The organism is Variovorax sp. Root434 (assembly GCF_001426595.1).
Taxonomy (GTDB): Bacteria; Pseudomonadota; Gammaproteobacteria; order Burkholderiales; family Burkholderiaceae_C; genus Variovorax.
In genome coordinates, this window is sequence record NZ_LMEK01000006.1 from 115,344 (window position 1) to 230,686 (window position 115,343).

Sequence of the window (115,343 nt, forward strand, 5' to 3'; positions counted from 1 at the left end):
GCACGAGGCCGCGTTGTTCCATGTCGCGCATGGTCTTGTTGACCACTTCGCGCGACAGACCGGAGTAGGAGGCGATCACCGATTGGGATATGCGCTTGTCGAACGCCCCCATGCTCGAGGGAGCCAGCACGGTCAGCTGGTGCAGCACGCGGCCGACGACGTCTTCGGTGGACAGCGCCGACATGCGCCGCAGCTGGTTGCGCATGACGGCCATGCGTTCGATCGCGAGTTCCAGCAACCTGATGGCCACCTCCGGGTACGAACTGCAGATCTTGCGCAACGCCACGACGGGGATGAGGTGCACTGCCGCGGGCAACGCGGCGACCAGCGTGTGCTTGGCCTGGTAGGTGTCCTCGGAAAGAGACGGACCGATGAAGAACTCGTTCTGGCGGATGAAGTCGGTCGTGACATTGGTGGCATGGGCGCGGCCCTTGCCATGCTCCACCACGCGCAGCAGTCCGCTGGCCACGCAATAGACGCAATCGCTCGAGCTGCCGGCCGCGAGCACCACTTCATTGCGCCGGTAGGAGCGCAGCTGGCTGCTCTGGACCAGCGCAACGCGTTCGGCCTGCGACACGTTGGCGAAGAGAGGATTCAGGTACATGGTTGAAGAACGCTCGGTGCCGTGGTTCGAGTTACCCGAAGGGATGCCCGGGAGCGACAGCAGCAGGCCTGGCGGCCGGCTCGGTGCCACGTACGCCGTAGCCCTGCAGCCACCGCGCGCCCACGCGCGAAGCGATGTGCATGTCGTCTTCGCGCTCGATGCCGTCGACCACGACCTGGGCCGCGAAGTGCGTACAAAGGGAAATCATGCCCTGCAGGCACTCGATGCCGAAGGTGTCGTCGCGCGCGCGGCGCAGCAGCGACGCGTCGAGCTTCACGATGTCAGGCCCGCAGGACTGCAGCGCGGCGAGGTTGTCGTTGCCGCCGCCGATGTCCCGCACGGCGATGCGGCAACCGCGCAATTGCATCTGCACGCAGAAGTCGTGGGCGGCCTCGAGATCGGCTAGCGTGGCGCTGCCCACGATCTCGATCACGAGGCGAGAGGCCAGCGCGGGCTCTTCGTCGAGTGCCGAGCACAGCGAGGCCCACCAGTGGTCGAGCTTGGTGCTCTGCGCGCAGATGCCCACGCCGATGTGCGCGGAGGTTTGCGACCGCAGTTCCGCCAAGGCCTGGCGCACCGCGATGCGATCGAACGCGCGAGCCAGCCCCAGCCGCTGCAGGCACGGCAAGAACACCTCCTGTGCAAGAAGCGCCGGTTCGCTGCGGCTCGGCGGCAGACGCACGCGCCCTGCGAGGTAGAAGGTGCTGGCATTGCCGCCAGCGTGCACCACAGGCTGCCATTCGAAGGAGAGCGCCTCGGTGCGCAGCGCTTCGCTGACGCGCACGGCGACTTCCATGTCGGAGCGGTAGCGCTGGCACCATTCGTCGGCCCTGTTCTCGCGCAAATCCGGAAACGGTTGCGCAGTCCACAGGGCGAACTCGATCTCCGACGTGCCGAGCTGCTCGGGCGGACGCACCTCGATCCAGTCGGCATGCAACTGCACCATCGCGGCGATGCCCTTCGCACGCACCGGTTCGGCGCCAAGCACGGCAAGCAGCGTCTCGATGGGGCGGCTCCGGTGGCGTACGTCGTGCGGCAGCTCACGGATGTTGCGCGCGCCGCAGACGAACGCGTCGTTGGCCCACAGCAGGAAGCAGTCGTCGCGCAGCCGGGCCATGTCGCTGGCGGCCGAGGTGAGGAAGTGGGCGCACAGGCGGCGCTGTATTTCCAGGCTGGCGGCGGCTCCGAAATCCTGCCCATAGGCTTCAACGAGGTGCGGCAGGTTCGCGATGAACACATAGGCGCAGGCCCTGCGCGGCGCAGTTTGCAGGGCGGGTGCGGCGTCGGTTGCAACAGATGGCGCGGCCCGCGCGCTTCGCTCGGCATGCTCCCCGTGCACGCGGCCTTCCGCCGCTGTGCGTGGAGCCCATGCGACGGACCACGGAGTCTGTGGTGAGAGGGCGACCATCTGATCCTCCTTCGAACATTTCGTTTTATGAACCTTCCGGATGCTACGGATTGCAACGGTAGTTGACAGCGCTTTCGCTTCCCAACTGTGTTTCCCGTCACATCTGCCCCGGGGCTCGCACTGCGCCAGCGAAAATTTCATTCCCTTTTGGCGTGCATGGAGTAGCGCACTCCGCACAGGTTTTTTCAAGATAGCCAAAAGGCTGCGCGCCGACAGCGAAAGATCGTGTGCACAAAGGATGCGGTCGATAAGCTGAAGCGGAAAGTACGCGGTACGGCAAATCTCCGTTGTCGATGGACGGCCATGGAAAGCCGTCGTGAGAGAACGCCGGTGGTGGCACCATCGGGATCAGTGAAGCACTCGTCGAAACTTCTGGTGATGCGCATCATCCTTTGGAGCGCTGCAATCGTCGCCCTGGCCGTTCTCATGGGCGTCGTGTACGAGCAGGCCGGCCGCTACCGCGCGGCGCGCGACTTCCCCGCGCCCGGGAAGATGGTCGACATCGGCGGGCGAAGAATCCAGCTGGATTGCCGAGGCTCCGGCTCGCCGACCGTCGTGTTCGAAGCAGGCCTGAGCGCCGACGGTTCGTTGAGCTGGTCGGCCGTCCAGCCGAAGATCGCAGCGCACACACGCGCCTGCTCATACAGCCGCGCGGGGCTGATGTGGAGCGATCCTTCGGAGGCGCCTCACAGCGCAAGGCAGGTGGCGCACGATCTTCACGCGGCACTCGCCCGTGCGGGCGAGCAAGGCCCCTACGTGCTGGTCGGCCAGTCGCTGGGCGGCCTCTTCGCCACGAGCTTCACGAGGCACTTCGGCGCCGAGGTGGCGGGGCTGGTTCTCGTCGACCCTTCGCATCCGGACCAGGTCGCGCGCGTCGCGGACTTCATGACGGAGACGCGGTCGTTGCGTTCGCGCATCGCCGTGTCGCTCGCGTGGTCCGGCCTGCTGCGCGCGGCGGCTCCCTCGCTGCTGCCGCAGGCGCGGAACCAGACGGCGCGCGATGCGCAGGCGATCCGCGCCTTCGCGCCGAAGTCGTTGAGCACGCAGTTGGCGGAGAGCGATGCGACCGACGCCACGCTCGCCGAGGCCGGCACCTTCCGCGACCTGGGCAACCGCCCGCTGGTGGTGCTCACCGCAATGGCACCGTACACCGAGACGGAACTCCGGGGGATGAAGATCACGCCCGCGCAGGGCACGCAGGTGCAGGCCATCTGGAAGCAGCTGCACGAGGACGAGGCGACATGGTCCTCGCGAGGCAGGCAGGTGCTGTTGCAGAACGCCGGTCACGACATCCAGTTCGACGACCCGGATGCGGTAATCGACGCGGTGCTGTCCGTCGTCGCGGCGGTTCGCGCGGATCTCGGCGCCGCGCCGCACTGACGCAGCGGCGGCAACAGCAGCGGCGCCTTACCAGCGGACCTTCACGCCCACGCTGGCGTCGATGCTGCTCTTCGTGCGCGTGGCGCCACCCGATGCCCACAGCTTGCCAAGCTCCGCGTACAGGCTCATGTTCGGCGTCAGCTGCAGCGTGGCGCCTGCCGCCAGTTCGGTGCTGGTGCCACCGGTGCGCGTGGCGATGTCGGTGTACGCCGCGGGGCCGATGAAGCGGGTGACGTCGGTGCCGCCGCTGCTGCGGTAGACGTTGGCCCGCACGTAGGGCTGCAGCAGGCCGGCGGAGGTGGCGATCTCGCCCTTGACCCGCACGCCCGCGCGCGCCAGCCATCCGCTGTGGCTGTCCTGCTGCACCAGGGCGCCCGGGATGCCCGTGTCGTGCAGGCTCACGCGCTGGTGCACCAGCTGCAGCTGGGGCTCGAGGGTCCAGTTCGGCGCGATGGAGAAGGCCTGGCCCACCTCGATGGAGGCCAGCAGGCTGTTGCCGCTGCCGGAGCTGCCGAAGCCCAGCGTGGGTGCCGCCGTGTAGCGGTGGCGGCCGGCCTGCAGCACGCCGTCCACGTACAGGCCGCTGCCATTCTTCCAGGTGGCATAGGCGCCCAGGTACTGGTTCTGCAGGTCGTTGGAACCGGCCGCGTAGTTCGCAAGGCCGCGGGCGAAGCCGGTCACGCGCATGTCGCCGTCGAGTTCGCCGATATAGACGCCGGCGCGCCAGTTGGCGTCGGCCCACAGATCGGTGCCGGCCTGGAAGCCCGTGAGGCGCCCGTTGCTCGCGGGGCTGACGGTGCCGCTCTGGCCGATGGTGCGGTTCGTGCTGATGAGGCGCGCCCAGGTCTGGCGGTAGCCCTGGTCCGGCGTGGCCGTGTTGGCACCGGCCGGGCCCTCGTCGCCCACGCGCTGGTGCATGTTGCCCAGCATCGCCAGATTGGATTGGCGCAGCTGCTCGGGCAGCGCCGCGTACAGCGGCACTTCGGCGCGGTATGTTGGCACGATGACGCCGCCGCCACTGCCGCCACCGGCACTGCCGCCAGTACCACCGCCAGTACCGCCACCGTTCCCGCCACCGGCCGGCGGGACGACGACGGCGCTGGAGCGCAGGTACCAGTTCTCGCCCGCGCCGGTCGCGTCGGCGGCGTACAGCCGGTACTCGAAGGCGCCGGCATCGACGTGGCCGCCCGCCAGGGCGAAGGCGCTCTTCGTGGTCTGCGCGGTGGTCGTGGCGCCGTTCAGCGCGCTCACGACTTCGATGCCGTTGCCGGCGGTCAGCGCACCCAGGCCTCCCAGGTTGGTGATCTGCACGTTGGTCGTGCCGCTGGCAATGGCGGTGCTGCCGCTGAGGACCAGCCGGTCGCTCGCGCTGGTGCTGTCGCCCAGCGCCGTGCCCAGGCGCAGCGTGCCGCCGTTGCCCACCCACGGCCCTGTGACCGTGAGGATGGTGCCGGGCGCGGCGCCCAGCAGCGAGACGGTGCCGCCATTGGCCATGGATGCGATGGTCTGACTCTGGCCGGCCAGGTCCAGCGTCGCGCCCGAGGCGACCGTGAAGGCGCTGGTGCTGCTGAAGGTGTTGGCCGCGCCGGCGCGCAAGGTGCCGGCGGCGACGTTGGTGGCGCCGGTGTAGATGTTGGCGCCGCCCAGGGTGAGGGTGCCCGCGCCGTCCTTCACGAGGCCGCCGGCGCCCGAGATCGGGCCCGTCCAGCCCATGTCGTGACCGTTGGTGTTGAAGGTGCCCGTGCCGCCCAGCAGCAGGGCATTGCCCAGGCTCAGGCCACCCGCGCCGGCGATGATGCTGGCCGTGGCGCCGCTGTCGATGGCAACGGCGCCCGACAGCGCCGCGCCGGTGTTCAAGGTGAGGCTGTTGCTGCCGCCCGTGAACTGCACGGCCGACGCGCGGGTGATGCCATCGCCGCCCAGTCCGCCCGAGATGGTGCCGCTGCTGCTGATGGCGAGGTTGGCGCCCATCACGCCCACGCCGCCTGCACCGTTCGCGCCGCTCGCGCCCCCGTTGCTGTTGGCGCCGCCGACGCCCCCGGCGCCGCCGGTGATGGAGCCGCTGTTGGTGATCGTTGCCCCGGCGCCCGTGGCCCCCAGGCCGATGCCGCCGTCGCCGCCAGCGCCCGGCGCGCCGGTGCCTCCCGCGCCGCCGCCGCCGGCTCCGCCAGCGCCCCCCGCGCCTGCCGTGACTGCGCCGGTGTTGACCACGGTCACGGCGCTGCCGGTCAGCGTGATGCCGTTGCCGCCGGCGCCGCCGCCGCCGCCCGAGGCGTTGCTGCGCGCCGGCAGCAATTCGGACCCGCCTGCGCCGCCGGCCCCGCCCGCGATGGTGCCGCTGTTGGTGAACGTGAGGCCCGGCGTCGTGGCGTTCAGGAAGAACCCGCCGCCGCCGCTGCCGCCGCCACCGCTTTGCGAGAAGGCGCCGCCGCCCTGGCCGCCCGCGCCGCCCGTCGAACTGCCGGAGGCCGTGTAGTTGCCGAGCGGGCCGATGAGGATGGAGCCGTAGCCCCCGGCGCCGCCGCCACCGGCCGCCCAATAGCCATCGCCGCCCGCGCCCCCGGTGCCGCCGGTGTAGCTGTCCGAGGAGGAAGAGACGCCGCTGCCGATCGACGCGCCCTGGAAGCCACCCCCGCCGCCGCCGCCGTATCCGTTGCCGTTGCTGAAGTCGCCGGTCTGGGACTGGCCCGCGCCGCCGTTGTCGCCCTGCATCACGCCTGGGCTGACGACGTTGCTGGTGGTGCCCGCGGCGCCGCCTGTGCCTGCGGTGGCGCCGCCGAAGGAGCCGATGTTCGCGTTGGAGCCCGCCGTGACGCCGGCATCGGTCGACGACCCACCGGCTCCTCCGCTGGCGCCCAGCGTGGTGTCGTTGAGTCCGCCGCTGCCACCGCTGCCGTTGCTGCCGCCGCTGCCGGCATGCAGCGTCGAATCGCCGACGGGCTGGCCGCCGGCGCCGCCAGCCGCCAACGCCGGCCCGGCGCCCAGAAGCAGCACCGCCACGGCCACGGCCCCCAGTTCGCCCAGCCGCTCCGACCGCGCGTGGCCGCGCGAGGTTTCGGGGGCGGCGACCCATGTGCCGAGCGTTGGATTCCACAGGGTTCGAAAAATCTTGTTCATGGCATCAATCGTCCGTTCGTTACCTGGCGGGCAGGCTCCCGTGCGCTGGAGCACTCTCCTTTGCGCGTGCAGATGTCTTGTTTTTCTGTTTGCAAGACAAAATGTAAGTACGCGTATGGGGCGGCGATATGCCCGGAACCGGGTACCCCTGAGGAGGGTCGATGGGGAGTGCGTGGGAGCGTGCAGCCTGTGCCGTGACCGCTCGGCATGGCTCGCGGCGCGGCGGCGCGGGCCTCTTGGGGCCGATCTCGAGGGCCGCAGACATCAGGGGCGGAGCGCCGCCTGCCGCGGAACTCGTCTGAACTGTGTCTTAAAGTAACCGATGTTTCGTGCCGGATACAGCACTGTTTGGCCGTTGCGGCCGATCCGGTCCTCAATCGCCAGTGCTTGTCGGAACTTCCGGCGCCGGCAGGGTGGGCTCGAATTGCGCGGCGCCGCTCGCCGCGTCGCAGCTTGCCTTTACTCGGCCGCGACCTGCTCCGGCTCCTGGCGCAATTCCGCAAGATCGCGCTCCCCGACGCAGTGGCCTTCGAGCCGCACATAGATGCGTTCGAAATCGCCACCGAGTGCACGGGCCACGTCGCACAGGCACTCGGCGAGCGTGGCGAAGTCGCCGTCACGGTACGAACTGGGCGGTATCACGCCTTTCGAACGCGGCGCACGAACGGTGTAGGCGTAAGACGCAGCTTCTTGCCTAAGCTCCACCACAGGCTGCAGGCAGAGCTGAACTTCCCTGACTCTTTTTTTCATGGCCGCAGTGTAGGTGCGGCCCCGCTGGTGCTGCCCCTGGGGCAGGGGGCGTCATTGCGTGCGCTGCTTCGCGACGAACTCCGGCGTTACCGTGCCCTGCTTGTTGCCGAATTGCGCGATCACGTAGTTGGCGAGCGCCGCGACTTCGGTGTCCGTGTAGGCCTTGCCGAAGGCCGGCATGTAGACCTCCTTGTCGTGCACGCGCATCCTCACGCCCTGCAGAATCATCTGCGTGACGTTGGAGCCGTCGGGGTCGTTCACGCCGCGCGTTCCCAGCAGCGATGCGTTGGCCGTCTGCTGGCCTTGCCCGTTCCACTGGTGGCAGCTCGCGCATGCCGCAGCAAAGAGCCTGAGCCCTTGCTCGTGGCCCTCGGCCGTGTTGGCGGCCGGTGCCGCCGCACTCGCCGCAACGGCCCACGGTGCCTTCGCATCGACCTCGATCGGCGCCTTGCCCGACTTCGCTGGCACCGTGCGCAGGTAGCTCACGAGCGCCGAGGCGTCCTCCGGCTTCAGGTATTGCAGGCTGTGTTCCACCGCCTCGCCCATGGGCCCCGAAGCCGAGCCTCGGCCCTCGGCATACCCGGTCGTGAGGTACGAGGCAAGCTGGGCATCGCTCCATGCGCCGATGCCGTTCTTCGCATCTGACGTGATGTTGTAGGCGCGCCAGCCCTGGACCGACTCTCCCGCGAGGTCGTTGCCCCTTTCCATCGCGAAGGCGAAGTTGCGCGGCGTATGGCATTCCGCGCAGTGGCCGAGCGCCGTCGCGAGGTACTTGCCCTGGTTCCATGCCGGCGGCTTGGACGCATCGGCCTCGAAACGGGTGCTCTTGAAGAAGGCCGCATTCCAGAAACCCATGGCCCAGCGCTGGTTGAACGGAAATCCCAGGTCGGCCTCCCTGTTCGGCTGGTTCACCTTGGGCAGGCTGAAGATGTACGCCTTGATCGCGAGGATGTCCTTGCGGCTCAGCGCGGTGTACGAGGTGTACGGGAACGCCGGGTACAGGCGCTTGCCGTCCGCGCGCACGCCGTCGTGCAGCGCGCGCACGAACTGGTCGTCGCTCCAGTTGCCGATGCCCGTGGCCGGGTCCGCGGTGATGTTCGACGAGTAGATCGTGCCGAAGGGCAGCACGAAGGGCAGGCCGCCCGCAAAGGGCTGCCCCTTGCCGGGCACCGTGTGGCAGGCGACGCAGTCGGCGGCCTTGGTGAGGTATTCGCCGCGCACCAGCAGCGCCGCATCGGCCGGCGCACCGGCCAGCACCGGCGCCTCGCCCTCGGAACCGTCGGTGCGGTTCAGGAAGAAATACAGCGCCGCGCCAACGACGAACAGCACCACCAGCACCTTGAGGAACCGCTTCATGCCGCGCTCCTTGCGCCGTGTCCGGCATCGGCGATCTTTTTCTTCAGCGCCTCCTTGTCCTGCGCCAGCAGCGCACGGTTCACCGGCAGCGCGCGCAACCGCACGCCCGTGGCCGCGAAGATCGCGTTGGCGAGTGCGGGCGCCGCAATGGCGGTGCCGACCTCGCCGAGCCCGCCGGGCGCCTCGCCGCTCTTGACGGTATGGACCTCGATCGGCGGCGCCTCGTTGATGCGCAGCATCCGGTAGTCGTGGAAGTTGCTCTGCTCGATGGCGCCTTCGCGCAGCGTGATCTCGCTGAAGAGTGCGGCGCTCAGGCCGAACAGCAGGCCGCCCTGGATCTGCGCCTCGATGGAGCTCGCGTTCACGGCAATGCCGCAGTCGAGCCCGACCACCGCGCGCCGCATGCGCACCTCGCCCTGCGGCGTGACCTCGACCTCGACGATCGCGCACACGCGGCTGCCGAAGGCATCGCCCACGGCCACGCCGCGGCCGACGCGGGCCGGCAGCGTGCCCTTGCCCCAGCCGATCTTGTCGGCGGCCAGGTCGAGCACCGCGAGCGTGCGCGGGTTCTTCTTCAGCATCGCGCGCCGGTAGGCCACCGGGTCTTTCTTCGCGCGCTGCGCCAGTTCGTCGATGAAGCTCTCCATCACGAAGAGGTTGTGCGTCGGCCCCACGCCGCGCCACCAGCCGACGTTCAAACCGGGCGGCATGTCGTGCCGCACCCACTCGACCTTGAGGTTCGGCAGGTCGTAGCAGGGCTCGGCCACGCATTCGATCAGATCGCTGTCCATGCCGTCCTTGCCCATGAAGGCCGGAGCCCATCGGCCCAGCACCGTGCCGCCCGCAATGCGGTCGCCGAACCAGAGGATCTGGCCGTCGCCGTCGACCACAGCCGAGATGTCGTCGTGGTACATAGGCCGCACGATGTCGTGGCGAATGTCTTCCTCGCGCGTCCACACCACCTTGAGCGGGTAGGGCACCTGCTTGGCGAAGGCCACGGCCTGCTCGACCGAATCGGTCTCGAGCCGGCGGCCGAAGCCGCCGCCCAGGTACTGGTTGTGCAGCACGACCTTGTCTTCCGCAAGGCCGGTGACCTTGGCCGCGGCGCTCACGCAGCGCGTTGGCACCTGCGTGCCGACCCAGATCTCGCACTCGCCGGGCCGCACGTGCACCGTGGTGTTGAGCGGCTCCATCGTCGCGTGGGCCAGCATCGGCAGGTCGTAGGTCGCCTGCACCAGCGTGCCCTCGGGCCGCTTGCCGGATTCCTTGCCGACGATCGCCTTGTCCTTCGCCAGCGCACCGGCCAGCGCCGCGCGCAGCTGCTGCGTGGTGAGCGCGGCGTTCTGCCCCGGCGTCCACTGCACGTTCAATGCATCGAGACCCCGCTTCGCAGCCCAGAAATGCTCGCCCACCACCGCAACCGCGTCCTTGATGCGGAGCACGTCGATCACGCCCGGAATCGCACGCGCGGCCTTGTCGTCCACCGAGGCCAGCACGCCGCCGAGCGTGGGGCAGGCCTTGACCGTCGCCACCTTCATGCCCGGCAGGCGCACGTCGATGCCAAACTGCGTGCTGCCGTCGACCTTGCCGGCCGAATCGACGCGCCGCAGCGGCTGGCCGATGAGCTTGAAATCCTTCGGTTCCTTCAGCGCCACCTTGGCGGGCATCGGCAGCTTGGCGGCCGCACCGGCAAGCGCGCCGAAGCCGAGTTGCCGGTTCGACGGCGCGTGGCTCACCACGCCGCGCGCGACCGTGCAGCTCGCAGCATCGACCTTCCACTGCGCGGCGGCAGCGCTCACCAGCAGCGTGCGCGCCACCGCGCCGGCCTCGCGCAGCACGCCGTAGGTGCCGCGCGTGCTGGTCGAGCCGCCGGTGATCTGGCCGCCGAGCAGCGGCATGCCGTACAGCGCCTCGTTCGGCGGCGAGTGCTCCACGCGCACCTGGTCGAGCTCGACGCCGAGCTCCTCGGCCAGCAGCATCGCCGAGCCGGTGTAGATGGCCTGGCCCATCTCGGCCATCGGCATCACGAGGCGCACGCCGCCATCGGCGTCGATGCGAATGAACGCGTTCGGCGCGAAGGCGGGGTTGCCATCCGCCAGCGCAGCGGCCGCGTCGGCGGGCTGCTGCCGCGGGCTGATGGCGGCAAACGCCTTGCTCCCGCCGACCCAGGTGAAGGCCAGCGCAAGGCCACCGGCCTGCAGTGCGCCGCGCCGGCTGATACCCACGGCACCCACGGCGGCCGGCTTCACGATGCGCTCCTGACAGGCATCGCGACGACTGACTGCAGCACCTCGGCCTTGCCGGTGGCGGCCTGCTTGATGGCCGCGCGAATGCGCGAGTAGGTGCAGCATCGGCAGATGTTGCCCGACATGGCCATGTCGATGTCGGCGTCGCTCGGGTTGGGCGTGCGCTTTAGCAGCGCGGTCGCGGACATGATCTGGCCGGACTGACAGTAGCCGCACTGCACCACGTCGACGTCGAGCCACGCCTTCTGGATGCTCTTGCCGGCCGGTGTCTGCGAAACGGCTTCGATGGTGGTGACGGCCTTCTTGCCGATGGTGCCGATCGGCAGCACGCATGAACGCACGGGCTGGCCGTCGAGGTGCACGGTGCAGGCGCCGCACTGCGCGATGCCGCAACCGAACTTGGTGCCGGTGAGGCCGACGACGTCGCGCAGTGCCCAGAGCAGCGGCATGTCGTCGGGAGCGTTGAGGGCAACGGACTGGCCGTTGATGTTGAGATCGATCATGGACCCGCCTTCTTGTCTGGTTCGCCGTGGTGGCAGCGAACCATAGCGCGACTTCGGAAAGCGCGCTCGGCGGGCAAGGCAGCACTCAAGCGGGCTGCTCGGATTTCATCGGCGGGTGCTCATTGCAAGCACCCGAAGGTATTCATCGCCGTGCGAAACGGCGCTCGGGTCCGCGCAGGATCGTCTCAGGCGGGAGCCTTCTGTGCGGGCGCTTGCACCGGCGGCGTGCCGGTCTTGAACATGCTCGCCAGTTGCTTGCGCAATTCGGGCGTGTCGGTGTGGCCGTGGACGGCCACGGCGTGCTGGACGGCGGCATCGAGCAGTTCGCTCTCGCTGTCTGCGGACAGCGCGACACTGCAGTTCATCGTGCTCGGATACTCGCGGCAGTCGATGTATTGGCGTGACATGGCAGCTCCTGGAATGTCCTCACGGACGTGCTTCGAAAATCAGGTTGAATGGCGTCTCGCTGGCGCGGCGGAAATGCGTGAATCCGCCTTGCGTGACGACGTCGCGCAGGCGCGCCTCGCCCGCCTGCGCACCGAGGCAAAGACCCACCTCCTGCGAGCGCGAGGCCGGCGTGCAGATGAAGTTCGACGCTGAATAGAACACGCGCCCCACGGGGTTGATGTTGTCCTCCAGCCGGTCGTTGGCGAACGGCTCCACGAGCATCCACGTGCCCTGCGGCTTGAGGCTTCGCCGCACGTGCGCCGCTGCGCCGACGGGGTCGCCCATGTCGTGCAGGCAGTCGAAGAACGCAACCAGGTCGTAGTCTTCGCCGGGAAAGTCCTTCGCGCTCGCGACCTCGAAGCGCAGGCGCTTCGCATCGTCGATGCCGGCCTTGCGCGCCGTTTCGCGCGCGCGTTCGATCGAAGGTGCGTGGTAGTCGAAGCCGACGAAGCTGGACTCGGGATAAGCCTGCGCCATCAGCAGCGTCGATGCCCCGTGCCCGCAGCCAACGTCGGCCACGCGCGCGCCGCGCTCCAGCAGCGGGCCGACACCTTCGAGCGCCGGAATCCACTGGCTCACCAGGTTGGCCGCATAGCCGGGCCGGAAGAAACGCTCGGTGCCGTTGAAGAGGGCGGGGTCGTGTTCGTGCCAGCCGATGCCCAGGCCCGTGCGCATGGCCTGGACCATCTTGGGAATAGCCTTGAACTGCGCCACGGCGATCTGGAAGGCGCCGGGTACGAAGGCCGGGCTGCCTTCCTCCGCGAGCGCGAAGGCCTGCTCCTCGGACAGCGAGAACAACTCGCCCTTCGGTTCGTACTGCACATAGCCGCTGGCGGCCTGTGCCGAGAGCCATTCGCGCAGGTAGCGCGGGTCGGTCTGGGTGCGGCGGGCCAGCGCCTCGGCGGTGGCGGGGCCTTCGGCCAGCGCCTTGTACAGGCCCAACTGGTCGCCTGCGACGATGGTGGCTGCGTGCATCACGGCACCGATGTCATGGACGAAGTTACCCATGAACGCGTTAAGCCGTGTTTCGTCGATAGCCATGTGTATCCCCTTCGCCGGCCAGCGGCATACGCGGCGCTTGCCTGCCTATACTGGATCGGCGGCAAAGGGCCTGCGAGCATCCTGCGTCTCGATGCATGCAGGCGCCATACGCAGCAATGCGTATGTGCCGTGAAAGGGGCCTGCCATGACGCACCTGACGCGCAATGACTGCGCAAGCGCACTTCGCCTGCTGGAGCAGTTGGAGTCCGGGCATTCGCCCGTGCGGCATCGCGAGGCCGGCAGCAATGGCTTGCGCACGACCCTGCACGTCGCCAAGGCACCGGGCCGGCGCGAATTTCGCCGAGCCGAACTGCAGGCCGACTACTGCCGGCGCGTGGGGCTGGAGCATGCGGTGGCGGTGGCCTTGCTTTACCGGCTGGCCCGCCGCACCAAGGCGCCGTTGCCCGCTGCGCGGGCCATGAACGCACCGCCCCCCGGCCTCACGCCCCGCGAGGGCGAGGTCATGCAGTGGCTCTCGCGCGGCAAGACCGACGCCGAGATCGCCGCCCTGCTGGCGATCAGCCCGCGCACCGTGCACAAGCACCTGGAGCATGTCTACGTGAAGCTGGGCGTCGAGACGCGCACGGCGGCCGTGCTGCGCTCGCTCGGCATGGGCAGGCCCGACATGCCCTGAAAAAAGCGCGCCCGGCAGGCAAAGCCGGGTATCGGCACGCGTTGGCCGAGAATCTGCCGCTCATTCAAGCGGGAAACGAACAACGCCATGCTGAACGTCGCCAAGACCATCCGCAAATTCAACGCCGGGCGCGATCTCGAGCGCCTGGTGATGAAGTACGCCAACCTGCGCGCCAATCCCTTCGTCTTCCTGCGCGGCACCTGCCACTTGTTCTACGACCGCCTGCCGGCCGATGCGCTGTTCACCAAGGCGCCGGCGGCCTGGCTGTGCGGCGATGCCCATCTGGAGAACTTCGGCAGCTACAAGGGCGACAACCGGCTCGCCTATTTCGATCTCAACGACTTCGACGAATCGTCACTGGCGCCAGTGACGTGGGAACTGGTGCGCTTCCTGTCGAGCATCCTGGTGGCCGGCGGCAGCCTGCGCGCCACCCCCGACGATTCGAACGCGCTGTGCAAGGTGTTTCTCCAAGGCTATGCCGGTGCATTGGCGCTCGGCAAAGCCCGCTGGGTGGAGCGCGACACCGCCAGCGGCCTCGTTCATGAACTGCTCGCGACGCTCAAGGCCCGCACGCGCGCCGCCTTTCTCGACAAGCGCACCGAACGGAAGAACGGCGGCCGGCGCATTCGCCGCGACGGCGAGCACGCGCTGCGAGCCGACAGGGCCGGGCGCGAGAGGGCGGCCAGGCTGGTCGACGCATTCGCGGCATCGCAGGACAACCCGGGCTTCTTCAGGGTGCTCGACGTGGCGCGGCGCATCGCCGGCACCGGCAGCCTGGGAATGGAGCGCTACGTCGTCCTGGTCGAAGGCAAGGGCTCGCCCGACGGCAACTACCTGCTCGACCTGAAGCAGGCGTCGTCGTCGTCGCTCGTGCCGCACCTGAAGATCAGGCAGCCCGCGTGGCCATCGCAGGCGCATCGCGTGGTGGCAGTCCAGCGCCGCATGCAGGCTGTGTCGATGGCTTTCCTGCACCCGATCGTCGATGGCAACTCTTCTTATGTACTGCGCGACTTGCAGCCCAGCGAGGACCGGGTGAGCCTCGACGTGCGCCGTACCGGACTGGGCCAGGTCAGCGGCGTGATCGAAGAGATGGGGCAACTCATGGCCTGGGCGCACCTGCGCAGTTCGGGGCGCCAGGGCTCGGCCATCGCAGACGAGTTGATCGACTTCGGCACCTCGGCCAAGTCGTGGCGTCGCGACCTGCTGGACGCTGCGCACCAGTGCGCAACGCAAGTCGAGAACGACTGGAAGGCCTACTGTCAGGCTCATGACGCGGGGAAGATGGCCTAGCCTTCCCCGCCGGGCTGCGTCATGCCGTTCGTGCAGCCCTAGCTTCGCCGCGGCCCAGCGGCGCGTGCCTTGCCAGGCAGCAGGTGGTCGAGCGGCAGCGCCGTTTCCGACTTGATCTCGCGCAGCACGATGCTCGAGCGCACGTGCGTCACGCCGGGCAGGCTGAACAGCACCTCGTGCAGGAAGCGCTCGTAGTGCTTCATGTCCGGCACGGTCACGTTGAGGATGTAGTCCGCCGGTCCGGTGGCCGACACGCAGCGGATGATCTGCGGGCTCGCGGCCACCGCCTCCTCGAAGCGCTGCACCATCGCCTCGCTGTGGCGGTCGAGGTTCACCTCGGCCACGGCCGACACGTGCAGGCCCACCAGTTCAGGATCGACCAGCGCCGTGTAGCCGCGGATGACGCCGGCCGCCTCCATGTCCTTGATGCGCTTCCAGCAGGGCGTGGGCGACAGGCCCACGGTCTCGGAAATCTGCTGCACCGTCTGGCGGCCGTCATGCTGCAGTGCAGAAAGAATCTTGAGGCAATGCTCGTCAAGAGAAAGAGAATCGACGTTCATGGCGAACTCCGAGAAGATTATTCTTCAAACAAGGGTTGGCGCCAGTGTATTGAAGAAGCACTTCCGCGGGGCATCGCAGAACAATTCCGGGCATGAACGCCCCACACAACGCGACCGCACTCAGGCGGCCCGGCTACCAGCTTTCCGACAACCTCTGGGCCCCGTCGGGCTCGGTCTTCCTCACCGGCACGCAGGCACTGATCCGCGTGCTGGTGATGCAGGGCCGGCGCGATGCGCAGCGCGGCCTGCACACGCAGGGCTTCGTCAGCGGCTACCGCGGCTCGCCGCTGGGCATGGTCGACCTGGCGATCTGGAAGGCCGGCGAACGGTTCAAGGAAACGGGCATCCGCTTCGTGCCGGCCGTCAATGAAGAGCTGGCGGCCACGCAGGTGCTGGGCACGCAGCGCGTCGAGTCCGACCCCGAGCGCACGGTCGAAGGGGTGTTCGCCATGTGGTACGGCAAGGGGCCGGGCGTGGACCGCGCGGGCGACGCGCTCAAGCACGGCAACGCGTACGGCTCGTCGCCGCATGGCGGCGTGCTGGTGGTGGCGGGCGACGACCACGGCTGCGTGTCGTCGTCGATGCCGCACCAGAGCGACCACGCCTTCATGGCCTGGCGCATGCCGGTGATGCAGCCCTCGTGCATCGCCGAGTACCTGGAGTTCGGCCTGTACGGCTACGAGCTGTCTCGCTACTCGGGCGCCTGGGTCGGCATGGCGGCGCTGTCGGAGGTGGTGGAGAGCGCGGGCACCGTGGACCTGGACGTGGTCAACGCGCGCGTCGAGGCCTGGGAAGACGCCGACACCGTGCGCGCCGCCACAGGCCATCGCGCGCCGGCGGATGGCCTGCACTACCGCTGGCCCGACCTGCCTTCGCTGCGCATCGAGTCGCGGCTCGAAGACAAACTCGCGGCCGTGGCCGCATTCACCAAGCGCAACAGCATCGACCGCCACGTCATCGTGAGCGAGCACGCGAAGGTGGGCATCGTCACCTGCGGCAAGGCGCACCACGACCTGATGGAGGTGCTGCGCCGGCTCGAACTGTCGCCGGAGCAACTGGCCCGCGCCGGTGTGCGGCTCTACAAGATCGGCCTGAGCTTTCCGGTGGAGCAGACGCGCATCAAGGCCTTTGCGCAGGGGCTCGAAGAAATCCTCATCGTCGAGGAGAAGGGCGCGGTCGTCGAGACGCAGCTGCGCGACATCTTCTACAACGCACCGGCCAATGCGCGGCCCCTGCTCGTGGGCAAGCACGACCGCGAAGGCCAGCCGCTGGTGTCGGCGCTCGGCGAACTGCGCCCGTCGCGGCTCATCGAGCTGGTCGCGCACTGGCTGGCCGTGCACTTCCCCGACAACCACGACCTGGGCGACCACCTGCAGCACGTGCGCGACTTCACGCCGCCCGAGCTGCTCGGCAACGCGAGCGACGCTGTCAAACGTGTGCCGTACTTCTGCGCCGGCTGCCCGCACAACACCAGCACCAAGGTGCCCGAGGGCTCGACCGCACGTGCGGGTATCGGCTGCCACTTCATGGCCAACTGGATGGACCGCAGCACGGCGGGGCTGATCCAGATGGGCGGGGAGGGCGTCGACTGGATCTCGCACGCGATGTTCACGAAGACGCCGCACGTGTTCCAGAACCTGGGCGACGGCACCTACTACCACTCGGGCTATCTCGCGATCCGGCAGGCCGTGGCGGCCAAGGCGACGCTCACCTACAAGATCCTGTTCAACGACGCGGTGGCGATGACCGGTGGCCAGCCTGTCGACGGCGCGATCAGCGTGGACGCCATTGCGCGCCAAGTCGAGTCCGAAGGCGTGAGCAAGGTCGTCGTCGTCAGCGATGCCATCGGCAAGTACGACGACATCAAGGACCGCTTTCCGAAAGGCACCGAGTTCCACGACCGCGCCGCGCTCGACGACGTTCAGCGCCGCCTGCGCGAAATGGCCGGCGTGACCGTGCTCATCTACGAACAGACCTGCGCGGCCGAGAAGCGCCGCCGCCGCAAGAAGGGAGAGCTGGCCGATCCGCCCAAGCGCCTGTTCATCAACGAAGCCGTGTGCGAAGGCTGCGGCGACTGCGCCGTGCAGAGCAACTGCGTGGCCGTGCTGCCGCACGAAACGCCGATGGGCCGCAAGCGCAAGATCGACCAGACCAGCTGCAACAAGGACTATTCCTGCGCCAAGGGCTTCTGCCCCAGCTTCGTGGGCGTGACAGGCGGCAAGCTGCGCCGCAAGAGCGGCGCGCTGGCCGCTGGGCGCGACGCCTTCCTGCATCGCGTGGCCGCACTGCCGCACCCCGCAGAGCATGTGTGGGCCGCGCCGTACGACCTGCTCGTGACCGGCGTGGGCGGCACCGGCGTGGTGACCGTCGGCTCGGTGATCGCGATGGCCGCGCACCTCGAAGCCAAGGCCGCGAGCGTGCTCGACTTCATGGGCTTCGCGCAGAAGGGCGGCTCGGTGCTGAGCTTCGTGCGCCTGGCCGATTCGCGTGAGCGGCTGCACCAGGTGCGTATCGACACGCAGCAGGCCGACGCGATCCTCGCCTGCGACGTGGTGGTGGGCGCGTCGGCCGATGCGCTGCAGACCGTGCGGCACGGACGCACGCGCGTGCTTGCGAACATCCACGAGATTCCGGTGGCCGAGTCGCTGCGCAACCCCGATGCGGATCTGCATGTGGACCTGCTGCTGGAGAAGATGCGCTTCGTCGCCGGCGAGGAGCAGGTCGAGACCTTCGACGCGCAAAGCCTCGCGGAAGAATTCCTCGGCGACACGCTGGCGGCGAACATCGTGGCGGCGGGCTATGCATGGCAGCGCGGCTTGGTGCCGCTGAGCCTTGAGGCGCTGATGCATGCGATCGAGCTGAACGGCGTGGCCGTGGCGTCCAATCAATCGGCGTTCTCGCTGGGGCGGCTCGCGGCGGGCGACCCTGCGGCGCTCGACCAGTTGCGCGCAGCGCCCACGGACGCACACGCTTCGCAGGCCGACGAGCGCCCGCTCGACGTGCTGATCGCCGATGCACGCCGCCACCTGACGGGCTACCAGAACGCCGCGTGGGCAGACCGTTTCGAGGCGCGCATCCGCAGCCTGCGTGCGCGCGAGGCTGCACTGGCGGGCGGCGATGCGAGCCTGCCTTTCACGCGCAACGCGGCGCGCAGCCTGCTCAAGCTCATGAGCTACAAGGACGAGTACGAGGTGGCGCGGCTCTACACCGACGGCGAGTTCGTGAAGAAGCTGTCGGAGCAGTTCGAAGGCGACCTGAAGCTCGAATTCCACATGGCGCCCCCGCTGGTCTCGCGCGCCGCGAACGGGCATGCGCCCGCCAAGATCCGCATCGGCGGCTGGATGCTGCCCGCCATGCGCTGGCTGGCGCAGGGCAAGCGGTTGCGCGGCACGGCGTTCGATCCGTTCGGCCGCACCGGCGAGCGGCGTACGGAGCGCGAGCTGATCGCGCATTTCGACGGGCTGTTCGATGCGATGGCCGGCGAACTCTCGGCCGGCAACCAGGCAACGGCCGCGCGCATCGCGGCACTGCCGCTGTCGATTCGCGGCTTCGGCCACGTCAAGCTCGCGAACCTCGAAGCCGCGAAGGTGCAGGAGGCGGAGCTGCTGCACCGGTTTGCACCGGCGCACTATGCGAAGCCGGAGCGTGCGCCGGGGGCAGGGCAGATTCGGGGGATTGCGATCGTGGCTGGTGCGCGATAGCGGCTGCCTTGATGAGCTTGTCGCGTGGGCTGTGTGGCCACCACGGGACTTCAAAAAAAGTCGATCAAAGTTGTTGACGATTGTGTAAAGACTATTTACAGTCCAATCCACTCAACGCCAACAGGACATATCGTGAAAGCCGCACAGATCCGCATCTACAGCACCTGCCCCGCATCGGGCAATGTGTTCGTGCGTGTCGCGTCGCGTGACGGCCTTGGCTTTGGTCTGCTGCCGTCGTTGCAGCAACTCGATCAATACCCGTACCCCATGCAAGAGCCGCAGGCCAATCTGTGGCCGAGCGATTGCAAGGATCAGGTGCAACCGGGTGGAGGATGCGTGTAGACGCAGACCTCCCAAGCTCTCTCAAGCAGAGGCCCGGACACCGCAAGGTTCCGGGTCTCTTTGTTTTTGCCTCACTCAATCTTTTCAGGCAGCGATCGTGCTGCATGACATCGGGCTCCAGCCCCGTGAACGCTCTTTAAAAATTCGCAAGCAACGAGGCGAGACCGGCCACTGGAACGGATCGTCGCCTCACATCACCTATTCAGCCCTGGTGACGAAACCGGCAAACGTGTCCGCCTTAGAAGCGGAATTCTGGGAGTTCGAGTCTCCCCCGGGGCACCAATTTTCTCGAACAGATTTCTCTGGGTGTAGTGTCAATCTGGTAGACGGCCTGCCTTGGAAGCAGGAGGCTGCAGGTTCAAATCCTGCCACTCAGACCATCTATTTTTTCTCTTCGCGTGTGTAGCTCAATTGGCAGAGCACTGGACTCCAAACCCAACGGTTGAAGGTTCGACTCCTTCCGCGCGCGCCAGTCACTCTTTTTCTTCCTCGTTCCGCTAACTCAGTGGCCAGAGTGCCTCCCTGTCCAGGAGGAAGCCAGGGGTTCGACTCCCCTGCGGAACGCCATTCATCAACTCGTCTCTTCGCGGATCGTGAGCAGCACTGGCGACTGCAGCGGGCTGTAACCCCGCCTCCTTTGGAATACTTCGTTCGACTCGAAGACGATCCACCATCTTCTTCCCTCCACAAATCAGCAGCAGTTTTCGGCGCGGTAGCAAAGCGGCTGTGCAGCGGATTGCAAATCCGTCCAGACCGGTTCGACTCCGGTCCGCGCCTCCATTCACATCACATTCTTCAATCCATTTTTCCCCGATAGCTCAGCTGGTAGATGCGGCGCACTGTTAATGCGCAGGTCACACGTTCGATCCGTGTTCGGGGAGCCAATAATTCAACAGCAAAGCCAAAGGAGTGCCGAAGCATGAAATCCCGGGTCCAGCCGAACAAGATCGTCGTGCTCTCGGGCTCCGGCGTGAGCGCCGAGAGCGGCCTGCCCACGTTCCGCGATGCCAAGGGCTTGTGGAACAGCTACTCGTGGCAGGAGCTCGCAAGCCCGGACGGCTGGCAGCGGCACCCGGAGGCGGTGCTTGCCTTCTACAACGAGCGGCGTGAGAAGGCATGGCAGGCACAGCCGAATGCCGCGCACATCGCGATCGCCTCACTCGAGCCAGCGTATGAGGTGGTGATCGTCACGCAGAACGTCGACGCCTTGCACGAGCGCGCGGGCTCGCGCAACGTGCTGCATCTGCACGGGCAACTCGCGTATGCGCGCGGAACGCCCGAGTCCGACCCGAAGCGCTATCGCATCGACAGCGATCCCATCGCAATGGGTCAGCTGTGCGAAGACGGCACGCAACTGCGGCCCGACATCGTCTGGTTTGGCGAAGCCGTGCAGCACTTCGAGGAAGCCGAAGAGCACGTGGCCACCGCAGCGCGCGTGCTGGTGGTGGGCACGTCGCTCACGGTCCATCCGGCTGCATCTCTTGTTCGATACGCGGACCGCACCGCGCAGAAGGTGCTGGTTGCGCTCGACATGGAAGAGGTGCCGCATGGCTTCACTTTCCTGCAGGGCAGGGCGACGGAGGTCGTGCCTGCGCTGGCCCTGAAATGGTTGAGCGAGGTGTCGGCGGCTTCGTAGCTGAACTCGACGCGGCAAACCAAAAGGCCCGCCATCGTTCGATGGCGGGCCAAATTCCGCATAACGAAAAAGCCCGCTACCTTTTGGATAGCGGGCTTTTAGTTTTGGTGCCGGAGAGATGAATCGAACACCCGACCTTCTCATTACGAATGAGCTGCTCTACCGACTGAGCTACACCGGCGAAGCCTCAGATTATAGCCAAGAAATCAAGGCTTCTCGGCGTGGTACTGCGTCAACCGCTCAACTTCGTTACGCGAACCCAACATCACGCTCACCCGCTCGTGCAGTTTGGTGGGCTGCAGGTCCAGGATGCGCTGCTTGCCGTTGGTCGCGGCGCCGCCGGCCTGCTCGACCAGCCAGCTCATGGGGTTGGCCTCGTACATCAGGCGCAGCTTGCCGGCCTTTTCGGGCTCGCGCTTGTCCCACGGGTACATGAAGACGCCGCCGCGCATCAGGATGCGGTGCACGTCGGCCACCATGCTGGCGATCCAGCGCATGTTGAAGTCCTTGCCGCGCGGGCCTTCCTTGCCGGCCAGGCATTCGTCGATGTAGCGCTTCATGGGCTCGTCCCAGTGGCGCATGTTGCTCATGTTGATCGCGAATTCCTTGGTGTCGGCCGGAATCTGGATGTCTTCCTGCGTCAGCACGAAGCTGCCTTGCTCGCGGTCGAGGGTGAACATGGCCACGCCGTTGCCCACGGTCAGCACCAGCGTCGTCTGGGGGCCATAGATGCAGTAGCCGGCGGCCACCTGCTGGGTGCCCGGCTGCAGAAAGTCGCTTTCCTGCACGCCGGGGTGGTCGTCGGGCTTCTTCAGCACACTGAAGATGGTGCCGATGCTGACGTTCACGTCGATGTTGCTGCTGCCGTCGAGCGGGTCGAACATGAGCAGGTATTCGCCCTGCGGGTAGCGGTTGGGCACCACGTAGATGCTGTCCATTTCCTCGCTGGCCATGGCCGCGAGGTGGCCGCCCCATTCGTTGGCCTCGATGAGCACTTCATTGGCGATGATGTCCAGCTTCTTCTGGATCTCGCCCTGCACGTTCTCGCTCTCGGCGGTGCCGAGCACGCCGCCCAGCGCGCCCTTGTTGACGGCCTGGCTGATGCTCTTGCAGGCGCGCGCGACCACTTCGAGCAGCAGGCGCAGCTGGCCGGGAATGAGGCCGTCGGCGCGTTGTTGTTCGACGAGGTAGCGGGTGAGGGAAATCTTTTGAGCCATGTGTTTTCCGGGTTCGGGGTTCTTCTTCAGTTGCCTGCGAGAGCGCGGGTCACCACTTCGTGGGTGTCCTTGCTCAGGTCCGGCTTGGCCGCCACGCGGGCGATCGCTTCGCGCGCGGCGCTGCGGTAGGGCTCGGCCAGCTTGCTCCAACGATCGAGCGCACGCGCGAGGCGGGCTGCGACCTGGGGGTTGATGGCGTCGAGCTCGATCACGCGCTCGCTCCAGAACACATAGCCGGCCGCGTCGGGGCGGTGGAAGGCGCCGGGGTTGGCGCTGCAGTAGCTGAAGATCACGCTGCGCGCGCGGTTCGGGTTCTTCAGCGAGAAGTCGGGGTGCTTCATCAGCTGCTTCACCAGCGGCAGGATGTCGCCGCCGCGGTCGCTGGCGCCGGCCTGCAGCGAGAACCACTTGTCGATGACCAGCGCCTCGTCCTTGAAGATGGCGTGGAAGCGCGCGAGCGCCTGCGCCGCCAGGGTGTGGCCCGACGACACCAGCGCGTTGAGCGCGTTGAAGCGGTCGGTCATGTTGCCCGCGTCCTTGAAGCGCTGCAGCGTCTTGCCCGGCCACACGACGTCGCCCGAGGAGCGCGCCGCCAGGCACAGGAAGTTGAGCGCCATGCCGGCCAGCGCGCGGCGGCCCGACGAGGTCGGGTCGGGGCTGTAGGCGCCGGTGTCGTGGTGCTCTTCATACGCCCACTGCCAGTCGGCGAAGAGGGCGGTGGCCAGCTGGGCGCGCATGGCTTCGCGTACGAGGTGCACACGCTGCGGGTCGACCACGTCGAGCTGCTCGGCGATGTAGGTTTCCGACGGCAGCGTGAGCACCAGTTCCTTGAAGGCGGCGTCGAGCTGCGGGTTGCGCAGCACGCTGCGCATGGCGTCGATGTACGCGTCGTTCAGTACCGGCGTGGTGTCGGTGGCCAGCGCGGCAATGCCCTGCAGCGCGGCGCGCAGGCCCAGGCGCTGGCCGGCTTCCCAGCGATTGAACGGGTCGGGGTCGTTGGCCAGCAGGGTGAGCAGTTGGGCGTCGGTGTACTCGAAGTCGAGGATCACCGGCGCGCTGAAGCCGCGCAGGATGGAAGGCACGGGCTCGGCGTCGAGGCCGGTGAAGGTGATCTGCTCGCCGGCGCGCGACAGCACCACGGTGCGCGTGCCCTGCGTCGCTTCGCTCTCGCCTTCGAGCTGCAGCGGCAGTTCGCGGCCGCTGCTCGCGTCGAGCAGGCCCACGTTCAGCGGAATGACGAAGGGCTCCTTGGTCGGCTGGCCCGGCGTGGGTGGGCAGCTCTGCACCACGCTCAGGGTGTAGCTGCGGTTCTGCGCGTCGTACACGCCGTGGGCCGCGAGGCGCGGCGTGCCGGCCTGGCTGTACCAGCGCTTGAACTGGGGCAGCAGGCGGGCCAGTTCCGATTCGGGGTTGGCGCCGGCAATGGCCTGCGCGAAGTCGTCGCAGGTCACGGCCTGGCCGTCATGGCGCTCGAAGTAGAGCGTGATGCCGCGCTCGAAGCCCTTGCGGCCGACCAGCGTCTGCATCATGCGCACCACCTCGGCACCCTTTTCGTAGATGGTGACGGTGTAGAAGTTGCTGATCTCGATGTAGCTGTCGGGCCGCACCGGGTGGGCCATGGGGCCGGCGTCCTCGGGGAACTGGGCAGTGCGCAGCACGCGCACGTCTTCGATGCGCTTGACGGCGCGGGCCGAGGCGTCGGCGCACAGGTCCTGGCTGAATTCCTGGTCGCGGAAGACGGTGAGGCCTTCTTTCAGCGAGAGCTGGAACCAGTCTCGGCAGGTGACGCGGTCGCCGGTCCAGTTGTGGAAGTACTCGTGGCCGACCACGCTCTCGATGTTGCTGTAGTCGGCGTCGGTGGCGGTGGCCTGGTTGGCCAGAACGTACTTCGTGTTGAAGATGTTCAGGCCCTTGTTCTCCATGGCGCCCATGTTGAAGTCGCTGGTGGCGACGATCATGAAGCGGTCGAGGTCCAGCGGCAGGCCGAAGCGGGCTTCGTCCCACAGCACCGAGTTGATGAGCGAGTTCATCGCGTGCTCGGTCTTGTCGAGGTCGCCGGCGCGCACGTACACCTGCAGCAGGTGTTCCTTGCCGCTGCGCGCCTTGATGCGCTGCTCGCGCGCCACCAGCTTGCCGGCCACCAGGGCGAACAGGTAGCTGGGCTTCTTGAACGGGTCGACCCACTTCGCGAAGTGGCGGCCTTCGGGCAGTTCGCCCTGCTCGACGAGGTTGCCGTTCGACAGCAGCACCGGGTAGGCGGCCTTGGCGGCGCGCAGCGTTACGGTGTACATCGCCATCACGTCCGGACGGTCGAGGAAGTAGGTGATGCGGCGGAAGCCCTCGGCCTCGCACTGCGTGAAGAAGGTGTCTTCGCTCACGAACAGGCCCATCAGCTTGGTGTTCTTGATGGGGCAGCAGGTGGTGAAGATTTCGAGCTCGAACGCGTCGGGCAGGCCGTCGATGACGAGCTGGTCGCCTTCCATGCGGAACGACGCACCCTGGCCGTTGACGAGCACGCGCGCCAGGTTCAGTTCGTCGCCGTGCAGGCGCAGCGGTTCCAGCGGCACCTCGGGGTTGCGGCGCATCTGCATGCGGTTGAGCACGCGGGTCTTGGCGGGGTCGAGGTCGAAGGTGAGGTCGACGGTGTCGATCCAGTAGGCCGGAGCGGCATAGTCTTCGCGGCGAATGGCAATCGGTTGCCCTTGAGCGTCACGCAACATCATCGAGTGTCTCCAGAAAATTCGAATGAGCGAGTTCGTCGTAGTCGCGAACCGCGGCAATCACATGGGGGCCGGCAAGCTCGGCGGCGGTATGGGTGCTGCACACGGCCACGGCACGCATGCCGCCGCGGCGGGCGGCTTCGATGCCGAAGGGCGCGTCTTCAAAAACGATGCAGCGTTCGGGCGCAACGCCGATGCGGCGTGCAGCTTCGAGAAAAATGGCGGGCGTGGGCTTGCCGCTGAAGCCTTCGTCGCCGCCCACTATGGCCAGCGGCAACGGGTCCATCTTCAGGCGCGACATGGCGAACTCGATGTTGTGCCTGTCGCCGGCCGTGCCGACCGCCACCTTCAGCCCGCGCGCGACGGCCGCCTTGGCGAAGGCGGAGAAGCCCGCCACTTCGGCGAAGTTGTCGCTGAACATGGCGCGGTAGATTTCTTCCTTCTCGTGCACCAGCACCTGGCACTCGGCGTCGGAGAGGTCGCGCTCGAACAGCTCGCGCATGCACTCGGTGCCGGTGCGGCCCGTGGTGCGCGCAAGGATGTCGCTCACGTCGAGCTTCAGCCCGTGGCGCGCCACGAACTCCACCCACGAGCGCGCATGCCAGGGCATGGAGTCGATCATGGTGCCGTCCATGTCGAAGATCAGCGCTTCGACCTTCATCAGACGCCTTGCTTCAGAGAGGCTTCGATGAACACGTCGAGATCGCCGTCCAGCACCTTCTGCGTGGCCGAGACTTCGACGTTGGTGCGCAGGTCCTTGATGCGGCTGTTGTCCAGCACGTAGCTGCGGATCTGGTGGCCCCAGCCCACGTCGGTCTTGCTGTCTTCCAGCTTCTGCTGCTCTTCCTGGCGCTTGCGCATTTCGTGGTCGTACAGGCGCGAGCGCAGGCGCTTCCACGCCACGTCGCGGTTGCTGTGCTGGCTGCGGCCGTCCTGGCACTGCACCACGATGCCGGTCGGGATGTGCGTCAGGCGCACGGCCGAGTCGGTCTTGTTGATGTGCTGGCCGCCGGCGCCGCTGGCGCGGAAGGTGTCGGTGCGCACGTCGGACGGGTTGATCTCGATCTCGATGGAGTCGTCGATTTCCGGGTACACGAAGATGCTGGCGAAGCTGGTGTGGCGCCCGCCCGACGAGTCGAAGGGCGACTTGCGCACCAGGCGGTGCACGCCGGTCTCGGTGCGCAGCAGGCCGAAGGCGTAGTCGCCCTCGACCTTGATGGTCGCGCCCTTGATGCCGGCGGTGTCGCCGGGTGTTTCGTCTTCGATCTGCGTCTTGAAGCCCTTGCGCTCGGCGTACTTCAGGTACTGGCGCAGCAGCATGCTGGCCCAGTCGCAGGCCTCGGTGCCGCCGGCGCCGGCCTGGATGTCGACGAAGGCATTGAGCGGATCGGCCGGGTTGTTGAACATCCGGCGGAATTCGAGCTGCTTGATGTCGGCTTCGAGCGTGGCGGCGTCATCGGCAATGGCCTGCAGGCCGTCCATGTCGCCGTCTTCCTTCGACATCTCGTAGAGCTCGGTGTTGTCCGAGAGCCCGTTGGTGAGCCGGTCGAGCGTGACGACCACGTCGTCGAGCGACTTCTTTTCCTTGCCCAGTTCCTGGGCCTTCTTCGGGTCGTTCCAGACGTTCGGGTCTTCGAGCGATGCGTTGACTGTCCTCAGTCGTTCAGCTTTGGCATCGTAGTCAAAGATACCTCCGTAAATCGACCGTACGGACGCTCAGGTCCGCGAGCATTGCGCCGATTTGGTTGATCTGTTCTGCGTCCATGGGGTGTCCTGACTGTGAGGGTTGGTGTTCGGGGGAACCCGACATTTTCTCACGCTCCGAAAACCCGCCCTGCCGAGGCCCTGTATTGCTCCTTCCCCCTCTGGGGGAAGGCTGGGATGGGGGCGGGCAGGGCGCTCCATGGATGCGCCGCCGTGCCCCCACCCCAACCCTCCCCCAGCGGGGGAGGGGGAAATACCCCGAAATCAGAACGCGGGGATCAGCGAACCCTTGAACTGCGTCTCGATGAAGCTCTTCACCTCCGGCGACTGATAAGCCGCCACGAGGCGCTTGGCCCAGGGCTTGTCCTTGTCGGCGCGGCGCACGGCGATCAGGTTGGCATACGGGCTCTTGGCGGCTTCCTTGATGACGGCGTCCTTGTTCAGCGACAGGCCCGCCTTCTCGGCGTAGTCGTTGTTGATGGCGGCGATGGTCAGGTCGTCGAGCGAGCGCGGCAGCTGGGCCGCGTCGAGCGCCACCAGTTTCAGCTTTTTCGGGTTGGTCACCACGTCGAGCGGCGTGGCGGTGTTGTTCTTTACCGCCTCGGGCTTTAGCGTGATGAGGCCGGCGGTCTGCAGCAGCAACAGCGCGCGGTTGCCGTTCGACGGGTCGTTCTGGATGCCGACCGCCGCGCCATCGGGCAGCTGGTCGATCGATTTGATCTTGCGCGAATAGAAGCCCAGAGGCGCGGTGATGGTCAGGCCCACCGGCACGATGTCGAAGCCGCGCGCCTTGTTCTGGTTGTCGAGGAAGGGTTGGTGCTGGAAGGCATTGGCGTCGAGGTCGCCCGAGGCCAGCGCCGCATTGGGCAGCTGGTAGTCGTTGAACACCACGACCTGGATGTTCAGGCCGTCCTTGGCGGCGACCTTCTTGACCACCTCGAAGATCTGCTCGCCGTTGCCGACTGAGACACCGACCTTGAGCGTGTTCTTGTCCTGCGCGAAGGCGGTGTTGCCGGCAAGGAGGGTGGCGGCGAGCGCGGCCAGGGCGAGGGCGCGGCGGCGGAAAGTGCTGTGCATGTCGTTGTGCGAAATCAAAAAATGAAGGCGCGAATGTGGCATTGCGGACGCCGTTTGGAAACGAACCAATGCGCATATCTATATGGCGCATTGGTTTACACGTTCGTGCCCTTATGTGTTCTGAGGCATAAGCAAGCGCCGATTTGTTCGTTCCCTTTCGTTGCCTTTCTTTTCATACTCGACCCCTTTTTCGCGAACCTCCGCGACCTGCGCGCCGCGCGGGCCGCGCTTTTCTCCATGACCCAACCCACGCCTGACTCGGGCCGCGACATACACGCGGCGCCAGTCATCCGTCTTCAATCGGTGCAGAAGTCCTTCGCCTTGCCCAACGGCGAGGTGTTCGACGCCGTGCAATCGCTGTCGTTCGACATTCAGCAGGGCGACGTGTTCGGCCTGATCGGCAAGAGCGGCGCCGGCAAGTCCACGCTGCTGCGCCTCATCAACCTGCTGGAGCGGCCCGATGCGGGCAAGGTGCTCGTCGGCGGGCGCGACCTCACCACGCTCTCGCGCCGCGAGCTGCGCGACACGCGCCAGAACATCGGCATGATCTTCCAGCAGTTCAACCTGCTGCAGAACGCCACGGTGTTCGACAACGTGGCCTTCCCGCTGAAGATCCACGGCCGCCACTCGAAGGCCGAGATCGATGCCCGTGTGCGCGAGTGCCTGGCGCTCGTGGGCCTGGCCGAGAAGATCGACACCTACCCGGCCCAGCTCTCGGGCGGGCAGAAGCAGCGCGTGGCCATTGCCCGTGCGCTGGCGCCGCGCCCGCAGGTGCTGCTGTGCGACGAGCCCACCTCGGCGCTCGACTCCGAAACCACGCGCTCGCTGCTGGAGACGCTGCGCGAGATCAACCAGAAGATCGGCGTGACCATCGTGATCGTCACGCACGAGCTGTCGGTGGTCGAGGTGCTGTGCCGCAACGTGGCCATCCTCGAGAAGGGCCGGCTCGTGGAGCAGTTCGCGGTCGATGCACCGAGCGAAGAGCGCAAGACCGCACTGGGTCGCGAGATCGACGAGCTGGTGCGTCGCCGCGAACGCGAGGCGCGCCTGCCGGTCGAGCCGCGTCCGGCTTCGGTACAGCGCAACGTGCTGGAGGCGGCCTATGTTTGAGAACATCGCCCCCATCCTCCCCGAGCTGTGGGTCGCCACCGGCCAGACCTTCATGATGCTGGCCATCGGCCTCTCGGCCGCGGTGCTCATCGGCGGGCCGCTCGGCATCCTGCTGTTCCTGCTGGGCCCCGGCCAGTCGCTGGAGAACAAGCCCGCGTTCCTGGTGCTCAACTGGCTCGTGAACACGGTGCGTTCGTTCCCATTCATCATCCTGCTGGTGGCCTTGGTGCCGTTCACGCGGGTGATTGCGGGCACGTCGATCGGGCCGCTGGCAGCAGCGGTGCCGCTGTCGTTTGCGGCCATTCCCTACCTGGCGCGGCTGGTCGACCAGTGCCTGCGCGAAGTGCCGCGCGGCGTGATCGAGGCGGCGCATGCCATGGGCGCGACCGAGCTGCAGATCGTCTGGCGCGTGCTGCTGGTCGAGGCCCGCTCGGGCCTGGTGCTGGCGCTGACCGTGCTGGCCGTGAGCTTTCTCTCGTACTCGGCCGTGGCCGGCGTGGTGGGCGGCGGCGGCATCGGCGACCTGGCCATCCGCTACGGCTACTACCGTTTCCAGACCGACGTGATGGTGCTCACCGTGGCGCTGCTCGTGGTGCTGGTACAGATCCTGCAATTCGTGGGCAACACCACGGCAAGCAGGCTCGACAAGCGTTGATTCCTTCTTTTTCCCCCTAGCTCTCCCTTTCCCATGAAGACCGTATTCCTGCGTCGTTCCGTTCTCGCCCTGTCCCTGGCTGCCGTCTCGCTCGGCGGCCTCTCGCTGCAGGCCCACGCGCAAGACCCCGCCAAGAAGAACCTCGTGATCGGCGGCACCGCCGGCTCCAACGCCGACCAGCTCAAGGCCGGCATCGTGCCCATCCTCGAGAAGAAGGGCTACAAGGTGAAGCTGGTCGAGTTCAACGACTACGTGCAGCCCAACCTCGCGCTGGCCCAGGGTTCGCTCGACGCCAATTTCTTCCAGCATCAGGTCTACCTGAAGAAGTTCGCGGCCGACCAGAAGCTCGACCTGGCCGAACTGGTGCAGGGCCCGATCGCGCCGATGGGCGTGTATTCGACCAAGCGCAAGACGCTGGCCGACGTGAAGGAAGGCGACCGCGTGACGCTGCCGAACGACCCGAGCAACCTGGCCCGAGCGCTCGTGCTGCTGGAGCAGAACAAGCTGATCACGCTCAAGCCCGGCATCGACGCGTTGCGCTCGACGGAAAAGGACGTGGCCGAGAACCCGAAGAAGCTGAAGTTCATTCCGCTCGAAGCCGCGCAACTGCCGCGTTCGCTGGGCGACACCGAGTACGCCATCGTCAACGGCAATTTCGCGATCTCGTCGGGCCTGAAGCTCACCGAGGCCGTGGTGCTGGAAAAAACGCCGGACTACTACCTGAATGTGGTGGCCGTGAAGACCGCCGACAAGAACACCCAGTGGGCCAAGGACATCGCCGAGGCCTACCGCTCGAAGGAGTTCAAGGCGGTGGTCGACAGCAAGTTCCAGGGCTATGCCAAGCCCAGCTTCCTGCAGTAACTTCGCAGACAACAAAGGACGCCCCATGCCCGTGCTCGCCGTATTCGATGCCCAAGGAAGCTGGCGCGACACGCATGTGTGCGACGGCTGGATCACCGAGCACCTGGCCGGGCAGGGCGTGAGTTGGGGGCGTGGCAAGAAGAAGGGACAGCGCGTGCTGGAGAGCGCCGGGCTGTTCTATGTGCCGACCGCCGACGGCTACCTGGGGCTGCTTGTCGAGGCCGGCGAATGGGTGTCGGTGCCGGACGGCAAGCCGCATTTCTTCGATGCGGGCGAGGTTGAGTCGTTCGACGCCTTGCCTGCTTCGTTGCCGCTCTTCGAGGCTTTCGTCGAAGAAGTTCTCTCGCTGACGGGCAACGACGCAGACGAAGAGTAAAGAGTGGGTGGTCTTGTTCCCGGCGCGTGCACAGGCCGCCGGGTACTCCCCTCCGCGAATGTCCCCCGGCCTGCGGCCTCCTCCTTTATTTCGCTGCGGGGAGCACCCGACGCCCTGTGAACGATCACGACGGCGGGGTGCCTTGCGCAGCGAAATAAAGGAGGAGGCCGCAGGCCGGGGGACATTCGCGGAGCAAGGTACCCCGTCGGCGTGAGCGCGCCCTGAACAGCGCCCCCCGTCCCCTCAGGATGCCAGGAACGCTTCGATCATCCGCGCCACGCGCTGCGGCTGGTCGTGGTGCAGCATGTGGCCCGCGTCTTCGAGGCGCTCGATGCGGCTGTTGCCGACCGACTTCAGCCGCTCGTGGAATTCTTCTAGCGTGTAGCGGTTCTTCCACCAGCCTTGCAGGCTGTCGTCCGCGGCCTCGACCATCAGCAGCGGCGCGGTGATGCGCGCATACAGCGCCAGCGTTTCGTCGACCCGGAAGATGTGGGCGTTGACGATCTTGTGGGCCGCCTCGCCGAGGATCTGCCAGCGTTCGCTGCCATCGGGCTGCGCCTGGTTGGCCGACCAGTGGCTGGCGAGCCACTGGGCCTTGTCGGGCGTGAGGCGCGGGTTGGTCTTCATGAGGCGGCGCGCCACGCCGTCCACGGCCGAGTAGCCGGCCAGCGCCATTTCGCCGCGGTGCAGGCGCTTGAGCTCGTCGATCCACTGGCCGTAGCGCGCGGGGGCTTCCTCGGGCTTGCGCGCGGGCATGCCGAAGCCTTCAAGGTTGACGAGGCGGCGGATGCGCTGGGGCCGCACACCGGCATAGTGCATGACGACGTTGCCGCCCATGCTGTGGCCGACGAGGTCGACCTGCCGTGCGTTGTCGCCCTCGCCAGCGTAGTGGTCGAGCAGCCATTCGAGGTCGGCCAGGTAGTCGGCGAGCCAGTAGTTGTCGACGCCGCCGCCGTCGGTCAGGCCGAAGCCGCGCCAGTCGGGAGCGATGATGAAGCGGTCCTGCTCCATTGCATCGACCACGAACTGCCACGACGCCGCCACGTCCATCCAGCCATGCACCAGCACCAGCGGCGGTCGGGCATCGGAGGGCTGGCCCCAGAGGCGCACGTGGTAGCTGAGGTTGCGCACGGGCACGAATTCGCTGCGGGAGGGGCGGAGGACTTGGTACATGGGCGCCGATGATAAGGAGGCCTTTGTGATGACGCAGTCCGGCGCACGACAGCCGGCCGTCACGGATTGCTCGGGTTTTGGCGCAGCGGCCAGCGGGTTGCGGGTCGGGGCGGTAGCATCCCGCGCATGAAAAAGATCCAACTCGGTCAAAGCGACCTGCACGTCACCCCGATCTGCCTCGGCACGATGACCTTCGGCGAACAGGTCGACGAGCCCACCTCCCACGCCATCCTGAGTCGCTCGCTCGAGCGCGGCGTCGACTTCATCGACACCGCCGAGATGTATTCGGTGCCCGCGCGCAAGGAAACCTACAGCGTCACCGAAACCATCATCGGCAACTGGTTCGCCGCCAACCCCGGTGCGCGCCAGAAGCTGGTGGTTGCGACCAAGGTGGCCGGCCCGTCGCGCGGCATGCCCTGGGTGCGCGAGGGCAGCGGCATGACGGCGGCCGACATCGAGGCCTCGTGCAACGCCAGCCTGAAGCGGCTGCAGACGGACGTCATCGACCTCTACCAGATCCACTGGCCGGAACGCCACGTGCCGATGTTCGGCAACGTCTACTACGACCCGGCGAAGGAAACATCGCAGACCCCGATCCAGGAGCAGCTCGAAGCGCTGGGCAGGCTGGTGAAGGCGGGCAAGGTGCGCGCCATCGGCCTGTCGAACGAAACGCCCTACGGCGTGCACGAGTTCGTGCGGCTGGCCGAGCAGCACGGGCTGCCGCGCGTGGCGACGGTGCAGAACGTGTACAGCCTCATCAGCCGGGGCCACGAGAACGCGCTGGACGAGACGATGCACCGGCTGGGCGTGTCGCTGCTGGCGTATTCGCCGCTGGCCTTCGGCCTGTTGACGGGCAAGTACGACCAGAGCGGCATCGAGGGGCCCGATGCGCCCAAGGGCGCGCGGATTTCGAGTTATGAATCGGTGCGCAAGCAGCGTTGGGGCCGTCCCGATTCGCTGCGCGCGGCCAGGCGCTACAACCAGCTGGCGCGCGACAACGGCCTGACGCCGACCCGACTGGCGCTGGCCTTCTGCTACACGAAGTGGCAGGTGGCGAGCACGATCATCGGCGTGACCTCGCTGGCGCAGCTGGAAGAAGACCTGGACGCGTACGGCACCACGCTGTCGCCCGAGATCCTGGCGGAGATCGACAAGATCCGCTGGGAAATCCGCGATCCGGCGGCGTGAGCAAGAAGACCCACGTGTCCGAAACGCCCGCAACGCAGCTGTTGCGGACGCACAAGGTCGCGTTCACGGAGCATCCCTACGAGTACGTCGAGCACGGCGGTGCGCAGCGGGGCGCCGAGATGCTCGGGCTCGACCCGTTCACCGTCATCAAGACGCTGGTGATGCAGGACCAGGACGCCAGGCCGCTGATCGTGCTGATGCACGGCAACCGCACGGTGTCTACCAAGAACCTCGCGCGGCAGATCGGCGCCAAGTCGGTCGAGCCCTGCAAGCCCGAGGTGGCCCAGCGGCACAGCGGCTACATGGTGGGTGGCACGTCGCCGTTCGGCACGCGGCGCGAGATGCCGGTGTACGTGGAGGCCACCGTTCTCGAGCTGCCGAAGATCGTGCTCAACGGTGGGCGCCGGGGCTACCTGATCGGCATCGATCCGCAGGTGTGCGTGGCGCTGCTGGGCGCGAAGCCCGTGCAGTGTGCGCTGGCAGAATAGCCGGCGGCGGTCGTCGCCGGATAGAACAACAACCATCCCCGCGGAGCGCCGCCTTGAGTTTCAACTTGCCTTCCCTCATCGCCATCGTGGCGTCGTACCTGATCGGCTCGCTGTCCTTCGCGGTCATCGTGAGCAAGGCGCTCGGCATGGCCGATCCGCGCAGCTATGGCAGCAAGAACCCCGGCGCCACCAACGTGCTGCGCTCGGGCAACAAAGGCGCGGCGTTGGCCACTCTGCTGCTCGATGCGCTCAAGGGCTGGGTGCCGGTGTTCGTCATCCGGCATTTCGGCGCGCAGTGGGGGCTGGGGGAGGGCGTCGCTGCCCTGGCCGGCCTGGCTGCGTTCCTCGGCCACCTTTACCCGGTGTTCTTCGGCTTCCAGGGCGGCAAGGGCGTGGCCACCGCGGCGGGCGTGCTGGTGGGCATCGCGCCCTGGCTGGGGCTGGCGACCGGCGCCACGTGGCTGATCGTCGCGGTCTTCTTTCGTTACTCGTCGCTGTCGTCGCTGGCGGCCGCCTTCTTTGCGCCGGCCTACTATCTGATTGGCGGCGGCATTGCGTGGCCACTCGACCGCACGGTGCTGATTGCGATCATCGTCATGAGTCTGCTGCTGATCTGGCGGCACCGCGAAAACATCCGCCGGCTCGCGGCCGGCACGGAGTCGAAACTCGGCTCGAAGAAAAAGGCTTGAAAACACCATGGCTTCCCTCACCCGCTTCCACGTCGGCCCCCGCCTCTCGGAGACGGCTGTGCACAACGGTACCGTCTACCTCGCGGGCCAGGTGCCCGACGACACCGCGCAGGACATCCGCGGCCAGACCGCGCAGGTGCTGGGCATGGTCGACCGCCTGCTGGCCGAGGCCGGCAGCGACAAGTCGCGCATCCTCATGACGCAGATATTCCTGGCGGACATCACCGACATCACCGCCATGAACGAGGTGTGGGACGCGTGGATTCCGGCCGGCAATACGCCGCCGCGCGCGACCGTGCAGGCCAAGATGGCCAATGCGGCCTACAAGATCGAGATCGTGGTGACGGCCGCGCAGGCCTGACACCGGGGCTTCAATAGCGTTTTTCGAGGACCATCTGGTCCGCGTCGCGCCGCATCGAGAAGCGATTGATGAAGCTGTTGCCCAGCAGCACGAAGGGCATGGCCTGCGGCGAGACGATGGCGTCGATGTCGTAGACCTCGACGTCGCCCACGCGCACCGATTGCAAGCGCAGCCGGTAGCCTTGTGCCTGCCCGTTGGCGGTGTTCATCACGACGCGCTGGCCCTTGCTGTAGTCGAGCCCGATGCGCAGGGCATCGTCGGCCGACAGTGCGATCGACGTGGCGCCTGTGTCGAGCATGAAAGTGACGGGCCGGCCGTTGATGGCGCCCTGTGTCATGAAATGCCCGCGGCTATCTGCCGACAGCACGACGCGGCTGCCCCCACCGCCTGTTCCGCCCCCGCCACCGATGCTGACCGGCGTGTCCATGCGCAGATTGATGCGCTTGCCATCGAGTTCGACCACGGCCTGCTCGGCCTGCAGCGACACCAGTTTCACGCCCTGGTAGCTCTCGCCAACCGCGACGGTCTTGGGCGGGTTGCCGTTCACGATCAGGATGGCGCGGCTGCCGATGCTGCCGGTCAGGGTGACCGAGCCGGCGGCATGCGCCACGGCAGCGGCAGCCAGCAGCTGCGCTGCGACGACGAGCGCTTTCATGCGGGCGGGCTCAGTCGCGGAAATTGTTGAACGTGAGCGGCATGTCCGGCACGTCCTTCTTGATGAGGGCCATGGCGGCCTGGAGATCGTCGCGCTTGGCGCCGGTAATGCGCACCGCATCGCCCTGGATCGCGGCCTGCACCTTCAGCTTGCTGTCCTTGACGATGCGGGTGATCTTCTTGGCCTGCTCGCTCTCGATGCCGCTCTTGATCTTGATGACCTGCTTGACCTTGTCGCCGCCCATCTTCTGGACGTCGCCCTTGTCGAGGAAGCGCACGTCGACGCTGCGCTTGGTGAGCTTGCTGCGCAGGATGTCTTCGACCTGCACGAGCTGGAACTCGGCGTCGCCGATCATGGTGATCTCCTTGTCCTTGAGCTCGACGGCGGCGGCCGTGCCCTTGAAATCGAAGCGCGTGCCGATTTCCTTGGCGGTGTTCTCGACCGCGTTTTTCACCTCGGGCAGGTTGGGCTCGCAGACGGTATCGAAGGACGGCATGGACTCTCTCCTGAATTCACTTGTGCTGGATGCGACAATTCTCCCATGATCGTGGAGTCCAACGTCCCGCTGCAGCCCTACAACAGCTTCGGCATCGTCGCGCGTGCGCAGCATCTGGTGCGCATCGCCAGCGAGGCCGACCTGGTCGCGCTGCATGCCGACGAGGCATGGCGCGATGCGCCCCGTTTCGTGCTGGGCGGCGGCAGCAACATCGTGCTCACGGGCGACGTCAAGCCGCTGGTGCTGAAGATAGAGATCAAGGGCCTGCGGCTGGTGGAAGAAACTCCGCGCGCCTGGATCGTCGAGGCCGGTGCCGGCGAGAACTGGCACGACGCCGTCGAATGGATGGTGCGCAGCGGCTACCCGGGGCTCGAAAACCTGGCGCTGATTCCGGGCACGGTGGGCGGCTCGCCGGTGCAGAACATCGGCGCCTACGGGGTCGAACTGCAGGACCGCTTCGAATCGCTCGACGCCTACGACCTGGAAACGGGCCGCAGCTTCATGCTCGACGCCGCGCAGTGCGCCTTCGGCTATCGCGATTCGGTGTTCAAGCACGTGCGCAGCGGCCCGAACGACTTCGGCTTGGCCGGACGCGCGGTGATCACCCGGGTGCGATTCCGTTTGCCCAAGCCGTGGAAGGCCGTGGTCGGCTACCTCGACCTGGAGCGCAAGATGGAAGAAACCGGCAACTTCACGCCGGACGCCCAGGACATCTTCGACTGGATCTGCGCCATCCGCCGCGCCAAGCTGCCCGACTGGCGCGTGCTGGGCAACGCCGGCAGCTTCTTCAAGAACCCGACGGTCACACCCGAGCAGTGCGCCGACATCATTGCGCGTGATCCGAAGATCGTGCACTACCCGATGGCCGACGGCAGCATCAAGCTTGCGGCCGGCTGGCTCATCGACGCCTGCGGCTGGAAGGGCAAGTCGGTGGGCAATGCCGGCGTGTACGAGCGGCAGGCGCTGGTGCTGGTCAACCGCGGCGGCCACGAGAACCCGGTGACGGGCGGCGAGGTGATGACCCTGGCCAAGGCCATCCAGACCAGCGTGTACGAGCGCTTCGGCATCCGGCTGGAGCCGGAACCGGTGGTGGTCTGACGGCATGGATCTCGACTTCCTGCACCTGAATTTCCGCCGCCGCATCGGCGCCCTCGTGTGGGCCCGGCGCGCGGTGCCGCTCGTCGCGCTGGCCGCCGTGTTCCTGGGTTCGCGCCGCTGGGGCTCTGTGGTGGCCGTGATCGTGGTGGCGCTGCTGTTCTCGGCGGTGCTCAAGTTCCTCGAAACCAGCCTGCGCCGCCAGTTCATCCGCGAGGCCCGGCTGCCGCCGTTCCTCATCGGCAAGCTGCGCGAGGCGCATCCGCAACTGAGCCGGCGCGACGCCGAGCTGGTGCTGCGCGGCCTGCGCCAGTTCTTCATGTCGCACCTGCGCAGCGACCGCAAGTTCGTCGCCATGCCATCGAAGGTGGTCGACACGGCGTGGCACGAGTTCATCCTGCACACGCAGGGCTACCAGAACTGGTGCAAGGCGGCCTTCGGCGCCATGCTGCACCACAGTCCGGCCGAGGTGCTGGGCAAGGATGCCCGGCGCAACGACGGCCTGCGCCGCACCTGGTACTGGGCCTGCAAGGAGGAGAGCATCGACCCGCGCAAGCCGGCGCGGCTGCCACTGCTGTTTGCGCTGGACATCAAGTTCGCCATTGCGGGCGGCTTCCACTATGTGCCTGACTGCCGGGCGGTCGAGCGGCACATCGGCTCCGACGCCCAGTGCGGCACCAGCTTCGGGGAATCGTCATCGTCGGATGGCGGCAGTGCGGGCGATGCCGGTGGGTTCGGCGGCAGCGAATCGAGCAGCAGTGGCGGCGATGGCGGCTCCAGCGATGGCGGCGGCTCGTCCGACTGCGGAGGCGGTTGCGGCGGCGGCTGCGGTGGAGGCGGCGGCGACTGATACCCTGTCGGCGCGCCAAAGAAAAACGGGCCCGAAAGGGCCCGTTGGCGTTTCTGCCTCCGGGAGGCAGGGCGCGGCGATCAGTTCGCGTCGCCGTCGTTGGCCAGCTTCGGCAGCGAAGCGCCTTCGCTCGACGACAGCAGGCCGACCTGCGTGTAGATCGCGAGCTTCTCGCGCGTGTCGACGATGTCGAGGTTGCGCATCGTGAGCTGGCCGATGCGGTCCAGCGGCGTGAACGCGCCTTCGACCTTTTCCATGCTCAGGCGCTCGGGCTTGTACGTGAGGTTGGCCGACTCGGTGTTCATGATCGAGTAGTCGTTGCCGCGGCGCAGCTCGACCGTCACTTCGCCGGTGATGGCGCGCGCCACCCAGCGTTGCGCCGTCTCGCGCAGCATGATGGCCTGCGGGTCGAACCAGCGGCCCTGGTACAGCAGGCGGCCGAGCTTGCGGCCGTTGTCGCGGTACTGCTCGATGGTGTCTTCGTTGTGGATGCCGGTGACGAGGCGCTCGTAGGCGATGAACAGCAGCGCGAGGCCGGGCGCCTCGTAGATGCCGCGGCTCTTGGCCTCGATGATGCGGTTCTCGATCTGGTCGCTCATGCCCAGGCCGTGGCGACCGCCGATGCGGTTGGCTTCGAGGATCAGGTCGACCAGGTTCGAGTAGCGCACGCCGTTCAGCGCAACGGGTACGCCTTCTTCGAAGCGCACCGAGACGGTCTCGCGCTTCACTTCGACTTCGTCCTTCCAGAAGGCCACGCCCATGATGGGCTGCACGATCTGGATGCCGCTGTTCAGGTGCTCGAGGTCTTTGGCCTCGTGCGTGGCGCCGAGCATGTTCGAGTCGGTCGAGTAGGCCTTCTCGGCCGACATCTTGTAGGCGAAGCCGGCCTTCTGCATGAACGCCGACATCTCGGCGCGGCCGCCCAGCTCGTCGATGAAGACCTGGTCGAGCCAGGGCTTGTAGATCTTCAGGTTGGGGTTGGTGAGCAGGCCGTAGCGGTAGAAGCGCTCGATGTCGTTGCCCTTGTAAGTGCTGCCGTCGCCCCAGATGTGGACGTCGTCTTCCTTCATGGCCGACACCAGCATCGTGCCCGTCACCGCGCGGCCCAGCGGCGTGGTGTTGAAGTAGGTGACGCCGGCGGTGGTCACGTGGAAGGCGCCGGCCTGCAGCGCGGCGATGCCTTCGTTGGCGAGCTGCACGCGGCAGTCGATCAGGCGGGCGTTCTCGGCGCCGTAGAGCATCGCCTTGCGCGGAATCTCGTCGTAGTCGGGCTCGTCGGGCTGGCCGAGGTTGGCGGTGTAGGCGTAGGGGACGGCGCCCTTCAGCTTCATCCAGTGCAGCGCTGCGCTGGTGTCCAGGCCGCCCGAGAAGGCGATGCCGACCTTCTGGCCGGCGGGTACGTTTTGGAGGATGGTCGACATGTCAGGAGGTCCGGTTTCAGCCGAAGTGGCAGATGTAGCTGTAGGGCTCGCCGGCCACGCGGATCTGGAAGCTCGAGTTGCCCGGCACGTTGAATTTCTGGCCCGGACCCGAGGCGATCCATTCGGTGCTGCCCGCGAGCTGGTATTCGCAGCTGCCGCCGGTGCCTTCCATGATTTCAGGCGCGCTGGTGTTGAAGGTGAGGGTGGACGGCAGGATCACGCCGACCGATTTCTTCGTGCCGTCCGCCAGCGTGAGGCTGTGGCTCACGCATTTGCCATCGAAGTACACATTGGCCTTGGTGGCCACTGCGGCGCTGTTGAGAGTGTCGGTAGTCGTCGTCATTGGATGGCGCCGGCGCGGGAGCGGTCGGCAAATCGAGGACGCACCGCACCAGCGGCGCATCCGTCAAGGGTTGGAAAAGTCCTCGATTTTAGGGGCTCGGGCGGCCTGGGCCGCCGGCCTAGCGGCTCAGCGGTGCCAGCCGCGGTATCCGCCACCCCAGCCGCGGTAATAGCCACCGCCCCAGCCGCGCGAATAGCCGAGGTTCAGCGAGAAGCCGACCGGCGGATAGACGTATGGATAGGCATAGGGGTACGGGTAGGCCGGCTGGACGTAGACGGGGGCGGCATACACCGGTGCCGGCTGGTAGACCGGCGCGGGGGCGTTGGAGACGACCACGCCCGGCTCGGGCACCACGTTGTCCCATGGCGAGCCGCTGTACTGCGGATAGCCATTGCCGCTATCGGCCTCGACCGGATAGGGCTGCAACTGCGGCTGCGGCGCCACCGGCGAGGTCGTCACGCCGTAGGCGCTGGCCTGAATCGAAATGGTTGCACCGGGCCGGCTGTTCATGCGGGTGGTGTACTGGCGGCCGTTGTATTCATACGTGACGTTGTAGTTGACGTCGCTGCCGGTCGTTTCGCGGATCGGCGTGGCGGAGATCACGCGGGCCTGGACCACCTGGTTCTGCTGGGCGTGCACGAGCCCGGTGCCGGCGGCCAAGGCTGCGGCCGCGGAAATCCCGGCGAGGGTGCGAAAAACATGCGTATTCATGGTGTGTTTCTCCTGCAGATCGGGGTTGGAGGCCGGGCAGGCAGGCCGGGTTCCGGCGTTTACACGGCGTTGACAGCCCAGGCGTCGGCGTCGAACCCTGTCGTAACGGGTTTTTTCGCCCCCCAGTTGACCACCGGCCGCTTGATCAGGCTGGGGTTGGCCAGCAGCACGGCGCGGGCCGAGCCGGCATCGACCACGCCCTCGCGGGTGGCGTCGTCCAGCTTGCGCCAGGTAGTGCCCTTGCGGTTGACCAGGGCCTCCCATCCGGGCTTTTTCAGCCACTGGTCGAGCTCGGCCTCGGGCACGCCCTGTTTCTTGAAATCGTGGAAGGTGTAGGCCACGCCATGTTCATCGAGCCAGGCGCGGGCGCGCTTGACGGTGTCGCAGTTCGGAATGCCGTATAGGGTTGTCATGCCCGCGATGATGCCCTGGGCGGCCAGTCGGCGACAATGCCGGCCTCCATGGAAACCCTTAACGACTGGCTCGCGCGCGCCGAGCACCTCCATCCCAAGAACATTGAACTCGGGCTCGAGCGCGCCAAGGAAATGGCGCAGCGCCTCGGCCTGCGCTTCGGCTGCCCCGTGATCACGGTGGCGGGCACGAACGGCAAGGGCTCGACCTGCGCCATGCTCGAATCGATCTTGACGCACGCGGGCTATCGCACGGCGGTGTTCACCTCGCCGCACCTCGTGCGCTTCGAAGAGCGCCTGCGGCTCAAGGGCGAAGCCGTCGATGCTTCCAAACTGATAGCAAGTTTCGAAGTGGTGGAAAAGGCGCGCGGCGACATGAGCCTGACCTACTTCGAGTTCACGACGCTCGGCATCCTGCATTGCATGACCGAGGAAAAGCCCGACGTGGCGATTCTCGAGGTCGGCCTGGGAGGGCGGCTCGACGCGGTCAACATCATCGACACCGACTGCGCGGTCATCACCAGCATCGACCTCGACCACATGGAATACCTCGGGCCCGACCGCGAAAGCATCGGCTTCGAGAAGGCCGGCATCATGCGGCCGGGCAAGCCCGCCATCGTGAGCGACCCGATGCCGCCGCAGAGCGTGATCGACCATGCGAACGCGATCGGCGCCGACCTCTGGCGCTTCGGGACCGACTTCAACGTGTCGGGCGACAAGCAGCAGTGGGGCTGGTCGGGTCGTGGCCGGCGCTACAGCGGGCTGGCCTACCCGGCGCTGCGCGGGGCCAACCAGCTCATCAATGCGGCCGGCGTGCTCGCGGCGCTCGAAGCCCTGCGGCCGCAGTTGCCGATCACCGCGCAGGCCGTGCGCAACGGGCTCGCGATGGTCGAGTTGCCGGGCCGCTTCCAGATCGTGCCGGGCGAGCCCGCGCTGGTGCTCGACGTGGCGCACAACGCCCATGCCGTGGCCGCGCTGGCCGAGAACCTCGACGCGATGGGCTTCTATCCCACCACGCACGGCGTATTCGGCGTGATGGCCGACAAGGACCTCGCACCGATCCTCGCGCGCATCGGGCCGCTGATCGACCGCTGGTACTTCACCGACCTGCCCACGCCGCGCGCCGCCAAGGCCGCCGACCTGCTGGCCAGCTGGCAGGCGCAGAACACGCGCACCGACGCCTCGGGCAGCGTGCACGCGGGCCCGATGGAAGCGTTGCGCGCAGCCATCGAGCAGGCGGGGCCCGCTGATAGAATCGTGCTCTTCGGATCGTTCTTCACCGTGGGTGGCGTGCTCGAAAACGGCACCCCCCGGCTGCAAGCCAAACACCTGCTGCCAGGCGGCTGATCGTCGGGCTGTCCACACCATCTGGCACCACCTCGCTGCACTCCTTCAGGGATCGAACTTCATGGCGTTTTTCAAGTTCCGCACGCGCGGCCCGCAAGGCAACGAAGGACGCAGCGCCCCAGCCGCCGTCCCCGCGGAAAGTGTCGAAACCATGCGTCGGCGTGCACGCCACCGGTTGCTCGGCGCAGCGGTGCTGGTGCTGCTCGGCGTGATCGGTTTTCCGCTGCTGTTCGATACGCAGCCGCGCCCCGTGTCGGTCGACATTCCCATCGAGATTCCCGACCGCAACAAGGTCAAGCCACTGCCCGTGCCCGCTGCACCGGCGCCCACCACGAGCAGCGCGCCGGCAGCGCCCGACAGCGGCAGCAGTTCGCGCGTGGCTTCGGCGTCGTCCGGCGGCATGATCACCGAGACCGCCGACGGCACGGTGATCGAATCCGGCAGGCCCGTGCCCAGCACGCCGCCCGTCGCGGCCGCCGAGCCCAAGCCGGAGCCGAAGCCCAAGCCGGAGCCCAAGCCCGAGGCCAAACCTGAACACAAGCCGGAGGCCAAGCCCGAACACAAGCCGGAACCCAAACCCGAGCCCAAGCCGAAGCCCGAACCCAAGCCCGAAGCGAAGCCCAAGCCGGCCGACTCGGGCGATGCTGCCCGTGCCCGCGCGCTGCTCGAAGGCAAGCCCGTCGCGACGGCTGCCGCGCCGAAGCCCGCCGCCGATGAAAGCGGCCGCTTCGTGGTGCAGGTCGGCGCTTTCGCCGATGCCGACAAGGCGCGCGAAGTGCGCCAGAAGCTCGAGAAGGCCGGCCTCAAGACCTACGTGCACGTGGCCAAGACGGCCGACGGCGAGCAGCGCACGCGTGTGCGTGTGGGCCCCTTCGGTTCGCGTGCCGAGGCCGACCGCGCGGCGGAAAAGGTCAAGGGCTTGTCTTTGGCGGCTGCGATCCTCACGTTGTAAGAGCTGTCGCCTGCTGTTGCCGTGGCCTTGCTCGACTGGATCGCCGTCGCGCTCATCGGGGTGTCGATGCTGTTCGGCCTGATGCGCGGGCTGGTGTTCGAAGTGATTTCGCTGATCGGCTGGGTGGCGGCTTTCATCGCCGCCCAGTGGCTGGCTTCCGGCGTGGCGGCATGGCTGCCGTTCGGCGATCCGCAGGGGGCGTGGCGTTATCCGCTGGCCTTCGTGCTGGTCTTCGTGGCGGTGGTGTTCGGCGTGGGCCTGGTGGCAGCGCTCACGCGCAAGTTGATCACGGTCGTGGGTCTGCGGCCGGTGGACCGGATTCTGGGAGCGGCGTTCGGTGCGGCGCGGGGTGCGGTGGCCCTGCTCGTGCTGGCCGTCGTTGTTCATTTGCTGGTGTTGAGCGACAGTGCCTGGTGGCACGAATCGCGCAGCGCCATTGTTCTCGATGCGGCATTGCAGGGCCTGAAACCCGCGCTGCCTGAAAAGTTGGCAAGCTACCTGCCCTGAGAGGAATCGTTCATGTGTGGAATCGTCGGCGTTGTCAGCAACGCACCCGTCAATCAGCTGCTCTATGACGCGATGCTGCTGTTGCAGCACCGCGGCCAGGATGCGGCCGGCATCGTGACCTTGCTGGAACGCAAGTTCTTCATGCACAAGGCCAAGGGCATGGTCCGCGACGTGTTCCGCACGCGCAACATGCGCGCGCTGCCGGGCAGCGTGGGCCTGGGCCAGGTGCGCTACCCGACCGCCGGCAATGCCTACAGCGAGGAAGAGGCGCAGCCCTTCTACGTGAACGCGCCGTTCGGCATCGTGCTCGTGCACAACGGCAACCTGACCAACGCGCATGCGCTGCGCGCGGAGCTGTTTTCCACCGACCACCGCCACACCAACACCGAGAGCGATTCCGAAGTGCTGCTCAACGTGCTGGCACACGAACTCGAACGCTCGTCGCGCGGGGTGCCGCTGCACCCGGCCGAAGTGTTCGCCGCGGTCAAGAACATGCACAAGCGCCTGCGCGGCTCGTACGCCGTGGTGTCGCTCATTGCCGGCCACGGTCTGCTCGCCTTCCGTGACCCCTACGGCATCCGCCCGCTGTGCATGGGCCGCAGCGCCGATGGCGCCGTGATGGTGGCCAGCGAATCGGTCGCGCTCGAAGGCTCGGGCCATGTGTTCGAGCGTGACATCGCCCCGGGCGAAGCCGTGTTCATCGACCTCGAAGGCAAGGTGCACTCGATGCAGTGCGCCGAGTCGCCCACGCTGAACCCCTGCATCTTCGAATTCGTGTACCTCGCGCGTCCGGACTCCGTGCTCGACGGGATCTCGGTCTACCAGGCGCGCCTGAACCTCGGCGAAACGCTGGCCAAGCGCGTGGTCTCGACCGTGCCGCCGAACCAGATCGATGTGATCATCCCGATCCCCGAGTCGAGCCGCCCGAGCGCCACGCAGCTCGCGCACCTGCTGGGCGTGCCGTACCGCGAAGGCTTCGTGAAGAACCGCTACGTGGGCCGCACCTTCATCATGCCGGGGCAGGGCGTGCGCAAGAAGTCGGTGCGCCAGAAGCTCAACGTGATCGCCAGCGAATTCAAGGGCCGCAACGTGCTGCTGGTCGACGACTCGATCGTGCGCGGCACCACCAGCCAGGAAATCGTGCAGATGGCGCGTGACGCCGGCGCGCGCAAGGTCTACCTGGCCAGCGCCGCGCCGCCGGTGCGCTACCCCAACGTCTACGGCATCGATATGCCGACCAAGGGCGAACTGGTGGCGCACGACCGCACGGTCGAGCAGATCCGCGAACTTATCGGCTGCGACGCGCTGATCTACCAGGACGTCGATGCCATGAAGCGCGCGATCGGCTCGCTCAACCCCAAGCTCGACGGCTTCGACGCATCGTGCTTCGACGGCGTGTACGTGACCGGCGACATCGACACCGAGGCCATCTCGCGCATGAACGGCAACCGTCCCCGCATCGAAGAGACCGAAGAGGATTCTTCGCGCCTCGCGCTTCCCAACCTCAGCGAGTGAGAGCAGACGAAGTGACCGACGAAGAACGAACATTGCCGCCCGGGCTGCATCCGGAGACGCTCGCGCTGCGTACCGGGCTCGCGCCGAGCCAGTACGGCGAGCATTCCGACGCGCTCTTCCTGACCAGCGGCTTCGTGCAGCCCGACGCCGAAACCTCGATGCGCCGTTTCGCGGGCACCGAGCCGGGCTTCACCTACTCGCGCACCTCGAATCCGACCGTGACCAGTTTCGAGCAGCGTATCGCAGCGCTCGAAGGTACGGAAGCTGCGATCGGCGCTTCGACCGGCATGGGCGCGATCCTCATGATGTGCATGGGCCTGCTGAAGGCCGGCGACCATGTGGTCTGCTCGCGCTCGGTGTTCGGCTCCACGCTGAACCTGTTCGGCAAGGAGTTCGCCAAGTTCGGCGTCGAGACCACCTTCGTGTCGCAGACCGACGTGGCCGAATGGCGCGCAGCCGTGAAGCCCAATACCAAGCTGCTGTTTGCCGAGACGCCGACCAACCCGCTGACCGAGGTCTGCGACATCCGCGCGCTGGCCGATGTGGCGCATGCGGCGGGCGCGCTGCTGGCGGTCGACAACTGCTTCTGCACGCCGATCCTGCAGCGTCCGGCGGCGCTGGGCGCCGACCTCGTCATCCACTCGGGCACCAAGCACCTCGACGGCCAGGGCCGCGTGATGGCGGGCGCGATCTGCGGTCCCTCGAAGCTCATCGTCGACGTGTTCGGGCCCATCGTGCGCACCGCCGGCATGGCGCTGGCGCCGTTCAATGCGTGGGTCGTGCTCAAGGGTATCGAGACGCTCGGCATCCGCATGAAGGCGCATTGCGCGAACGCGATGGACATCGCTCAATGGCTCGAGAAGCAGCCGGGCGTTGCACGCGTCTACTATCCCGGGCTCGCCTCGCATTCGCAGCACGAGCTGGCGATGCAGCAGCAGTCGGGGCAGGGCGGCGCGGTGGTGTCGTTCGACGTGGTCGGCGACTCGCCCGAGACGGCGCGCGCCAATGCCTTCCATGTCATGAACAGCACGCGCGTGGTGAGCCTTGCCACCAACCTCGGTGACGTGAAGACCATCATCACGCACCCCGGCACCACCTCGCATGGCCGCCTCACCGAAGCGCAGCGCCAGGCGGCCGGCATCGGCCAGGGGCTGATCCGCCTCGCGGTCGGCCTCGAGCACGCCGACGACATCAAGGCCGACATTGCGCGCGGCCTGAGCACCCTGAATCCACGATAACGAAATGACCGGCAAAGTACGCACCCGCATCGCACCATCCCCCACGGGTTTCCTTCATCTGGGCACGGCACGCACGGCCCTCTACTCATGGGCCTATGCGCGCCACCATGGCGGCGAGTTCGTGCTGCGCATCGAGGACACCGACGTGGCCCGCTCCACGCAGGACTCCACTGACCAGATCCTCGCTTCCATGCACTGGCTTGGCCTCGACTACGACGAAGGCCCCATCTACCAGATGCAGCGCCTCGAGCGCTACCGCGAAGTCATCGCGCAGATGCTCGCGGCCGGCACCGCCTACCACTGCTACTGCACGCCGGCCGAGCTCGACGAGATGCGCGAGGCGCAGCGTGCACGCGGCGAGAAGACGCTGTACGACCGCCGTTGGCGCCCCGAGCCGGGCAAGGTGCTGCCGCCCGTGCCCGAAGGCGTGCCGCCGGTGGTGCGCTTCTGCAATCCGCCCGAAGGCGACGTGACGTGGAACGACCTCGTCAAGGGCGAGATCACCATCAACAACCGCGAGATCGACGACCTCATCATCCTGCGGCCCGACGGTGTGCCCACCTACAACTTCGCGGTCGTGGTCGACGACTGGGACATGAGCATCACGCACGTGTTCCGCGGCGACGAGCACATCAACAACACGCCGTGGCAGATCAACATCTTCCGCGCACTCGGTGCACCGCTGCCCCAGTTCGGCCATGTGCCCGTGATCCTGGGCGACGATGGACAGAAGCTCTCGAAGCGCCGCGGCGCGGTGAGTGTCACGGCCTACGAAGAGAACGGCTACCTGCCCGAGGCCATGCTCAACTACCTCGCGCGCCTCGGCTGGAGCCACGGCGACGACGAGCTCTTCACGCGCGAACAGATGGTGAGCTGGTTCGACGGCTCGCACTTGTCGAAGAGCCCCGCGCAGTGGGACGCGGCAAAGCTTGCTTGGGTGAATGCGCAGTACATCAAGGCGAAGAGCGGCGACGAGCTCGCCCCGCTTGTTGCAGCACAGTTGCAAAAGCGCGGCATCGTCGCCGATGAACGTTTGTCTGCGATCTGCGCGCTGTTCAAGGACCGTTGCGACACCACGGTGGCGCTGGCAGGGTGGGCCGCCGCGTTCTATGCGGACATCGACGTGACCGAAGCCGATCGCGCGCAGCACATCACCGATGCAGTGAAGCCCGCGATTGCAACACTCGTTGAAAAATTGATGGGCGTGACCTGGGATAAGGCCTCAATCGCAGTTACCATCAAGGAAGTTCTCGCCGCACATGCATTGAAAATGCCGGTGTTGGCGATGCCAGTACGAGTGCTTGTGATGGGAACATCGCAGACACCGTCCCTCGATTCAGTGCTCGAAATTTTTTCCCGCGAAAAAGTTATCGAGCGATTGAAAAAGGCCTGAAAAATCGGGCTATAATTCGAGGCTCGACACCCACACGGGGGTATAGCTCAGCTGGGAGAGCGCTTGCATGGCATGCAAGAGGTCATCGGTTCGATCCCGTTTACCTCCACCATCAAAGTGTCGAGAAGGTTAGAGATGCTGATCGCAGCACGTCCAAGGTTTTGACCCTATCGTCTAGAGGCCTAGGACACCACCCTTTCACGGTGGCTACCGGGGTTCGAATCCCCGTAGGGTCGCCAGTTTCACGCAAGTGAATCAGGCACAAGTCGTCAGCACTTGGCTCCGCAAGGAGTGAACGTTGTCTACCAGGAGTGGTAGTTCAGTTGGTTAGAATACCGGCCTGTCACGCCGGGGGTCGCGGGTTCGAGTCCCGTCCACTCCGCCAAGCTTAGAAGCCCTTGCGAGTCAATGACTTGCAAGGGCTTTTTCTTTGGTGGCGCTAGCAGTTTTGGTGGCAGCCCAATGCTCTGCCTGCGTACCTGGGTGGGCGCTCGTGCTCCTCTCATGCCACGCCTTCGTGGGCCCCGGTTCGGTGCAGTGGCGCGCCTTCCTCGGCCAACCCCATGTCCAAGCGGTCCAGGGCAACAACGAGCGCGGTCTGCCGTTAGTTCAAGAAGCGCTCGGTCAGCAGCACCCAGTAAGCCGCACCGACCGCGACGTTGCCGTCGTTGAAGTCATAGCCAGGGTTGTGCACCATGCATGCACCATGGCTGTCGCCTTCGCCGTTGCCGATCAGCAGGTAGCTGCCAGGCACGCGCTCCAGCATGAAAGCGAAATCCTCGCTGCCGGGCACCGCCAGGGCCTGCAGCGTGACGTGCTCCGGGCCCAGCAGTTCCAGCGCGACCTCGCGCGCGAAGGCGGTTTCCTCGGGCGTGTTGACCAGCACCGCGTAGCCCGCGCGCCAGTCGATCTGCGCCTTCACGCCAAAGCTTTCGGCCTGCGCCGCGATCAGGGCCTTGATGCGCTCTTCCAGGTGCTGGCGGACGCCGCGATCGAGTGCGCGCACGCTGAGTTCCAGCGTGGCGCTTTGCGGGATCACGTTGTTGGCCTTGCCGGCGTGCACGGCACCCACCGTCACCACCGCCATCTGCAGCGGATCGATGTTGCGCGACACGACGGTCTGCAGCGCCATCACGATGCTGGCCGCGGCCACGATCGGATCGGCCGCCCGATGCGGCATGGCGCCGTGGCCGCCGATGCCGGTGAGCGTGACCGTCGCGTAGTCGGACGAAGCCATCGCCGCGCCCTCGCGCAACGCCAGACGGCCCTGCGGCAGGCCCGGCATGTTGTGCATCGCGAAGATGGCGTCGCAGGGGTACTTGTCGAACAGGCCCTGTTCGATCATGCGCAACGCGCCGCCGCCGCCTTCTTCGGCCGGCTGGAAGATCAGGTTCAGCGTCCCGTTGAAGCGGCCGCGCTCGGCCAGGTGATGCGCAGCGGCGAGCAGCATGGCAGTGTGGCCGTCGTGGCCGCAGGCATGCATCACGCCGCCGTGCTCGCTCGCGTAGTCGAGCCCGGTGGCTTCGTCGATGGGCAGTGCATCCATGTCGGCACGCAGCCCCAGGCGGCGCTCGCCGCTGCCGCGCACCAGCCGGCCGACCACGCCGGTGCCGCCGAGGCCGCGCTCCACCGCATAGCCCCAGGCCTCCAGCCGCTCGGCGACCAGGGCCGAGGTGCGGTGTTCGTCGAAGCCGAGTTCGGGATGGCGATGGATGTCGCGCCGGATGTCGATGAACGCATCGGCCTGCGCGTGCAGATCGTCGAGGAGGGTGGTGTTCATGGGTGTCGCTTCACTGGGGTTGCAGGTGGATGGACTTGGCGATCTCGCGGTAGCGCGCGGTTTCCGCCTCGAAGAACCTCGCCGACTCGGCCAGCGTCATCGGCGCCGCGACGACCTGGGTCTGGGCCGCGAGCTGCGTGCGCACGCCCGGGTCCTTCAATGTCGCGCCGATGGCTTTGTGCAGTTTCTGCACCACCTCTTCAGGCGTGTTCTTCGGCACCATGAAGCCGCTCCAGATCTTGTATGCGAAGTTCTTGAGTTCCTTGCCTTCGCTCGCGGTCGGCACGTTCTTCAGCAGCTCCGAGCGCTGCGCACCGAGCTGGCCGATGACCTTGAGCCGGCCCTGCTCGGCCAGCGCGCCCATGGCGGCGCTGTAGACCAGCACCGCGAAGTCGACCTGGCCCCCACCAATGTCCTGCAGCAGCGGCGCGTTGCCCTTGTAGGGCGCGTGCACCAGCTTGATGCCGGCGTCCTGCTGCACCTTTTCAAGGATCAGGTGGTAGAGCGAGCCGATGCCCACGCTGCCATACGAGAGCGGCTTGTCGGCCGACTTGCGGGCCAGCGCGATCAGTTCGTCCACGCTGTCGGCCGGCAGATCCTTGCGGGCGACGAAGACCATCACCGCGTCGGACACCGGATGCACCAGGCGGAAGTCCTCGGTCCTGAGCTTGACCGCCGCGTTGGCCAGCGGCGCGAGGATCACCTCGTTGGGCGAGCCCTGGAAGATGTAGTAGCCGTCGGCCGGCGCCGCCAGCACCTTCTGCGCCCCCATGGCGCCGCTCACGCCGCCCAGGTTTTCCACGATCACCTGCTGGCCCAGTTCCTTGCCCAGTGGCGCGGTGAAGATGCGCGCCGCAGCGTCCGACGGGCCGCCGGCCGGATAGGGAACCATCAGGTTGACGGGTTTGGTCGGATAGCCCTGGGCGCTTGCAAGGCCGGCGGCCATCAGCAAGGCGCAACAGAGAAGAAGCGGACGTCGGTACAACGAGGCCATCGGAACTCCTGAAGGGATGCCGGCTCGGTAGGCCGGATGCGGACGAATCCTAGGAGCCGGCAAATCGAACGTCCAATGCATTGTTGGATGCATTAGCATGAATGCAATGTATCCATCCCGAGGGCGTGCGCCGTGAAACTGGTCCAGCTCCGACACCTGATCTCCCTGGCCCAGACCGGTTCCTTCAGCAAGTCCGCGCTGGACCTGCACCTGACGCAGCCGGCGCTCAGCCGCAGCGTGCGTGCGCTCGAGGACGAACTGGGCATGCCGCTGGTCGACCGCATCGGCCGGCGCAACGAGCTCACGGCCTTCGGGCGCGAGGTGCTGGAGCGCGCGCGCGAGCTGGTGTTCGAGGCCGACGAACTGCGCGACAGCGGCCGCAGGCTGCGCGAGGGGGAGAGCGGCGTGTTCCGTATCGGACTGGGCTCGGGGCCGGGGGCCATGCTGATGACGCCGTTCCTCCTGCATATGGCGACGCGGCATCCGAAGATGCGCGTGGCGGTGGCGCGCGGCGGCACCGATCTGCTGGCCCAGGCGTTGCGCGAGCGCACACTTGATGCGCTGGTGGTGGATGCGCGCTCGCTCAAGCCCGCGCCCGACCTGAATGTGAGCCTGGTGAGCGAGATGCGCGGAACCTTCATGTGCCGCCGCGGCCATCCGCTCACGCGGCTGCGCAAGGGCGTGAGCTTCGAGGCCGTGCAGCGCTATCCGATCGCCTCCATCCCCTTGAGCGACGAGGTGGCCCGCATGCTGGTCGAGGCCTATGGGCCGCAGGCGCATCCCGCGCATTGCGTCAACGTTCAGTGCGAGGAGATTCCGAGCCTGGTCGAAGTGGCTCGTCGCAGCGATGCGGTGCTGCTGTCCATCCGCGCCGCGGCGCCCGACCTCGTCGAGCTGAAGATGGAGCCATCGCTCCTGGGCGTGGCCCGCTTCGGCATCGTGACGCTGCGCCGGCGCACCGAGGCGCCGGCGATAGGGATCCTGCGTGCCCTGGTGCAGGAACTGATGCACGACTGAGGCTCAGGCGAAGTCGATCCCGCACCTATGCCAGGAACGGCCTCCCCGCGAGGTTCGGAACGCACCTTGTCGGCGACCTCGGCACGCAGCGCCCGAACGCGCCTCAGCGCCGACGCGCGAGGTATCCCTCCAGGAGCGCCACGATCTCCTGCACAAAGTCCGCCCGCGCCAGAACTTCGGGCCGGTGCGAGGCGTTCTCGTGGATCACAGCGTGCGCCGCCACGAGCCCGATCTGAAGTGCGAATTCGGGGTCCGGAACGTTCTTCATGTAGGGGCGCAGCGCTTGCAGCAGCCGCTGGTCGACGGGGCTGCCATCGCGCCGCACGCACCTGACCGATCGCGGCAGTTCCTCGGCGATCGCCCGGTGGACGGCTGGAGCGATCTTGTGCTCGTCCACCATCGACTGCACGAGGACGCCGAGCGCATCGCGCAGCGAGCGCTGGGCGGGTAGCTGCGAGAGCGCGTTCGCCAGCGTTTGCCGTGCCTGGGCCACGTGGCGGCGCTCCAGCTCGGCGACGATCGCCTCCTTGTTCGGGAAATACTGGTAGAGCGAGCTGATGTTGACGCCGGCGCGCTCCGCGATCGCATTGGTGCTCAGCTTGTCCCATCCGCGCTTCACCAGAATGTAAGTAGCAGCTTGCGTTATGGCATCCACCGTGGCGCGCGAACGCTCCTGGCGCGGTGTTTTCCGGGGAGTCACCGATGGCTTCTTCGTTTTCAAGCGCGGCTCCGAATGCGAGTATCGAATAACAAAGCAAAAGCTTAGTATTTCTCCATGCAGAAGCAAGACATTTCTTTATCGTGGGCCGCGTTTCAGGACCTGAACCGCCGTCGCCGAGCCATCAGGGACTTCGATGGCAACCCGATCCCCGAGGAACAGGTCAGGGCCCTGCTGTCCGAGGCCACCCAGGCGCCCTCCAGCGGCAACCTGCAGCCCTACAGGCTGCACTGGGTCCGGGACCCGGGCGTGAAGGCAAGGATCGCTGCCGCTTGCAACGGCCAACGCGCGGCCAGCTCGGCGCCGACGCTGGTGGTCATCGAGGCGGGTCGCGAGATCGCGCTCGGCACCGTGGCCCTGCAACGGACTCACATCGAGGGATCGAGCGACTTCACCGAGCACGGCAAGAACTATCACCGCGGCCAGATGCGGATGTTCGATCGCGTCCTCGGGCTGGGCTCCTGGCCGATCTGGACGCCGCTCGTGTCGATCGCCGCGCTCCTCAGGCCCAGCCTCTCGCTCCTGCCCATCGGACACCTGGGCAGCCGCGCCTGGGCTGCCCGCAATGCCGCCTTTGCAGCCCAGACGCTCATGCTGGCTGCATCGGCCAGCGGGATCGACTCCTGTCCGATGGAAGGCTTCTCGGCCCCGAAGGTCGCCGGAATCCTCGGGCTGCCTCGCGCGACGGTCATCCCGGTGGTCATCGCACTGGGCTACCGGGCCGCGGAGGCAAGGATCGATGCCAAGTGGCGCAGGCCCATGGCAGACGTGGTCGTGGAGCACTGAAGCCATTCGTTCCGCCGGGGCGGACGGCTCGACCGTCAAGCGGCGTCCACGTGCGTCAAGAAGTGCAAAGCCTCAGGTCCGCGCGCACCATCGGCCGGCCCATCGGGCAGGCCAGCGGGATCGAGGAGCCTGTTCCGCGCTCATCCAGTGCCCGAATGCCTGCCTGCCGCTGCCGGACCAGTGCAGGTGGACGCCTCGCATGTCCGCGGTGGAGCGCATGGCGTTGCGGCCCATGCTGCACGGATGGAAGACCCTGAAGCCGCGTGCAAAGACGATCTCCAGTATCCAGTGGGACCGGCTGTCCGGCCGGCCGTGCAGTACGAAGCGGCCGTCGGCGGCGAGAACTTTCGCGCCATGTACCTGATGGATGCCGGGTTCGATGTCGTTCCATCGCCTGACGTAGCGCCCGTACATGCGGAACAGCGCCAGCCTCGTCTCGGCATCGTCCAGCACCGCGCCGAAGTCGGCGCAGGACCAACGGTCTCCATCCGGAGGTTGCCCGCCTGTCCAGTACGCATCCGTTTCGTTCATGTTCGCCTCTTCCGAGCTGCCCGTATCCTCGTGCGTGAGGACGGACGGGTATGGCTCGAATGTCGCGGACCGCGCCGTAAAGGGACCTCCGGATACGTCAAGAACTGCAAAGGCCGGCGCAGCCTTGCAGCCGCGTCTTCAGTTGCGCACCGGCAGCGCCAGCGTGACGACGAGCCCGCCCCCTTCGCGCAGGGTGGCCTCCACGGTGCCGCCATGCAGCAGCATCGCGCGCCGCGCGATCGCGAGGCCGAGGCCCGTGCCGCTCACCGATTCGCTGCCCTCGACTCGCGTGAACGGCTCGAAGATGGCCTGCAGCATTCCCGCAGGCACGCCGGGGCCGCGGTCCTGCACGGTGGTGACGAGCATCCTGCCGCCTTCGGCGATGCGCGCGTCCACCTCGATCCGGCTGCCGGGCGGGCTGAACTTCAGGGCGTTGCGGATGACGTTCTCGAAAGCCCGGTAGACGAGCTCGCCGTGCGCCACGATGACGAAGCTGCCCGACGCGTCCAGGCACAGCGTGCGCTGCGATGCGCGGGCCTCGAAGTCCGCGTCGTCGGCAATGGCCTGCAGCAGCTCGATGACGTCGATGCGCTGCTGCGGCACGCCATTTGGCCCGGCATCCAGGCGGTGCAGGGTCAGCAGCTCCTCGATCAGCATGTCCAGCCGCTCGCTCTCGAGCATGATGCGCTCGATCATCGCGACCGCCTGCGCCGGGTCCTGTTGCAGCAAGCCGATCGCCGCCTGGAGCCGGGTCAGCGGCGAGCGCAACTCGTGGGAGATGTCGTGCATCAGCGCGCGGTTGGCCTGCGCCAGCTGCTCGATCCGCGCGGCCATGCGGTCGAAGTCGTGCGCGAGGTCGGCGATCTCGTCGCGCCGGCCGCTCATCAGCGGCCCGACCCGGGTATCGAGGCGGCCCTCCGCGAAGCGGTCCATCGCCCAGCTCAGGTGACGCAGCGGGCGCGACAGATACCACGCGAACAGCAGGCTGATCAACAGCACGGCACCGGTGACCGCCAGGAACGGCACCACCGGCACCGGGCCCCACATCGGCATGCCTTCGGGCGGCGGCGGTGCCTCGTGGCCGGTGAGATACAGGTAGCCCGTCATGGCGCTGATCGCCAGCACCATGCTCATGACGATGGCGAACAGCAACTTCCAGAAGAGGCGGCCGAGCCGGCGTTCGCTTCTCACGGCTAGTCCTCGAGCAATTGATAGCCCCTGCCGCGCACGCTCTGGATCCACGATTCGCCGTCCGGCCGCGTGCCGAGCTTCTGGCGGATGCTGCTGATGTGCACGTCGATCCGGCGGTCGAAGCGCGCCAGAGGCTTGCCGAAGGCCTGCTGCGAGATGGTTTCCTTGCTGACGAGTTGCCCGGCGTGGCGCGCCAGCACGTCGAGCAGGCCGAACTCGGTGCCCGTCAGCTCCAGGGGCTGGCCGCGCCACAGTGCACGCCGGCTGCCGGGCCACAGCGCGAGCTCTCCCACCTGCAGCATGCGCGGATTCGCCGCGGTGCTGGCCGGCTCGCGCGTTTCGGTCCGCCGCAGGATCGCGCGGATGCGCGCGGCCAGTTCGCCGGGCGTGCAGGGCTTGGGTACATAGTCGTCCGCGCCCATGTCGAGCCCGACGATGCGATCGATGTTCTCGCCGCGGGCGGTCAGCATCAGCACCGGCACCTGGCTCGTGGCGCGAATGCGCCGCAGCGCCTCGATGCCCGACATGCGCGGCATCATGATGTCGAGCACGACGATCGCATAGACGCCGCGTGCCGCTTCCGCGACGCCGCTTTCGCCGTCGCATACCACCTGGACTTCGAAGCCCTCGCGCACGAGGTACATCGACAGCATCTCGGTCAGGTCTACGTCGTCGTCGACAAGGAGTACGCGGGGCATGGGTCGATCGTGAATACGGCCCGGAGTATCGCGCCGTTGGACGCAGTGCTCCCGCGCGAGCCTGTTCTTTTACCCAACTTAACGCCGCCGAACCGTGGCGAACGGAGGGCATTCCTACGATGCCTGAACTCCCATCGACACCATGCGTTCCTTCTTTCCAACCCGTCTTGCCGTCGTCCTGGTGCTGCCCCTCGCGAGCCTCGTGCTCGCGGGTTGTGCCGTCGGGCCCACCTATTCGGAGCCGGCGCCCGCGGCTCCCGTCGCCTGGCAGGCCGTGCGGCCTCACGGCGGCAATGCCGGCGCGATGCGCGACTGGTGGCGGCAGTTCGACGACCCCACCGTCGCGCAGCTGGTCACGCTCGCGGATGCGAACAGCCCCAGCCTCGCGAAGGCATGGGCGGGTATCGAGAAGGCGCGCGCAACGCTGACCACCGCGCGTGCAAGCGGCTTGCCGAGCCTCGACGGCAACGCATCGCTTTCCCGGGCGCGCCAGCAATCCATGTCGGGCGCCCTGGCCACGGAAACCACGCGCAGCGCGGGCCTCGACGCGGCATGGGAGGTCGACCTGTTCTCCAAGGTGCGGCGCAATACCGAGGCGGCCGAGGCGCGCGCCGATGCACGCGTGGCGGACTGGCACGACGCGCGCGTGTCGCTCGCGGCCGAGGTGGCCGACACGTACGTGCAATACCGCGCCTGCGAGCTGCTGGCCGATGCCTACGAGCGCGAGCAGGCGTCGACGCAGCAGACCGAGCGGGCGACGGCTGCATCGGTGCGGGCGGGCTTCAGTGCGCAGTCCGATGCCGCCCTGGCACGCGCAAGCCTCGCGAGCGCGGCCTCGACGCTGATCTCGCAGCGCGCGCAGTGCGATCTGCTCGTCAAGTCCCTGGTCGACCTGACCGGGCGCGACGAGCCCGCGCTGCGCACGTTGTTGACCGTCGGCAAGGCCGCCGACGACCGCCTGCCCGAGCCCGCAGGCCTGGAGGTGCAGAGCGTGCCGGCCAATGCGCTGCGGCAGCGGCCCGACCTCGCCTCGCTGGAGCGCGAGCTGGCCGCGAGCAGCGCCGAGATCGGCGCGGCGCAGGCCGACCTGTACCCCAGCCTGTCGCTGTCGGGCTCGGTCTCGATCTCGGCCACGCCGGGCACCTCGGCCTTGACGACGTGGTCGCTCGGCCCGTCGCTGTCGATCCCGCTGTTCGACGGCGGCAAGCGCCGCGCCGCGGTGGTCACCGCGCAAGCCAGCTACCAGATGGCGCTCGCCAGCTACCGGCAAGGCGTGCGCACCGCGGTGAAGGAGGTCGAACGCTCGCTCGTCAACCTGGACAGCACGGCGCGCCGCGTCGAAGAGGCCGAGCGCGCGGACCAGAACTACCGGCACTACTTCCAGGCCACGCAGGTGAACTGGCGCGCGGGCCTCGAAAGCCTGCTGACGCTGGAAGAAGCGCGCCGCTCCGCGCTGTCGGCGGAAATCAGCCTGATCACGCTGCGGCGCGATCGTATCGAATACTGGATCGCGCTCTACAAGGCGCTCGGCGGAGGTTGGCAGCCGGGCACGCCGGCAGCGGCATCCGGCGACACGCCCACCGAAGCTTCGAACAAGACAAACTCATGAGAATTCCGTTGAACAAATCCCTGCGCGCCGCTGCGGTGGCGCTGGCCATCGCGTTGGCGGGCGGCGCCGTCGTCTGGAGCAAGGCCCCGGCGTCCGCGTCCGACGCGAAAGCGCCCAGCGTGCTGACCGTGGTTGCCGTCACGCCGAAGACCGAGGCCTGGCCGGAGGTCGTGCAGGGCAGCGGCCCGCTGGCTGCCTGGCAGGAAATCATCGTCAGCCCCGAGACCGGGGGACTTCGCATCGCCGAGCTCCTGGTCGACGTGGGCGCGAGCGTCAAGCGCGGCGATGTGCTCGCGCGGCTGGCCAACGAAAGCCTGCAGGCCGACCTGCGCAAGCAGGAGGCCTCCGTTGCGCAGGCACGCGCCACGCTGGAGCAGGCCGCGTCGAACCTGCGGCGAGCCCGGGATGTCGAAAGCAGCGGCTCGCTCTCGGCGCAGAAGGTCGAGGACTACCGCATTACCGAGGCGACGTCGCGTGCATCGCTCGCGTCGGCCGAGGCCGAGCTCGACAGCATCCGGCTCAAGCTGCGGCAGACGCGCATCGTCGCCGTCGACGACGGCGTGGTGTCGTCGAAGTCGGCGGTGCTCGGCAACGTCGTCAGCGCGGGCGCCGAGATGTTCCGGCTGGTGCGCCAGGGCCGCGTGGAATGGCGCCCGGAACTCGATGCCCGGCAGGTGTCGCGCCTGCGGGTTGGTCAGAAGGCGTACGTGAGCTTGCCGAACGGCGAGCGGGCCGAGGGCCGCGTGCGGCTGGTCGGCCCGACGCTGAGCACCAGCACCGGTCGCGCGACGGTCTACGTCAGCCTGCCGACCGGCGGGCCGCAGCGGCTCGGCATGTTCGTGAACGGTGTCATGGAGCTCGACCCCCGGCCGGCGCAGACGCTGCCGCAGACGGCCGTGACACTGCGCGACGGCCGCGCCTATGTCTACCTGCTGGGCAACGGGAACAAGGTCGCAAGCCTCGCGGTGACGACCGGACGCCGGCAAGGCGAGCGCGTGGAAGTGGAGGGCCTGCCTGCCGGCGCGCGCGTCGTCGCCGAAGGCGGGGCCTTCCTGTCCGAGGGTGCGCAGGTGACGGTGGCTGCGGCGCAAGAGACGGCCGGTGCGCAGCAGGAGGCGGCCCGATGAACTTCTCGTCATGGTCCATCCGCAACCCGGTGCCGGCGCTGCTGCTTTTCGCGCTGCTGACCGTGCTGGGGATCGTCGGCTTCCGCCAGCTGCAGATCCAGAATTTTCCCGACATGGACCTGCCGACGGTCCAGGTCACGGCCACGCTGGAAGGCGCGGCGCCTTCGCAGCTCGAGACCGAGGTCGCGCGCAAGATCGAGGACAAGCTGGCCTCGCTGAGCCGCCTCGACCACATCGCGACGACGATCACCGACGGCTCGGTGTCGATCAGCGTGAGCTTCGAGATCGACAAGAACGGCGAGGAGGCGCTGAGCGAAGTGCGCAACGCGGTGGACAGCGTGCGCGCCGAGCTGCCCTCGAGCATGGCCTCGCCGACGGTCTCCAAGCTCACGACGGCGGGCTCTGCCTTCCTGACCTACACGATCGAATCGGCAACCCTGGACGAGCAGGACCTGTCCTGGTTCGTCGACAACGACGTCACGAAGGCGCTGCTCGCGGTGAAGGGCGTCGCATCGGTCGCCCGCGTCGGCGGGCTCGACCGCGAGGTGCACGTCGACCTCGATCCCACCCTGATGGCGGGCCTGGGCGTGACGCCGTCGGACGTGTCTGCGAAGCTGACGGCGACACAGAAGGAAAGCTCGGGCGGGCAGGGCGACATCGGCGGCCTTCGCCAGTCGACGCGCATGATCGCGACCGTCGGCACGCCGGCCGAGGTCGGCGCGATCACCCTGGCCCTGGCCGATGGCCGCTATGTGCGGCTCGACCAGATCGCGCGCATCACCGACGGACGCTCGGACCCCACGACGCTCGCATTCCGCGACGGGCGCAAGGTCATCGGCTTCCAGGTGACGCGCTCGCGCGGCTACTCGGACGTTGGCGTCGCCGACGCGGCGCGCGCCGCGGTGGGCCGTTTCGCGCAGGCCCATCCCGAGGTCCGGATCGCCGAAGCGAGCGACACGGTCGCTCCGATCCAGGACAACTACGAGGGCTCGATGCACCTGTTGATCGAGGGCGCATTGCTGGCGATCGTCGTCGTCTGGTGCTTCCTGCGCAACTGGCGCGCGACCATCGTCGCGGCCACCGCGCTGCCGCTGTCGATCGTGCCGACCTTCGGCGTGATGGCGCTCGCCGGCTACTCGCTGAACACGATCACGCTGCTGTCGCTGTCGCTCGTGGTCGGCGTTCTCGTCGACGACGCGATCGTCGAGATCGAGAACATCGAGCGCCACCTGCGCATGGGCAAGACGCCGTTCCAGGCGGCGATGGAGGCGGCCGACGAGATCGGCCTGGCGGTCATCGCGACGACCTTCACGCTGGTGGCCGTGTTTCTGCCGACCGCGTTCATGGGCGGCATCCCGGGCAAGTTCTTCCGCCAGTTCGGCATCACCGCATCGGTCGCGGTGCTGATGTCGCTGCTGGTCGCGCGGCTGCTGACGCCGATGATGGCCGCCTACATGCTGAAGCCCGCGAAGGCCGGTGCGCAGGCCGAGGCCGACGGCCCGCTGATGTCGCGCTACCTCGGCTGGGTGCGCGCCACGCTGTTGCGCCGCCGCGCGGTCGTCGCGGCCTCGGCCGCCTTCGTGCTCGCCTCCCTGGGCATCGCCATGTTCCTGTCGACCAGCTTCCTTCCGGCGCAGGACAAGGCACAGAGCAGCGTGACGATCAAGCTCGCACCGGGAAGCACCCTGCAGGCAACTGCCGCGGCAAGCCGGCGCGCCGCCGAGCTGCTGCGCGCGCTGCCCGAGGTGCGCACCGTCTTCGTTTCGGCAGGCACCGCGACCTCCGCGTCCAGTCCCACCTCGTCGTCGTCCGCCGCCGACCTGACGAGTGCGACCTTGACCGTCGATCTCGTGCCGCGCGGCGACAGGCACCTGAAGCAATCGGGCGTGGAGGCGAAGATGCGCGAGGTGCTGCGCGGCATCCCGGGTGCGCGCGTCACGGTCGGCAGCGGCGACAGCGGCGAGGAGCTGCAGATCACGCTCGCCGGCGACGATCCGGGAACCCTGTTGAGCGCTGCGGCCGAGGCCGAAGCGCAGCTGCGTACGCTGAAGGGCATCGGCAACGTGACGTCGAGCGCGGCGCTGCACCGCCCCGAGATCCAGGTGCGGCCCGACACCGCGCGGGCTGCCTCGTTCGGCGTCACGTCCGAGGCGCTCGGCGATGCCGTGCGCCTGGCCACCTACGGCGACTATTCGAACGCGCTGCCCAAGCTGAATCTGCCGCAGCGCCAGATCGCGATCCGCGTGCGCATGGACCCGGCGCTGCGCGGCGACCTGGACAGGGTGGCCGACCTGCGGGTGCAGGGCAGCAACGGCAGCGTGAGCCTGGGCTCGGTGGCCGAGGTCGCGCTCGGCAGCGGACCTTCGCAGATCGACCGCCTCGACCGCTCCCGCAACATCACGCTGTCGGTAGAGCTGAACGGGCGCCCCATCGGCGACGTGCAGCGCGAGGCGCTGGCGCTTCCAGCGCTGCGCTCGCTGCCGGCCGGCGTGCGCAGCGTTGACCAGGGCGAGGTGCAGCGCATGGGCGAGCTGTTCCGCAGCTTCGGCACTGCAATGGCCATCGGCGTCTTCTGCATCTACGCCGTGCTCGTCCTGCTGTTCCACGACTTCCTGCAGCCCGGCACCATCCTGGCCGCGCTGCCGCTGGCCCTGGCCGGTGCGTTGTTCGCTCTGTGGATGACCCAGCAGCCGTTCTCGATGCCGGTCGTCATCGGCGTGCTGATGCTGATGGGGATCGTGACGAAGAACTCCATCTTGCTCGTGGAGTACGCCATCCTGGCGCGGCGCGAGAGGGGCCTCGGACGCTTCGAGGCGCTGATCGACGCCTGCCACAAGCGGGCGCGGCCGATCGTGATGACGACGATCGCCATGGGCGCCGGCATGCTGCCGAACGCCCTGGGCCTGGGCGCCGAACCGAGCTTTCGCCAGCCGATGGCGATCGTGGTCATCGGCGGCCTCCTGACTTCGACGGTGCTGAGCCTGCTCGTGGTGCCGGTGGTCTTCACGCTGGTCGACGATCTGCTGCTGCGGGCTCGCCGCTTCATCGGGCATCGATCGCAGACAACCGGCAGCCGCGATCCTGCCGTCGAGACGTGATTTCCAGGCGCTTGCCTCAGCCTGCTGCTTCGGGGCGCGTCACACCTGCAAGATGCTGCTCGCTCGACAGCAGGAAGTCGATGAAGGCGCGTACGCGCCGAGGCATCGATCGGCCTGCCGGATAGACCAGCGACGCGAGCTTGGGCGCGGGTTCGAACTCGCGCAGCAATCGTTCGAGCCGGCCGTTGGCGAGGTGCTCGCCCACCACGAACATCGGCAGGTGCGCGACGCCCAGTCCGGCCACCGCCATCGCTGCGAGATGGTGCATGTCGTCCGAACGCACGTCGGCCCGTGCCGCGATCTGCAGCGGGCCTTCGGGTGTCGTGAAATTCCATGGGTCCTCGCGGCCGTCGGGCCGCGTGTAGGCCAGGCATCGATGGTCGCCAAGCCCTTCGGGCCGCGAGGGCCGCGTCGCCGCCTTCGCGAAGCAGCCAGGCGCAGCCACCGTCACGAACTGTCCGTAACCCAGCGGCCGCGCCACCAGGCTCGAATCGGGCAGGGCACCCACTGCAATTGCGACATCCAGTCCAAGGTCGAAGACATCGGACAGCCGCATGGTCGACACGATCTCGATGCGCAGTTTCGGATGCCGCGCAAGCAGCACCGGAAGCAGCGGCGCCACGAGGAAGGTGCCGAACAGCGGCGGCAACCCCAGGCGCACCGTGCCGGCCACGGCACGCGTGCCCGCGCTCGCTTCCTCCGCCGCTTCGGCCAGCAGCTCGAACGCCCGCGCACAGCGTTCGTGAAACGCCATGCCTTCCTCGGTCAGGTGCAGGGCCCGCGTGGTGCGCGCCAGCAGCCGCACGCCGAGGTCGCTTTCGAGGCGGCCGATGGCCTTGCTCACGGCCGACGGGGTCATCGAATGCAGCGCTGCGGCGGCGGTGAAGCTGCCCGCGTCGGCCACCGTCACGAACACGCGCGCATCGGCCTGCGAGATCGGCAATTCGTGAGTCCGGTTCATCAATCTTGTGCTCTCAACCCGCTTTTTCATGAAGCCCCTCGCGGCCACCATTCGTGGCGTGCACATCACTTCGACACAAACCGATCCGACCAACCACAGGAGCCTTTCGTGAAACTCTTCTACAGCCCCGGCGCTTCTTCATTGTCCCCGCACATCGTGCTGCGCGAGGCCGGCCTGAGCGCGGAGATGGTTCGCGTCGACCTCGAGACCAAGACGCTGCCCGCCACCGGCCAGAGCTATCTGCCGATCAACCCGATGGGCAAGGTGCCCGCGCTCGAACTCGACGACGGTGCGGTGCTTACCGAAGGCCTCGCCGTGCTGCAGTACCTCGCCGATCTCGTACCGACGTCGCGGCTCGCGCCGGCGGCCGGCACCATGGCCCGCCATCGCCTGGCCGAGGCCCTGAGCTTCGTGGCCACCGAGCTGCACAAGGGCTTCGCGCCGATGTTCGATCCCGATGTGCCCGCAAGCTACAAGCACGGCCTGGTCGCGGACACCCGGGCCTTCGAGCGCATCGCCTCGCTGGTGCAGCCGGGGCCGTACATCCTCGGTGAGCACTTCACCGTCGCGGATGCGTACCTCTACCCGATCCTGCGCCTCGGTCAGCACGCGGGGCTCGATTTTTCTCCCTGGCCGGCAATCGTTCGCTACATGGAATCGATCGCGAAACGCCCCGCCGTTCGCGCCGCGATACTGGCCGAAGGCCTGATCGAAGGCTGATCCACGAAGGCCTGAAGCGACCGCGTTACATCCGGCCTCTCGCAGTCGAATAAACTCCGCCCCGCTTGCAGCTTGTATTCGTGCTGCGCCGCCATAGGCAACATGGCGAAATCAAACCTATCAGGAAACTCAGTTGAACCGCATCGAACTCGTCGAAAAAATCGCCGCCGCCCATAACGTCAGCAAGGCAGAAGCCGCGCGCATCCTCGAGACCGTCACGGGCTCGATCGTCGCCGCAGTGAAGAAGGGTGACCCCGTCCAGATCGTCGGCTTCGGCACTTTCAAGCAAGTGGCGCGCGCCGCACGCTCGGGCTTCAACCCCAGCGCCGGCACCAAGATCAAGATCGCCGCACAGAAGGTGCCGAAGTTCGTGCCGGGCGCCGCCTTCAAGGCCGCCGTGGACCCGAAGGCTGCAAAGCGCAAGGCCGACAAGGCCGTGGTTGCAAAGCCCGCAGCGAAGAAGGCCGCCGCACCCGCCAAGAAGGCCGTGGCTGCGAAGAAGAAGTAAGAACCGGCAGTGATGCACCGCAGCCTCGCGCTGCGGATGCAGAACAATGAAGAACGGCCCCTCGGGGCCGTTTTTCATGGGCGGTGCGCATGCGCATCGCTTCAGTCGGTCTGGATCACGCCCTCGCTCAGATAGCGCTGGTATTCGGCAAGCGGAATGGCCGTCGTCTGAATGTTGCCGGCATCGCCCCAGCTGATGACCGCGCTGTCGGGTGCCAGCTCGACCTCGATCGGTCCTTGGGGAATGAGGATCAGGGGGCCGTCGCCGGCCCGGTATTCGACATTTCCTGTGACTTTCGCGTTCGCTGCCATGGGTTCGTTCCTCGGGATGTTTGGGGAATGCGGGAGGCGGACCTCGAGCGTATCGGATCCGGCCCGGCTCGGGGTCATCGCGCCGCCGCGATGCGTGTAGGCGGGGCGGCCGTCACACTGGCGTCACGCGTGGCGTGGCACGCTCGCGCCTCGAAATGACGAATCCCCTCGGCAGAATTCTCGTGGCGTCGATCGCCTGTCTCGCGATCCTGGCGGCCGCCGTCGCATGGCACTCGACGGCCGGCGGCAACGCACAGGTCCGTACGGCCGATGCAGCGACCCCATCGCTGGAGATCCGCTGGCATGGCGGCGGCATCGTGCTGCAGGGCGCGGTGCAGGACGCCGCCACGCAGCAGGCGCTTGCCGAGGGCGCGGCCGTGCGCCTGGGCGGCGAGAGCGACCAGGTGACCGACTGGCTCGACATCACGCCCACAGCGCTGCCCGTGGCCGACGCCGCGTCGCTCGCGCGGCTCATCAACCTCGGGCAGGAGGGCTGGCACCTGCAGCGCGGGCCGACCGAAGGCTGGCTCGCGGTGCAGTCGCTGACCGACGAGCGCAGCGTGCAGGCGAGGGCGCTGCTGCAGGCCGCCTTCGGCCCCGGGGTCGCGGTGCGCCTCGTGCCGTTGCCCTGAGCGGCCGATCCCCTTGCGCAGCCGAGGGGCCTTCACGGTCTCGTCATGTGCCGTCCCCAGCATCGGCTGCATTCCAAAACAGAGGAGAGGTCCATGCATCCATCGTTGAAGCACCTTGCCGTCGCGGGCGTGGTGGCCGCCACCCTGGCCGCCTGCGGAGGCAGCGGCAGTTCGAACAATTTCGTTCCTTTCGTGCCGCCACCCGCGGCCAGCAATCCGCCGGCACCCGCACCTGCACCTGCACCTGCCGTGCCCGGCACCGTGGACGTGAAGCTCATTGCCTTCAACGACCTGCATGGCAACCTCGAACCGCCGAAGCTGTCGATCAACGCGCCCGCCAAGGGCGGCGGCACGGTGCCGGTGCCGGCCGGCGGCGCGGCCTACATGGCCTCGGCCATCGCCTCGCTCAAGGAGAAGAATCCGAACAACGCGGTGGTGTCGGCCGGCGACATGATCGGTGCCTCGCCGCTGGTGTCGGCGTTGTTCCTCGACGAGTCGACCATCGAGGCCGTGAACGCGATGAAGATCGATTTCAACGCGGTCGGCAACCACGAGTTCGACAAGGGCCAGACCGAACTGCTGCGCATGAAGAACGGCGGCTGCGCGAAGAACACCGCGCTCGAGCCGTGCCGCGTCAACAAGAACTTCCCGGGCGCCAACTTCGGCTTTCTCGCGGCCAACACCGTGAAGGGCGACGGCAACACGCTGTTCCCCGCCACCGGCATGAAGACCTTCACGAAGGACGGTGCGACGGTGAAGGTGGCATTCATCGGCATGACGCTGAAGGGCACGCCGAACATCGTCACGCCCGCTGGCGTCGCTGGCTTGAGCTTCAAGGACGAGGCCGACACCGCCAACGCGCTGATCCCGCAGCTGAAGGCGCAAGGCGCGGATGCCATCGTCGTCGTGGTGCACGAAGGCGGCACCACCACCGTGGGCTACAACGACAAGAGCTGCGCCGGCCTGAGCGGCGACATCCTGCCGATCCTGAACAAGCTCGACACCGCGGTGGACGTCGTGATCTCGGGCCACACGCACCGCTCGTACGTGTGCGACTACGGCAAGACCAACCCGGCCAAGCCCTTCCTGCTGACCAGCGCCGGCCAGTACGGCACGCTGCTGACCGACATCAATATCACCATCGACACCCGCACCCGCAAGGTCACGGCCAAGGCCGCCGACAACGTGATCGTGCAGGGCGAGGCCTACACCAGCGGCGCCACGACCGTCGCGCTGACCGACCAGTACCCCGCCTTCGGCAAGAACCAGGAAGTGGCCGCGCTCATCGGCCAGTACCTCACCATCGCGGGGCCGCTGGTGCAGCGCGTGGTGGGCTCGCTCACCGCGACGGCCACGCGCACGCAGACCGCGTCGAGGGAAAGCGTGCTGGGCAACCTGATTGCCGACGCGCAGCTTGCCGCCACCAGCCCGGCCGGCAAGGGCGCCGCGCAGATCGCCTTCATGAACCCGGGCGGCGTGCGCGCCGACCTCGCACCGGCCGGCGACGGCAGCGTGACCTACGGCCAGATCTTCGCGGTGCAGCCATTCGGCAACAGCCTGGTGGTGAAGACCATGACCGGCGCGCAGATCAAGGCGGTGCTGGAGCAGCAGTTCAACAGCGGTTCCAACACGGTGGCCTCACCCAAGGTGCTGCTGCCGTCGGCCAGCCTGAGCTACAGCTACAGCCTCTCGGCGCCCGCCGGTTCGCGCATCGGCAACATGGCGCTCAACGGCACCGCGATGGCCGACGCCACCAGCTACCGCGTGACGATGAACAGCTTCCTGGCCACCGGCGGCGACAACTTCACCGTCTTCAACCAGGGCACCGACGCACTCGGCGGCGACCAGGACGTGGACGCCCTGGAGGCCTACATCAAGGCGAACAGCCCGCTGGCGCCGCCGGCCACCGGCCGCATCACTGTTCTGCCCTGAGCGGACGCTGACGAGAAGGGGGGCCACCGTTCGCCGACGCCGTGACTTCGCGTAGGCCGATGTCGCAAGCCGGATTTGCCCCTCTTTGGCGGATTTAGCATGGAACTTGTCTGCCGCCGACGGCAGAGCTTTGTTTGCCGATCCATGTTTTTTTGCAAAGGAATCCGCCATGAAAACCATGAATCTCCGCACGCTGGCGCTTTCGTCCGCCGTGGCGGCGTGCAGCCTGGCTTTTGTCGGGTGCACCACCACGCGGCCGCAGGATCAGGCCAGCAGCGCGTCTTCGCGCACATCCATCGACGCCCAGGTCGATGCCTCGTTGTCCAAGCTCTATGACTCCGTGAAGGGCTCGCGCGATCTGGTCGCCAGGTCGAGCGGGGTGCTGGTGTTTCCCGCCGTGGTGGGTGCCAGCATGGGCGTGGGCGCCGAGTATGGCCGGGGCGCGTTGCGCGTGAACGGCCGCACGCAGTCCTACTACAGCACCACCGCCGGATCGGTGGGCTTCCAGGCAGGTGCGCAGTCGAAGGCGGTGATCTACGTGTTCACCACGCAGGCGGCGCTGGACAAGTTCCGCAGCAGCAAGGGCTGGACGGCAGGTGCCGACGCCACGGTGGCGCTCGCGACCATCGGGGCCAACGGCAGCATCGACACGAACACGCTGCGCCAACCCGTGGTGGGCTTCGTGATGACGAACGTCGGGCTGGAAGCCGGCGTCTCGCTGTCGGGCGCGAAGATCAGCGAGATCCAGCTGTAGAAAAACGCGTCGGCCTGCTTGTGCAGGCCGATGCGCTCAATGGCCGAGCTGGGCCTGCAGTTCGGCCACCTGCCGGCGCAGGGTTTCGTTCTCGGCCGTGAGTTCGGCCACGCGCTGCTGCAGCGCCTGTACCGTGTCCGGCGCATCGTGCGCATCCGCTTCGGCGGACTCTTCGCGCGGCTTCTTCTTCGATTCGCGCACGCGCTTGGCGGCCTGCTTGAGTTCGTCCTTGCCGGCGTTCGCGGCCGAGACCTGCTCCTCGGCCGGCAGCGTGGCGACCGCGGCCGCGGTGTTGATCGAGATCACGCCCGACTTCACGGCAGCCACCAGTTCCGGCGCGGCCTGCTTCTGGATCTTCTCGATCATGCCCACCTGGCTGCTGCTGAGCCGCGCGGCGCGGGCGATGGCTTCGCGGCTGTTCAGCGGGGCGGGCGGAGGCATGGGAGCGCCATCGGCGGGCGGATCGACGTCGAACGGCGGATCGGACGGATCGTGCGTGGCGTCCGGCGGCGAAGCCGGCTGGGCCACCGCGCGGGTGCGTTGCTGATCGACGATGTCCTTCTTGCGCAGCGCGAGCACGCCGCGCAGGAAGTCGGAGATGCTGCGTCGGCCCAGGTGCTGGTCGATCATCCAGAGGTGCACGTCGTCGATGCTCTTGAAGCGCGTGTTCTGCACCGTCTGGAAGGGCAGCCCGTGCTTCTGGCAGATGCCGTAGCGGTTGTGGCCGTCCACCAGCACATCGCCCCATAGCACCAGCGCGTCGCGGCAGCCCTCGGTGAGGATGCTGCGTTCGAGGGCTTCGTATTCCTCCGGCGTCAGGGGGTCGATATAGGCTTTGAGGTCTTCGTTGACGACGATGTTCATGGGCAGGGGGACGCGGCGGGAAAAGCGAGCAAAGGGGCGGGATTTTAGATGTCTCTGTTTGGTGCGCCCAAACGTCTATGGAAGTGAGGGCACATCGCAAATCTTGGGTGTCGCCTCTTCATAAATAGTAATGATTCTTATTTAAATATGCAGCCCATGTCTTCGCCCGCGTCATCGCTGGGAGATGTCTTCGTCGCCAACCGGGCCCAGCTCTGGCACGTTGCCCGCAGGATCGTGCGCACCACCGACCTCGCGGACGACGTGGTGCAGGATGCCTACCTCCGCATCGCCGACGGCGCCTGCCGCAAGATCGACAAGCCCATGGGCTACTGCTGCCAGGTGGTGCGCAACCTGGCGCTCGACCATTGCCGCCGCCAGTCGCTCGAGGCCACCTACCGCACCTTCGACATCGATGTCGAGACGTTGGACGTGCCCGGGCCATCTTCGCCGGACTGCCTGATGCGTGACCGCCAGGCCGTCGGCCTGATCGAGCAGGCGCTGTCGCGGCTTCCCGCGAGAACGCGCGTGGCGTTCCAGCTCTACCGCCTCGAAGGCCTCACGCAGCGCGGCATCGCGGCGCAGCTGGGCTGCGCGCTCGGACTCGTGAACCGCCTCATCGCCGAGGCTGACGAAGCCGTCGGCGCCATGCGCCACCTGATCAACGATTGACGCGCGCGACGCCCAGGGGGAGTGAACAGATTCGCTCCCGAACCGTCATGTTGATCAGAAGCGCAGCAATCGACCGCCCGCCGGTCCGGTTGCCCGCCCGCTTTCCTGCCGCTTCCCCGATAACCGCACAAGGACGCACCATGTCTACCAGCTGCTTCGACCGCGAAGACGAAACCTTCATCGTCCTGGTCAACCACGAAGACCAATATTCCATCTGGCCGCATTGGAAGGCCGTGCCCAGCGGCTGGGTGGCCGTCGACGGCGTCAAGGGCGACAAGAAGACGGCGCTCGACTACGTCGAGAAGAATTGGACCGACATGCGTCCGAAGTCGCTGCGCGACTGGATGGCGGCGCAGGAAGGTGCGCCTTCCGCGCAGGCTGCCGCGCTCTGATGGCCGTGCCGGCGAGGGTGTCGCTGCTGTGCCTGCCGTGCGCGGGCGCCAGCGCAACGATGTACCTGCGTTGGCGGACCCTGCTGCCGCGCTGGATCGAGATCGTGCCCGTCGAGCTGCCGGGCCGCGGCATGCGCATGGGCGAGCGCTTCGTCGAAAGCTTCGACGCCCAGGTCGCGCGCATCTGCGCCGAACAGGCCGATGCGATGCAGGGCAGCTTCATGCTCTTCGGCCACAGCATGGGTGCGTTGCTGGCCTACGGCGTCGCGCAGCGGCTTCGAGCGCTGGGCCGGCCGTTGCCGCGGGCGTTGTTCGCATCGGGCAGTTCGGCGCCGTCGCAGCGCGATCCCGGCCGCTTGCCCGACACGCACGACGACGCCGCGCTGACCGCCGAGTTGCGCAAGCAGGGTGGCACCCCTGAAGAGGTGTTCGCCAGCGCCGAGCTGATGCGCATCACCCTCGACACGCTGGGCGCGGACTACCGCGTCTGCAAAAGCTTCGCCTATGCGGGGAATGCGCCGTTGCCAATGCCCCTGCATGTCTTCGCGGGCCACCAGGACGACATCGACGCCCTGCGCATGGAGGCGTGGTCGGCGCATGCCGGCGACGCGTTCACGCTCGACTGGTTCGACGGCGGCCACTTCTTCATCCGCCAGCGCGAGACCGCCTTCCTCGATGCATTGGCGCGGCGCGTGGGCCAGGCCATGGCCGGAGGACGGCATGCACCCCATGCGGTTGCATGACGCCTTGCCCGAACGCAGCCGGCCCGACGCCGGCTGCGCCCTTTCCGACTATCTGAAGTGAGCGAGATGGCACGCACAACGACAACCGCGGTGGCACCGAACCAGGGGCACCCCGAATCCGCGAACTTCGTGGAACACCTGCGGGCATTGGCGCAGGCGCGGCCCGACGACGTCTGGCTCACGGTGGCCGGAGAAGCGAACGGCGCCTGCTTCGAGAAGCCCGTCAGCTACGCAGTCTTCGAGACGCGCGTGCGTGCGCTGGCGGCGCGCCTGCAACAGCAGTTTGCGAAAGGCGACCGCGCCCTCGTCATGCTGGACAACGACGACCACTACGCCGTGAGCATGCTGGCATGCTTCTATGCCGGCGTGATCGCGGTGCCCGTGTTCCCGCCTGAATCCATGCGGCCCCAGCATCTCGCGCGCCTGACGGGCATCGCGGACGATTCGCAGGCCCGCTGCATCCTCACCTCGTCGGCGATGCAGGCTGCAATGAAGAGTGCCGCAGAGTCGTTCGCGCAGGCGTCGATGATCGCCGTGGACGCGGTGGACGGCGCTCTCGCCGACGCATGGACCCCGTTCTCGCCCGCGCAGGACGACCCCGCATTCCTGCAGTACACCTCGGGCTCGACCTCCGCGCCCAAGGGCGTGATCGTGACGCACCGCAACCTCATGGCCAACGAGCGCGCCATCCGCGAGGGCATGGGCATCGGGCCGGACGACAAGTTCGTGTCGTGGGCGCCGCTGTATCACGACATGGGCCTGATCGGCGGCCTCATGCAGCCGCTCTACAGCGGTATCCCGCTGGTGCTGACCTCGCCGCGCTACTTCCTCGAAAGCCCGGTGCGCTGGCTCGAACTCATCTCGCGCCACCGCGCCACGCTGAGCGGCGGCCCCGACTTCGCCTACCGCCTGTGCCTCGACCGCGTGAAGGGCTCGCGGATCGCGGGGCTCGACCTGTCGAGCTGGCGCGTGGCCTACACCGGCGCCGAGCCCGTGCGCGCCGACACCGAAATTGAATTCATCGAGCGGTTCGCGCCCGTGGGCTTCGATCCCCGCGCGGCGTACCCCTGCTACGGCCTGGCCGAGGCGACCCTGTTCGTTACTGGCGGACAGCGCGGCGGCGGGTTGGTCGCGCGCAGCTTCTCAAGCAGCGCGCTCGCAAGAGGCGAGGGCGTTGAGAACGCGGAAGGCACCCTGCTGGTCGGCTGCGGCGCCGCGCCTGAAGGCCACCAAGTACGCATCACCGACACCGCCTCGCTGGCCGCGCTCGGCGCGGGCCGCATCGGAGAGATCTGGGCCGGCGGCCCGAGCATCTGCGCCGGCTACTGGGGCAAGCCCGCCGAAACCCGCGAGACCTTCGCCGAGCATGAAGGCCGGCGCTGGCTGCGCACCGGCGACCTCGGCTTCCAGCACGACGGGCAGCTCTACGTCACGGGCCGCATCAAGGACCTGATCATCGTTCGCGGCCACAACATCTACCCGCAGGACATCGAGCGCACCATCGAAGCCGAGGTCGAGGCCGTGCGCAAGGGCCGCGTCGCCGCGTTCGCGGTGGCGGGGCCGCAAGGCGAGGGCATCGGCGTGGCGGCCGAGGTGTCGCGCAGCATGCAGAAGCTGGTGGCGCCGCATGTGCTCGTCGAGGTGCTCGGCGCCGCCGTGAGCGAAGTGTTCGGCGAAGCGCCGGCCGCCGTGGTGCTGCTGAACCCCGGCGCGCTGCCTAAGACCTCCAGCGGCAAGCTCCAGCGCCAGGCGTGCCGCGCGGGGTTCGCGGCGCGCAGCCTCGATGCCTACGCGATCCACGAGCATGGGGCCTTCACGCTCGGCGGCAGCGGTGCGCCAGTGCCGGCCGAGGCGCCGGTGCTCGACGATGTCGCGCAGGCGGTGGCAGGCATCTGGCGCGAAGTGCTCAGATGGCCCGAAGGGCGCACGCTGGCGCACGACGCTCACTTCTTCACTTCGGGCGGCAATTCGCTCGCGGCGGTGCAGGCGGCCGCGCGCATCGCGCGGCGCTGGAACATCGAGTTCGGCATTCGCGACCTGTTCGAACAGCCCCGGCTGAATGCCTGCGCGGATGCAGTGCGCAGTCGCAATGCGAACCCGGTCTCTGCTGCGACCGGCGCGGCCATCGAGCCGCTGTCCGCCGAGCGCCGGCTGCAGCCGCTGCCGCTGTCGCATGCGCAGGAACGCCAGTGGTTTCTGTGGAGGCTCTCGCCGCAAAGCACCGCGTACCACATGAGCGGTGCGCTTCGCCTGTCGGGCGCGCTGGACGCCGCCGCGATGCACGCCGCATTCGAAGACATCGCCGCGCGCCACGAGTCGCTGCGCACGGTGTTCCTCGCCGGCGCGGACGGCGCCGCCGAACAGCTGATCAGTCCGTCGTGGGAGCCGTTGCTGAGCCTTGTCGACCTGCGCCACCTCCCGCCCGGCGAACGCGAAGCGCGCGCCGCCGAGGAAGCGCGGCGCCTTCACGCCACGCCCTTCGACCTGACGCAGGGGCCGCTGCTGCGCGTGGCGCTGGTGCGCCTGGCGGACACGTCGCATCTGCTCGTGGTGGTGATGCACCACATCATTTCGGACAGCGCGTCGATGCAGGTGCTGCTCGACGAACTCGCGGCCGGCTATGCCGCGCGGCTGCGGGGCGACACGCAGCGCCGTGCCGGCGCGCGCGTCCAGTACGTGGACCATGCCGTGTGGCAGCGCGGCTGGCTGGCCGCTGGTGAAGCCGAACGGCAGCTGGCCTGGTGGCGCGAGCAGCTCGGCGACGAGCACCCTGTGCTTGCACTGCCGGCCGACCGTCCTCGCACCGCGCAGATCGGCTACAGCGCAGCGCGGCACAGCGTCGATGTGCCCGCCGCGCTGCTGGCCGGCCTGCGCCAATCCGCGGCGTCCGAAGGCGCAACGCTCTTCATGGTGCTGCTGGCCGGGTTCCAGGCGCTGCTGCATCGCTATACCGGGCTCGAGGACATCCGCGTCGGCGCGCCGGTCGCCAACCGCAGCAGGGTCGAGGCCGAAAGTGTCATCGGCTTCTTCGTCAACACGCTGGTGCTGCGCAACGCGGTCGGCGCGCGCATGCGCCTGTCGCAGGTTGTCGCGCAGGCCCGGGAGGCGGTGCTGGGCGCGCAGACGCACCAGGACCTGCCTTTCGAGCAACTGGTCGAGGCGCTGCAGCCGCAGCGCAGCCTGGGCCAGAGTCCGCTGTTCCAGGTGATGTTCAATCACCTGGCCGAAGACTGCCGGGCGCTGGCGCAATTGCCGGGGCTCGAAGTGGCGCACTACGCGCTGCCCGATGGAGAGGCGCAATTCGAGCTGGTGCTCGAAGCGCGCGAGACGCCCGATGGCAAGTTGACGCTGGGCTTCGTCTATGCGGCGGAGTTGTTCGATCGTGAGACGGTCGAGCGGATGGCGGGGCACTATGTGGCGGTGCTGCAGGCGCTGGCCTGGCAGCCCGAACTGGCGGTGGGTGACGTGGCGCTGGTGGGTGCCGCCGAGCGCGCACAGCTGGCGGCCTGGGGCGAGAACCCGCACCGCCACGAAGGCGCACAGCCCGTGCACCGGCAGATCGAGGCACATGCGAGGCTGAAGCCCTCGGCACCCGCGCTGGTCTTCGGCGACGAGGCGCTGAGCTACGCCGAACTCAACGCCCGTGCGAACCGGTTGGCTCATCGTTTGATCTCGCTGGGCGTAGCCCCCGACGTGCTGATCGGGATCTGCGCGGAGCGCTCCACCGAGATGCTGGTGGGCATCCTCGCCGTGCTCAAGGCCGGTGGCGCCTATGTGCCCCTGGACCCCGAGTACCCCGCAGAGCGCCTCGCCTACATGGTCGAGGACAGCGGCCTCTTGCTGCTGCTCACCCAACGCCACCTGCGTTCGTTGGTCCCCGGCACCGAAGCACTCCAGGTGCTCGAACTCGACACGCTCGATACCTCTTCAGAGTCCGAAGCCGATCCTCAGGTCCCCCTGCACGGCGAACACCTCGCCTACGTCATCTACACCTCCGGTTCCACCGGCCGCCCCAAGGGGGCCGCCATCCGCCATGCAGCACTCTTCAGCTGCATGGNTGCACGGCGAACACCTCGCCTACGTCATCTACACCTCCGGTTCCACCGGCCGCCCCAAGGGGGCCGCCATCCGCCATGCAGCACTCTTCAGCTGCATGGCCTGGATGCAGGCGTTCTACACGCTCGAAGGCGCCGATACGGTCCTGCACAAGGCCCCCTTCGGCTTCGACGTGTCCGTCTGGGAGATGTTCTGGCCGCTGACCTCGGGCGCCCGGCTGGTCATCGCCAACCCCGGCGACCACCGCGACCCGGTGCGCCTNGGCTTCGACGTGTCCGTCTGGGAGATGTTCTGGCCGCTGACCTCGGGCGCCCGGCTGGTCATCGCCAACCCCGGCGACCACCGCGACCCGGTGCGCCTTGTCGAACTGATCCGGAAACACCAGATCACGACGCTGAACTTCGTGCCCTCGATGCTGCAGGCCTTCCTGGCCTACGAGGGCATCGAAGCGACGACCAAGTTGAAGCACATCATCTGCGGCGGCGAGGCCATGCCCGCAGCCACGCAGAAGGAAGCGCTGCAGCCCCTGGGCGGCGCCACGCTGCAGAACCTGTACGGTCCAACGGAGACCACCATCCACGTCACCCAGTGGACGTGCCGCGACGACGGCAGCACGCAGGTGCCGATCGGACGGCCGATCAGCGACACGCAGGCGCATGTGCTGGACGCGAGCCTGAACGAAGTGCCGGTGGGCGTGGCAGGCGAGCTGTACCTGGGCGGCATCCACCTCGCACGGGGTTACCTGAACCGAGCCGGCCTGACGGCCGAGCGCTTCGTTGCCACCGACAACGGCAACAGGCTGTACCGCACCGGCGACCTGGTGCGCTGGAGCAACGANCTACCTGAACCGAGCCGGCCTGACGGCCGAGCGCTTCGTTGCCACCGACAACGGCAACAGGCTGTACCGCACCGGCGACCTGGTGCGCTGGAGCAACGAAGGCCAGCTGGAGTACCTGGGTCGCATCGACCACCAGGTGAAGGTGCGGGGCTTCCGCATCGAGCTGGGGGAGATCGAGGCGCAGCTGCAGGCGCAGCCCGAGGTGCGGGAGGCGGTGGTCGTGGCGAACGAAGGCCCCTCGGGTGCAAGGCTGGTCGCTTACGTATCGGGCCAAGGCATCGACACGGCGGCACTGCGCGAGCGCCTGGGTGAAGCATTGCCCGACTACATGGTGCCCGGCGTGCTGATGGTGCTCGATGCGCTGCCGCTGAATGCCAACGGCAAGGTCGACCGCAAGGCGCTGCCTGCGCCCGAGTTCACCAGCGACAGGGCGTATGAAGCGCCCCAGGGCCACATCGCCGAAACCCTAGCCGCCATCTGGGCCGAAGTCCTGCAGGTCGAGAAGGTCGGCATCCACGACAACTTCTTCGACCTCGGCGGGCACTCGCTGCTGCTGGTCCGCGTGCACCGCCTGCTCGAAGACAGGCTGCGCACCGCGGTCCCGCTGGTTCATCTTTTCAAGTACCCCACGGTCGGTTCGCTGGCCCGGTGGATGGCACGCGGCGCCGCCGCGCCCGCGTCCTCGCCCACGGCCGGAGACGACCGTGCATTGCGCCAGCGCGCCGCCTTGCTTCAACGCCGCCAATCCGCGGAAAGAGTCAACTGATGCACACCCTCGACGAACAGCCGGACCACCCTGAACAACCCGGTGCGACCGGCATCGAGATCGCCATCGTCGGCATGGCGGGCCGCTTCCCCGGTGCCGACGATGTCGATGCGCTCTGGCGCAACATCCGCGACGGCGTGGAGTCCGTGGACAGCTTCACCGACGAGCAGCTGCGCGCGCAAGGTGTCCCGCAGGAACTGCTCGACGACCCGGCCTATGTGAAGTCAGGCACCCGGTTCAAGGGCTTCGACCAGTTCGACGCCGGCTTCTTCGGCTACTCGCCGCGCGAGGCCGAGTACCTCGACCCGCAGCAGCGCATCTTCCTGGAATGCGCATGGGCCGCGCTCGAGCACGCAGGCTGCGACGCGCAGCGCTGGCCGGGCAAGGTCGGCGTGTATGCGGGCGAAGGCCCCAACCTGTACCTGATGCGGCACCTGCTGCCCGCATTCGGCCTGGGCGATGGCCGCGGCATCGCCGACCTGCTGGGCCTCATGAGCGGCAACTCCGGCGGCTCGCTGTGCACCCGCGTGGCCTACAAACTCGACCTGCGCGGCCCCGCCGTGACCGTGCAGACCGCGTGCTCGACATCTCTGGCTGCGGTGCACACCGCCTGCCAGGCGCTGCTGGGCTACGACTGCGACATGGCTCTGGCCGGCGGCGTGTGGCTCAACCTGCTGCAGGACGGCGGCTACCTCTACCAGGAGGGCGCCATCCTCTCGCCCGACGGCCACTGCCGCGCTTTCGACGAGAAGGCCGCCGGCACGGTGATCGGCAGCGGCGCCGGCATCGTGGTGCTCAAGCGCCTGGACGACGCGCTGCGCGACGGCGACACCATCCACGCCGTCATCAAGGGCAGCGCCGCCAACAACGACGGTGCCGACAAGGTCGGCTTCACCGCTCCCAGCGTGAACGGCCAGGCCGAGGTCGTCCGCGCGGCGCAGCTGATCGCGGGCGTGAGCGCCGCATCGGTGGGCTACGTCGAGGCACATGGCACGGGCACGGTGCTCGGCGACCCGATCGAGATGGCCGCGCTGACGCAGGCCTTCCAGGCCGGCTCCGACCGCACGAACTACTGCGCCGTCGGCTCCGTGAAAACCAACATCGGCCACCTCGATGCGGCCGCCGGCGTCACCGGCCTCATCAAGGCGGCGATGGCGTTGAAGCACCGCACGCTGCCGGCCAGCCTGCACTTCGAGCGGCCGAATCCGCAGATCGATTTCGCGGCCAGCCCGTTCTACGTCAACGCCGCGACGAAGCCCTGGCCCGCCGGCCCCATGCCACGCCGTGCCGGCGTGAGCTCGTTCGGCATCGGCGGCACCAACGTGCACGTGGTGCTCGAAGAGGCACCGGCCGCGAAGCCTGCCGCAAGCTCTTCCGGCTGGCAGGTGCTGCGGCTGTCGGCGCAGAACGCCGCCGCGCTGCAGGAGGCCGGCCAGCGGCTGGGCGCTCATCTCGAAGCATCCGCCGATCAATCGCTCGCGGACATCGCGCACACGCTGCAAAGCGGCCGCCGCGCGATGCCGCTGCGCGCCGCCATCGTCGCCAACGGCCATGCGATGGGCGCGCAGGCGCTGCTCTCGCCCGAAGGCGGTTTCGAGCAGGTGATGCGCGCGCCGGCCACCGCGCCCGAGCTCGCCTTCCTGTTCCCCGGCGGCGGCACGCAGCACGCGAACATGGGCACGGCGCTGTACCGCGACGACCCGGTATTCCGCGGCGAGGTCGACCGCTGCTGCGCCTTGCTGAACGACGCCATGGGGATGGACCTGCGCCAGCTGCTGTACCCCGCGGCCGGCGCGGAGGCCGCGGCCGACGAGAAGCTCTCGTGCATCGAGTACACGCAGCCGGCGCTGTTCATCGTCGAGTACGCGATGGCCCGCGCATGGATGGCGCGTGGCGTGCGGCCCGCCGTGATGCTGGGCCACAGCCTCGGCGAGTACGTGGCCGCCTGCCTGGCCGGCGTGTTCAGCCTCGAAGACGCGCTGCGCATCGTCGCCGCGCGCGGTCGCCTCATGCAGTCGATGCCCGCCGGGGCGATGACGGCCATCGCGCTGAGCGAAGCCGGGCTGAAGCCGTTCCTCGGCGCCGGCTGCGACATCGCCGCGGTCAACGGCGAGCAGCTCTGCGTGCTTTCGGGGCCGCTGCAGGCTATCGAGGCGGCCGAGAAGCAGCTGCTCGCAAGCGGCCTCCTGCCGCGCCGCCTGCATGTCGCCATCGCGTCGCATTCGGCCATGACCGAGTCGATCGTGGCCGAGCTGCAGAAGGTGATTGCCTCGGTGCCGCGCCATGCGCCGCGCATTCCGTTCATCTCCAACGTCACGGGCGAGCCGATCACCGCCGCGCAGGCCACCGACCCGGCCTACTGGGGCCGCCATCTGCGCGGCACGGTGCGCTTCGCCGACGGGCTGGCCGCGCTGCTGCGCGTGCAGGGGCGCGTCGTGCTCGAGGTGGGCCCCGGCGAAACGCTGGCCGGCCTGGCGCGGCAGCATCCGCGAGCCGATTCGGCCGTGGGCATCTGGTCGAGCCAGGCGCATCCGCAGCAACAGGCCCGCAACGAGCGGCAGCTGGCCAGCGTGACCGGTGCGCTCTGGTGCGCCGGCGTCGAGATCGACTGGGCCGCCTGCCGCGCCGGCCAGCCGCGCCGCCAGGTGCCGCTGCCGAGCTATCCGTTCCAGCGCCAGTCGTACTGGGTGGAGGCGGGCACCTTCGAGGGCGGCGCCAACTCCAGGCTTTCGAATCCGGCAGCCGACGCGTTCTACGTGCCGACCTGGAAGCGCACCGAGCCGCTGCACGCCGTGCGCAGCCCCGCACCGGACGGCACCTGCACGCTGGTGTTCGGTGAAGCAGGCGGCCTTGCCGATCACCTGGTCCGCCACCTGCGCGAAAGCGCCGATGCGCATCCCGTCGTGTGGGTGGAGCAGGGCCCGGGCTTCGTCGAGATCGGCCCGCGCCACTACGCCGTGCGCCCTGGCGAGCGCGCCGACCACGAGCAGCTGCTGCGCAAGGTGCAGGCCGAAATCGGCCCGGTGTCGAACATCCATCACCTGTGGGGCGTGGACGGCGAGTTCGCTGCGCCTTCCTCGTCGAGCGAGCTGCTGGAGCGCGGCTTCTTCAGCCTGCTGGCCGTGGCGCAGGCGCTGGACAGCACGGCGGGCGGGCGCGAGCGCAAGCTGTCGCTGCAGGTCGTCACCAACCGGATGGAAGACGTCTCGGGCCTGGAGCCGCTGTGTCCCGAGAAGGCCACGCTGTTCAGCCTCGCCAAGGTGATCGGACAGGAGTATCCGCACATCGGCTGCCGCGTCGTCGACGTGGTGCTGCCCGCAGCCGCCAGCCGGGCCGAGGCATGGCTGGTGGAGCAGCTTGCGGCGGACGCGCCTGCCGCGCGCGACGAGCCGCTCGTGGCCTATCGCGGGCCGCACCGCTGGGTCAAGGGCTACGAGCCGCTGGCGCTGCCGGCGCAGGGCGCCGGGCCGCAACAGCGCCTGCGCACGCACGGTGTCTACCTGATCACCGGTGGCCTGGGCGGCGTGGGCCTGTCGGTGGCGCGGCATCTCGCCAGGTCGTGGCAGGCCGGGCTGGTGCTGCTCGGCCGCTCGCCGCTGCCCGAGCGCGGCGCGTGGGAGTCGCTCGCGGCCTCGCCCGAGCAGCCAGCGGCCCTTCGCCAGAAGCTGCTGCAACTGCTTGAACTCGAAGCCCTGGGCGGCGAAGTGCTCGTGCTGTCGGCGGACGTGGCCGACGCCGCGCAGATGCAGGTTGCGGCCGCGCAGGCCCGGCAGCGCTTCGGCGCCATCCACGGTGTGATCCACGCGGCGGGCCATGCCAGCAGCGGCATGATCGGCCAGCGCACGCGCGCCATGGTCGAGGCCGTGTTCGCGCCCAAGCTGCGCGGCACGCAAATCCTGCTGGAGGCATTGCGCGGCGAGCCGCTCGATTTCGTGCTCCTCTGTTCGTCGATCTCCAGCATGGCCGGCGGCCTGGGCATGAGCGACTACGCCGCCGCCAACGCCTACCTCGACGCACTGGCCGCACAGGCGCGGCGCAGCGCCGGCCACGCGGTCTTCTCGGTCAACTGGGACGCCTGGCGCGACCTGGGCATGGCCGCGGGCATGGTGCTGCCGGAGGGCGTGGGCATGGACGGCCCCGAAGGCGCGCTGGTGCTGGAGCGCATCGTCAACGGCCCGGCGCATGCGCAGGTCGTGATCTCGACGACCGACCTCGCGCAGCGGCTCGGCGAACTCGACAGCGGCATGCTGGCGCTCATCGAGAACGGCCCCCTGGCCCACGCCGCGCGCGCCACGCGCCGCAACCACCCGCGCCCCGCGCTCGACACGCCCTATGTCGCGCCCGAGGGAGATCTCGAGACCGGCCTGGCCGCCGTGTGGCAGGACATGCTGGGCATCACCGCCATCGGCGTGAACGACAACCTGTTCGAGCTGGGCGGCGACTCGCTGCTGGCCATCCAGATCCTGGCGCGCGTGCGCAAGGCCTACGACATCGAACTGCATCCGGCCGCCTTCTTCAAGGCGCCCACCATCGCCGACCTGGCCTTGCTGCTCGAAACCCGCCTGATCGAAGAGATCGAGAACGCCGACATGGCCGATGCCGTCGACGCGGCCACGGATCGCCTGCCCGCCACCGCCTGAAGAACCCGCCATGCCAGAACTCCACGACATCTCCGAGCGCCGCGCCAGCCTGAGCGCGGAACAGCGCGCCAGGCTGAAGGAACGATTGCGCGGCGCAAGCGCCGGCATGCAGCAGCAGACCGGCACGAGCGCCATCCCCCCGCGCCCGCACCGCGACCGCGCGCCGCTGTCCTTCGCTCAGCGCAGGCAGTGGTTCCTGTGGAAGCTGGACCCGGGCCGCACGGCCTACCACCTGAGCGGCGGCCTCGTGCTCGGCGGGCAGCTCGACACCGACGCCCTGCGCGCGAGCGTGCAGGCGCTGGTCGACCGCCACGAATCGCTGCGCGCCGTGTTCCGCGAGGCGGGAGACGGCGAGGCCGAGCAGGTCATCCAGGAAGCGGTGGAGGTCGCGTTGCCCTGCATCGACCTGAGCACGCTCGACGCCAACGCGCGCGACGCCGCGATCCGGCGCGAGGAGCACCGCATTCGCGCCGAGCCCTTCGACCTCACGCACGGCCCGCTGATGCGCGCCGTGCTGCTGAAGACGGATGCGCGAACGCATCGCTTGCTGGTGGTGATGCACCACATCGTGTCGGACGGGTGGTCGGTGCAGCTCACGCTCGACGAACTGGCCGCGCTGTATGCCGCGCGCGTGCATGGCCAGGCCGCGGCGCTGCCTGCGCTGCCTGTCCAATACGCCGACTACACCGTGTGGCAGAACCAGTGGCTCGACGGCGGCGAGGGTGAACGGCAGCTCGCCTGGTGGCGCGACCAGCTGGGCACCGGGCAGCCGGTGATCTCGCTGCACACCGACCGACCGCGCAACGCCGACGGCCGCTACGGCTCGGCGCGCGTCACCGTCGCCTTGCCCGGCGACACGCTTGCCCGCCTGCGCCAATCCGCGGCGTCCGAAGGCGCGACGCTGTTCATGGCCCTGCTCGCGGGCTTCAACGCATTGCTGTTCCGGCACACGGGGCAGACCGATGCGCGCGTGGGCGTGCCCATTGCCAACCGAAACCGCGCGGACACGGCGGGCGTGGTGGGCTTTTTCGTCAACACGCAGGTGCTGCGCTCGCAGATCGATGCAAGGACGACGCTGGCGCAGCTGCTGGTGCAGACGCGCGACACGGCCATCGGCGCGCAGACCCACCAGGACCTGCCGTTCGAACAGCTGGTCGGCGCGCTGCGGCCGGAACGAAGCTTGAGCGCGAACCCGCTGTTCCAGGTGATGTTCAACCACGTGCGGCGCGACCACCGTTCGCTGGCCGAGTGGCCGGGCGTGTCGGTCGAGCGGCTGGACTTCGAGGAAGAAGACGCGCAGTTCGAACTGACGCTGCAGACGATGGAGTTCGAGGACGGACGGGTCGAGGCGAGCTTCCTGTATGCGGACGAGTTGTTCGATCGTGAGACGGTCGAACGGATGGCTGGGCACTATGTGGCGGTGCTGCAGGCGCTGGCCTGGCAGCCCGAACTGGCGGTGGGCGACGTGGCACTGGTGAGTGCGGCAGAGCGCGCGCAGCTGTCGGCGTGGAGCGGGAACACGCATCGCCACGAAGGCGCACAGCCCGTGCACCGGCAGATCGAGGCGCATGCGAGGCTGAAGCCTTCGGCACCCGCGCTGGTCTTCGGTGACGAGGCGCTGAGCTATGCCGAACTCAACGCCCGTGCGAACCGGCTGGCGCATCGCCTGATCGCCTTGGGTGTACGACAGGACACGTTGGTCGGGATCTGCGCGGAGCGCTCCACCGAGATGCTGGTGGGCATCCTCGCCGTGCTCAAGGCCGGTGGTGCCTACGTGCCCCTGGACCCTGAGTACCCCGCAGAGCGCCTGGCCTACATGGTCGGGGACAGCGGCCTTTCGCTGCTGCTCACCCAGCGCCATCTGCGTTCGTTGGTCCCCGGCACCGAAGCACTCCAGGTGCTCGAACTCGACACGCTCGATACCGCTGCCGAATCCGAGAGCGACCCGCAAGTTCCTTTGCACGGCGAACACCTCGCCTACGTCATCTACACCTCCGGTTCCACCGGCCGCCCCAAGGGGGCCGCCATCCGCCATGCAGCACTCTTCAGCTGCATGGNNNNTCGGCTTCGACGTGTCCGTCTGGGAGATGTTCTGGCCGCTGACCTCGGGCGCCCGGCTGGTCATCGCCAACCCCGGCGACCACCGCGACCCGGTGCGCCTGGTCGAACTGATCCGGAAGCACCAGATCACGACGCTGAACTTCGTGCCCTCGATGCTGCAGGCCTTCCTGGCCTACGAGAGCATCGAAGCGACGACCAAGTTGAAGCACATCATCTGCGGCGGCGAGGCCATGCCCGCAGCCACGCAGAAGGAAGCGCTGCAGCGCCTGGGCGGCGCCACGCTGCAGAACCTGTACGGCCCCACAGAAACCACCATCCACGTCACCCAGTGGACGTGCCGCGACGACGGCAGCACGCAGGTGCCGATAGGACGGCCGATCAGCGACACGCAGGCGCATGTGCTGGACGCGAGCCTGAACGAAGTCCCGGTGGGCGTGGCAGGCGAGCTGTACCTGGGTGGCATCCACCTCGCACGGGGCTACCTGAACCGAGCCGGCCTGACGGCCGAGCGCTTCGTTGCCACCGACAACGGCAACAGGCTGTACCGCACCGGCGACCTGGTGCGCTGGAGCAACGAAGAACCGAGCCGGCCTGACGGCCGAGCGCTTCGTTGCCACCGACAACGGCAACAGGCTGTACCGCACCGGCGACCTGGTGCGCTGGAGCAACGAAGGCCAACTGGAGTACCTGGGGCGCATCGACCACCAGGTGAAGGTGCGGGGCTTCCGCATCGAGCTGGGAGAGATCGAGGCGCAGCTGCAGGCGCAGCCCGAGGTGCGGGAGGCGGTGGTCGTCGCGAACGAAGGCCCCTCGGGCGCAAGGCTGGTCGCTTACGTATCGGGCCAAGGCATCGACACGGCGGCATTGCGCGAGCGCCTGGGTGAAGCGTTGCCCGACTACATGGTGCCCAGCGTGCTGATGGTGCTCGATGCGCTGCCGCTGAATGCCAATGGCAAGGTCGATCGCAAGGCGCTGCCCGCGCCCGAGTTCAACAGCGACAGGGCGTACGAAGCGCCTCAGGGCGAAGTCGAGCAGGCCCTTGCCGTCATCTGGGCCGACGTGTTGGGCGTGGCCCGCGTCGGCCGCCATGACAACTTCTTCGAGCTCGGCGGCGATTCCATCCTGAGCCTCAAGGTGACCGCGCGCGCGGCCAGGGCCGGCGTGCCGCTGAACCCGCGTCAGGTGTTCGAACACCAGAGCCTGTCGCGCATCGCGCGCGCCGTGCAGGGCGGCCAGCCTTCGGAAACGCAAGCGATCCCCGTGCTGACGGCGGCGCAGCGTGCCGGCACGCTGGCGCTGTCCCATGCGCAGATGCGCCAATGGTTCCTGTGGCAGCTCGACCCGCAGAGCACGGCGTACCACATCAGCGGCGCGCTGAAGCTGGCGGGCCCGCTCGACGTGAGCGCCGTGCGCGCGAGCTTCGATGCGCTGGTGCAGCGCCACGAGTCGCTGCGCACCGTGTTCCGCACCGACGCGCAAGGCCTGGCCGAGCAGGTGATCCGCGAAGCCGCTGCGCTCGACATCGCGGTGGTCGATCTCTCGGCGTTGCGCAACGAGCAAGAACGCGAAGCGCGCAGCAACGAAGAAGCCTCGCGCCTGAGCCACACGCCCTTCGACCTGGCTGAAGGCCCGCTGCTGCGTGTCGGCCTGATCCGCCTGGCCCCTGAGGAACACATGCTCGTCGTGGTGATGCACCACATCGTGTCCGACGGCTGGTCGATGCAGGTCGTGGTCGACGAGTTCGTCGCCCAGTACGGCGCGCACCTGCAAGGCGCGACCGCAGCACTGCCGCCACTGCCGATCCAGTACGCCGACTACGCCGCATGGCAGCGCGACTGGCTGGAGGCCGGCGAGCGCGAGCGCCAGCTGGCGTACTGGAAGCAGCACCTCGGCACCGGTCAGCCCGTGCTGCAACTGCCCGCCGACCGCGCACGCAACGCGGATGGCCGCTACACCGCGGTACGGCACGGCTTCGAACTGCCGAACGATCTGGTTCGCAAGCTGCACAAGCGCTTGCAGGCCCAGGGCGCGACGCTGTTCATGGGCCTGCTCGCAGGCTTCCAGGTGCTGCTGAACCGCTACACCGGCGAGCCGGACGTTCGTGTGGGCGTGCCCATTGCCAACCGGCACCGGGCGGAGACCGAGAACGTCATCGGCTTCTTCGTCAACACGCAGGTGCTGCGCAAGGTGCTGGACGGCCGCGAAAGCCTGTCGCAGGTGCTGGCCCGCGCGAAAGACGCGGCCCTCGGCGCGCAGGCGCATCAGGACCTGCCTTTCGAGCAACTGGTGGAAGCGCTGCAGCCGGAACGCGTTCCTGGCGCGAACCCGCTGTTCCAGGTGCTGTTCAACCATCAGCGGGGTGACGCTGCTGCGCTGCAGGGCATGCCCGGCCTGACGTTGACCGAGTGCGACCTTGGGACGCAGGCGGCGCAGTTCGAACTGACGCTGGAAACCACAGAGGACGCCGATGGCCGCGTGTGCGCGAGCCTGCGCTATGCGGCGGAGCTGTTCGAGGCGCGGACCATGGAGCGCATGGCGGGCCATTACCTCGCTGTGCTGACTGCCTTGGCCGACCACCCCGAGCAGACGGTGGGCGAGGTGGCGCTGCTGGGTGAAGCCGAGCGCGCACAACTGGCATCGTGGGGTGCCTGCGGGCAGGCAGCCGAAGCGGGCGAGCCGATCCATCGGCTGATCGAGAAGCAGGTCCGCGCGCGCCCCGAGGCGCCGGCGCTGTGCTTCGGCGATCAGACCGTGAGCTACGGCGAACTCAACGCGCAGGCCAACCGCCTTGCACACCGGCTGATCGTCCTGGGCGTGAAGCCCGAGACGAAGGTGGGCATCGCGGTGGAACGCTCCATCNTGCGCGCCCCGAGGCGCCGGCGCTGTGCTTCGGCGATCGGACCGTGAGCTAYGGCGAACTCAACGCGCAGGCCAACCGCCTTGCACACCGGCTGATCGTCCTGGGCGTGAAGCCCGAGACGAAGGTGGGCATCGCGGTGGAACGCTCCATCGAGATGGTGGTGGGCATCCTGGCGATCCTGAAGGCCGGAGGCGCCTACGTGCCGCTGGACCCGGAGTACCCCGCGGACCGGCTGGCCTACATGGTTCAGGACAGCGGCATCGCGCTGCTGTTCACGCAGAGCCACCTGCAGGTGCCGGGCACCGACGCATTTGAAGTCCTGGCCCTNCGATCCTGAAGGCCGGAGGCGCCTACGTGCCGCTGGACCCGGAGTACCCCGCGGACCGGCTGGCCTACATGGTTCAGGACAGCGGCATCGCGCTGCTGTTCACGCAGAGCCACCTGCAGGTGCCGGGCACCGAGGCGCTGCAGGTGCTGGCGCTCGACACCCTCGACGTTAGTGCGGAACCCGATACCAATCCCGATATCGACCTGCGCGGCGAGAACCTCGCCTACGTCATCTACACCTCCGGCTCAACCGGCCGTCCCAAGGGCGCGCAGCTGTGCCACCGCAACGTGACACGGCTGCTCGACGCCACCGACGCATGGTTCCACTTCGGTCCGGGTGATGTCTGGACGATGTTCCACTCCTACGCCTTCGACTTCTCCGTGTGGGAGATCTTCGGCGCGCTGTGCACCGGCGGCAAGCTGGTNTTCGGTCCGGGTGATGTCTGGACGATGTTCCACTCCTACGCCTTCGACTTCTCCGTGTGGGAGATCTTCGGCGCGCTGTGCACCGGCGGCAAGCTGGTCATCGTGCCGTTCTGGGTCAGCCGCTCGCCCGAGGACTTCCTGCAGCTGCTGCAGGCGCAGAAGGTGACGGTGCTCAACCAGACGCCTTCGGCCTTCGGCCAATTGATCAGCCTGCCGCAGGCCTACCAAGACCCTCTGTCTCTGCGCGTGGTGATCTTCGGTGGCGAAGCACTCGACCCGCAGCGCCTGCGCCAATGGATNCCTTCGGCCAATTGATCAGCCTGCCGCAGGCCTACCAAGACCCTCTGTCTCTGCGCGTGGTGATCTTCGGTGGCGAAGCACTCGACCCGCAGCGCCTGCGCCAATGGATTGAGCACCACGGCGACGATAGCCCGCAACTGATCAACATGTACGGCATCACCGAGACCACGGTGCACGTGACCTACAAGCGCATCACCGCCGAGGACCTGGGCCAGCAGCGCAGTCCGGTCGGTCTTGCCATCCCCGACCTCGGACTGCGCGTGCTCGATGGGCAACTCAACCCGGTGCCGGTGGGCGTGGCGGGCGAGCTGTATGTCTCGGGCGCCGGGCTCGCGCGCGGCTACCTGAACCGCGAAGGCCTGACGGCCGAGCGCTTCGTTGCGGCGGAAGGCGGAGAGCGGCTGTACCGCACCGGTGACCTGGTGCGCTGGAGCAACGAGGGCCAATTGGAGTACCTGGGCCGCCTCGACCACCAGGTGAAGGTGAGATCGAGTCGCAGCTGCTGGCGCAGCCCGAGGTGAGGGAAGCGGTCGTCATTGCGAACGAGGGACCGACGGGCACGCGGCTCGTGGGCTACGTGTCAGGGCAAGACCTCGACACGACGGCACTGCGCGAACGCCTGGGCGAAGCATTGCCCGACTACATGGTGCCGAGCGTGCTGGTGGTGCTCGATGCACTGCCGCTGAACACGAACGGCAAGGTGGACCGCAAGGCGCTGCCGGCACCGGAGTTCTCGGCGGGCAACTCATATGAAACGCCACTGGGAGAGACGGAAGAGAAGCTGGCCGCGATCTGGGCGGAAGTGCTGGGCGTGCAGCGCGTGGGCCGCAACGACAACTTCTTCGAACTCGGCGGCCATTCGCTGCTGTCCGCGCGGCTCGTGGCGCGCCTGCATGCCGCCATGCACAGCGAACTCACGATCCGCGACGTCTTCCAGCACCCGACCCTGGCCGCCATGGCTGCCCGGATCGCCGGGGCCCTCCGGGACAGCCCCGTGGTCCAGGCCCTTTCAGAAATCGATTCGCTGATCGACAGCATGGAGACCGTTTGATGGAAACCACCGCAGCCCGCCGCATCGCCGAGCGCTTCTCCCGGTTGCCGGCCGAGCAGCGCCGCGTGGTGTACGAGGGCATCCGTTCCAAGGGCCTGACGCTCGACCAGTTTCCGATCCTGCCGCGCGAAGACGCCGCGCAGGACCGCTGCCATGTCTCCTACGCGCAGTTGCGCCAGTGGTTCCTGTGGCAGCTCGATCCGCAGAGCACGGCCTATCACATCAGCGATGCACTCAAGCTCACGGGAGCGCTGGACGTGGACGCGGTGCGCACCAGCTTCGAGGCATTGGTGGCACGCCACGAATCGTTGCGCACGGTGTTTCGCGCCGATGCCGACGGACTTGCCGAGCAGGTGATCCGCGAGGACGGCCAACTCGACTTCTCGCTGCTGGACCTGAGCCTGGCGGACGCCGACGCTCGCGAGGCCATGGCCCGCGAAGCGGCACAACGCATCGGCAACACGCCCTTCGACCTGACGCAGGGACCGCTGATGAGGGTGGCGCTGATCCGCCTAGCGCCCGAAACGCACGTGCTGGTGCTGGTGATGCACCACATCGTCTCGGACGGCGGCTCGCTGCAGATCATCGTGGACGAGTTCGTGGCGCAGTACCGCGCCTGCGTGCAGCGCGAAGCCGTGGTGTTGCAGCCGATGCCGATCCAGTATGCCGACTACGCGGTGTGGCAGCGGCACTGGCTGGAGGCTGGCGAGCAGGAGCGCCAGCTCGCCTACTGGAAGACGCAGCTCGGCGGGACGCAGCCGGTGCTGCAACTGCCGCTCGACCACGCCCGCAGGCCCGATGGCCGGTACGGCGCGGCCACCCAGCGGTTCGAATTGCCCGCGTCGCTGGTTCAGGGCCTGCAGAAGCGGGCTCGGCATCAGGAGGGCACGCTGTTCATGGTGCTGCTGGCCGGCTTCCAGGTGCTGCTGGGACGCTACAGCGGCCAGGAAGACATTCGCGTGGGCGTGCCGATCGCGAATCGCCATCGCATGGAGACCGAAGGCGTCGTCGGTTTTTTCGTCAACACGCAGGTGCTGCGCGCGGTGGTGGACAGCCGCGCCAGCCTGCTGCAGGTGCTGGCGCGGACGCACGAAGCGGCACTGGGTGCGCAGATGCATCAGGACCTGCCGTTCGAGCAATTGGTCGAGGCGCTGCAGCCGGAGCGTGTGCCGGGCATCCAGCCGTTGTTCCAGGTGCTGTTCAATCATCAGCGCGGAGATTTCTCGGGACTGAATGGGCTGCCGGGACTCGCGTTGGAACCCTATGGCCTGGGAGCGCAGACCGCGCAGTTCGATCTGATGCTGGTCACCGACGAGAGCCCTGACGGTCGGCTGCATGCGACGTTCAGCTATGCGGCGGAGCTGTTCGAGGCCTCGACGATCGAGCGCATGGCGGACCACTACCTGGCGGTGCTGCAGGCGCTGGCGGACCACCCCGAACAGGCGGTGGGCGAGGTGGCGCTGCTGGGTGAAGCCGAACGCGCGCAACTGGCATCGTGGGGCGCGTGCAGGCAGGCAGCCGAAGCGGGCGAACCGATCCATCGGTTGATCGAACGGCAAGTGCGCGCGCGCCCCGAAGCACCCGCACTGTGCTTCGGCGATCAGACCGTGAGCTACGGCGAACTCAACGTGCAGGCCAACCGCCTTGCACACCGGTTGATCGCCCTGGGCGTGAAGCCCGAGACGAAGGTAGGCATCGCGGTGGAGCGCTCCATCGAGATGGTGGTGGGCATCCTGGCGATCCTGAAGGCCGGAGGCGCCTACGTGCCGCTGGACCCGGAGTACCCCGCAGACCGGCTGGCCTACATGGTGCGTGACAGCGGCATCGCGCTGCTGCTCACGCAAAGCCACCTGCAGGTGCCGGGCACCGAGGCACTTGAAGTCCTGGCACTGGACACGCTCGATCTGTCCACCGAGCCGGAGAGCAACCCCGATATCGACCTGCACGGAGAGAACCTCGCCTACGTGATCTACACCTCCGGCTCCACCGGCCGGCCCAAGGGCGCGCAGCTGTGCCACCGCAACGTGAGCCGGCTGCTCGGCGCCACCGACACATGGTTCCATTTCGGTCCGGGTGATGTCTGGACGATGTTCCACTCCTACGCCTTCGACTTCTCCGTGTGGGAGATCTTCGGCGCGCTGTGCACCGGCGGCAAGCTGGTCATCGTGCCGTTTTGGGTCAGCCGCTCGCCCGAGGACTTCCTGCAGCTGCTGCAGGCGCAGAAGGTGACGGTGCTCAACCAGACGCCTTCGGCCTTCGGCCAATTGATCAGCCTGCCGCAGGCCTACCAAGACCCTCTGTCTCTGCGCGTGGTGATCTTCGGTGGCGAAGCACTCGACCCGCAGCGCCTGCGCCAATGGATCGAGCACCACGGCGACGACAGCCCGCAGCTGATCAACATGTACGGCATCACCGAGACCACGGTGCATGTGACATACAAGCGGATCACGGCGGCGGACCTGAGCCAGCAGCGCAGTCCGGTCGGCCTTGCCATCCCCGACCTCGGACTGCGCGTGCTCGATGGGCAACTCAACCCGGTACCGGTGGGCGTGGCGGGCGAGCTGTACGTCTCGGGCGCCGGACTGGCTCGCGGCTACCTGAACAGGGCGGGCCTGACATCGGAGCGCTTCATTGCGACGGAAGGCGGAGAGCGCCTGTACCGCACAGGCGACCTGGTGCGCTGGAGCAACGAAGGCCAGCTGGAGTACCTGGGCCGCATAGACCACCAGGTGAAGGTGCGGGGCTTCCGCATCGAGCTGGGGGAGATCGAGGCACAGCTGCAGGCGCAGTCAGAGGTGAGGGAAGCGGTGGTCATCGCCGACGAAGGCCCGACGGGCACGCGGCTCGTGGGCTACGTGTCGGGGCACGACATCGACACGACACAGCTTCGGCAGAAGCTCGGCCAGAAGCTGCCCGACTACATGGTGCCCGCGGCGCTGGTGGTGCTCGACGCACTGCCGCTGAACACGAACGGCAAGGTGGACCGCAAGGCCCTGCCGGCGCCGGAGTTCACGAGCGAGCGCGCCTACGAGGCGCCCGCAGGCGAGGTGGAAGAAAAGCTGGCCGCCATCTGGGCCGAGGTGCTGGGCGTGGCGCGCGTGGGGCGCAACGACAACTTCTTCGAGCTCGGCGGCCATTCGCTGCTGGCGCTGCGACTGCTGGAGCGCATGCGCGCCCAGGGCTGGTCGACGCAGGTGCGCACGCTGTTCCAGCAGCCCCAGCTCGACGCCTTCGCGCAGGCGCTGGTGTCGGAGCCTGCGCGGCAGGAGCTGGCCGTTCCGCCCAACGGCATTCCGGCGGATTGCCGGGCGATCCAGCCGGAGATGTTGACGCTGGCGACCCTGGATGCATGGCAGATCGCGCGCATCGAGGCGGCGGTGCCGGGCGGGGCGACCAACATCCAGGACATCTACCCGCTGGTGCCGATGCAGGAGGGGATGCTCTTCCACCACCAACTGCAGGCCGAGGGCGACGCATACATCACGCTGAACCGCCTGAGCTTCGAAAGCCGCGAAAGGCTCGAGCATTTCGTCGCCAGCTTCAACGAAGTGATCGCGCGCCACGACATCCTGCGAACGGCCGTGATGTGGGAAGACCTTCCTGAACCGATGCAGGTGGTGCATCGCAAGGCCGTGCTCGAACTCCAGTGGCTGGCCGATGCCGGGCCGGGCGGCGCGAACGCGACAGCGCGGCTCGATGCCCACGTCGACCCCGCGTACTACCGCATCGACGTGCGCAAGGCGCCGATGCTGAGGGCGATCGCGGCCCACGACGCTGACAACGGCCGCTGGCTCCTGCAGCTGGCGAACCATCACCTGGTGGTGGACCACACCACGCTGGAGCTGGTCGTCGAGGAAATCGCGCTGATCCAGCAAGGGCGCAGCGCCGGGCTGCCGGCGCCCGTACCGTTCCGCCACTTCGTCGGGCAGGCCAGGCTGGACCTGAGCCAGGCCGGGCACAAGGCCTTCTTCAGCCAGATGCTCGCCGATGTGGAGGAGCCGACGGCACCGTTCGGCCTGCTCGACGTGCAAGGCGACGGCACCCGGGTGCGGGAAGCCTCGCTCGCGCTGGATGCACGGCTCGCATCGCAGGTCAGGAGCCAGGCGCAGAGATGCGGCGTGAGCGCCGCGGCGCTGTTCCACATGGCCTGGGCGCTGGTGCTGGGCAAGACCACGGGCAGGGACGACGTGGTGTTCGGCACCGTGCTGTTCGGCCGCATGCAGGGCGGTGCGAATGTCGACCGGGCACTGGGCATGTTCATCAATACGCTGCCCGTGCGCATCCGGCTGGGAACGCAAAGCGTGCAGGCGTGCGTGCGCCAGACGCACACGGCGCTGAGCGAACTGATGCATCACGAGTACGCCAGCCTGTCGCTGGCGCAGCGCTGCAGCGCGCTACCGCAGCGGATGCCGCTGTTCACGGCGCTGCTGAACTACCGCTACGGCGCGCAGCAGGGCAAGGAAAAAGAGAAGGGCCTGCTGTGGGAAGGCATGGAGGTCCTGGGCAGCAGGGAGCGCACCAACTACCCGATCGAGATGTCGGTGGACGACCTGGGCGAGGGCTTCCACCTGGTCGCGCAGATTCACGAAGCGGTGGATGCCACTCGCGTGTGCGGCCTGATGGTCGCCGCTGTCGAGGCCGTCGTGCAGGGCCTGTCGGGGCAGCCCGAGCGGCTGGCCTGCGAACTCGAGGTGATGTCCGGCGACGAACGGCGCCAGCTTGCCGCATGGGGCGAAAACTCCACGCGGTATGCGCAGGACGAGCCGGTGCATCGGCTGATCGAGCGGCAGGCGGCACTCAGGCCGGACGCGACAGCGCTGGTCTTCGGTGACGAGGCGTTGAGCTATTCGGAACTCGACGCACGGGCCAATCGCCTGGCGCATTGCCTGATTGCCCTTGGCGTGAAGCCGGAGACGAAGGTGGGCATCGCGGTGGAGCGCTCCATCGAGATGGTGGTGGGGGTCCTGGCGATCCTGAAGGCCGGCGGGGCGTACGTGCCGCTCGACCCGGAGTACCCCGTGGACCGTCTCGCCTACATGGTGGCCGACAGCGGCATCGGATTGCTGCTCACGCAAAACCACCTGGCCGCCCTGGTGCCGGGCGCCGAGGCGCTGCAGGTGCTGGCGCTGGACACGCTGGACACCGGCAGCCACTCCGATGCCGCCCCGCAGGTCGCGCTCGGAGGCGAGAACCTGGCCTACGTCATCTACACCTCCGGCTCCACGGGAAAGCCCAAGGGAGTGATGGTGCGGCACCGGTCGCTCAGCCACTTCATGCTGAGCATGATGGAGGCGCCGGGCATGACGCAGGACGACGTGCTGGTCGCAGTCACCTCCCTGTCGTTCGACATCGCCGCGCTGGAGCTGTACCTGCCACTGCTCAGCGGCGCGCGCCTCGTGCTGGCACCGAGGGACGTGGTGCGCAACGGAAGTGCGCTCGGCGAACTGATGGACGGGTGCGGTGCCACCGTGCTCCAGTCCACGCCCGCGGGCTGGCGGCTCTTGCGGGCCGCTGGATGGAATGGCGGCCGGGGCGCGAACTTCAAGGGCCTGTGCGGCGGCGAGGCGCTGCAGGAAGACCTTGCGCAAGACCTGCTGGCGCTCGGCGTCGAGCTCTGGAACATGTACGGCCCCACCGAAACCACGATCTGGTCGACGGCGGCCGCGGTTCGCGGCAGGCCCCGCATCGGCGGGCCGATCGCGGCCACGACGCTGCACGTGCTGGACGGCTTCCTCAACCCGTCGCCCGTGGGCGTGCCAGGCGAGCTGTTCCTGGGCGGCATCGGCCTGGCACGGGGCTATTTCCGGCGCGCGGGCCTGACGTCCGAGCGTTTCATCGCGGCGCAGGACGGCCAGCGGCTGTACCGCACGGGCGACCTCGTGCGCTGGAGCACGGAAGGCCAGCTGGAGTACCTGGGCCGCATCGACCACCAAGTGAAGGTGCGGGGCTTCCGCATCGAGCTGGGCGAGATCGAGACGCAGCTGCTGGCGCAACCCGAGGTTCGCGAGGCCGTGGTGGTGGCGCGCGAGAGCGCGAACGGCGCATCGCTGGCCGCCTACATCGCACTGCAGGCAGGGCAGGCGGCAGACACGGCGACGCTGCGCGACCGCCTCGCTGCGGCACTGCCCGACTACATGGTGCCGGCCGCCATCGTCGTGCTCGAGCGCCTGCCCCTGAACGGGAACGGCAAGATCGACCGCAAGGCGCTGCCGGAGGTGGAGTTCGCGAGCGACCGGGCATACGAGGCACCCGAAGGCGCGGTGGAAGAGAAGCTGGCCGCGATCTGGGCCGAGGTGCTGGGCGTGCCGCGCGTGGGGCGGCACGACAGCTTCTTCGAGCTCGGCGGGCATTCGCTGCTGGCGGCACAACTCGCGTCGAGGGCGCGCGTCGATGGCGGATTCGACCTGCCGCTGCGCAGGATATTCGAGCACCCGGTGCTTCGCGACCTCGCGAATGTCGCCCGGCAGGCGCGGCACGAGAGCCCGTTGTCCGCTCGCGTGCCGGTGCTGCAACCGGTCGAGCGCGTGGCCGACATGAAGCTCTCGCCCGCGCAGCAGCGCCTGTGGCTGGTGAATCGGCTGTCGGACGCATCGGACGGCAAGCACGCGGCCTACAACATTTCGGCGGCGCTGCGCTTGTCGGGCGCGCTCGATGTCGACCTGGTGCGCGCCACGCTCGACGCCATCGTGCAGCGGCACGAAGTGCTGCGCACCTGGTTTCCCGAGAACGACGATGGCGATCCCGTGGCTCGCATCGCGCCAGGAAGCGACCTCGTCGTTGCGCTGACGGATCTTTCGCACCTCCCGGCCGAAGTGCAGGCGAGGGCGATGCACGATGCGCTCGCCGCGCATGCGGGCACCGCGTTCGACCTGGCCACCCGCCCGGCCTTCGCGGCAGCCGTCCTGCGCCTGCAGCCCGAGGAACACGTGCTGATGCTGTGCGTGCACCACATCGTGTTCGACGGTTGGTCCGAAGCCGTCTTCATCCAGGACTTCATGGCCCTGTATGCGGCGCTGCGGGAAGGGCGCGGCTCACCCCTTGCGCCGCCCGCGATCCAGTACGCCGACTACGCCGACTGGCATCACCGCAAGCTCGCGCAGAACCTTGCGCAGGACGCCGCGTTCTGGCGCGGCTACCTCGAGGCCGCCCCCGCCGTGTCCACGCTCAGGCCCGATCACGCCCGGCCTCCAGTGGCGTCGGTGGCGGGCGACACGGTCGGCATCGAGATCGGGCACGAGCTCGCGCAGGCGCTGCACGGGCTGGCGCGGGAGCAGAAGACCTCGCTGTACGTGCTGCTGCTGTCGGCCTTCCTGCTCGTGCTGCACCGGCAGGCCGCGTCGGACGACCTGGTGATCGGCACCGACGTCGCCGGGCGCGATCATCCGGCGCTCGAAGAGCTGATCGGCTTCTTCGTCGGCGTCGTGCCGCTGCGTTCCCGGCTCGCGCCCGCGCTGCCCTTCGTGCAGTGGCTCTCGAGGGTCAAGGAGAGCACGCTGTCGGCCTTCGAACACCAGGACGTGCCCTTCGACCAGATCGTCGAACTGGTCGGCGCGCCCCGCAGCCGCCAGCACAGCCCGCTGGTGCAGGTGCTGTTCGTCATGCAGAACATGCCCGAGGGACGCTTCGAGATCCCCGGCGTGGTCGTCGAACCGATCCCACGGTCCGGGACGACATCGAAGTTCGATCTCGCGGTGTTCATGAGCGAGAACGAAAACGGCCTGCGGGCCGAGTGGACCTTCGCCTCCAGCCTGTACCTGCGCGAGACCATCGAGCGCGCATCCACGGCGTGGCGCGATCTCCTGCAGCAGGTCGTCGCGGCACCCAACGGCGTGCTGGAGAGCTTCGTCATTCCATCCAACACGGAAAGAAACACCATGCCGTCTACCTCGCCCGCGCTGGGCAAGCTGCAGAAGCTCAAGAAATTCACCGCCAAGGATCGCGACGTCCAGGCTGCACCGCGCTCGCCCGTGCGCACCTCCTTCTTGTCGGACCAGCGGACTTTCCCACTGGTCATCGAGGCCACGAGCAGCGACATCGACGCGGTGGCATGGGCTCGGGAGCAGGGCGCGTACATCGAGGCCAGCCTCGGCAAGCACGGCGGCATCCTGCTGCGCAATTTCGGCCTGCGCACGCCGCAGGAATTCGAGGCCTTCGCGGAGGTGATCGAGCCCGAGCTCTACGGCGGCTACGGCGATCTTCCGAAGAAGGAGGGTGGGCGCAACACCTACCGTTCGACGCCGTACCCCGAGCGCCAGATGATCCTGTATCACAACGAGAGTTCGCACCTCGACCGCTGGCCGCGCAAGCAGTGGTTCTTCTGCGAGCTGCCGTCGCCCGTGGGCGGCGCGACGCCCATCGTCGATTGCCGCGAGATGCTGCGCCTCCTGCCGGCCGGCATGGTGGCCGAGTTCGAGCGCAAGGAGCTGATGTACGTGCGCACCTTCATGCCGCGGTTCGACGTGAGCTGGAAGGACTTCTTCAAGACCGAGAGCAAGGCCGAGGTCGAGACGCGCCTCGCGCTGGCCGGCACCGCCTGGCGCTGGCTGGACGACGACACGCTGCAGACCCGCACCCGCTGCCCGGCGGTGATCACGCATCCCGTCACCGGCGAGCGCGTCTTCTTCAACCAGATCCAGCTGCACCACGCGAGCTGCCTGGAGGCGGACGTGCGCGAGGACCTGCTGGCCATGGCCGGCGGCCTGGAGTACCTGCCGCGGCATGTGACCTACGGCGACGGCACGCCGATCGACGACGAGACCATGGCGGTCGTCGGCCGCGCCTACGAAGCGTGCGCCGTGCGCTTCGACTGGCGCCAGGGCGACGTGGTGATGCTCGACAACATGCTCGCGGCACACGCGCGGGACCCGTACGAGGGGCTGCGCAAGATCGTGGTCGCCATGGGAGCGATGTGCGACCGCGCCGCGCTTGCGCAGGCTCCTGGCGCCGCTCGGCAACCCGCTGTGTTCGAGGGTTGAAGCCATGGCTGCCATTCTCGAAACCACGACTTCCTCGCAGCCGCTCAGTCCCGAGCAGCGTGCCATCCGGGCGCAGCATGGTGAGCAGGCCGCTCCCGGCGCGCCCAAGCTCGTGCTGCAGGCCGATCTCGACGGCGAGCTCGATGCGGCGCGCCTCGAGGCCGCGGCCCGCGCGGTCGTGCAGGCCCATGTGGCCTTGCGCTCGGCGGTGTTGCAGGTTCCCGGCTTCCGGGGTCTCAGGCAACAGGCCCTGGATGCGGCGGCTGCGCTGCGCTGGCAAAAAATCGACCTTCGCGGCAATGCCGACAGCGCGGCCGCGCTGGCCGACTGGATCGCCGCATGCACGCAGGAGCCGCTGGATGTCGCGAGCGGCGCGCCGCTGCGCATCGGGATCGCCCGGCTCGGCGAAACACGGCACAAGCTCGTGCTGGTTGCGAGCGTGTTCGCCGCGGACAAGGGCAGCCTGCACGGCCTGCTGGATCAGATTGCAACGGCTTACCTCACTGGGCAGGCCGTCGATGCGGACGAGGTCTTCCAGTACACGCAGTTCGTCGAATGGCGCCAGGACCTCGAAAGCGGCGACGAGGCCGCCGAGGGGCGCGGCTACTGGCAGGCTTGCATCGACCGCGCCGATGTGCTGCAGGCACCGCGCCTGAACACCCGGATGGACGGGGTACGCGCGGTCGCGTCGCCGGCGCGTGCCAGCCTCTCTCTTCCTCTCGATGCGGCGCTTGCCGCCCGCACGCAGGAAGCGGCCGGGCAGCTCGGGTGCGGCACCGACCTGCTCCTGCAGGCCGTGTGGTGGCTGCTCGTGGCCCGTCTGACCGGCCACAGGCCTTTCGTCGCCGGCTGGCAGAACGATTGCCGGCACGACTACGAAGTGATGCGGGGAGCGGTGGGCGTCTTCGAGAAGATCCTGCCCGTGGTCGTGGACATCGCGCCCGAGGAGCGCTTCTCCGACTGGATCGCACGCCTGGGCGAAATGCTCGAGGCGCACGCCGAGGCCCAGGAGTACTGGGCGATCGATGCGCCGCCGATTTCTGCGCACCTCGACGTGGGCTTCGGCTTCGACGAGATGCCGGTGCTCTCGCACGGTACCGTGGCCTGGCGCGTGGATACCGTGCCCGGGCCGCTGCCTTGTTTCGAACTGGCCATGCAGGTCGGCCGGGCCGGGCAGGCTTTCACGCTGTCGGTGCATGCGGATGCGTCGCGCTATTCGTCCCAGGCCGTGGAGCGGCTGCTGTGGCAGTACCAGACCTTGCTCGAGGATGCCGTGGCGCAGCCTCGCGCGCCGGTCGGCAGCCTCGCGCTGGTCGGTGAGCGCGAGCGCGAATTGCTGCTGCTGGCAGCGCGCGGTGCGACGGCCGATTTCGGAAGCCTCACGCTGGCCGGGCAGGTCGCCCGCTGGGCGCGGACGACGCCGGACGCGCCCGCGCTGGAGGCTGGCGACGTGCGGCTGAGCTATCGCGAATTCGATGCGCGAATCAACCGGATGGCGCACTGGCTGCAGGCCCGGGGCGCTGCGGCCGGAACGCTGGTGGCGCTCAACCTTCCGCGATCGGCCGATCTGCTGGTGGCGATGCTGGCGAGCTGGCGCATCGGGGCGGGCTACCTGCCGCTGGACCCCGAGTGGCCCGCCGCGCGCCGCCAGGCCGTGCTGGAAGACGCCGTGCCGTCGCTCGTGCTCCATGCGGCAGGCGTGCCTTCGGCCGGCGATGCGCCGTGGCGGCAGGCATCGCTGGACGACATGAACCTCGACGGTGTCGCCGACAGCGCGCCGGCATACCAACCCGCGATGCAGGGTCTGGCTTATGTGCTCTACACCTCGGGTTCGACGGGGACGCCCAAGGGCGTGGTGATCGGGCAGGGGCAGTTGCTCAACTACGTGGCTGCGGTGTCATCGGCCATGGACCTGGCTCGCTGCCGCCGCTGGGCGCTCACAAGCTCCGTCGTCGCGGACCTGGGCAACACGGCGCTCTTCGGTGCGTTCCACAACGGTGCCTGCCTCGTCGTGGCGGGAGCGGGCGACGTGAAGGATGCGCGCGCCTTCGCCGGCTTCATGCGCGAACGCCGGATCGACGCGCTCAAGATGGTGCCCTCCCACCTGGAGGCCCTGCTCGAGGACGAGGCGCCGAAGCTGCCCGGCACGCTGGTGCTGGGCGGCGAGGCCGCACCGCGCTCGCTCATCGAGCGCATCGCCAGGCTTGCACCGGATACCGCGATCTACAACCACTACGGCCCCACGGAAACGACGGTGGGCGTGATGGTGCACCGCGTATCGGCGGGCGAGGCCGCGTCCCCGGTGCTGCCGCTGTCGCGCGTGCTGGCGAACAACCGCGTCCATGTGCTGGACGAAGCCTTGCGCATGGTGCCGAGCGGCGCGCTGGGGGCGGTGTATGTCGGCGGTGCGCAGCTGTGCCGCGGCTACCTGAACCGGGAGGTGGAAGGCGCCTTCGTGGCCGATCCGTTCGAGCCGGGGCAAGAGCTCTACCGCACGGGCGACCTGGCCTGCGTGCTGCCCGAAGGCGGCATCCGCCTGGCGGGGCGGGCGGACGACCAGATCAAGATACGGGGCTTTCGTGTCGAGCCGGCCGAGGTGGAGGCGGTGTTGCTGTCGCAGCCCTGCGTGCGACAGGCCGTGGTGCTGGCGGTGCCGGGCGGCGGAGGCGACGCCGAACTCCGGGCCTTCGTCGTGGGTGACGGGGCGCTCGCGTCGGAGACCGGCCGCTCGGCTCTGGCAGGACGGCTGGGCACGCTGCTGCCCGCGCACATGGTGCCTGCGCGCTGTACCTTCGTCGCGGAGTTCGCGAGGCTGCCGAACGGAAAGATCGACCGGCAGTCGCTGCTGCTGTCCGCAGCACGCAGCGATGACCGCAAGCCGGTGGCGGCGGCACCGCGCGACGCGCTCGAATCGGTGCTGGCCGAGTGCATGGCAAGCCTGCTCCAGCGCGACGCCATCGGCGTGGAAGACGACTTCTTCGAACTGGGAGGGCACTCGCTGCTCGTGATCAAGCTGGTGGCGCGCATCCGCAAGCAGCTGCGGATCGACATCGCGCCGGGACTGGTGTTCGACCATCCCAGCGTCGCCACGCTCGCAGCGGCGCTTCGCACGATGGAGAACGAGGGATCGGTTTCGGCATACAGGATGGAACAGTGATGAACAGCAGCAATGCGGCGCGGCGGATTTCAGCGAAGAACGGATGGGCGGATGACGATGGCGACGACGAAATCCTCCGTTGCGTGTCGGACGGCGACGAGGTGCCGTTGTCCCCTGCGCAGGAGCAGCTGTGGTTCCTGCAGCGCCTGGAGCCGGGGCTGACGGCCTACAACCTGCCGCGGACGTTCCGCCTGCACGGCCCGCTGGACGCGGATGCGCTCGAGCGCACGTTCCAGGCCGTGATCGATCGCCACGGCATCCTGCGCACCCGCTTCTTCGAGAAAGACGGCGTTCCCATGCAGCAGATGGTGCGGGACGTGAGGTTCATGCTGGAGCGGTTCGATCTGTCCCTGGAGTCCGGGGCCGCGCGGCAGGCGCGCGTCGATGCGCTGACGGGCGAGACGGCCCTGCATGTGTTCGACCTGGACGCCGCGCCTGCATTGGTGGCCAGGTTGATCCGGCTGTCGGGCCAGGAGCATGTGCTGACGGTCTGCCTGCACCACATCGTGTCGGACGCGTGGTCCAACCCCATCCTCGCTGCGGACCTCGCTTCGGCCTACCGCCTGGCATCGGCTACGGGTGCGGCCGTGCGGCTCCCGGCCTTGCCGGCCCAGTACGCCGACTACGCGCTGTGGCAGCGCGAGCGCCTGCAGGGCGAGGGCCTGGCGAAGCAACTGGACTACTGGAACGCCCACCTGGGTGCCGATGTGCCACCGCTGGAACTGCCGCTCGACGCGGCACGCCCTGCGCGGCAGACCTTCGACGGTGCGGTGCATCGCTTCGCGCTGGAGCCGGCGCTGGCGGTGGCGTTGCAGAAGTTCTGCCGCACGGAGAAATGCACGCCCTTCGTGGTCCTGCTCGCGGCGTGGCAGATGCTGCTGGGCCGGTACAGCGGCCAGAACGACTTTGCCGTCGGCGTGGCCAATGCCGGCCGCCATCGCGACGAGGTGCGCGATCTGGTGGGGTTCTTCATCACGACCCAGGTGTTCCGCGTGCGGCTCGAACCGCGCGCCACGTTGCGCGAAATCTGCCGGCGGGTGCGGCGCGATTCGCTATCCGCACTGGAGCATGCGGACCTTCCCCTCAATGCGCTGCTGGCCGGCCGGAACGAAAAGCGCGACGCGTCGCGCAACCCGTTGTTCCAGGCGATGTTCGGCGTGCAGATGAGCGACAGCGTTGCCGACCTCGCGTTCGGCGACGTGCGCGCGGAGCAGGTTGGGGGCGGCAACGCGAGCGCCAAGTTCGACCTGTCGCTGGATTTCTTCATCGAACCGACGCGTGCGTACGCGCAGATCGAATACAACACCGACCTTTTTGGGGAGGCCACCGTGGCGCGGCTGGCGGGCTGGTATGTGCGCCTGCTCGAGACGTTGACGGTCGATCCGGAGCAGGTCTTTTCGGACATCGATCTTTCGAGCGATGCGGAGCGTGCGCAACTCGCGGCCTGGGGTTCGAACACGCGGAGCTTTCCGGATGCGACGCCGATCCATCGGCTGATCGAGAAGCAGGTCCGTGCGCGCCCCGAGGCGCCGGCGCTGTGCTTCGGCGATCGGACCGTGAGCTATGGCGAACTCAACGCGCAGGCCAACCGCCTTGCACACCGGCTGATCGCGATCCTGAAGGCCGGAGGCGCCTACGTGCCGCTGGACCCGGAGTACCCCGCGGACCGGCTGGCCTACATGGTTCAGGACAGCGGCATCGCGCTGCTGCTTACGCAGAGCCACCTGCAGGTGCCGGGCACCGACGCATTTGAAGTCCTGGCCCTGGACACGCTCGACCTGTTCGAAGAACCGTCGCACGATCCGCAGCTCGATCTGCACGGCGAGAACCTCGCCTACGTGATCTACACCTCGGGCTCCACCGGCCGTCCCAAGGGCGCGCAGCTGTGCCACTGCAACGTGACACGGCTGCTCGGCGCCACCGATGCCTGGTTCGGCTTCGGCCCCAAGGACGTGTGGACGATGTTCCACTCCTACGCCTTCGACTTCTCCGTGTGGGAGATATTCGGTGCGCTGTGCACCGGCGGCAAGCTGGTGGTCGTACCGTTCTGGGTCAGCCGCTCGCCGGAAGACGTTCTGCAGCTGCTGCGCAGTGAGCGCGTCACCGTGCTCAACCAGACGCCTTCGGCCTTCGGCCAGTTGATCAGCCTGCCGCAGGCCTACCAAGAGCCTCTGTCGCTGCGCGTGGTGATCTTCGGCGGCGAAGCACTCGACCCGCAGCGCCTGCGCCAATGGATCGAACACCATGACGATGACAGCCCGCAGTTGATCAACATGTACGGCATCACCGAGACCACGGTGCATGTGACCTACCGGAGGATCACGGCGGCGGACCTCGAGGGGCAGCGCAGCCCGGTCGGGCTTGCCATTCCGGACCTCGGATTGCGCGTGCTCGATGGGCAACTCAACCCGGTACCGGTGGGCGTGGCGGGCGAGCTGTATGTCTCGGGCGCTGGGCTCGCGCGTGGCTACCTGAACCGCGAAGGCCTGACGGCCGAGCGCTTCATTGCCACCGACAACGGCAACCGGCTGTACCGCACCGGTGACCTGGTGCGCTGGAGCAACGAGGGCCAATTGGAGTAGAGATCGAGTCGCAGCTGCTGGCGCAGCCCGAGGTGAGGGAAGCGGTCGTCATTGCGAACGAGGGACCGACGGGCACGCGGCTCGTGGGCTACGTGTCGGGGCACGACATCGACACGACACAGCTTCGGCAGAAGCTCGGGCAGAAGCTGCCCGACTACATGGTGCCGAGCGTGCTGGTGGTGCTCGATGCACTGCCGCTGAACACGAACGGCAAGGTGGACCGCAAGGCGTTGCCGGCGCCGGAGTTCGGCCGTGCACCGACGTGCGACGAGCAGCCGAAGGAGGGCGCGCAGGGCGTGCTCGAAGCGGCACTAGCAGCGATCTGGGCCCAGGTGCTGGGTGTGCCGCGCGTGGGGCGCCACGACAACTTCTTCGAGCTGGGCGGCGACTCACTCGTCGCGCTCAGGCTGCTGGCCAGGATCAACAAGTCCCGTGTGCTGAGCGTGCAGATATCCCTGCAGGATCTGCTCGAGAAGCAGACGATCGCCCGGTTGGTCGCGCAGCTGGACATGGGCGCGCCGCCGCAGCCTGTCCAGTTGCTGAACGCGTATGCCGGGCCGGCGGATGCGATGCCGCTGTTCTGCGTGCCGCCCGCGCTGCGCCATCCGATCGACTACCGGCCGATGGCGCGCCACCTGGAAGACTCGCGTGCCGTCTACGGCCTGAGCTACGCGGACGACGTCGCCGGACTGGATTCCATCGAGCAGATGGCCCGGTACTACGTCGATGTCATCCGCAGGACGCGGCCACAGGGGCCCGTCGGCATCGTCGGCTGGTCATTGGGAGCAGTTGTCGCGGTGCATGTCGCCAGCCTGCTGGAACAGCAGGGCGTGGACGTCGCCTTCCTCGGCATGGTCGACAGTTTTCTGCTGGACGAGAGCTTCGATCCGCACGGCTGGTACCAGGACTTCCGGGATTTCGTGCTGGACACCGCGAGCGGCGGCATGGGCCACGAGGCCGTCAACGCGATGCTCGACTGCTTCGAGCCGATCCGCTCGGGCTCCGACGAGACCGTGCGCGACGCCGTCGAGGAAATCGTGGCTGCGGCCGGCATGGGCATGAAGCCGGGCGACATCTTCCGGGGGATCGTCGCCACCCGGCGCATGAACGCGATCACGCAAAAGATCGCCGCATTCCCGCGCGTGAAAGTGGCGCCGCATTTCTGGTGGAAGAAGGGGCGGGCGGTTGCGCAGAAGAACGCGCTCCTGTCGCAGTTCGGCGGCAAGGCGCAGGTTTCGCTCGAGGTGAATGCCGACCATCAGGGCATCGTGCGCAACGCTGCGCTGCTGAGCCATCTGCATGCGGCCATGCGCGATGCGCAGCAGGCCCGGGAGACGGCAGACGCGCGCCGATGATGGCGAGCGAAAGATGACGAAGCCTCCCCCGCATTCACGCGGGGGAGAGTCATCGGATCAGAACTTGTACCGGGCGGTCAGGGTCGCCGTGCGGAGAGTGCCCTGGTAGCACTGTCCGTGGTAGCAGATCGAGTTGTACTGCTTGTTCGCCAGGTTGGAGATGTTGAGCGCGAAGCGCCACGGGCCGCGCTCGTAGTGCGCGGCCGCATCGAGGAGCGTCACGCCGCGTTCGTACGTGGTGTTGTGCTCGTCGTTCTGGCGCTTGCCGATGTAGCGCACGCCACCGCCGAACCCCAGGCCGTTGCCCATGGTGTAGTCGAGCCACACCGAGGCGGTCTGCTTGGGCACGAGCGGCGGGATCTTGCTGATTTCGCCCGCATCGGCGCTGTTGAGCACCTTCATGTCCAGCCAGGTGTAGGCGGCGGAGATGTTCAGGCCCGGTGCGAGCTCGCCCTTGGCTTCCAGCTCGAGGCCGCGGGAGCGCTGCTTGCCGATCTGGCGCCCCTCGGAGGTCGTCGGGTCGTAGGTGACCACGTTGGTCTTGCGCAGGTCGAAGACTGCCGCGGTATACGAGGTGCGCGAGCCCGCGGGCTGGAACTTGACGCCGACCTCGACCTGCTTGCCGCTGCTGGGCTTGAAGGGTTGGTTGTTCGCGTCGACACCGCTGTTGGGCAGGAAGGACGTGGTGTAGCTCATGTAGGGAGCCCAGCCGTTGCCGAACAGGTAGCTGATGCCTGCCCGGCCACTGAACGCACTGTCCGATCGCCGGGTATGGCTCCTGGCCAGGTAGTTGTCGGTGAGCTGGCGCACTTCGTCGTGACGGCCCCCGAGCGTGACGATCCAGTTGTCGCCGAACTTGATCTGGTCCTGGGCGTAGAAGCCGGTCTGGCGCGTCGACTGGGCCACGTCGGTCAACGGGATGGTGGGCATCGCCACGGCCTGGCCGTAGACGGGCGCCCAGATGTCCAGGGTCGGCGCCGCGCCGCGGAAGCGCCGCTGCTTGCCTTTCTGGTCGCTGTAGTCGACGCCCAGCAGCACCGTGTGCTGGACGGCGCCGTACTGCAGCTTGCCCTGCACGCTGGTGTCCAGCGTGGCCAGGTCCACGGGGTCGTTCCAGGTCCTGGCAACGCGGGAGAGCGTGTGTCCGTCGTTGCCGAGCGAACCGGCCCAGACTGCTCGCCTGTCCAGGGCGATCTGGCTGTAGCGGAAGTTCTGGCGCAGCGTCCAGGTGTCGTTCAGGGCCGTTTCGAAACGGTAGCCGATGGCGCTCTGCGACTGCTTGAGCTGGCCGAAGCTGTAGTCGCCCACCTTCACCGGATAGAGAACGTAGTCCTGGGTGAGGTAGTACGGGTCTTCGGCCGTGTTGTTCTTGAGAAACTCCCCGAAGACGGTCAGCGAGGTCGTCGAATTGGGTTGCCAGCGCACTGACGGCGCAATGTAGCTGCGCGTGTGGTTCAGCTTGTGGCCGTCGGGATACTTGTCCTGGTCGTTGCTGTCGAGACCCACCCCGACCACGCGATAGCTCAGGTCGGTGTTGCCGATCCTGTCGCCGAGGTCGAATGCCAGTTGCTTGCGCTGGTAGCTGCCGTACTGCAGTTCGATCTCGCGGATCCGCTCGCCGGTCGGCTGCTTGCTCACGCGGTTGACGATGCCGCCGGCGTCTCCCTGGCCGAACACCATCGACGAAGGGCCGCGCAATACCTCCACGCGCTCCAGCGCGTAGGGCTCGGTCAGGTAGTAGGTGGGGCCGAACGCCGGCTGCGCGAGCCCGTCCCTGTAGACACCGTTGGAAGAGGTGCTGAAGCCCCGCAGCAGGATGTATTCCCAGCCGCGGTTGTCGGGGCCGTAGGTGTTCGTCGTGACGCCCGGCGTGTAGCGGATGGCCTCCATGACGTCCTGCACGCCGCGCGCATCCATTTCCTCGCGGCCAATGACGGAGATCGACTGCGGCACCTCGATGAGCGGCGTGTCGGTCTTGGTGGCCGTGCTGCTGCGGCGGGCCACATAGCCGGACACCGGGCCGGTGGGCGATTCCTCGGCGTTGGCCACCACCTGCACCGCGGGCAGGGTGCCTTGCGAGCCGGAAGCGTCGGCGGCGCGGCGGATCGCGAGGCCGCCGCTGGCGGTGCGCGTGGCTTCCAGCGAAGTGCCCGCGAGCATCTGGCGCAGGGCCTGGTCGACCGTGAGCTTGCCTTCCACGGCGTGCGAGCTGGTGCCTGCGACCACTTCGCCGGCGGCGAATACCTGCACGCCGGTCTGGCGCGAGAACTCGTTGAGCGCCGCGCCGAGCGCCTGCGATGGCACCTTCACCTCGAACACCTGTGCCGCGGCCTGGCCGGAAGCCTGTGCTGAAGCGACAGGGGCCCAGACGGTGAGAACGGAACCGAACGCCGCGGCAAGCGCGGCGTTCAGCAGATGTTGGCGAGGCAGGGGACGCATAGAAGAACAACTCCAGTTTTTTGAATTACGACGCATTCACATTCAGGTGCGGGGGCCGGCCCGATTTCCGGTCTCTGGCGCATCTATGAGTAAGACGTTCGAACTCATCAAACAGAGACACCACGTCCTAAGACTTTTTTCGCCGTCGCGGTCCGGCGACCCCGGATTCAGGTCTGGACCGCCTCGGGTTGCGGCCTCAGTTGGAGCGGCGTGCTGGCCGGCGCGGCCAGCAGGGCGCTGCCGATTTCACCGGTACGCACCGAGGTGACCGACAGCAGGGTGTCGCTCAGGCCGTGCGAGTCCTCGCAGGCGCCCTGCAGGTAGATGGCCGGATGGAAGCCGGGCGCGGCCTGCACGCGGTAGTGGCGGTCGACCGTGTAGTCGCCGAGGTAGCCCGCCAGCGGCGCGAGCAGCGCCTTGTGGTGCTCGCGCACGTAGCCGGTGGCCAGCACCACGGCGTCGTAGCGCACCGTGTGCTCGCGCAGGGCGTTCTGGTCCCACAGCGCGAGGTGCACGCCCTGGCCGTGGGCCGTGGCGCTGCGAATGTCGTGCCGGCGCAGGAAGCGCAGGCGGTTGCCGCCGGTCACGCGCTGCTGGTAGAAGGCCTTGTAGATCTGCTGGATCAGCTCCAGGTCGGCCACCGCGTAGTTGGTGTGCCAGAACTCGTCGAGCAGCGCGGCGCGCTCTTCGCCAGAGCGGCTGAAGGTGTAGTCGGTGAACTCGGCATTGAAGATCTCGTTCACGAAGGGGCTGTCGTCCGCCGGGCGAATCGAGCGGGCACGCGTGATGAGGTCGACCTGCGGCTCGCCGGGGCGGCCCTGCAGGTCTATGAAGATCTCGGCTGCGCTCTGTCCCGCGCCCACCACGGCGATGCGGCGCGCATCCGGCAGCTGCGCGATGTCCTGCAGGTAGCTGCTCGAATGGAAGACGCGCGGGTCGCTGCGCAGCGCGCGGAAGCCGTCGGGGATGTTCGCCGCGCCGCCGATGCCGACCACGAGGTTGCGCGCGAGCCGCTCGACCAGCTTGCCCGCGTGGTTGCGCGAGCGCACGCGCAGCAGCGCCACCTCGCCGCCCCTTTCTTCGGGCAGCACCTCGAACACTTCCTCGCCATAGGCGCAGGCGTCCTCGAACTGCTCGGCGGCCCACGAGAGGTAGTCGTTGAACTCGTGCCGGCTGGGGAAGAAGCTCTTCAGGTTGACGAAGTCGGTCAGCCGGCCTTTCTCGTGCAGGTAGTTGATGAAGGTGAAGCGGCTGGTCGGGTTGCGCAGCGTCGCCAGGTCCTTCATGAAGGAGATCTGCATGTGCGCCTGGTCCAGCAGCATGTGCGGATGCCAGGCGAAGCTCAGCTGCTTCTCGATGAAGAGCGTATCGAACGGCCGGCCGGCGTGGCGCTTTTCCTCGAGTGCGATGGCCAGGGCGATGTTGGACGGGCCGAACCCGATCCCGACCAGATCATGGACGTGTGGCATTGAAATCAACTCCTGTGGTGCAGGGCGGTGTGGAAGAAGACAGGACGCTCGGCGGGCGCGCGATGTTCACGCGTCCACCGTCTCGGCCATCAGGGCCAGGCCCTGGTGGAGCGCGGGAAAGAGGCTGTGGTTGAAGTTGTTCCAGCGCAGCTCGAGGATGGTGTCCTCGGAGTCGATGTCGGTGCCCAGCACGTCGAAGATGACTTCGCCCGAGTCGATGCCGGTGTCCACGTAGTGGAAGGAGGCTCCGGTCCTGCGCACCGGCTCGACCGCGACCGTCTCGCGCGTGCGCCAGTCGACCACCCGCTGGCCCCGCGCGCCATACAGCGCGTCGAGCGTGGCCCAGGCGCCGCGGCGCTCGAAGGGCGACTCCAGCCGCGTGATGCCCGGGTGGATGTTCACGATCCGGCGGAAGAACGGGCTTTCCGGCCGGGCCAGCCGGTCGAGGATCACCAGCAGGCCGTCGAGCACGACGAGGTCGGCCTCCAGCGCGTGCAGTCGCTCGAGCAGGCGCTGCTCGAACTCCTTCTTGCCGGCGGCGCGTTCGGCGGCCGCATCCAGCGGCAGCCGCCGGTAGGTCGAGGGCACGTTGTGGAACATGTCGTTGACGCGGCGGCCCTGCACCTGCAGCTCGCCGGGGTGGATCCAGCGGCGGGCCGGATCGAAGCCGAAGCCGTAGTCCCGCAGCGCCTCGCGGTCGCGCGGCGAGCCCTCGTCGTCGTCGAACAGCACGGCCTCGAGCGAGTAGGCATCGCCCAGCGGCGTGCGGTCGAGTGCCTCGGCCAGGTACTCCAGCGGGGACTTCATGTAGCGCTGCCCGCCCTTGTAGTCGATGTACTGGCCGGCCTGGTCGGCCGCCGCATTCCTCAGGGACATGATGTAGACGAGTCTTGCCTTGGACATGGTGATGCGCTCGGTAGTGGGTGGAAGAAGTGGGATGTGGTGATGTCAGCGGTGCGCAGGCGACAGCGGGCAGGCGCCGCAATGGCCTTCGCGGGGCAGCAGGTGGAAAAGGCAACACTGGCGGTGCAGCTTCATCGTCCGGTCGCGGCCTTCGAGGCGCACGCGGACCTCGCGCTGCGGGCCGGGCAGGGGATTGGTCCATGCCGGCCAGACGGGGTCGTGCAGCAGCAGTTGCCTGTCGCGGGCGATCGGCGGCGATCCGCCGGTCAGCGCAAGCGCCTGCTCGAGCACCGGCTCGAGGTTGCGTGCCGCGTTGCCCCACAGGATCTTGGGCGGAATGCCTGTCAGGCGGCACAGCGCCGAGAACAGCGGCTCCAGGTGCTGCCGCAGCAGCGCCGAATAGCGCTCCTCGGTGGTCGCGCCGCGCTGCGGCCGGCCCAGCTCGCGGATGTGGAAGCTCAGCGGCCGGGCGTGCGGACCGAGGCGCACCCACACCTGCTCCGCGGCCACGGGAAAGCCATGCTGCAGCACGCTGGCGGCAGCCGCGACCGGTGGCAGCAGCATGCCGAGATAGGTCATGCTCCAGGACGACGCCACGGCGCGCGGGTCTTCGCCTTCGACCCCGAGGTGCGATGCGTGCAGGCGCAGCGCGCGGCCCAGCAGCCCGTGCGAGCGCACCAGATCGGCGACGTGCAGCGCGCCCGCGGGCGGCTGCGGCGCGCACTGCAATGCCTCGCCGTGCGGCGCCAGGTCGCCCTGGAACAAGGGCTCCAGCAGGGCGATCATGGGTTCGTCGGGCAGGAGGGGGCACCAGCGGTGCGGCGATTTGCAGGGGGCATGAAGCTAGGACGGTTGGGGCGCGCAGGTGTTCATGCGCACTGTGTTCGAACCGCTGCGTGAACATTTGCGCGGACCGTCCGTCAAGTGGGGTACAGGCAGCCCGCTGCCGTCCGCAGCCCTGCCGGCGCGGCGGGCCGCCACTCCGTTTCGCGTCCGGCGGCAAGGCTTGTCCGCGCCGCCGGGCCCCAGTCGCCCGAGGGCGGAAAGAGTTCTTGCATGACAACAGCCCCCGGTCCCGACGGCGAGTTCGCACGCCTGCTCAAGCCGTTCCTGCCGTGGATGCTGCTGTCGGCGGTCACCGGCATCGGCGCGGGCGCGGCCACGGTCGCGCTGCTGGGCACCATCAACCAGGTGCTCAACCGGCAGGGTGGCCTCTCGGGCGGCCTGCTGCTGACCTTCATCGGGCTGTGCGCGGCGGCGCTGTTCGGGCGCATGGTGTCCGATGTCTCGACCAACTTCGTCGGCCAGCGGGTGGTCGCGCTGGTCCGCAAGAGCCTGGCGCAGAAGATTCTCTCGGCGCCCATCGATGCCCTGGAGCGCTACCGCACCCACCGGCTGATGCCGGTGCTGTCGCAGGACGTGGACATGGTCAGCGACGTGGCGTTCGCGCTCGCCGCGACGCTGATCGCCTGCGTCACGGCACTCGGCTGCCTGGCCTACCTGGCCTACCTGTCGCTGCCGCTATTCGGCGTGCTGGTGGTGGCGCTGGCGATCGGCGCGATGGTGCAGGCCATGGCGCAGATCCGCGGCGTGAACGGCTTCTGGAAGGCGCGCGAGCACGAAGACCAGCTGCACAAGGCCTACCGCGCGATCAGCGAGGGCGCCAAGGAGCTGCGCATGCACCGCGCGCGCCGCCAGCGCATGTTCGGCGGGCAGATCGAGCGCATCGTCGACAACATCCGCGCGGTCAACGGGCGTGCGATCAACACCTTCGTCATGGCCACCGCATTCGGCTCGGGCCTGTTCTTCCTGCTGATCGCGCTGATTCTGGGCTGGGCCTCGTTCCGGCCGACCGAGCCCGCGGTGCTCAGCGGCTTCGTGCTGGTGCTGCTGTTCCTCAAGGGGCCGATGGACCAGATCGCGGGCGCGCTGCCTGCCGTGGGGCGCGCGCGGGTCGCGTTCCGGCGCATTGCCGACCTGTCGGCGCGCTTTGCCACGCCGGAGCCGCACCTGCACGTCGGCCACGCCGACAGCGAGCTGAAATTCGAACACGAGATCGCATTGCGCGGCGTGCGCTATGCCTTCGATGCACCCGAGGGCGGCGAGGCCTTCGCGCTGGGGCCGATCGACCTGCGGCTTCGCCGCGGCGAGATGGTGTTCGTGGTGGGCGACAACGGCTCCGGCAAGACCACGCTCGTCAAGCTGCTGCTGGGCCTGTACGCGCCGCGCGAGGGCCACGTGGCGATCGACGGTGCCGCGGTGGATGCCGAGCGCCGCGACGACTATCGCCAGCTCTTCACCACCGTGTTCTCCGACTTCTACCTGTTCGAGGACCTGGCCGCTGGCGAGGGCGAAGCGCACGGCGAAGCCAGCATGCAGGTGCTGCCGCAGCGCGCGTTGCCCTACCTGGAGCGCCTGGAGATCGCCCACAAGGTGAGCCTGAAGGACGGCGCCTTCACCACCACCGACCTGTCGACCGGCCAGCGCAAGCGGCTCGCGCTGGTGCATGCCTACCTGGAGGGGCGGCCGGTGCTGGTGTTCGACGAATGGGCTGCCGACCAGGACCCGACCTTCCGCCACCTGTTCTATACCGAACTGCTGCCCGAGCTGCGCGCCAAGGGGCACCTGCTGGTCGTGATCTCGCACGACGATCGCTACTTCCACCTGGCCGACCGCGTGATCACCATGCGCGCGGGCCGCATCGCGGACGACCGACCTCGCGCCCACCTGGAGAGCCTTGCTGCATGAGCTCCCGTGGGCAAAGCACGCGGCGGTGCCCGGGGCGCGGGCCGGTGGGCGTTGGCTTGTCGTCAGCGCGCCAGCAGCGCCACGCTCCCGTCGGGGCGGGGCGCGACCGTGAGCGGCAGGATCGTCGGCAGCGCGGCCATCAGCCCTTCGGAGTCGTTGACGCGGAAGCGGCCGGACAGCCGCATCGCGTCGATGCGCGGGCTGTCGCTGACGATGGGCCGCGTGCGGTAGCTGTTGACCGCGGCCAGCGCATCGCCCAGCGGCGTGTTCTCGAACACCAGCCAGCCATCGCGCCATGCGGACAGCGCGGCCGTGTCGGCCTGCTGCACGCGGCCGGCCTGGCCGTCGGCGATCTCGACGCGATCGCCCGCATACAGGTCGATCGTTGCGCCTTCGGCCCCGGCGAACCCGGGGCGCGGCGCCACACCCACGCGCACGTGACCGTGCTCCACGCCTACGGTGATCGGCCCGCCGCGGTCGCGCACGGTGAACGCGGTGCCGACCACCTCGATGACGGCGGCGCGCGTTTGCACGTGCAGTGGGCGGTCCTTGTCGGGCGCGACCTCGAAGCGCACCTCGCCGCGAGCCATGTCGACGAGGCGGCGGTTGCGGTACAGGGTGACCTCGACGGAGCTCTGCGGAGCGAGATCGAGCCGGCTGCCGTCCGCGAGCGTCACCTTCAGCATCTGCGCGGTGGCTGTCCGGTAGGTAGCGTGGGACACCGGCTGCTGCCAGTACCACTGCACGCCGCGCCCCGCGACGAGACCGGTGCCCAGCAGGGCCGCCATCGAGAGCAGCATCTTGCGGCGTTGCTGGCGGTGCGGTGACTTCGCCGCGGCTCCCGCATGGGCCATCAACGTGCCGCCGGGCTCTTCGAAATGCGCGCGCAGGCCGTTCGCCATGCCGCCGAGTGCGTCCCAGCGCTGGCGCGCTTCCTGGACGGCCGCGGCATGCTCTGCCGATTTGCCGCGCCATTTGTGGAGTGCCAGGCGCGCGCTGCCGGCGGCCTCGCCGGGCGCCATTTCGCCTTCCACGATCAGCGCCAGCGCGCGCTCGATCAGCCGTTCGCGCGGAGCGCTCGCCGCAACGATGCCGTTCACGAGAAGTCTTCGGCCAATGCGGCGTCGAAGCCGGGGCGGTTCATCAAGACCTGCGGCTCGATCAGCTCGGAGCGCAGCTCTGCGAACACGCGCGAGCAGTCGATGGTGGCGCGCAACAGGTGCTTGGCCACGGCCATCTCGGTGATGTTGAGCCGCTGCGCGATCTCGGCGCGCGTGTGGCCGTAGGCGCGAAAGAGCAGGAACACCTCGCGGCGGCGCGGCGGCAGCTGTTCCATGGTTTCGACCACCCGCGTCAGCACCCGCTGCTGGGCGACGACGTATTCGCTGGACTGCACTGTCCGGTGCATGCCGGCGTCTGCATGCGAACCGGCCCAGTCCTGCGCCACCTTGCGACGCCGCGCGTCATCGACGCACAGGTTGCGCGCGACGCGAAAGAGCAGGGCGCGAGGCGATTCGATGCCACCGTTGTCCTTCATGTCGTCCGGCGCCGCATCGATGCGGGCGGCTCCGCGCGACTTCGTGGCCTGTGCGTACACCCGCTCGAAACTCGACTGCGCGATGTCGGCCGCGTAGTGAGGGTCCCTCAGGTCGCGAGTGAGCTGCCGGCGCAAGTCCGCATAGTGAGCTACAAGTTCCTGGACGAGGTCGCGCATCCGGCCGCCTTCTCGCAAGCATCGACATGGCCCCGGAACCGGCCGCTGGTCATGCCCGCAAGATCGCCGCCTCCTGCAAGGAACGACGAACTGGCGGTGCCGGTACTGCGCTTCGGTGATCCCGGGGGAGGGAGTTAATAAGAATTATTCTTATTGAGTGTATCACCGAGTCGAGGCTCCGGCCCGAAGCGCGCTAGGCGCCGTGGATCGCCATCATGATCCAGAAAGAAAGCCACATCGCGCCTGTTCCCAGCAGGCACATCCCTGCCAGAAACACGGCCAGGTAGCCGATCCGCCACCCGATCCGGGGGGCGCGCGGAACGAAGCGCCAGTAGATCCAGATCGCCCCAGCCAACAGAATCGCCGCGATGATCGGGGCGATGTTGTCGGTGATCAACCGGAACTTGCGCTGGTCCAGTGACCCGACGGCCACGAATATTGCCGGCATCGTGAGGAACCACGCCAGCACGCTCAAGAGCAGGCGCACCCCGACTTTCATCGAATCGCCTCGCCCTTGAAGAAGTGCCCAGGCATCGGCGCTTCCCAACCAGGTGCCTGGTATCGAGAAATCGAGATCAGCGGCACGTAGCCCATGACGCTCTTCAGGAGACCCGCGAGATAGGAACTGCTGTTGTATTCACCTGACCGCATCTGCGCTCACCTGATGTTCCTGGGAAGCGAGTAAGGCACGACGTAGCTTGAGAAATTCCTGGAGCGCTCGATCAGTTTCCGAGCGAACTCTTGCCTACTCATGCCCCCTGGGGGCTGTAGCGATATACGGACGACCACATCGGACGGCAGCGCATTGTTATAGCTGTTGGTCTTGATCAACCCGAGATTCTTGAAGCCAGCCTCCATCATGGATGGCTGCCCGTCGATCACGGTGATACCGTTGTACGCATCGGTGATGACCAGCGAGAAATGGAGGTCGGGTGGATCAGGCCAACTCACCTGTCCCACTCCACCGGCGGCAATCCGGCCGAACAAGGTGAAGTTTGGTTCTGAGTGCTGCGCGCGCCCCACCGAATTTGTCTCTGTCGTCATGTGTGCTCCCTTTAGCGACCGGCATCGACACGGCCGGTATTCTTTTGCAGCAGCCAGCCTATCAGTGGACGCCTCCATATCCACACCTGCCCGGCTCACAACCGGGGTTGGCCATGACTTATCGCGCCGATTTGAGCTTTCTTTGCTCGATCTCGTTCATCCGGCCTCGCGAACTGCTATCGCGTGATCAAAAAGCATCCGAGCAGAGAGGGTCACGCACCCAGGCTAGACCCGGATCACCCGACCCGGGTTCAGGATGTTCTTCGGATCGAGCCCGCGCTTGATCGCCCGCATCATCTCCAGCGCCACCGGCGACTTGTGCTTTTCCAGCTTGTCGACCTTGAGCGAGCCCACGCCGTGCTCGGCCGAGAACGAGCCGCCGAACTTCTCGACCGCGTCGTACACCAGCGTGTTGATGCGCTCTTCCTCGTTCTTCAGGAAGGCCTTGGTGTCGATGTTCTCCGGCGCCTGTACGTTGTAGTGCAGGTTGCCATCGCCCAGGTGGCCGAAGTTCACCAGCCGCACGCCGGCGATCTCTCGCGCCAGCAGCGCATCGGTCTCTGCCACGAACGCGGGGATGCGCGACACCGGAATGGAAATGTCGTGCTTGATGTTCAGGCCTTCCTCGGCCTGCGCGAGCGGAATGCTCTCGCGGATGTGCCAGAGCTGGTGCGCCTGCGTAAGGTTCTCGGCTACTACCGCGTCGGTCACGCAGCCGTCTTCGAAGGCGGTTTCGAGCAGCGCCTCGAAGCGCGCGCGTGCGTGGTCCTCGGATTCGCTGTCGGAGTTTTCCAGCAGCACGCAGTACGGCACGGCATCGTCCTCGATGAACGGCACGCGCAGCTGCGGCATGTGCTTGTCGACCAGGCTCAGCGCAAACTTGCCCATCACCTCGAAGCCCGTGAGGCCCGAGCCCAGGTGCTTGTGCGCGAGGCCCAGCAAGGTGACCGCGTGGTCGAGCGAAGGCACCGCAGCCCAGGCCGTGAGCTGCGCGGCCGGCAGTGGGTAGAGCTTCATGGTGGCGGCGGTGATGATGCCGAGGGTGCCTTCGCTGCCGATGAAGAGGTCGCGCAGGTCGTAGCCGGTGTTGTCCTTGCGCAGGCCGCTGGTGCCTTCCCAGATCTCGCCCTGCGGCGTGACCACTTCGAGGCCCAGGCACAGCTCGCGCGTGTTGCCGTAGCGAACCACCTGCGTGCCGCCAGCGTTGGTCGCGAGGTTGCCGCCGATAGTGCAGCTGCCTTCGGCCGCAAGGCTCAGCGGGAACAGGTAGCCCTGCTTTTCGGCGGTTTCCTGCAGCGTCTGCAGGATGCAGCCGGCCTCGACGGTCATCGTGAGGTTGGCGCCGTCGACGGTGCGGATGGCGTTCAGCCGCTGCAGGCTCAGCACCACCTGCGTGCCGCTTTCATCCGGAATGGCGCCGACGGCGAGGCCGGTGTTGCCGCCCTGCGGAATGACGGCCGTGCCGGCCGCGGCGCAGGCCTTCACCACGTCGGCCACCTGCTGTGCATTGGCCGGCCGCACCACGGCCAGCGACTTGCCGCGCGCGCGCTTGCGCCAGTCCTGCTCGTAGGCGGTGAGGTCGCCCTCGTTCAGTACGTGGGAGGCGCCGACGATGGCGCGCAGTTGCTCGATGAGGGACGGGGCAGTGGTCATTGGGCGGAGGTCTCCAGTGGAAGGGCAGCAGCAGCTTTGGCGTGGCGCAAGCGCAGCCGCACATGCCAGGCGCAGGCCGCGAAGAGCACGAGGCACAGCAGCACCTCGACCAGCGCGAGCACTTGTCCCACGCCGTTGATGTCGCTCCAGGCGCGCACCACGCCCTCGGTGAAATAGAGCCAGATCATCAGGCTGACCCAGCGGTAGGTGTACATGCGGTTCTTCCACAGACCCGCGAGCGGAATGACGAGCGGCAGCACCTTCAGCGCCAGCAGCGAGCCGCCCGGACGCAGCGGCGCCAGCCACAGCTCCCATGCGAGGCCGAGCACGATGAGGCCGACGAGGCTGCCCACGGCGGCCCAGCGGGTGGCGCGAAC

General features: G+C 67.9%; 83 protein-coding genes, 10 tRNA genes and 9 pseudogenes (2 of these 102 cut by a window edge). 60 read left to right on the forward strand and 42 right to left on the reverse strand.

The window, feature by feature from the left end; all coding sequences use genetic code 11:
* Together ASD05_RS07265 and ASD05_RS07270 are read right to left on the reverse strand one after the other, a co-directional pair.
* Nucleotides 1–604 carry the 5' portion of a Crp/Fnr family transcriptional regulator gene (locus ASD05_RS07265; protein WP_056589699.1) on the reverse strand. The gene continues 179 nt to the left of window position 1, outside the view, so 604 of the gene's 783 nt are visible here — the first part of the coding sequence; it begins with the start codon at nt 602–604; the stop codon falls past the left edge of the window.
* Nucleotides 605–635: 31 nt separating this feature from the next.
* The gene (locus ASD05_RS07270) at nt 636–2,012 is read right to left on the reverse strand and encodes an EAL domain-containing protein (RefSeq protein ID WP_056589702.1); all 1,377 of its coding nucleotides are present in this window, start codon (nt 2,010–2,012) and stop codon (nt 636–638) included.
* A gap of 378 nt (nt 2,013–2,390) precedes the next feature.
* On the opposite strand from ASD05_RS07270, the gene ASD05_RS07275 reads away from it, so the two are divergent.
* Nucleotides 2,391–3,392: an alpha/beta fold hydrolase gene (locus ASD05_RS07275; RefSeq protein ID WP_056589705.1), complete on the forward strand. Its 1,002-nt coding sequence runs from the start codon at nt 2,391–2,393 to the stop codon at nt 3,390–3,392.
* 27 nt (nt 3,393–3,419) lie between these two features.
* Here ASD05_RS07275 and ASD05_RS07280 read toward each other — a convergent pair whose 3' ends face one another.
* The 7 genes from ASD05_RS07280 to ASD05_RS07310 form a co-directional block, all read right to left on the reverse strand.
* A complete protein-coding gene (locus ASD05_RS07280) occupies nt 3,420–6,509 on the reverse strand; it encodes an autotransporter outer membrane beta-barrel domain-containing protein (RefSeq protein WP_056589708.1) in 3,090 nt (1,029 codons plus the stop codon).
* A gap of 459 nt (nt 6,510–6,968) precedes the next feature.
* A complete protein-coding gene (locus ASD05_RS07285) occupies nt 6,969–7,259 on the reverse strand; it encodes a hypothetical protein (protein ID WP_235507892.1) in 291 nt (96 codons plus the stop codon).
* Nucleotides 7,260–7,310: 51 nt separating this feature from the next.
* A complete protein-coding gene (locus ASD05_RS07290; protein WP_056589711.1) occupies nt 7,311–8,615 on the reverse strand; it encodes a cytochrome c in 1,305 nt (434 codons plus the stop codon).
* Nucleotides 8,612–10,864, reverse strand: coding sequence for a xanthine dehydrogenase family protein molybdopterin-binding subunit (locus ASD05_RS07295; RefSeq protein ID WP_056589714.1), 2,253 nt, complete (start codon nt 10,862–10,864; stop codon nt 8,612–8,614). The genes ASD05_RS07290 and ASD05_RS07295 overlap by 4 nt, the downstream gene beginning before the upstream one ends.
* Nucleotides 10,861–11,364, reverse strand: coding sequence for a (2Fe-2S)-binding protein (locus ASD05_RS07300; protein WP_056589718.1), 504 nt, complete (start codon nt 11,362–11,364; stop codon nt 10,861–10,863). The genes ASD05_RS07295 and ASD05_RS07300 overlap by 4 nt, the downstream gene beginning before the upstream one ends.
* A gap of 185 nt (nt 11,365–11,549) precedes the next feature.
* Nucleotides 11,550–11,771 (reverse strand): DUF1059 domain-containing protein, encoded by a 222-nt coding sequence (locus tag ASD05_RS07305; RefSeq protein ID WP_007835573.1) that lies wholly within the window; start codon nt 11,769–11,771, stop codon nt 11,550–11,552.
* A gap of 19 nt (nt 11,772–11,790) precedes the next feature.
* Entirely contained in the window at nt 11,791–12,852 is a 1,062-nt protein-coding gene (locus tag ASD05_RS07310; protein ID WP_056589720.1) for a class I SAM-dependent methyltransferase, read from the reverse strand.
* A gap of 145 nt (nt 12,853–12,997) precedes the next feature.
* Here ASD05_RS07310 and ASD05_RS31045 point away from each other — a divergent pair, with 145 nt between their 5' ends.
* The gene (locus tag ASD05_RS31045; protein WP_056589722.1) at nt 12,998–13,486 is read left to right on the forward strand and encodes a helix-turn-helix transcriptional regulator; all 489 of its coding nucleotides are present in this window, start codon (nt 12,998–13,000) and stop codon (nt 13,484–13,486) included.
* A gap of 87 nt (nt 13,487–13,573) precedes the next feature.
* Nucleotides 13,574–14,776, forward strand: a complete 1,203-nt coding sequence (locus ASD05_RS07320) for a DUF2252 domain-containing protein (RefSeq protein ID WP_056589724.1) — start codon at nt 13,574–13,576, stop codon at nt 14,774–14,776.
* A gap of 38 nt (nt 14,777–14,814) precedes the next feature.
* On the opposite strand, the gene ASD05_RS07325 is transcribed toward ASD05_RS07320, so the two are convergent.
* Entirely contained in the window at nt 14,815–15,336 is a 522-nt protein-coding gene (locus ASD05_RS07325) for an Lrp/AsnC family transcriptional regulator (protein ID WP_056589728.1), read from the reverse strand.
* A gap of 92 nt (nt 15,337–15,428) precedes the next feature.
* On the opposite strand from ASD05_RS07325, the gene ASD05_RS07330 reads away from it, so the two are divergent.
* The 9 genes from ASD05_RS07330 to ASD05_RS07365 all read left to right on the forward strand — a co-directional run bounded on the left by ASD05_RS07330 (nt 15,429) and on the right by ASD05_RS07365 (nt 21,015).
* Nucleotides 15,429–19,037, forward strand: coding sequence for an indolepyruvate ferredoxin oxidoreductase family protein (locus ASD05_RS07330; protein WP_056589731.1), 3,609 nt, complete (start codon nt 15,429–15,431; stop codon nt 19,035–19,037).
* A gap of 132 nt (nt 19,038–19,169) precedes the next feature.
* A complete protein-coding gene (locus ASD05_RS30000) occupies nt 19,170–19,379 on the forward strand; it encodes a hypothetical protein (RefSeq protein ID WP_157610012.1) in 210 nt (69 codons plus the stop codon).
* 205 nt (nt 19,380–19,584) lie between these two features.
* A tRNA-Leu gene (locus ASD05_RS07335) sits at nt 19,585–19,661 on the forward strand.
* 20 nt (nt 19,662–19,681) lie between these two features.
* Nucleotides 19,682–19,759: transfer RNA gene (locus ASD05_RS07340), tRNA-Pro, on the forward strand.
* 16 nt (nt 19,760–19,775) lie between these two features.
* Nucleotides 19,776–19,851: transfer RNA gene (locus tag ASD05_RS07345), tRNA-Trp, on the forward strand.
* A 19-nt stretch (nt 19,852–19,870) separates the two neighbouring features.
* Nucleotides 19,871–19,946 (forward strand) — tRNA-Asp (locus tag ASD05_RS07350).
* A 139-nt stretch (nt 19,947–20,085) separates the two neighbouring features.
* Nucleotides 20,086–20,159 (forward strand) — tRNA-Cys (locus ASD05_RS07355).
* A 27-nt stretch (nt 20,160–20,186) separates the two neighbouring features.
* Nucleotides 20,187–20,263, forward strand: a tRNA-Asn gene (locus ASD05_RS07360).
* Between the two features lie 35 nt (nt 20,264–20,298).
* Nucleotides 20,299–21,015 (forward strand): SIR2 family NAD-dependent protein deacylase, encoded by a 717-nt coding sequence (locus ASD05_RS07365; RefSeq protein WP_056589735.1) that lies wholly within the window; start codon nt 20,299–20,301, stop codon nt 21,013–21,015.
* A 105-nt stretch (nt 21,016–21,120) separates the two neighbouring features.
* Here ASD05_RS07365 and ASD05_RS07370 read toward each other — a convergent pair.
* The 6 genes from ASD05_RS07370 to ASD05_RS07395 form a co-directional block, all read right to left on the reverse strand.
* Nucleotides 21,121–21,196, reverse strand: a tRNA-Thr gene (locus ASD05_RS07370).
* A 25-nt stretch (nt 21,197–21,221) separates the two neighbouring features.
* Nucleotides 21,222–22,232, reverse strand: coding sequence for a class 1 fructose-bisphosphatase (locus ASD05_RS07375; protein ID WP_056589738.1), 1,011 nt, complete (start codon nt 22,230–22,232; stop codon nt 21,222–21,224).
* Between the two features lie 26 nt (nt 22,233–22,258).
* Nucleotides 22,259–24,955, reverse strand: coding sequence for an aminopeptidase N (pepN, locus tag ASD05_RS07380; RefSeq protein ID WP_056589742.1), 2,697 nt, complete (start codon nt 24,953–24,955; stop codon nt 22,259–22,261).
* Nucleotides 24,942–25,613 (reverse strand): HAD family hydrolase, encoded by a 672-nt coding sequence (locus ASD05_RS07385; RefSeq protein WP_056589745.1) that lies wholly within the window; start codon nt 25,611–25,613, stop codon nt 24,942–24,944. The genes pepN and ASD05_RS07385 overlap by 14 nt, the downstream gene beginning before the upstream one ends.
* Nucleotides 25,613–26,717, reverse strand: a protein-coding gene (gene prfB / locus ASD05_RS07390; protein ID WP_157610014.1) for a peptide chain release factor 2 whose coding sequence is annotated in 2 segments (ribosomal slippage) — nt 25,613–26,635 and nt 26,637–26,717 — 1,104 coding nt in all. Because the reading frame shifts where the segments join, the coding sequence is not laid out codon by codon here. Before prfB ends, ASD05_RS07385 begins: the two co-directional genes overlap by 1 nt.
* A gap of 203 nt (nt 26,718–26,920) precedes the next feature.
* A complete protein-coding gene (locus ASD05_RS07395) occupies nt 26,921–27,733 on the reverse strand; it encodes a MetQ/NlpA family ABC transporter substrate-binding protein (RefSeq protein ID WP_056590392.1) in 813 nt (270 codons plus the stop codon).
* Nucleotides 27,734–27,970: 237 nt separating this feature from the next.
* Between ASD05_RS07395 and ASD05_RS07400 the strand changes: the two genes are divergently transcribed.
* From ASD05_RS07400 to ASD05_RS07415, 4 genes are read left to right on the forward strand one after another with little or no spacing between them, the layout of a single operon-like run.
* Entirely contained in the window at nt 27,971–28,843 is an 873-nt protein-coding gene (locus tag ASD05_RS07400; RefSeq protein WP_056589752.1) for a methionine ABC transporter ATP-binding protein, read from the forward strand.
* A complete protein-coding gene (locus ASD05_RS07405) occupies nt 28,836–29,498 on the forward strand; it encodes a methionine ABC transporter permease (RefSeq protein ID WP_007835547.1) in 663 nt (220 codons plus the stop codon). Before ASD05_RS07400 ends, ASD05_RS07405 begins: the two co-directional genes overlap by 8 nt.
* 33 nt (nt 29,499–29,531) lie before the next feature.
* A complete protein-coding gene (locus ASD05_RS07410) occupies nt 29,532–30,359 on the forward strand; it encodes a MetQ/NlpA family ABC transporter substrate-binding protein (protein WP_056589755.1) in 828 nt (275 codons plus the stop codon).
* Between the two features lie 25 nt (nt 30,360–30,384).
* A complete protein-coding gene (locus ASD05_RS07415; protein ID WP_056589758.1) occupies nt 30,385–30,735 on the forward strand; it encodes a hypothetical protein in 351 nt (116 codons plus the stop codon).
* 243 nt (nt 30,736–30,978) lie between these two features.
* Here ASD05_RS07415 and ASD05_RS07420 read toward each other — a convergent pair whose 3' ends face one another.
* On the reverse strand, nt 30,979–31,908 hold the full coding sequence (locus ASD05_RS07420) for an alpha/beta fold hydrolase (RefSeq protein WP_056589761.1): 930 nt from the start codon (nt 31,906–31,908) through the stop codon (nt 30,979–30,981).
* Nucleotides 31,909–32,034: 126 nt separating this feature from the next.
* Between ASD05_RS07420 and ASD05_RS07425 the strand changes: the two genes are divergently transcribed.
* From ASD05_RS07425 to ASD05_RS07440, 4 genes are read left to right on the forward strand one after another with little or no spacing between them, the layout of a single operon-like run.
* Nucleotides 32,035–33,096, forward strand: coding sequence for an aldo/keto reductase (locus ASD05_RS07425; RefSeq protein ID WP_056589764.1), 1,062 nt, complete (start codon nt 32,035–32,037; stop codon nt 33,094–33,096).
* Complete coding sequence (locus ASD05_RS07430; RefSeq protein WP_007835536.1) at nt 33,093–33,584, forward strand: aminoacyl-tRNA deacylase; 492 nt, start codon at nt 33,093–33,095, stop codon at nt 33,582–33,584. The genes ASD05_RS07425 and ASD05_RS07430 overlap by 4 nt, the downstream gene beginning before the upstream one ends.
* A 53-nt stretch (nt 33,585–33,637) precedes the next feature.
* Nucleotides 33,638–34,273 carry a glycerol-3-phosphate 1-O-acyltransferase PlsY gene (gene plsY / locus ASD05_RS07435; RefSeq protein ID WP_056589767.1) on the forward strand — a complete coding sequence of 212 codons (636 nt, stop codon included), beginning with the start codon at nt 33,638–33,640 and terminating at the stop codon, nt 34,271–34,273.
* A 7-nt stretch (nt 34,274–34,280) separates the two neighbouring features.
* On the forward strand, nt 34,281–34,634 hold the full coding sequence (locus ASD05_RS07440) for a RidA family protein (RefSeq protein WP_056589770.1): 354 nt from the start codon (nt 34,281–34,283) through the stop codon (nt 34,632–34,634).
* 10 nt (nt 34,635–34,644) lie between these two features.
* Here the strand turns inward: ASD05_RS07440 and ASD05_RS07445 are convergent, their stop codons facing one another.
* Both ASD05_RS07445 and ASD05_RS07450 read right to left on the reverse strand, forming a co-directional pair.
* Complete coding sequence (locus ASD05_RS07445; protein ID WP_056589772.1) at nt 34,645–35,289, reverse strand: TIGR02281 family clan AA aspartic protease; 645 nt, start codon at nt 35,287–35,289, stop codon at nt 34,645–34,647.
* A 10-nt stretch (nt 35,290–35,299) separates the two neighbouring features.
* Nucleotides 35,300–35,785, reverse strand: coding sequence for a YajQ family cyclic di-GMP-binding protein (locus ASD05_RS07450; RefSeq protein ID WP_056589774.1), 486 nt, complete (start codon nt 35,783–35,785; stop codon nt 35,300–35,302).
* Between the two features lie 45 nt (nt 35,786–35,830).
* Here ASD05_RS07450 and murB point away from each other — a divergent pair, with 45 nt between their 5' ends.
* Together murB and ASD05_RS30345 are read left to right on the forward strand one after the other, a co-directional pair.
* Nucleotides 35,831–36,883 (forward strand): UDP-N-acetylmuramate dehydrogenase, encoded by a 1,053-nt coding sequence (gene murB, locus ASD05_RS07455; RefSeq protein ID WP_056589777.1) that lies wholly within the window; start codon nt 35,831–35,833, stop codon nt 36,881–36,883.
* 4 nt (nt 36,884–36,887) lie between these two features.
* Complete coding sequence (locus tag ASD05_RS30345; protein ID WP_056589780.1) at nt 36,888–37,730, forward strand: glycine-rich domain-containing protein; 843 nt, start codon at nt 36,888–36,890, stop codon at nt 37,728–37,730.
* Between the two features lie 80 nt (nt 37,731–37,810).
* On the opposite strand, the gene argG is transcribed toward ASD05_RS30345, so the two are convergent.
* From argG to ASD05_RS07480, 4 genes are all read right to left on the reverse strand, one after another.
* Nucleotides 37,811–39,151: an argininosuccinate synthase gene (gene argG, locus ASD05_RS07465; RefSeq protein WP_056589783.1), complete on the reverse strand. Its 1,341-nt coding sequence runs from the start codon at nt 39,149–39,151 to the stop codon at nt 37,811–37,813.
* 16 nt (nt 39,152–39,167) lie between these two features.
* Entirely contained in the window at nt 39,168–39,494 is a 327-nt protein-coding gene (locus ASD05_RS07470; RefSeq protein WP_056589786.1) for a pyrimidine/purine nucleoside phosphorylase, read from the reverse strand.
* Nucleotides 39,495–39,620: 126 nt separating this feature from the next.
* Nucleotides 39,621–40,205: a hypothetical protein gene (locus tag ASD05_RS07475; RefSeq protein WP_056589789.1), complete on the reverse strand. Its 585-nt coding sequence runs from the start codon at nt 40,203–40,205 to the stop codon at nt 39,621–39,623.
* A 59-nt stretch (nt 40,206–40,264) separates the two neighbouring features.
* Nucleotides 40,265–40,618 carry an ArsC family reductase gene (locus ASD05_RS07480; RefSeq protein WP_056519447.1) on the reverse strand — a complete coding sequence of 118 codons (354 nt, stop codon included), beginning with the start codon at nt 40,616–40,618 and terminating at the stop codon, nt 40,265–40,267.
* Nucleotides 40,619–40,654: 36 nt separating this feature from the next.
* Between ASD05_RS07480 and folC the strand changes: the two genes are divergently transcribed.
* The 9 genes from folC to ASD05_RS07525 all read left to right on the forward strand — a co-directional run bounded on the left by folC (nt 40,655) and on the right by ASD05_RS07525 (nt 47,952).
* Nucleotides 40,655–41,962 (forward strand): bifunctional tetrahydrofolate synthase/dihydrofolate synthase, encoded by a 1,308-nt coding sequence (gene folC, locus ASD05_RS07485; RefSeq protein ID WP_056589791.1) that lies wholly within the window; start codon nt 40,655–40,657, stop codon nt 41,960–41,962.
* Nucleotides 41,963–42,023: 61 nt separating this feature from the next.
* Nucleotides 42,024–42,914 (forward strand): SPOR domain-containing protein, encoded by an 891-nt coding sequence (locus ASD05_RS07490; RefSeq protein WP_056589794.1) that lies wholly within the window; start codon nt 42,024–42,026, stop codon nt 42,912–42,914.
* A 21-nt stretch (nt 42,915–42,935) separates the two neighbouring features.
* Nucleotides 42,936–43,421 carry a CvpA family protein gene (locus tag ASD05_RS07495; RefSeq protein ID WP_007835514.1) on the forward strand — a complete coding sequence of 162 codons (486 nt, stop codon included), beginning with the start codon at nt 42,936–42,938 and terminating at the stop codon, nt 43,419–43,421.
* Between the two features lie 12 nt (nt 43,422–43,433).
* On the forward strand, nt 43,434–44,936 hold the full coding sequence (purF, locus tag ASD05_RS07500) for an amidophosphoribosyltransferase (RefSeq protein WP_056589797.1): 1,503 nt from the start codon (nt 43,434–43,436) through the stop codon (nt 44,934–44,936).
* An 11-nt stretch (nt 44,937–44,947) separates the two neighbouring features.
* Entirely contained in the window at nt 44,948–46,174 is a 1,227-nt protein-coding gene (locus tag ASD05_RS07505; RefSeq protein WP_056589800.1) for an O-succinylhomoserine sulfhydrylase, read from the forward strand.
* A 4-nt stretch (nt 46,175–46,178) separates the two neighbouring features.
* Nucleotides 46,179–47,567: a glutamate--tRNA ligase gene (gene gltX, locus ASD05_RS07510; protein ID WP_056589803.1), complete on the forward strand. Its 1,389-nt coding sequence runs from the start codon at nt 46,179–46,181 to the stop codon at nt 47,565–47,567.
* Between the two features lie 36 nt (nt 47,568–47,603).
* Nucleotides 47,604–47,679: transfer RNA gene (locus ASD05_RS07515), tRNA-Ala, on the forward strand.
* A gap of 51 nt (nt 47,680–47,730) precedes the next feature.
* Nucleotides 47,731–47,806: transfer RNA gene (locus ASD05_RS07520), tRNA-Glu, on the forward strand.
* Nucleotides 47,807–47,875: 69 nt separating this feature from the next.
* Nucleotides 47,876–47,952, forward strand: a tRNA-Asp gene (locus tag ASD05_RS07525).
* Nucleotides 47,953–48,171: 219 nt separating this feature from the next.
* Here the strand turns inward: ASD05_RS07525 and ASD05_RS07530 are convergent.
* Together ASD05_RS07530 and ASD05_RS07535 are read right to left on the reverse strand one after the other, a co-directional pair.
* Entirely contained in the window at nt 48,172–49,347 is a 1,176-nt protein-coding gene (locus ASD05_RS07530; RefSeq protein ID WP_056589805.1) for a M20 aminoacylase family protein, read from the reverse strand.
* 10 nt (nt 49,348–49,357) lie between these two features.
* On the reverse strand, nt 49,358–50,341 hold the full coding sequence (locus ASD05_RS07535) for a tripartite tricarboxylate transporter substrate binding protein (RefSeq protein ID WP_056589809.1): 984 nt from the start codon (nt 50,339–50,341) through the stop codon (nt 49,358–49,360).
* 132 nt (nt 50,342–50,473) lie between these two features.
* Between ASD05_RS07535 and ASD05_RS07540 the strand changes: the two genes are divergently transcribed.
* Complete coding sequence (locus tag ASD05_RS07540) at nt 50,474–51,358, forward strand: LysR family transcriptional regulator (protein ID WP_056589812.1); 885 nt, start codon at nt 50,474–50,476, stop codon at nt 51,356–51,358.
* A gap of 103 nt (nt 51,359–51,461) precedes the next feature.
* On the opposite strand, the gene ASD05_RS07545 is transcribed toward ASD05_RS07540, so the two are convergent.
* Nucleotides 51,462–52,079 carry a TetR/AcrR family transcriptional regulator gene (locus ASD05_RS07545; protein WP_235507894.1) on the reverse strand — a complete coding sequence of 206 codons (618 nt, stop codon included), beginning with the start codon at nt 52,077–52,079 and terminating at the stop codon, nt 51,462–51,464.
* A 54-nt stretch (nt 52,080–52,133) separates the two neighbouring features.
* Here ASD05_RS07545 and ASD05_RS07550 point away from each other — a divergent pair, with 54 nt between their 5' ends.
* On the forward strand, nt 52,134–52,862 hold the full coding sequence (locus tag ASD05_RS07550) for a nitroreductase family protein (RefSeq protein ID WP_056589815.1): 729 nt from the start codon (nt 52,134–52,136) through the stop codon (nt 52,860–52,862).
* A 72-nt stretch (nt 52,863–52,934) separates the two neighbouring features.
* On the opposite strand, the gene ASD05_RS07555 is transcribed toward ASD05_RS07550, so the two are convergent.
* The 3 genes from ASD05_RS07555 to ASD05_RS07565 all read right to left on the reverse strand — a co-directional run bounded on the left by ASD05_RS07555 (nt 52,935) and on the right by ASD05_RS07565 (nt 55,282).
* Nucleotides 52,935–53,393 (reverse strand): hypothetical protein, encoded by a 459-nt coding sequence (locus ASD05_RS07555; protein ID WP_157610016.1) that lies wholly within the window; start codon nt 53,391–53,393, stop codon nt 52,935–52,937.
* A 138-nt stretch (nt 53,394–53,531) separates the two neighbouring features.
* Entirely contained in the window at nt 53,532–54,584 is a 1,053-nt protein-coding gene (locus tag ASD05_RS07560) for a sensor histidine kinase (protein ID WP_235507895.1), read from the reverse strand.
* Nucleotides 54,585–54,586: 2 nt separating this feature from the next.
* Nucleotides 54,587–55,282, reverse strand: coding sequence for a response regulator transcription factor (locus ASD05_RS07565; RefSeq protein WP_056589821.1), 696 nt, complete (start codon nt 55,280–55,282; stop codon nt 54,587–54,589).
* Between the two features lie 142 nt (nt 55,283–55,424).
* On the opposite strand from ASD05_RS07565, the gene ASD05_RS07570 reads away from it, so the two are divergent.
* From ASD05_RS07570 to ASD05_RS07580, 3 genes are read left to right on the forward strand one after another with little or no spacing between them, the layout of a single operon-like run.
* Entirely contained in the window at nt 55,425–56,891 is a 1,467-nt protein-coding gene (locus ASD05_RS07570; protein ID WP_056589824.1) for an efflux transporter outer membrane subunit, read from the forward strand.
* Nucleotides 56,888–58,018: an efflux RND transporter periplasmic adaptor subunit gene (locus ASD05_RS07575; RefSeq protein ID WP_056589827.1), complete on the forward strand. Its 1,131-nt coding sequence runs from the start codon at nt 56,888–56,890 to the stop codon at nt 58,016–58,018. Before ASD05_RS07570 ends, ASD05_RS07575 begins: the two co-directional genes overlap by 4 nt.
* A complete protein-coding gene (locus tag ASD05_RS07580; RefSeq protein WP_056589830.1) occupies nt 58,015–61,116 on the forward strand; it encodes an efflux RND transporter permease subunit in 3,102 nt (1,033 codons plus the stop codon). Before ASD05_RS07575 ends, ASD05_RS07580 begins: the two co-directional genes overlap by 4 nt.
* A gap of 16 nt (nt 61,117–61,132) precedes the next feature.
* Here ASD05_RS07580 and ASD05_RS07585 read toward each other — a convergent pair whose 3' ends face one another.
* Entirely contained in the window at nt 61,133–62,077 is a 945-nt protein-coding gene (locus tag ASD05_RS07585) for a LysR family transcriptional regulator (protein ID WP_056589833.1), read from the reverse strand.
* 108 nt (nt 62,078–62,185) lie between these two features.
* On the opposite strand from ASD05_RS07585, the gene gstA reads away from it, so the two are divergent.
* Both gstA and ASD05_RS07595 read left to right on the forward strand, forming a co-directional pair.
* The gene (gstA, locus tag ASD05_RS07590) at nt 62,186–62,797 is read left to right on the forward strand and encodes a glutathione transferase GstA (protein WP_056589836.1); all 612 of its coding nucleotides are present in this window, start codon (nt 62,186–62,188) and stop codon (nt 62,795–62,797) included.
* A gap of 127 nt (nt 62,798–62,924) precedes the next feature.
* A pseudogene (locus ASD05_RS07595) lies at nt 62,925–63,305 on the forward strand (HU family DNA-binding protein); the annotation flags it as partial.
* A gap of 101 nt (nt 63,306–63,406) precedes the next feature.
* On the opposite strand, the gene ASD05_RS07600 reads toward ASD05_RS07595, so the two are convergent.
* On the reverse strand, nt 63,407–63,616 hold the full coding sequence (locus ASD05_RS07600; RefSeq protein WP_056589843.1) for a hypothetical protein: 210 nt from the start codon (nt 63,614–63,616) through the stop codon (nt 63,407–63,409).
* A gap of 155 nt (nt 63,617–63,771) precedes the next feature.
* Here ASD05_RS07600 and ASD05_RS07605 point away from each other — a divergent pair, with 155 nt between their 5' ends.
* From ASD05_RS07605 to ASD05_RS07615, 3 genes are all read left to right on the forward strand, one after another.
* Nucleotides 63,772–64,248, forward strand: coding sequence for a hypothetical protein (locus tag ASD05_RS07605; RefSeq protein ID WP_056590401.1), 477 nt, complete (start codon nt 63,772–63,774; stop codon nt 64,246–64,248).
* A 93-nt stretch (nt 64,249–64,341) separates the two neighbouring features.
* Complete coding sequence (locus ASD05_RS07610; protein WP_056589847.1) at nt 64,342–66,180, forward strand: bifunctional metallophosphatase/5'-nucleotidase; 1,839 nt, start codon at nt 64,342–64,344, stop codon at nt 66,178–66,180.
* 169 nt (nt 66,181–66,349) lie between these two features.
* The gene (locus tag ASD05_RS07615; protein ID WP_007833372.1) at nt 66,350–66,934 is read left to right on the forward strand and encodes a YSC84-related protein; all 585 of its coding nucleotides are present in this window, start codon (nt 66,350–66,352) and stop codon (nt 66,932–66,934) included.
* Between the two features lie 36 nt (nt 66,935–66,970).
* Here ASD05_RS07615 and ASD05_RS07620 read toward each other — a convergent pair whose 3' ends face one another.
* Nucleotides 66,971–67,798 carry a hypothetical protein gene (locus ASD05_RS07620; protein WP_056589850.1) on the reverse strand — a complete coding sequence of 276 codons (828 nt, stop codon included), beginning with the start codon at nt 67,796–67,798 and terminating at the stop codon, nt 66,971–66,973.
* A gap of 156 nt (nt 67,799–67,954) precedes the next feature.
* Between ASD05_RS07620 and ASD05_RS07625 the strand changes: the two genes are divergently transcribed.
* The 18 genes and pseudogenes from ASD05_RS07625 to ASD05_RS07700 all read left to right on the forward strand — a co-directional run bounded on the left by ASD05_RS07625 (nt 67,955) and on the right by ASD05_RS07700 (nt 102,996).
* Nucleotides 67,955–68,467: a sigma-70 family RNA polymerase sigma factor gene (locus ASD05_RS07625; RefSeq protein ID WP_157610017.1), complete on the forward strand. Its 513-nt coding sequence runs from the start codon at nt 67,955–67,957 to the stop codon at nt 68,465–68,467.
* Between the two features lie 140 nt (nt 68,468–68,607).
* Entirely contained in the window at nt 68,608–68,859 is a 252-nt protein-coding gene (locus tag ASD05_RS07630) for an MbtH family protein (protein ID WP_056589857.1), read from the forward strand.
* Nucleotides 68,859–69,602, forward strand: a complete 744-nt coding sequence (locus ASD05_RS07635) for a thioesterase II family protein (protein WP_200955403.1) — start codon at nt 68,859–68,861, stop codon at nt 69,600–69,602. Before ASD05_RS07630 ends, ASD05_RS07635 begins: the two co-directional genes overlap by 1 nt.
* A gap of 66 nt (nt 69,603–69,668) precedes the next feature.
* A partial coding sequence (locus ASD05_RS07640) for an AMP-binding protein (RefSeq protein ID WP_268810523.1) occupies nt 69,669–73,659 on the forward strand: 3,991 nt, incomplete at its 3' end.
* Between the two features lies 1 nt (nt 73,660).
* A pseudogene (locus tag ASD05_RS30605) lies at nt 73,661–73,919 on the forward strand (AMP-binding protein); the annotation flags it as partial.
* Nucleotide 73,920: 1 nt separating this feature from the next.
* A pseudogene (locus ASD05_RS30610) lies at nt 73,921–74,495 on the forward strand (AMP-binding protein); the annotation flags it as partial.
* Nucleotide 74,496: 1 nt separating this feature from the next.
* Nucleotides 74,497–75,262, forward strand: a pseudogene (locus ASD05_RS30615) (phosphopantetheine-binding protein); the annotation flags it as partial.
* The gene (locus tag ASD05_RS07650; protein WP_056589865.1) at nt 75,262–79,902 is read left to right on the forward strand and encodes a type I polyketide synthase; all 4,641 of its coding nucleotides are present in this window, start codon (nt 75,262–75,264) and stop codon (nt 79,900–79,902) included. The pseudogene ASD05_RS30615 and the gene ASD05_RS07650, both read left to right, overlap by 1 nt.
* 10 nt (nt 79,903–79,912) lie before the next feature.
* Nucleotides 79,913–81,959, forward strand: a 2,047-nt coding sequence (locus tag ASD05_RS30010) for a condensation domain-containing protein (RefSeq protein ID WP_235507897.1), incomplete at its 3' end; no start/stop codon positions are given.
* Nucleotides 81,960–81,963: 4 nt separating this feature from the next.
* Nucleotides 81,964–84,822, forward strand: a pseudogene (locus ASD05_RS07660) (condensation domain-containing protein); the annotation flags it as partial.
* A gap of 1 nt (nt 84,823) precedes the next feature.
* Nucleotides 84,824–85,150, forward strand: a pseudogene (locus ASD05_RS30430) (AMP-binding protein); the annotation flags it as partial.
* Between the two features lies 1 nt (nt 85,151).
* Nucleotides 85,152–85,575 (forward strand): annotated as a pseudogene (locus tag ASD05_RS30620) (AMP-binding protein); the annotation flags it as partial.
* A 1-nt stretch (nt 85,576) separates the two neighbouring features.
* Nucleotides 85,577–85,875, forward strand: a pseudogene (locus ASD05_RS30625) (AMP-binding protein); the annotation flags it as partial.
* 1 nt (nt 85,876) lies between these two features.
* Nucleotides 85,877–86,927 (forward strand): annotated as a pseudogene (locus ASD05_RS30630) (AMP-binding protein); the annotation flags it as partial.
* Nucleotides 86,927–95,902 carry a non-ribosomal peptide synthetase gene (locus ASD05_RS07685; protein WP_082572002.1) on the forward strand — a complete coding sequence of 2,992 codons (8,976 nt, stop codon included), beginning with the start codon at nt 86,927–86,929 and terminating at the stop codon, nt 95,900–95,902. The pseudogene ASD05_RS30630 and the gene ASD05_RS07685, both read left to right, overlap by 1 nt.
* 4 nt (nt 95,903–95,906) lie before the next feature.
* A complete protein-coding gene (locus ASD05_RS07690) occupies nt 95,907–99,059 on the forward strand; it encodes a non-ribosomal peptide synthetase (protein ID WP_056589885.1) in 3,153 nt (1,050 codons plus the stop codon).
* Nucleotides 99,059–101,641 (forward strand): amino acid adenylation domain-containing protein, encoded by a 2,583-nt coding sequence (locus ASD05_RS07695; RefSeq protein WP_056589888.1) that lies wholly within the window; start codon nt 99,059–99,061, stop codon nt 101,639–101,641. The genes ASD05_RS07690 and ASD05_RS07695 overlap by 1 nt, the downstream gene beginning before the upstream one ends.
* Nucleotides 101,642–101,673: 32 nt before the next feature.
* A complete protein-coding gene (locus tag ASD05_RS07700) occupies nt 101,674–102,996 on the forward strand; it encodes a thioesterase domain-containing protein (protein ID WP_056589892.1) in 1,323 nt (440 codons plus the stop codon).
* A 57-nt stretch (nt 102,997–103,053) separates the two neighbouring features.
* Here ASD05_RS07700 and ASD05_RS07705 read toward each other — a convergent pair whose 3' ends face one another.
* From ASD05_RS07705 to fhuF, 4 genes are all read right to left on the reverse strand, one after another.
* Nucleotides 103,054–105,435 carry a TonB-dependent siderophore receptor gene (locus ASD05_RS07705; RefSeq protein ID WP_056589894.1) on the reverse strand — a complete coding sequence of 794 codons (2,382 nt, stop codon included), beginning with the start codon at nt 105,433–105,435 and terminating at the stop codon, nt 103,054–103,056.
* 167 nt (nt 105,436–105,602) lie between these two features.
* Entirely contained in the window at nt 105,603–106,904 is a 1,302-nt protein-coding gene (locus tag ASD05_RS07710) for a lysine N(6)-hydroxylase/L-ornithine N(5)-oxygenase family protein (protein WP_056589897.1), read from the reverse strand.
* A 66-nt stretch (nt 106,905–106,970) separates the two neighbouring features.
* The gene (locus ASD05_RS07715; RefSeq protein ID WP_056589900.1) at nt 106,971–107,807 is read right to left on the reverse strand and encodes a N(5)-hydroxyornithine transformylase PvdF; all 837 of its coding nucleotides are present in this window, start codon (nt 107,805–107,807) and stop codon (nt 106,971–106,973) included.
* A 45-nt stretch (nt 107,808–107,852) separates the two neighbouring features.
* Entirely contained in the window at nt 107,853–108,593 is a 741-nt protein-coding gene (gene fhuF / locus ASD05_RS07720; protein ID WP_056589903.1) for a siderophore-iron reductase FhuF, read from the reverse strand.
* Nucleotides 108,594–108,863: 270 nt separating this feature from the next.
* Between fhuF and ASD05_RS07725 the strand changes: the two genes are divergently transcribed.
* Nucleotides 108,864–110,555 carry a cyclic peptide export ABC transporter gene (locus tag ASD05_RS07725; RefSeq protein WP_056589906.1) on the forward strand — a complete coding sequence of 564 codons (1,692 nt, stop codon included), beginning with the start codon at nt 108,864–108,866 and terminating at the stop codon, nt 110,553–110,555.
* Between the two features lie 62 nt (nt 110,556–110,617).
* On the opposite strand, the gene ASD05_RS07730 is transcribed toward ASD05_RS07725, so the two are convergent.
* The 6 genes from ASD05_RS07730 to ASD05_RS07755 form a co-directional block, all read right to left on the reverse strand.
* On the reverse strand, nt 110,618–111,655 hold the full coding sequence (locus ASD05_RS07730; protein ID WP_056589908.1) for a FecR family protein: 1,038 nt from the start codon (nt 111,653–111,655) through the stop codon (nt 110,618–110,620).
* Complete coding sequence (locus ASD05_RS07735) at nt 111,652–112,269, reverse strand: RNA polymerase sigma factor (RefSeq protein WP_056589912.1); 618 nt, start codon at nt 112,267–112,269, stop codon at nt 111,652–111,654. Before ASD05_RS07735 ends, ASD05_RS07730 begins: the two co-directional genes overlap by 4 nt.
* 193 nt (nt 112,270–112,462) lie before the next feature.
* Complete coding sequence (locus ASD05_RS07740; RefSeq protein WP_056589915.1) at nt 112,463–112,768, reverse strand: hypothetical protein; 306 nt, start codon at nt 112,766–112,768, stop codon at nt 112,463–112,465.
* A 158-nt stretch (nt 112,769–112,926) separates the two neighbouring features.
* On the reverse strand, nt 112,927–113,313 hold the full coding sequence (locus ASD05_RS07745; RefSeq protein WP_157610020.1) for a hypothetical protein: 387 nt from the start codon (nt 113,311–113,313) through the stop codon (nt 112,927–112,929).
* A 225-nt stretch (nt 113,314–113,538) separates the two neighbouring features.
* Entirely contained in the window at nt 113,539–114,966 is a 1,428-nt protein-coding gene (locus tag ASD05_RS07750; protein ID WP_056589921.1) for an FAD-binding oxidoreductase, read from the reverse strand.
* A protein-coding gene (locus ASD05_RS07755) for a DUF2069 domain-containing protein (RefSeq protein ID WP_056589924.1) crosses the window boundary here: on the reverse strand, nt 114,963–115,343 show its 3' portion. The gene runs 33 nt beyond the window's last position; the window shows 381 of its 414 coding nt (coding positions 34–414); its start codon lies beyond the right edge, outside the window; it ends in the stop codon at nt 114,963–114,965. Before ASD05_RS07755 ends, ASD05_RS07750 begins: the two co-directional genes overlap by 4 nt.

Coding starts and splice junctions, on each gene's coding strand:
- ASD05_RS07270 (WP_056589702.1), bottom strand. CDS start 2,012: ATGGTCGCCCTCTCACCACAGACTCCGTGGTCCGTCGCATGGGCTCCA.
- ASD05_RS07275 (WP_056589705.1), top strand. CDS start 2,391: ATGCGCATCATCCTTTGGAGCGCTGCAATCGTCGCCCTGGCCGTTCTC.
- ASD05_RS07280 (WP_056589708.1), bottom strand. CDS start 6,509: ATGAACAAGATTTTTCGAACCCTGTGGAATCCAACGCTCGGCACATGG.
- ASD05_RS07285 (WP_235507892.1), bottom strand. CDS start 7,259: ATGAAAAAAAGAGTCAGGGAAGTTCAGCTCTGCCTGCAGCCTGTGGTG.
- ASD05_RS07290 (WP_056589711.1), bottom strand. CDS start 8,615: ATGAAGCGGTTCCTCAAGGTGCTGGTGGTGCTGTTCGTCGTTGGCGCG.
- ASD05_RS07300 (WP_056589718.1), bottom strand. CDS start 11,364: ATGATCGATCTCAACATCAACGGCCAGTCCGTTGCCCTCAACGCTCCC.
- ASD05_RS07305 (WP_007835573.1), bottom strand. CDS start 11,771: ATGTCACGCCAATACATCGACTGCCGCGAGTATCCGAGCACGATGAAC.
- ASD05_RS07310 (WP_056589720.1), bottom strand. CDS start 12,852: ATGGCTATCGACGAAACACGGCTTAACGCGTTCATGGGTAACTTCGTC.
- ASD05_RS31045 (WP_056589722.1), top strand. CDS start 12,998: ATGACGCACCTGACGCGCAATGACTGCGCAAGCGCACTTCGCCTGCTG.
- ASD05_RS07320 (WP_056589724.1), top strand. CDS start 13,574: ATGCTGAACGTCGCCAAGACCATCCGCAAATTCAACGCCGGGCGCGAT.
- ASD05_RS07325 (WP_056589728.1), bottom strand. CDS start 15,336: ATGAACGTCGATTCTCTTTCTCTTGACGAGCATTGCCTCAAGATTCTT.
- ASD05_RS07330 (WP_056589731.1), top strand. CDS start 15,429: ATGAACGCCCCACACAACGCGACCGCACTCAGGCGGCCCGGCTACCAG.
- ASD05_RS07365 (WP_056589735.1), top strand. CDS start 20,299: ATGAAATCCCGGGTCCAGCCGAACAAGATCGTCGTGCTCTCGGGCTCC.
- ASD05_RS07375 (WP_056589738.1), bottom strand. CDS start 22,232: ATGGCTCAAAAGATTTCCCTCACCCGCTACCTCGTCGAACAACAACGC.
- pepN (WP_056589742.1), bottom strand. CDS start 24,955: ATGATGTTGCGTGACGCTCAAGGGCAACCGATTGCCATTCGCCGCGAA.
- ASD05_RS07385 (WP_056589745.1), bottom strand. CDS start 25,613: ATGAAGGTCGAAGCGCTGATCTTCGACATGGACGGCACCATGATCGAC.
- ASD05_RS07395 (WP_056590392.1), bottom strand. CDS start 27,733: ATGCACAGCACTTTCCGCCGCCGCGCCCTCGCCCTGGCCGCGCTCGCC.
- ASD05_RS07400 (WP_056589752.1), top strand. CDS start 27,971: ATGACCCAACCCACGCCTGACTCGGGCCGCGACATACACGCGGCGCCA.
- ASD05_RS07405 (WP_007835547.1), top strand. CDS start 28,836: ATGTTTGAGAACATCGCCCCCATCCTCCCCGAGCTGTGGGTCGCCACC.
- ASD05_RS07410 (WP_056589755.1), top strand. CDS start 29,532: ATGAAGACCGTATTCCTGCGTCGTTCCGTTCTCGCCCTGTCCCTGGCT.
- ASD05_RS07415 (WP_056589758.1), top strand. CDS start 30,385: ATGCCCGTGCTCGCCGTATTCGATGCCCAAGGAAGCTGGCGCGACACG.
- ASD05_RS07420 (WP_056589761.1), bottom strand. CDS start 31,908: ATGTACCAAGTCCTCCGCCCCTCCCGCAGCGAATTCGTGCCCGTGCGC.
- ASD05_RS07425 (WP_056589764.1), top strand. CDS start 32,035: ATGAAAAAGATCCAACTCGGTCAAAGCGACCTGCACGTCACCCCGATC.
- ASD05_RS07440 (WP_056589770.1), top strand. CDS start 34,281: ATGGCTTCCCTCACCCGCTTCCACGTCGGCCCCCGCCTCTCGGAGACG.
- ASD05_RS07445 (WP_056589772.1), bottom strand. CDS start 35,289: ATGAAAGCGCTCGTCGTCGCAGCGCAGCTGCTGGCTGCCGCTGCCGTG.
- ASD05_RS07450 (WP_056589774.1), bottom strand. CDS start 35,785: ATGCCGTCCTTCGATACCGTCTGCGAGCCCAACCTGCCCGAGGTGAAA.
- murB (WP_056589777.1), top strand. CDS start 35,831: ATGATCGTGGAGTCCAACGTCCCGCTGCAGCCCTACAACAGCTTCGGC.
- ASD05_RS30345 (WP_056589780.1), top strand. CDS start 36,888: ATGGATCTCGACTTCCTGCACCTGAATTTCCGCCGCCGCATCGGCGCC.
- argG (WP_056589783.1), bottom strand. CDS start 39,151: ATGTCGACCATCCTCCAAAACGTACCCGCCGGCCAGAAGGTCGGCATC.
- ASD05_RS07470 (WP_056589786.1), bottom strand. CDS start 39,494: ATGACGACGACTACCGACACTCTCAACAGCGCCGCAGTGGCCACCAAG.
- ASD05_RS07475 (WP_056589789.1), bottom strand. CDS start 40,205: ATGAATACGCATGTTTTTCGCACCCTCGCCGGGATTTCCGCGGCCGCA.
- ASD05_RS07480 (WP_056519447.1), bottom strand. CDS start 40,618: ATGACAACCCTATACGGCATTCCGAACTGCGACACCGTCAAGCGCGCC.
- folC (WP_056589791.1), top strand. CDS start 40,655: ATGCCGGCCTCCATGGAAACCCTTAACGACTGGCTCGCGCGCGCCGAG.
- ASD05_RS07490 (WP_056589794.1), top strand. CDS start 42,024: ATGGCGTTTTTCAAGTTCCGCACGCGCGGCCCGCAAGGCAACGAAGGA.
- purF (WP_056589797.1), top strand. CDS start 43,434: ATGTGTGGAATCGTCGGCGTTGTCAGCAACGCACCCGTCAATCAGCTG.
- gltX (WP_056589803.1), top strand. CDS start 46,179: ATGACCGGCAAAGTACGCACCCGCATCGCACCATCCCCCACGGGTTTC.
- ASD05_RS07530 (WP_056589805.1), bottom strand. CDS start 49,347: ATGAACACCACCCTCCTCGACGATCTGCACGCGCAGGCCGATGCGTTC.
- ASD05_RS07535 (WP_056589809.1), bottom strand. CDS start 50,341: ATGGCCTCGTTGTACCGACGTCCGCTTCTTCTCTGTTGCGCCTTGCTG.
- ASD05_RS07550 (WP_056589815.1), top strand. CDS start 52,134: ATGCAGAAGCAAGACATTTCTTTATCGTGGGCCGCGTTTCAGGACCTG.
- ASD05_RS07555 (WP_157610016.1), bottom strand. CDS start 53,393: ATGAACGAAACGGATGCGTACTGGACAGGCGGGCAACCTCCGGATGGA.
- ASD05_RS07565 (WP_056589821.1), bottom strand. CDS start 55,282: ATGCCCCGCGTACTCCTTGTCGACGACGACGTAGACCTGACCGAGATG.
- ASD05_RS07570 (WP_056589824.1), top strand. CDS start 55,425: ATGCGTTCCTTCTTTCCAACCCGTCTTGCCGTCGTCCTGGTGCTGCCC.
- ASD05_RS07575 (WP_056589827.1), top strand. CDS start 56,888: ATGAGAATTCCGTTGAACAAATCCCTGCGCGCCGCTGCGGTGGCGCTG.
- ASD05_RS07580 (WP_056589830.1), top strand. CDS start 58,015: ATGAACTTCTCGTCATGGTCCATCCGCAACCCGGTGCCGGCGCTGCTG.
- ASD05_RS07585 (WP_056589833.1), bottom strand. CDS start 62,077: ATGAACCGGACTCACGAATTGCCGATCTCGCAGGCCGATGCGCGCGTG.
- ASD05_RS07600 (WP_056589843.1), bottom strand. CDS start 63,616: ATGGCAGCGAACGCGAAAGTCACAGGAAATGTCGAATACCGGGCCGGC.
- ASD05_RS07605 (WP_056590401.1), top strand. CDS start 63,772: ATGACGAATCCCCTCGGCAGAATTCTCGTGGCGTCGATCGCCTGTCTC.
- ASD05_RS07610 (WP_056589847.1), top strand. CDS start 64,342: ATGCATCCATCGTTGAAGCACCTTGCCGTCGCGGGCGTGGTGGCCGCC.
- ASD05_RS07615 (WP_007833372.1), top strand. CDS start 66,350: ATGAAAACCATGAATCTCCGCACGCTGGCGCTTTCGTCCGCCGTGGCG.
- ASD05_RS07620 (WP_056589850.1), bottom strand. CDS start 67,798: ATGAACATCGTCGTCAACGAAGACCTCAAAGCCTATATCGACCCCCTG.
- ASD05_RS07625 (WP_157610017.1), top strand. CDS start 67,955: ATGTCTTCGCCCGCGTCATCGCTGGGAGATGTCTTCGTCGCCAACCGG.
- ASD05_RS07630 (WP_056589857.1), top strand. CDS start 68,608: ATGTCTACCAGCTGCTTCGACCGCGAAGACGAAACCTTCATCGTCCTG.
- ASD05_RS07635 (WP_200955403.1), top strand. CDS start 68,859: ATGGCCGTGCCGGCGAGGGTGTCGCTGCTGTGCCTGCCGTGCGCGGGC.
- ASD05_RS07650 (WP_056589865.1), top strand. CDS start 75,262: ATGCACACCCTCGACGAACAGCCGGACCACCCTGAACAACCCGGTGCG.
- ASD05_RS07685 (WP_082572002.1), top strand. CDS start 86,927: ATGGAAACCACCGCAGCCCGCCGCATCGCCGAGCGCTTCTCCCGGTTG.
- ASD05_RS07690 (WP_056589885.1), top strand. CDS start 95,907: ATGGCTGCCATTCTCGAAACCACGACTTCCTCGCAGCCGCTCAGTCCC.
- ASD05_RS07695 (WP_056589888.1), top strand. CDS start 99,059: ATGAACAGCAGCAATGCGGCGCGGCGGATTTCAGCGAAGAACGGATGG.
- ASD05_RS07705 (WP_056589894.1), bottom strand. CDS start 105,435: ATGCGTCCCCTGCCTCGCCAACATCTGCTGAACGCCGCGCTTGCCGCG.
- ASD05_RS07710 (WP_056589897.1), bottom strand. CDS start 106,904: ATGCCACACGTCCATGATCTGGTCGGGATCGGGTTCGGCCCGTCCAAC.
- ASD05_RS07715 (WP_056589900.1), bottom strand. CDS start 107,807: ATGTCCAAGGCAAGACTCGTCTACATCATGTCCCTGAGGAATGCGGCG.
- fhuF (WP_056589903.1), bottom strand. CDS start 108,593: ATGATCGCCCTGCTGGAGCCCTTGTTCCAGGGCGACCTGGCGCCGCAC.
- ASD05_RS07725 (WP_056589906.1), top strand. CDS start 108,864: ATGACAACAGCCCCCGGTCCCGACGGCGAGTTCGCACGCCTGCTCAAG.
- ASD05_RS07735 (WP_056589912.1), bottom strand. CDS start 112,269: ATGCGCGACCTCGTCCAGGAACTTGTAGCTCACTATGCGGACTTGCGC.
- ASD05_RS07740 (WP_056589915.1), bottom strand. CDS start 112,768: ATGAAAGTCGGGGTGCGCCTGCTCTTGAGCGTGCTGGCGTGGTTCCTC.
- ASD05_RS07745 (WP_157610020.1), bottom strand. CDS start 113,313: ATGACGACAGAGACAAATTCGGTGGGGCGCGCGCAGCACTCAGAACCA.
- ASD05_RS07750 (WP_056589921.1), bottom strand. CDS start 114,966: ATGACCACTGCCCCGTCCCTCATCGAGCAACTGCGCGCCATCGTCGGC.